This window comes from Saprospira grandis str. Lewin (assembly GCF_000250635.1).
In the GTDB taxonomy this organism is placed as follows: Bacteria; Bacteroidota; Bacteroidia; order Chitinophagales; family Saprospiraceae; genus Saprospira; species Saprospira grandis.
Genome location: NC_016940.1, coordinates 3,371,542 through 3,486,884 on the forward strand (window position 1 = coordinate 3,371,542; position 115,343 = coordinate 3,486,884).

Genomic DNA, 115,343 nt, shown 5'->3' on the forward strand with positions numbered 1-115,343 from the left:
GATGTAGATGGTGCCTTTGTGCAGAATATGGCTAGTTTTTATAATGACAGCACTTGGCAGATGTATGATGCCAATGGAGATATTTACACAACAGACACAGAGCAAGAATGTATAGATGCGGCCAATCCTAATGTTGGGGCGGCATATGAAAACTTCTGTGTAGAGTGCATTCCTTCTTACATTGCTACGGTTAGTCATACTTGGACCATTCCGATAACTCCAGTTCTTCAGGAAGTTGCTGTAGATTTTATGACGGCGGGGCAGCCTGGTCCTCCTCCGGGCCAAAGTACAATTCCATCAACAAGAGGGTTGGCTTTGAATGGCGTTGAGTTTTCTGCACCGGCTCCGGTAAGCAACATATTGGGGGCTTATACGCTAGCTCCTTTTGATGATGCGGGGGGGCATATCAATGTTTCTCAGGGGTATCATTATCATGCTGCAACAGGAGTTAGTTATGCTGTTGCGCAGGACGATGGTCATGCGGACTTGATTGGATATGCTTTGGATGGTCATGGTATTTATGCTCGATTGGATGCTGATGGCAATGAACCTACAGATTTGGATGATTGTAGAGGGCATTATGATGAAGTAAGAGGTTATCATTATCATGTAGATGCTGCGGGGAACAACAACTTTATCAATTGCTTAAAGGGAGCATATGTAGAATAAATTTCATTGTCGTTTAAACCAATTTATTAGAGTAGGGTCTTAGTTTTAATTTTACACCACAAAATGGAAACTTATGAAAACTCTAATGATGGCTGTTAGCTTTGCTTTTATCGCATTGAATTGTAACGCACAAAGAGGAGAGCGCAAAGCGCCTCCTACGACAGAAGAAGTATTTGAACAAATGGATGCCGACCAAGATGGTTTGCTTGCAGAATCGGAGGTAAAAGGTCCTTTGAAAAAAGATTTTGCTACAATTGATGCCAACCAGGATGGTTTTATTAGCCCTGAGGAGCTAGAAAACGCTCCAAAACCAGAAAAAAAGAAACGAACTCGAGGCCGTAGAGAGGATTAGATAACTACAGTCTTGTTTGTTTTTTTAGGGGCAGCCAATTGAGGTTGCCCTTTTTTTATAAAACTGAATATCTTGGGGGCTCACTAAACAAAATTCTAATGAAATTTATTTTTTTTACCGCTTTATTATTTGCCTTCTCGATCAGTTTGCATGGGCAAACCCTAGAAGGGCAGATCCTCGATCAGTCCTCTTCTCCTATTGCTGAGGCGACCATTATCAACAGGGCCAATCAGCAGCATAGCCATAGTGATTTGCGGGGTAGTTTTCAGCTAGAAAAAGTGGCTGTTGGAGATACTTTAGAGTTTCGACATCTTTTATATCGCCCTAAGGTATTGTTGGTGGTCCAAACGGACAGCTCTATAATTGTACAATTAGATGATTTGGCGGTGGAGCTTGAAGAAGTTGTCATCAACAATAAGGTAAATAGCCTACAGCTCCTTTCTGATATTGATTTACAGTTGCAGCCCGTAAAATCTTCTCAAGACTTATTAAAAAAAGTGCCTGGCCTTTTTATTGGGCAGCATGCTGGGGGCGGCAAGGCCGAGCAGATATTTCTGCGTGGTTTTGACATTGACCACGGTACTGATTTGAGCATCACGGTAGATGATATGCCCGTAAATATGGTTTCGCATGCGCATGGGCAGGGTTATGCAGATTTGCATTTTCTGATTCCTGAAACGGTAGAGCAAATTCAGTTTGAAAAAGGAAGCTACAATGAGCAAAAAGGTAATTTTGCTACAGCTGGCTATGTCAATTTCAAAACTAAAAACTACCTAGAAGATAATCTGATTAAACTAGAAGCTGGTCAATATAATAGTGCTCGTGTTTTGGGGCTCTTTAAATTATTTAATAGCGAAAAGCAATCGGCTTATATCGCTAGCGATTATCAAGCAACTGATGGCTATTTTGAAAGCCCCCAGCACTTTGATCGGCTCAATCTCTTTGCTAAATATAGCCTAAATAGCTCCCCAAATAATCACATAAATATTACGGCCTCGCATTTTCAAAGTAGTTGGGACGCCTCGGGCCAAATCCCTACAAGAGCAGTAGAACAAGGACTCATTAGCCGCTTTGGAGCTATAGATGATACCGAGGGCGGACAAACTAGCCGAACAAATATTCGTTTGGCGCACAAAAAAATTATTGATGCGCATTCTTTGATCAAAACGAGCCTCTACTGGAGCAAGTACGATTTTGAACTCTATTCTAATTTTACCTTCTTCTTAGAAGACAGCATCAATGGCGACCAAATCAAACAGCGAGAAGATCGAAATATCTACGGCCTAAATACAGAGTATAATCGCTTCTTTCATTTTAATCAGTTAGAAGGGGCCCTGATCGCCGGCCTACAACTAAGAGCCGATGAATCTATAGACAATGAACTCTCTCATACGATCAACCGCCAAACCGTTTTGGAGCAAATCCAATTTGGCGATATCCAAGAAAAAAATGCCGCTGCTTATCTAGGCGCAAAATTAAATATTGGCAAATGGCTGATCCAGCCCAGCTTGCGCCTAGATTATTTTGATTTTGCTTATACCAATCATCTGAGCAGCGAATATGACCATCGCGCTACAACAAAAAGCATCTTGAGCCCAAAACTCAATATCGCTTACCAACAGTCCAATCGCTTGCAGCTCTACCTCAAAGGAGGAAAGGGCTTCCACTCCAATGATAGCCGCCTAGTCATTGCCCAAAATTTAGACGAAATCTTGCCCGCTACCTATGGCTTTGATCTAGGCTATAACTGGAAAATTAGCCCCAAAATGTTCCTCAATATGGCCTATTGGTACCTCTACATGGAACAAGAGTTTGTCTATGTAGGCGATGCCGGTATTGTAGAACCCTCTGGCCGTAGCCAAAGACAAGGTATAGACCTTAGCTATCGATACCAACCTGTCACTTCCCTCTTTTTTAATCTGGATGCCAATTATACCCACGCCCGAAGTATAGAGGAGGAAGTCGGCCAAGATTATATCCCCCTAGCAGCAGATTTTACCCTCCAAGCTGGCCTGAATTATAAACACTCTAGCGGGCTGTATGGGAGCCTCAACCTAAGACATATCAATGACCGCCCCGCCAATGAAGATAATTCTATCGTAGCAGAAGGGTATACCCTGGTCGATGCCAACCTAGGCTATGAGTATAAACAATTTGATTTTGCTGTGCAGCTTCAAAACCTCTTTAATACAGCATGGAACGAAACACAGTTTGCCACCGAATCTCGCCTTTTTAATGAAAGCGAATCGGTAGAGGAAATTCACTTTACACCCGGAACTCCTTTTTTCCTCAAGCTAGTCATGCAATATAAGTTCTAGAATTTGGGGCCCGCGGCCGCCCCTAAAAGGGCGGGCGGCCGCCGCTATGCTGCGGGGCTCACTGTTCGTTCGGCCCTTCAGGCTACACTTCGTTTCGCCTTCGGTCTGGCCTGACGGCCACCCGCTCCGCAGCGCTGGGCCAAGAAAACCCCAACCCCAACCAATAGGAGAGGGGCAAACCCCAAAAAAATATTTTGAATAATTAGCTTCTGAGCATTGATCACCACCTATAAAATTATACAGCATGAAAAAGATCATTCAATATAGCCTATTGCTCCTCTTCCTTTGCTCCTCAACAGGGCTCTGGGCCCACCAACCCAATTTGTCCTCTACCATTTTAATGGAAAAAGAAAACGGAGAGTGGATTATCCAAATCAGAGCCTCCCTTACCGCCTTCGAATATGAAGTAGCTGCACGCTTTGGCCAAGATGCCTATAAAACAGCTGAAGAGTTTAAAGAGTTGGTCGTTAAGCAAATAGAACAAAGCCTGTCGGTGAAATTTAATGAGGGCGAAAGCCTTAAACTGAATAAACCCCAAGTTCGCCTAGGACATGAAAGCAGTATTACTTTTGAACTAGAAGGAAAAACCGAAAACATGAACCTTATAGAGGTGAAGAACACTAGCTTTGAACATATCTCCAGAAACCAAGCCGCCCTAGTTGTACTAAAAAAAGGCTTCGCCAAAAATCAGTTTATGATGAATAAAGAAAATAATCATCAACTATACCTCAAAGCTGAAGATAATAAATTTGAAGCCCTAGACCCTAGCACAGAAAAACAAACTAATGTTTATGCTCTTGTTCTCCTCTTAGGCATCTTGCTAACTGGAATAGCAATTTTTCTACTCGTTAATAAACAATCTAAAATAGCCCCATCCACACCAAATCTCTAACCTTTTAAAATAAAGCCATGAAAAATCAACTGAAATATGCTTTGCTCCTCCTCCTAAGCCTGCAACTCCTCTGGGCCTGCGGAGATGATGAACCCCTCTGTGAAGATACCCTCTGGTATGAAGATACCGACGCCGACGGACTAGGAAATCCTGCCATCAGCAAAACCGCCTGCGAACAGCCAACAGGATATGTAGATAATAGCCTAGATAATGACGATACGAGCCCCTATGTAGTCAATGAAGTCGATGAAACCCTATTTATTACTACAGATGGAAATGTCACGATAAACCGTGTGCCCTGTACCTTATCCGACGGCACAGAAACAGAATGTTTTGAAATTGTGTCTAAACATACTCCCACCGACCACCAAATGGGACCCTGGTGCCCAGAACATATTTCTGATGGACCAGAAGATGGAGGCCTCTGGATGGATAATGGCGTCCTCTATGATGTAGATGGACCCTTTATTGAAAATCTAGCCGTATTCTATAATGATACAAGCTGGAAAATGCATGACGCCAACGGAAATGTCTACCGCTTTACTACTCAACAAGAATGCGAACAGGGCGCCGACCCCAATATCGAAGACCAATATATGAATATGTGCGCCCAATGCCTACCCTCTTGGGTAAACGCTCAAGAACGCTACCTCATCCCCGTTCGACCAACTATTCAAGCTAATTCTACCACACTTGGCGATGGACCAACTCTTGACCAAGCTGGCGTAAGCTATGGCCCCCTAGTTAGAGGACTAGCCTTTAATGGCGTTCGCTTTGACCACCCCGCAGATGTTAATACTATCCTCGCCGGATACCAAATCGCCCCCGTCGATGATGCCGGCGGACATGTCAATAACCGCCTGGGCTACCACTATCACGGAGATATGGGCCTCACTACACGTATCGCTCAAGCAGATGGACATGCCCCCATGATTGGCTACGCCTTAGATGGACACGGACTCTACGCACAATATGATGTCAATGGAAATGAACCTACCGATCTGGACGAATGCCGCGGACATTATGACGAAATTAGAGGCTACCACTATCATGTTATGCCCCTAGAAAATAATGAAATCTTAGAATGCTATCATGGCGCCTGGGCCGAATAATTTTCTAACCAAAAAAATCCTAAGTATGAAAAATCTAATTTATATAGCAGCCGTAATAGGCCTCTTTGGCCTCGCCGCTTGCAATAAAACAGATGAAGATTCCCCCACAGAAGATTACCTCATAAAGGAATCGCTATTTAACGCAAATTCACTGCTGAGCTTTGAACGCATTACCGCCACCCTAGAAGACGGAACTACCGCCGAATGTTTCCAACTTAGCTTCTCTAGCAATCCCGTAGCTAATGGCCCTTTTTGTGCCGAAACAGTTAATGATATAGCCGGATTAAGCGTCTATGATGGGGCTACTAACCCCGGCCTCCGCCTCTGGGCAGCCGATTTCCTCAATGATATGGAAGCCGATGGCTACGATATCGTAGACTCTAACGGCAATGTGAATATTTATGACTTTGTTTCAGGGGCAATCAATATGAATCAGTCTAATTGCTTAGATGCTGCACCCAATGATGACCTAGAACTCACTTTCATTATCCCCGCCAACCCTAAATTAGCCGCATCTAATAATGATATCGAAGAAGTAGAACTCATCGGACTCTCTCTAGATGGCGTCCCCATCAATGGTGATCCCCCCTCAGCAATCAATGGACCCGCCATGAATGGACCAGGCGGAGGAGCAGGCGGTACCGGCGGTACAGCAACAGAAATTAACATCCCATCTCTAGACCCCTGTGGTGGACACCATGACCCCGCTGGCTACTACCACTGGCATTTTGTCCCTCAAGTAATGAATCAAGTACTTGTAGCCAACGGAATTACCGCTACCTCTTGTACCAAAATTACTCAAACAACTACTACCCAATTAGTAGGCTTTGCCAAAGATGGATTTCCTATCTATGCTTATGCTACTCCTCCTACAGATTTAGATGACTGCGGCGGAAGAACAGCCATAACCAACGAATACCCCGATGGCGTTTACCACTATGTAGCTAGCACAACTAGCGCACCCAATGTCCCCCAATGCCTAAAGGGCGTGGCTGCCCAAAATGCTTTCCAATACAACTAAATATGATTAAACCAAAAAAAAAGAGGAAGAGGTAATCCTCTTCCTCTTTTTTACTCAACCACTAAAGCATTGCCTAAATGAAGTTTATCCTGTTCCATCTCCTCCTCACCCTACTCCCTTTTAGTCTTTTTGCCCATAACCCGCTTTCCGCCCGCTATGAACTAAATCAAGAAGATAATCATTGGACCCTCAATGTTAACCTGAGCCAAAGCGGACTAGAACAAGCGCTGCTAAAACAATACAGCAAAGAATCGCTCAATACCAAAACAACCGCCCAACTCAAACAACTGATCATAGAATATATTAAACCCCGATTTGTACTAAAGGTCAACGGAAAAAAAATTACCTTGAAAGATGGCGGCCTGCGCCTAGGAAACCACCAAACAGACCTGAAGTTTATCCTCTCACCCCTACCCCAAAAGATAGAAGAAGCCACGATCAGTATCCCCGCATTTAAGGAGAATAAACAACATCAAACTATCTTTTTTCACCACTTAAATGGCCAAACAGAACATCTCGTTCTCTCTACCAATAATGACTACCAAGCAATAATCATTGAAGCCCCTAAAAGTAAGCTAACCACTTACCTCCTGATTACCCTAGGCGCCCTTATTTTTATTGCCCTCATTTATTATTTACTCGCTAGATAAGGCTTGCCACTACGCCCCCTGTTCTAGCGCTTTGTTATAAGTACCAAATTATACTAAGCTTTGAATGTTAACGCTGAGGAATTATTAAGCCGTATCGCCGCTGAAGACCGCCAAGCTTTTCAGCAGTTTTACCAGCTCTTTGCAGAAAAGGTCTTTAATACAGCCCTTAGCTATACCCAGAACCTTCAAGATGCCGAGGAAGTTACACAAGATGTCTTTCTCAGTATCCATCAAGCCGCAGCCAATTTTAAAGCTAAGGCTGCTGTCAATACTTGGGTCTACCGAATTACAGTCAATAAATCCATCAATTTTCTTAAAAAGAAAAAACGATGGGCCCTCTTTCATCTAAATTATACCCAAAAAGAACAAACAGACTTTGAACACCCCGCCCTGATTCTCGAAAATAAAGAAAATGCAAAACTGCTCTTTCAGTTTATTGCTAGCTTGGCCAATAAACAAAAAACAGCTTTTATCCTTAGCTTTGTCGAGGATTTACCCAGACAAGAAGTAGCCGATATTATGGGCCTCTCCCTAAAAGCCGTAGAATCCCTCCTCCAAAGAGCAAAAAAAAATCTTAGAGCCAAACTAGAAAAATCCTACCCCAACCGAAGGATTTAACCCCCAACCGAAGTCTAATAATATATAGTCACCCTAAAATTATTTTCTATGAATAACAATAAAGAAGAACAACTAAATAATCTGCTCTACAGCATGAAAGGAGCCCCCAAAGCAAAACCGCCAACTCAACTGTTCTCCAAAATTGAACAAGAGTTAGCCTCCCAATCAAAAGTTATCCAACTCAAACAGCTTTCTATTGTCGCCGCCGCCCTAGTAGGCCTCCTAATACTAAATCTTTGGACCATCCAAGCCCTTCAACAAAATAGACAGCTGTCTACCCAAAAACAAAGCAATAACTCCAATATTAGCCTAATGTCTAATTATAAAATTTATCAATAATGAAGCAGCTACAGTTTTATAAATACCTGAGCTTAGGCCTTCTCCTACTAAATATTTCTCTCCTTACCCTTTTCTTTTTCTTTAGCCCCCCGCCCCCAAAAGGCCCACAACGATTAGAAGATACCGCCCAAGAACTTAACTTAAGCAATGAACAAGAACAAGCGTTTATCCTACTCGTAAACGAACATCTGCAGCAAATGCAAAAGGTCCACCTCCAAGAACATGACCTGGTTATGAGGTACTTTAGCCCACTCGTGAGCCAAAATAAACTAAGCGACCAACAAACTATTATCCATGATATTGAATCACTCCAATCACAAAAGGTAATTGTTACCTACGAACACTTCGAAAAAGTAGAAGCCCTCCTCAATGAAGAACAAAAGAAGTCTTTTAAAAGATGGTTGGCCCATACGCTAAAAGCTATCTTGCTAGAAAAATAGAACCCCAAATTTTCTCTTTTAGCCAATCCTCCTAAACGCTAGCTAGTTGTCTCCCCCTCCTTTGTAGGGGGCTTTTTTTTGCCTTTTTTGTTGGTTCTTTTGGGGCCCGCGGCCAGCAAGCTGGCCGCCGCTATGCTGCGGGGCTAAATTTAATGAGGGTTTCAACCCTCATCTATATATCATTGCGAAGCAATACCATTGTTGCGGTGGGTTTTAACCTACCGAAACGGGCCTCCGCAGCGCTGGGCCTTTTGGCCTTCGGCCATCTGTAGGTTTCAACCTACAGGCCCATATAGCAATGATATACCAGTCTCTATAAATTACAGGGCTAGCAGAGATATAAAAACAGCCCCCCTACATCAATTCCAATTCAACCTTAGCCATTTGGCTTGCTGGATTATCAAAGAAGAGCAAGCGGTGGCCCGCAGGCAGTTGCAAGCTAACGCTTTGGTTGGGCTGCAACTCATAGATCTGAGCGGGGATATCATTTGCATTAGCGGCAGAGTAATACTTGACAGCCTCTCCCTCAAGATGTGTAATGCGGATGGTTTCCCCACCACGGAGCAAACCCTCCAGCTGCAGCGAGCGGCTTTCTGCGGCTAGATCTATCTCAAAGAGGCCATAATCTTCTTCTTCTGTGCTTTCTTCGCTGCTACCGTTGTTGCTGCGGCGGAAGTACTTGAGTTCGTAAAAGTCAGCCACCTGATTGATGTCTCGGTAATAGTGAAACTCTAGGCGGGCAAAGCAGGCAAAGAGTCCCAAAGACAATTCTTCTCGCTGCTGCTCGAGCAAAGTAGAGTTGTTATTGTAATGGTATTCTAGCCCCTGCTGTTCGTTGCGGAGATCTTCTAGTTGTTGGCCATAGCTGGCAACGGTAGTCCCTAGGTTAGCCAATTGGGGATCTTGGAGTAGATTGCGCCCCAAGGTTTTAACGAGTTGGATGCGAACTTCAAGGCTATTATTTTGAAAAACGCCACGGCCCTGCGGAAAGAAGCTTTTGTACTGACGGCTCTGATTGTCATAGCTGATCTGAATCTCGGCGGCCCAACGGCGAAGTAGGGGCCCGTTACTTCTTCTAGCAGCTCCTTAAACTCTGCTGTTTTTGCATGATAAGCCGTACGCCCATCAATAGAACGCTCATACTGCTGCAAGAAAGCAAAATAAAAAGGCTCGAAAAAGGTCAAGATGTCCTGAATGTCAGGATCCGTAGCCGCTTTGATGCGTAGCTTGCTCAAATGATCTGTAGCTAGCTGATACATTTTTTTGAAGGAGCCTTTCGTACTGCTATAAAAGAAATTACTTAGGGCTGCCCAATCTGGGTTTTGAAACATAATAATAAAATTATTGGGGTTGTAAAATAGATAACGTTATAAACTTAGGTAAATACTTTTTAAATGTCAAGCTTTTTCCTAAATAATTATAACTTTTTTGGTATTTGCTGTTTACGACTTATCAATTTGGTGCGTTAAATAGGGGATTTAGTTTGTAGTTGCAGAATAGGGCATAAAGGTTTTGATATGGTGTTCTGCAACTGCAGAATAGGGCGTAAAGGTTTTGATATGGTGTTCTGCAACTGCAGAATAGGGCATAAAGGTTTTGATATGGTGTTCTGCAACTGCAGAATAGGGCATAAAGGTTTTGATATGGTGTTCTGCAACTGCAGAATAGGGCATAAAGGTTTTGATATGGTGTTCTGCAACTGCAGAATAGGGCATAAAGGTTTTGATATGGTGTTCTGCAACTGCAGAATAGGGCATAAAGGTTTTGATATGGTATTCTGCAACTGCAGAATAGGGCATAAAGGTTTTGATATGGTATTCTGCAACTGCAGAATAGGGCATAAAGGTTTTGATATGGTATTCTGCAACTGCAGAACAGGGCGTAAAGGTTTTGATGGGGTATTCTGCAGCTACAGAATAGGGCATAAAGGTTTTGATATGGTGTTCTGCAACTTCAGAATAGGGCGTAAAGGTTTTGATGGGGTGTTCTGCAACTGCAGAATAGGGCATAAAGGTTTTGATGGGCTTTTTGGCCTTCGGCCATGGCGGCAAAGCCGCCATCTGCAGCCTAAAGGCCGCAGCCAATCCAGTTGGGCCATCATCTTGCTCGCCGCAGGAGCTTAAAAGCCCCTGCTTCCAAGATAGAAGGCAGGGGCTTAGGTTTTTCAGGACCTGCGGCTTTTAAGCCGCAGGCCAAGTGGCGATAAAGAGCTAGCTTATTGGACCCTAATCTGGCTGCGGCTTTTAAGCTGCAGCCCATGGCCGCAGGCCAAACGGCCTAGCGATGCGGCGGGGTGGCCGTCAGGCCAGACCAAGGCGGCAAAGCCGCCGCAGGGCCGAGCGAACAGCGAGCCCCAAAGCGTAGCGCCTGCCGTAGGCAGGAGGCCCCAAAAAATCATCCCTATCTAGATAGGCTGGACAAAAAAGAGCTTGATTTGTATTTTTTAGCTATTTTAACAGCCAGAACAAAACAAACAATACGATGAACCCAGGAGGAAAACAAATAGAAAAGCTCAGCCAGCTTTTACCCAAATCATTATTGCAACATCAGATTCAAGCAAAGGAGTTGGCCCGCTTTGGGGAGCAGCTTAAGCGCTTTAAGTTGCAGATGGAGGGGCATGAGCTGCGGCAGGAGTCGGAGGAGAATGCAAAGACCTATATCAGCGAGTTTTTACGCAATAGCTTTTATCCCATAGATCGCTATACGATCAATACGCTGGACCGCTTGGATATGGTGATTCAGGAGGGAGATGCCGGCGCTAGGCCTTTGGTCCTTTTAGAATGTAAGCGGCCACAGAACCCCGCCGAGTTTCCTACGGTAAATAAGCTGAATACCAAAGCCCTACAAGAGCTTTTGCTCTATTATTTGCGGCAGCGGCTAGATGAACAGAACAATGATATTAAGCAGTTGGTCATTACGAATGGCAACGAATGGTTTTTCTTTTCGGCCAATAGCTTTTATGAATGCTTTTATAAGAATAAGGCCCTGATTCGGGAGTATGAGGCTTTCCGCGATGGGAAAAAAGACAGTAGCAAGACGGAGCTCTTTTATAAGGAGATTGCCCAAAAGTATATTGCCGAGCTTTTGGATGGGGAAACAGGCAAAAGCTTGCCCTTTTATTATCTAGACATCCGCAAAGAATTTAGTGAGCGGGCCTTGCTCTATGTCTACAAACTCTTTTCGCCTTATTATTTGTTGCGGGAGCCCCTAGGCAATGATAACAACCAGCTCAATAAGGAGTTTTATTATGAGCTCTTGCATATTATGGGCCTAGAAGAGCAGCAAGAGAAGGGGAAAAAACTAATTGGTCGGGCCAGCCAAGGCAAGCGACATGATGCCTCTTTGCTAGAATCGACAATCTATGCCCTGAGCGAAACCGATGCCTTATATAAGGTAGATCGGCCTAGACAATATGGCCCGAATAAGGAGGAGCAGTATTTTCATCTGGGCTTAGAGCTCTCTTTGAGCTGGATCAACCGATTGCTGTTCCTCAAGTTGCTAGAGGCGCAGCTGATTCAGCAGGAGGAAGAACAAAAGGGCTTTCTGAATTATCAGTTTTTGCCCAAGTTCAATAAGCTCAAGGAGCTGTTTTTCTCGGTTTTGGCCAAGCGAAAGGCCGACCGACATCAGCGGGTGCAGGCCGATTATGCGCAGATCCCCTATCTAAATTCCTCTTTGTTTGAGGAGACAGCCCTAGAGCAAAATGTCCTTTCTATTTCGGCCCTAGAGGAGCTAGAACTGCCGCTTTATGAAAAGACGGTGCTCAAGGATGCCAACCTCAAACGGATGCAGGGGAAATTGCCCCTACTAGATTATCTCTTCCGCTTTCTAGAGGCCTACAACTTTAGTGAGGCCGAGGGAGGCGAAGAACTCTTGCAGGAAGGCGAGCAGCAGAAGAGCCTGATTTCTGCCTCGGTGCTGGGGCTGATCTTTGAAAAGATCAATGGCTATCAGGATGGCTCTTTTTATACCCCCGCTTATATTACCATGTATATGAGTCGGCAGAGCCTGCAAAAGGCCGTGATTCAGAAGTTGGCCCAGGCTTTTGATTTGGGGGAGGATATTGAAGATTTGGAGGAGTTGGATGATCGCCTTTATCGACAGCATTTTCGGAAGTGCAAAACAGAAGCAGAAAAAGAAAGCTTCCGTTTGGCCGTAAATGCCGAGATTGATAGCCTGCGCATCTGTGATCCCGCCGTAGGTTCGGGCCACTTTCTGGTCAGTGCGCTCAATGAGCTGCTCTATATTAAGAATGAGTTGGGGCTGCTGTTGGATCAGCAAAACAAACCTTTGCGGATTGAGCTAGAGATTGAAAATGATGAGTTGATTATCCGTTATCGGGAAGGCGACTTATATGTATATAGTAGAAAGGGGGATCGCTCTCAGGATATCCAACAGGCGATCTTTGAGAACAAGCGGCATTTGATTGAGAACTGTTTGTTTGGGGTAGACCTCAACCCCAATTCGGTTAAGATTTGCCGTTTGCGCCTCTGGATTGAGTTGCTCAAGCATGCCTATTATACCGAGGATGGCGAATTGCAGACCCTGCCCAATATTGATATCAATATTAAGACGGGCAACTCCTTGATTAGTCGCTTTGCCTTGGAGGAGGATTTGTCTGCCGCCTTTAAACAAAAGGGCCGCAAGAAAAAAGGAGCCATGCAGCCCAAATATAGTTTGAATGATTACCGCAATGCCGTGGCCAGCTATAAGAGCAGCAATGATAAGGGCAAAAAGCGGGAGATCATGCAGATTATCCAAGAGGTAAAAGCTGGTTTTCAGGAAAGCCTCAGCCGCAAATTTATTGCGCAGGTGTCCAAGGTCAGAGGAGCCTATGCCAAGAAAAAGGAAGAACTAGATAACCTCAAGCTCTTTGGTCAGAAGATTAGCAAGGCCGAAAAAACAAAGCTCAAAAGCCTCAAGAATAAACTCGCTAAGGTAGAGGCCGAAAAAGAAGCCCTGATTAACAATGAAATCTATGACCGAGCCTTTGAATGGCGCTTCGAGTTTCCAGAGGTACTGAATGAGGATGGTAGCTTTAGGGGCTTTGATGTGGTGATTGGGAATCCGCCTTATATTCAACTGCAACAGAATGGGGGCGCTTTGGCTAAGCTTTATCAAGATCAGGGCTATACTGTTTTCAATCGATCAGGAGATATTTATATGCTCTTTTATGAAAAAGCGGAGCAGTTACTTAGAGAAGGGGGAACTGTGAATTTTATTACGGGAAGTGCTTGGCTAAGAGCAAAAGGGGCTAGAGCTTTACGCAATTTCTTTACAGAAAAAATGCGGACCCTAGCCGTAGTTGATTTATCGGACTGTCAAATTTTTGATACGGCAACTGTATTGACTAGTCTAGGTTTTTTCCAAAGAAACAGCCCTCTATTCCCTATAAAAGCATTAAGAATTGTTCGAGCCGAGCAAGAAAAACTAGATGATTTGGCTACTTACTTTGCTGCACATCATATAGATATGGATGAGTTTGAAAAGGATGAAGCTTGGATCATTTTAGATAAGGAGCGGCATATTATTAAGCAAAAAGTAAGTGCAGAGGGTAAAGCCTTGAGGGATTGGGATGTAGAAATTAACTATGGGATTAAGACTGGCTATAATGAGGCTTTTGTGATTAGCCAAGAGCAAAGAGATGCCCTAATTAAGGCAGACCCCAAGAGCGCAGAGGTCCTAAAACCAATCCTAAGAGGAAGAGATATTGGGCGTTATTCGCTTAATTTTAGTGATTTGTGGCTAGTGTTTATTCCTTGGCATTTTCCACTGCATGAGGACAGTACAATTACAGGTGTTTCTCAGGAGGCTGAGTCAGAGTTTGAGAAAAGTTATCCAGCCGTATATCAACATTTAGTCAATCATAAGGATCGGCTATCTGCTAGAAATAAGGCAGAAACAGGAATTCGTTATGAGTGGTATGCTCTTCAACGCTGGGCAGCAAATTACTGGCAACAATTTGATCAACCGAAGCTTATTTACCCGAATATGACTAAGTTTCTGCCTTTTGCGCTTGATTTGAAAGGAGAGTACTATACGAATCAGAAGTGTTTTATCATGACAGGAGCTGCTGTATATTATTTAACAGCCTTTTTTAATTCAAAGCTATTTCGCTATTGTTTTGCGGATAACTTTCCAGAATTGCAGGGCAATACAAAAGAGCCTAGTAAAGTATATATGGAGCTAATACCTATAAAAGAACCTAGTCCAGCAGAGGAAGCTGTTTTAAAGGAGCTCGTCGAACAGCGTTTAGCGGCTGTTAGTAAGGAGGAGCAGCGGCAACTAGAGGAGGAGATTGATCGGGCGGTTTATGCCTTATATGGATTGACAGAGGAGGAGATCATGATGGTAGAGGGGGGGAGCTAGGATTTGGGGCCCGCGGCCAGCAAGCTGGCCGCCGCTATGCTGCGGGGCTAAATTTAATGAGGGTTTCAACCCTCATCTATATATCATTGCGAAGCAAGACCATTGTTGCGGTGGGTTTTAACCTACCGAAACGGGCCTCCGCAGCGCTGGGCCGTTTGACCTTCGGCCATGGGGCGAAATGAAATGAGCCTGCAGGGCTGAGTTCGCTATTGTTTAAGCTATAATTTAATCTAGCCTAAGGCTTTTTGTCTTGGGGACAAAACAAAAAATAAATGAAATCTAAACTCATTGCGGCTGTATTGGCCATTACGTTGGGCTTTTTAGGGGCTCATAAATTCTATTTAGGAAGGACCAAACAAGCTGTTTTATATATGACCTTATTTTGGACCACGATACCGGCGCTATTGGCCTTAGTAGACTTTTTGGTCTTGATATTCATGAGTGAAGAGCTGTTTGAGCAGACTTATATGCCCGATTTTTATCGGACCAAGATAGAGTCGCTTCGTCGAGAGAATGATAAGAACGAAAAAGAAAATGAAAAGATGAGACGGGAAGTACATGCGGCATCTATGGAAAATCAATATCAGGAAAAATACGCACAGGCAATAGCCGATGAGAAGGTTTGGATTGGGATGAGCAAAGAGATGCTTATCGAAGTTTTTGGATATCCAGAAAAAGAGAAAAAGCATTTGACCCAAGAGGGCAAGAATGAAAGATATTATTATGGAGAATATCCCCATCCTCAAGGGCATCGGGCTTATCGTTTAGAGGTTCAGCTAGAAAATGAAAAGGTAATTGGAATAAAAGAGTTGTAGTTTTTTTGGGGCCCGCGGCCAGCAAGCTGGCCGCCGCTATGCTGCGGGGCTCACTGTTCGTTCGGCCCTTCGCTTTTCGCTCTGCTCAAAGCTCGGTCTGGCCTGACGGCCACCCGCTCCGCAGCGCTGGGCCTGCTCATCTTTTATGTTTCCTTTTGGCCATCTTCTTCGGCGGTTGGGCAGTTTTGTATAGGACCAGTCGCCCCCTCCTTCGAGGGGGCTTTTTTGTGCTTCGGTTAATGGTTGTTTTAGGGAAGGTGGTTAGGGGCTGGCTGGAATATGCTGTAGGTTGAAACCTACAGCCAATTAACAAATGCATTTTAATATGGTATGGAGGGTTAAAACCCTCCATAGATAAACAGCTTCTGGGCGGTATAAATCATAAATGCGGTGGCTAAGAGATCCGTTAAAAGTATGAGGGTTTCAACCCTCATACATATATCATTGCGAAGCAATACTGCTGTTGTATGGCTGTAGGTTTCAACCTACAGGCCCAGATAGCAGGCCCGAAGGGCCGAGCAGACCTGCGAGCCCTGCAAGGGCCCGGCCGCCAAAGGCGGCAGGCCCCAAAAAAATATTATCCTCCAGATAGGGTTTCAGGCCGCAGGCCTAGAGTTTTTGCCCTTCAATATTAGGTATTCGCCCAAAAAGAGCTAAATTAAAGGCCTTAAGACATCTTAACATAAAGGGAACCTTTGTTAAAAAAGAAACCTTAGACTAGATGTCTATTCATTTTAATAGGTTCATGAACCCCTAGATTTAATTATTCCCCTATGATGGAGCTTATCCAGGCGGCCTTATCGGCCTCCAATCTTCTTTGGACCGTTCTGTTTGTATTGGTCATTCTATATTGGTTGTCGGTAGTATTGGGCGCTCTAGATATAGAGAGCTTTGATATGGACCTAGATGCCGATGTAGACGTCGATGTAGATGTAGATGTAGACGTCGATGCAGACATTGATGTAGATGCGGATGTAGATGCCGATGTAGATGCTGATGTAGATGCTGATGTAGATGCTGATGCAGATACAGAAGTTTCTGCTGGGGCGCAAGTTTCTTGGTGGATCGGTACGCTCCGCTTTTTCAATTTGGGCAAACTGCCCTTTATGATTCTCTTTTCCCTATTTATATTGAGTGCTTGGAGCATTTCGGTCTTATTGAACCATGAGGGAAGCTTTTACAATCCGGAGAATACAATTACACTGGCCCTCATTTCTCTTTTGCCCAATATTTTGGTCAGTGCTTTAATCATGAAAATCTTGTCATCGCCTTTGGTGCCTATTTTTGCCAAGCTAGATACTTCGGTAAAGGCGATAGATTATAAAGGAAAAGTAGGGACCGTCCTCACAGAGATTGCCCCAGATAGCATGGGCCAGATTAAGGTCTTTGTGAATGATTCGGTTTCTACGGTATCGGCCAAAAGCATAGAAAAAGAAATCAAGAAGGGCCAAAAGGTCTTAATTGTGGATGAGCTGCAGCAGGAAAACTGCTTTGTGGTCGTCCCTGCCGATGAACATTAAAAAAGCCAAAATACCTACCTTATACCTATCTAATTATTGTCAAATTATGTCTGTAGAACTAAATTTAGATCAGCTATCGGAGCTGACCCCCGCTGATTATCTCAAGGCCCTAAAAGCGAAGGCCAATTGGAAAAAAGCCAAGGCCGTGCTGGTCTTAGCCGATTATAAACTAGGGGCCAAAAAAATTAGCCTGATGCTTCCCTTTAAGAAGGAAGCAGAGATGCAAAAGGCCGTCAAAAGAGTGAAGCAGGAGAAAATTCACTTGATGAAAAAGACTGGAGGCGGTAGTTTTGCCCTAGAGCAAACCGAAGAAGGCCTCAAAGCCAAAATTGAGCTGAAAAAAGGAGGCCTGAGCCCCGAAATCATGCAGCAAAAGTTGGCGCCCGTCTTGGCCAAGGCTAAAATGGAACTAGAACTGGCCGCTGCTGCTGTTGCCGAGGCCGTAGAAACCGCCACCGAAGAAGCTACCGCCGCCGCTACCGCCCCGGCCCAAAAACATGAGCTGGATATTAGCGCTAAGGCCCCAAAAGAGCAGGCCGTCAAACTAGTCGATACCTTTGATCAGCTATTGGACCGATTGAAAAATGCCCAAAGCGACATCTTTGGCAAGCTCAAAAGCCGAGAACATACAGAAGAAGATACGGCAGAGGTTTTTGCCCTTAAGGGACTCTGTGAGCAGTTTGAAACCTATTACGAACAAGCTCAAGATGCCGTAAAAGCAAAGCTAGATAGCCGCTATGCCAAGCTCAAGGATTATAAGGGCAAGGTGGATAAAATCTATGAGTTTACCCGCTCCAATCCCCCCATCCGCGATGAGCAAAACTATAAATACGATGAGGTCGTTGCCGATATTTTCAAAAAAGGCTGGTCCGATACCAATAGTGTAGACCCCAATGATGTGCAACAGGGCTATCTAGGCGATTGCTACTTTCTAGCTGCCGTGGCCAGCTTGGCCAAAACAGATCCTGGGGCCATCAAAAAACTAATTAAAGACAATGGCGATGGGACCTATGATGTGACCCTACACGTCTATAAGTACTGGATCTCTTGGGACCGTAGCCCCGTAACCGTCAAAGTAAAACCCGAATTTCCAGTAGATGAAAATGGAAATCCCGCCTATGCTCGCCTAGGCGATCAAGAGCTTTGGGTCATGCTGCTCGAAAAAGCCTATGCCCAATATCAGGGCAGTTATCAGGATATTCATGGCGGCTATGTAGAAAAAGCCATGGGCCTACTCACTGGAGAAGATGGCGATGTCTATAAAACCAAGAGCTATTCGGCCAAAGAAATCGAAGAGATGATTACCGAAGCCTTAGAAGATAAGCGAATGGTGGCAGCCGATACCAAGGGCAATGACGATAGCCAGCAAACCAAGCTCAAAGATGGGCAGCGAGTAGTACATGGTCACTCTTATGCGGTCATGGGCGTGAATGGTGGCAAAATTAAGTTGCGCAACCCCTGGGGCTACTACCACCTCGAAATAGATTTTGATACGCTAAAAGAATATTTCTATGACTTTAGCATCGGCGATAAATAGTTTATTTATTTGGAGCTTGGGCCTGCTGCTTTGCTTGCAGGCCTGCGCCCAAGCCCCCAAAACAGAAGAAATGGCAAAAGAATATATTATTGAACAGGGCGTGCCCGCTCCTTTGGGTAGCGCCACGGTTTCTGCAGCTACCGTAAATACCGAAATGGCGGTCCTGCTTTACTTTCAAGAAGAAAAAGAATTTGAATTATCCCTAGGCGATGAGTTGGAGATCCAAGGCAAAAAATACCAGCTCAAATCTCTGCATCCAGATGGCGAAAATCGCAAATTTCCTTACCTTGTATTAACAGAAGTGGACTAAGTTAGTCCCCAACTTCTTCCAACGGGCCCCTTGAATGCCCAGATAACCCCAAATTTTACTCAACAACTCTAAAACATTTTGCTCATGTTCCCGCAAATTATGCTCATCGTCGGCGGAGTGATTCTGCTCGTCTTGATCGGCTTTGTTATTCTTGTGGCCCGTTGCCACCGAAAGGTCCCCCAGGGACGTGCACTAATTAGAACTGGCTTTGGTGGAACCAAGGTCGTTTATGATAGTGGAATGTTTGTCGTTCCCGTTTTGCACAAAGTAGAAGAAATGGATATCTCGATCAAAACGATTGAGGTAGGCCGTACAGGCAGTGAAGGTTTGATCTGCCAAGATAACCTCCGTGCCGATATTAAGGTTGTATTCTTTGTACGGGTCAATAAAGACAAACAGTCGATCCTCGAAGTGGCCCAGGCCATTGGTTGCGCCCGTGCTTCTAAGCAAGAAACGCTCAACAGCCTTTTTGATGCTAAATTCTCTGAGGCCCTAAAAACAGTAGGTAAGCAGTTTGACTTGATTGATCTCTACACCGAGCGCAACAAGTTTAAGAACAAGATTCTGGAAACCATTGGCACCGACCTCAACGGCTATGTTTTGGATGACTGTGCCATTGATTACCTCGAGCAAACGCCTATCACGGCCCTAAAGCAGGATAATATCCTTGACTCTGAGGGGATCAAGAAGATTGAAGAATTGACTTCAATCCAAATTGAAAAGACCAACTTTATCCGCCGCGAAAGAGAGAAAACCATCAAGCAACAGGATGTAGAAGCTCGTGAAGCCATCTTGCAACTTGAGCTCCAACAGGCAGAAAAAGAAGAGCGCCAAAAAAGAGCCTTGACCATCTTGCAGTCAGAGCAAAATAATGAGGCCGAGCAATTGGTGATTGCCAAAAACTTGGAAACTGAACTCAAGCGCAAAGAAGCCCACCGCCAAGAGGGTATTGCCGAGGAAAATAAGGAGCGGGAAATCATTGTGGCCCGCAAAAATAAGGAACGCACCGAGGCCGTAGAAAACGAACGCATCGAGATTGACCGCCTTTTGGAGGTAGAGAAAAAAGAGCGTTCGGTAGGAGAGGCCCGTATAGAAAAGGAAAAGGTCTTAGAAGCCAAAAAGCGAGATATCCAAGCGATTATCAAGGAGCGTAAGGCCGAAGAGAAAAAGACCATCGAAGAGGATCAGAAGATCCAAGATGCTATCCAGTTGGCCGAAGCAGAGCGCGAACGCCAAGTGGCCATGATTAACGTACAAAAGACCACGGAGACCCAAAAAGTAGAGGAAACTCGCCGTGCGGAAGCCGAAAAAGCGGTGGCCGAAATCAAGGCCCAGCAAATTATTATTGAGGCCGATGCGAAAAAAGCCGCTCAGCAGAAGGAAGCCGAAGCTCGCAAAATTGCCGCCGAAGCCAAAGCCGCTGAGGAAGCCACTGTTGGTTTGGCCGAGGCCGAAGTGATGCAGGCCCGTGCCGAAGCTAGTGAACTGGAAGGTAGCGTAGAGGCTCGCTTGATTGAGCAAAAAGCCCTAGCCGAAGCCAAAGCCATTGAGGCCAAAGCCGAAGCTAGTCGCAAACAAGGTTTGGCCGAGGCCGAAGTGAACCGTGAAAAAGGAACCGTTGAGGCCCAACTCATCTCGCAAAAAGGAACCTCTGAAGCTAGCGTGATCGAATTGCGCCTAGCTGCCGAAGCCAAAGGCTTGGCCGCCAAAGCCGAGGCCATGAAGGCCCTAGACGGCGTAGGCCGAGAGCATGAAGAATACAAACTCCGTCTGGAGCAAGAGCGCCAAATCGCTTTGGCCGAAATCGAAGCTCGTCGCGCCATTGCCGAGGCCCAATCTCGCCTCCTAGGCCAGTCTTTGAGCAACGCCCGCATCGATATCGTGGGTGGCGAAACGCAATTCTTCGACTCTTTGCTCAACTCGATCAACAAGGGCAAATCTGTAGATCGCCTGATCGACAGCTCGCAGCATTTGCAAGATGCCAAGGCCGCACTTTTGGGCAATGGCGTAGAGCAGGGCCTATTTAGCCGCCTACGGGAGTTTGCTCAGGAGTACAATATTGGTAGCGATACCCTCCGTAACCTGACTATTTCTGCACTTTTGTCTCAGTTGTATGGCAAGGTGAGCGGCAACCAAAAAGACCTTATCCGCAGCATGATGGACCAAGTAAGTAGCTTGGGCATCAACAACCAATCTGCTGCCGACTTGCTAGGCTAATTATGATTTGGGGCCTCCCGCAGCCCTTTAATTTGGGGCTGCGGGCGCTACGGTCCGCAGCTCGCAGTTCTGCTCGGCCCTTCAGCGCTTTCAGCGCTTCGGTCTGGCCCTGCGGGCCACTGCTCCCCATCGCTAGTCCGTTCGGCCCAAGGGCCGGGCGGCTGCGCCGCCCCAATCAAAACCGCAAAAAAAACGCTTAGTGGACCAAAAGGACGGCTAGGCGTTTTTTCATTTCATTTTGGTCCTTGAGTAGGCGGCCTAGCCGCCGCAGAGGCGCGCAGCGCCCGGCTGAGGGATGGAAAGGGGGGCGGCGAAGCCGCAGACCCAGCGGGCGCAGCCCGCGCAGGGCCGAGCAAACCTGCGAGCCCCGACACAGCCCGACCCGCCCGCAGGGCGGGGCAGCCCCAAGAAAATCTCCAAAAAAAATTATGGCAAAGGAAAATATAGCCCCAGAACAGGAAGAGGAGCAAAATAGCCAACTCGAAAGCGGCACCTATGAGGTCATTAAGGGCCGATTGAACCGCTATGGAAAAGAGTTGAGAGGCCGCCTAGATGAGCTAAATGTGGCTCGGAAAGAGGTCTTTGGTGCTATTGAGCTAGAACTCAAAGGGAACTCTCGCATCAATACCGAAAATAATTGTGTGGCCCGCGATATTATTGCGGTGGGCGACTTCTGTATTTTTGGTTATAATGTGCAAATGGGCCTTCGGTCCGAAATTAAGCTAGAAGATATTTTTAGCGCCTACAAATTTAATGGCGACCGCTTTGAGGAAAGTGATTTGAGCCCCCTTTTTGAGGGCCAAAATCGCCAGTTTTTAACCGACTTTAGCAATCTATTCCGCTATTATAAGGATGCGGTTTTTGCCAAATTCGCCATTGAGCAGAATAGTCCATTTTTCTATATGGTCTTTCAGCTCAGTGAGGATGTGAACGACAGCAAAATGTTTAAGTGGGAGGTCCGAGATGGGCAATTGCTCTATTTCAACCAACCGGGCGAGCATCGCTATACATTTCCGGCTCAGCATGAGTTTGAGTGGAAAAAAGTGAGTCGGGAAATGTACCGCTATGGCGATCATCCGCATATTTCCATTTTGGATCGTGTGTTTGTAGAAACCGTGGGCGGCGATTTGACCATCAAGGTAGAAGACAATACGGCGGATGGGCAAGGGGTTTACCGAGAAGAGGTAGCCCAAAAGGACCAAAAACTAGAAGATGCGGACATCCAATTTGCCGATTTGGGCAATTTGATCGTCTTGAGCATGGCTCCCTATTTAGAAGAAGCTCGCTATTTTGTCTTTAATGAAAAACTACAATCTGTAGAGCGAATTGACACCTTAGAACATTCGGGAATTTTGTTGCCGGGCAGCCAAGGGCTCATCTTTGCCAATGGTTTTTATCTGCAAACTGGCGACTATAAAGTCTTTGATAAGGCGGGCGGTAGTGGTTATAAGTTTGAGCGTCGGGTACAATCTCCCAATGGAGAAGACCATCTATTCAGCTTCTACAATCAGCAAAAAGGGACCTATATTTTGCTCTCTTATAATGTGATTGAGCAGCAGGTGGCCACGCCCATTCATTGCCATGGCTACACCCTTTTCCCGAACGGCGAACTCTGTTATTTTAGAGCAGAAGAGAGTGCGACCAAGCACCACATGATTCAGATTTGGCAAACGCCTTATATTGAGGGCGACATCATTCCCTCTGAGCATACCGATAGCTTTTTGTACAAGGTGGGCAACCGCGATATTGTGCGGGCCATGGCCGAATGCCAAGAGCTACTGAGCTTATTGGGCAAGGATGAAACCTATAGCGATCTTTATTTTGATCTAACCAAAAAGTCCAATGACATCCTTGATGCCTATTATTGGATCAAGGACCCACAGGCTTTTGGGATCGATGCGCCCTTGGGCGAGATTCGCCAAGCGGCCAATGCCGCCATTGATGAGTTTGAGAAAGTGCAGGCCATCAAAAAGGCCAGCAAAGAAAATATTCAAGAAGTAGGGCAGCGGGCCAACACCTTATTTAAGGAGGTCGAGCAAGCCAGCTTTAATCAGATTGGTGTTTTCGTCAACTTCTTATCTGAGTTGCGGATTATCCGTGGGGAAATCATCTCCCTCAAGGATTTGCGTTATGCCGACCTCCCTTATATTGAAGGCTTAGAGGCCCAAGCTGCCGAAAAGCTAGAGCTCCTTTCTACCGAATGCGTGGCCTTTTTGCTGCGGCCCGATGCTTTGGAGCCCTATATGCAAAAAGTGGCCGAGGCCAAAAAGGAAATTCCAGATGTAGAAACGGCCCAGCAAGGGAAAAAACTAGAGGAGCGCATTGATGGCATTGGTAAAGAGCTAGAAATGTTGATCGAGATTGTGTCGAACCTCAAGATTGAGGATGCGACCCAAACCACTCGAATTATCGACAGCATTACCGATATTTTCTCCCTGCTCAATCAAATTAAAGCGGCCCTTCGTCGCCGCCTCAAAGAGCTCACTTCTGCTGAGGGCCAGGCTGAATTTGCGGCCCAGATGAAGCTGATCGACCAGTCGATCATCAACTATATCGACATCTCGGATACGCCCAGCAAATGCGATGAGTACCTGAGTAAATTGATGATTCAGGTAGAAGAGCTAGAAAGCAAATTTGCCGAATTTGATGAGTTTATCCTCAAGATTTCGGAAAAGCGAGAAGAGGTCTATAATGTATTTGAGACCAAAAAGCTCAGCTTGGTCGAGGCCATCAACCGCCGCTCATCGGCTTTGCAAACAGCAGCCGAGCGAATTTTGAAAGGGGTGCGCAATCGGGCCAATAAATTAAAATCGGTGGTCGAGATTAACGGCTTTTTTGCCTCTGACCTCATGATTGATAAGCTGCGCGAAAGCATTGAGCAGCTTAGAGAATTGGGTGATAGCAATAAGGCGGGCGATCTACAGACGCAGCTTAAAACCATTCAGGAAGATGCTTTGCGTCAGCTTCGGGACAAGGAAGACCTTTTCCAGGGCGGGGGCAATGCCATCCGCTTTGGTCGCCATAGTTTTGCGGTCAATACCCAAAGTTTAGATTTGACCATGGTCCCTCGTTCGGGCGGGATGTATTATCATTTGACGGGAACGGGCTTTTTTCAGGAAGTTGAGGACCCAGAATTTTTAGCCACCAAATCGGTTTGGGACCAAAGTTATCCTTCTGAAAATGCCCAGGTCTATCGGGCCGAATTTCTGGCTTATTTGGTCCTCAAAGAGCTAGAAGCCAAGCAAAACTGGCTCAAAGAAGATGAGATTTTGCCCTATGTGCAGAAATTCATGGCAAGCCGCTACCAAGATGGCTACAACAAGGGCATTCACGATGAGGATGCGGCCCAGATATTGGGCAGTTTGCTCTATTTGCATCAGCATATTGATCATCTGTCTTTTGGTCCAGAAAGTCGAGTATTGGCGCAATTGTATTACCTCCGTCATTTGGAGGAAGAAGAGCGGCAGTTGTTGGACAAGCAGTTGCGTTCTGCTGGACAACTGCTCAAATTGTTTCCCAAAAGCAAGGAATTTGACCGCTTGCTAGAAGATCTAGAAGCCGATATTCAAGATTATTTGGCCCAAACGGCTTTGTTTGCTCCGCATTTGGCGGCTCAGGCGGCTCGCTACTTGCTAAAAGAGCGGGCCAAGCGCAACTACTTCTTGATTTCGGGCCAAGCGCATGACCTCAAGCAGGCCTTTTTGGCCCTTTTAGAGGGAGAGGCCATGCAAAAGGATTTTGAACAGGCCATTCGAGAGCTGGATGAGTTTCCCAAACAGCAATTTGAGTTATTGCGGCAGTGGCTCAATGCCTTCTGCGATAGCCAAGAGCAGCCCAAAGCCTATTTGGATGAGGCCGCTTTGATTTTGTTATTGGGCCAATATCAGGAAAGTCAGGTCTTGCAGGTGAATACACAGCAAGAGCTACTTGGCTTGCGGGGAGAGCATAACAACATTGGCGAAAATGGGCGTTATTTCCTCGACTACAACCGCTTTATGGATAAAATGCAGGCCTATATGGCCCAAGATCTGCCTTTGTATGAGCGTTTTGTTCAGATGAAAAAAGACTTGACGCATCAGTTTAAGGAGCAGCTGCGATTGAGCGAGTTTAAGCCCAGAGTACTGTCCTCTTTTGTCCGAAACAAACTGATCGATCAGCTATATCTTCCCATTTTTGGAGACAACTTGGCTAAGCAAATCGGTACTTTGGGCGAGGGCAGCCGAACCGACCGCATGGGGATGTTACTCCTCATTTCGCCTCCTGGTTATGGTAAAACCACCTTGATGGAATATGTGGCCAACCGTCTGGGCTTGATCTTTATGAAGATTAACGGTCCGGCTATTGGACATGATGTGGTCTCTTTAGACCCTTCAGAGGCCAAAAATGCGGGGGCACGCAAAGAGCTCGAAAAGCTCAACCTCTCTTTGGAAATGGGCGATAATGTGATGATTTATCTGGATGATATTCAGCACTGTCATCCCGAGTTTTTGCAGAAATTCATCTCTTTGACGGATGGACAGCGAAAAATTGAGGGGGTTTATCAGGGCCAAACCAAAACCTATGATTTACGTGGTAAGCGGGTTTCAGTGGTCATGGCGGGTAACCCTTATACCGAAAGTGGGGATAAGTTCCGCATTCCCGATATGTTGGCCAACCGGGCCGATATTTACAATTTGGGAGATATTATTGGAAAAACGCAGGATATTTTCGAGCTCAGTTATATAGAAAACTCCTTGACCTCCAATCCTGTTACCCAAAAATTGGCGGCCAAATCTATTGATGATTTGTATCCCATTTTGGAGTTTGCCCAAACGGGCCGCAGAGAGGGCCTAGAGTTTCGGGCCAATCACTCGCCTCAGGAGCTTAATGAATATGCGGCGGTTTTGAAAAAAATGCTGCGCATTCGAGACGTCATTCTCAAGGTCAACCAAGGCTATATCAAATCGGCGGCGATGCCCGATGCCTACCGCACTGAGCCGCCCTTCCTTTTGCAGGGCTCGTATCGGAACATGAACAAATTGGCGGAAAAAGTGGTGGCCGTGATGAATGATGAGGAGATTGAAACCTTATTGATTTCGCATTATAAAGGCGAATCACAAACTCTGACCACTAGCGCCGAGGCCAATATGCTCAAGCTCAAAGAGATGATGGGCCTACAAACCGAGGAGGAGCGAAAACGCTGGGAAGAGGTCAAAGCGGCTTATGTCAAAGACCGTTTATTGCAGGGCGATGAGCAAAACCCCATGGTCCAAATGGTGGCGCAGCTCTCCAACTTTTCCGATCAACTTGGGCATATCCAGAAGGCCATTCTCAAGGGCATAGAGGAGGCGGCCAAACGGCCTGTAGAGGCGCCCAGCAAACGAACTGCTGGTCCATCCTTCAAGAAACGCTAGTACGAAAAAGACTTCCATTTTTGGGAGTCTTTTTTTTTGGGGCTGCCCCAGCCGAAGGCTGGGTCGGGCTGTCTCGCAGCTCGCTGTTCGCTCGGCCCTTCAGCCGCCAAAGGCGGCTTCGGTCTGGCCTGACGGCCACTGCTGCCCATCCCTCAGCCGCGGGCCTTCGGCCCTTTTTTACTGTAGGTTAAAACCTACAGCCAGATGTGGTATTGCTGCGCAATCTTTTATTAAAAGAACAAAGCCCCAAACAGAAGTTTGGGGCTTTGAGACTATCTAAGTTTTTTGCTAATAATTACATCTTTATAGGGTTTGTCTAGCGGTTGAATGCTAATCAGTTCAAACATACTGGTCTGCTGAACAGATAATGATACATTCATAATTTCATCTCCAGCATCATTTAGGCCCTTATAAAGGGATTGGAGGTCAATTTGAAAATGAGCTATACTTTGCTTTTGTTGGCCTGGCTCTATTTGGCCCTTTAGCTCATCCATTTCTCCCTCTGAGGCCTCTCGAATTAGATATTCTTCTTTTTTTTGCTTGATGACAAAATCGGGGTTCTTCTTGCCAGCTCCTTTCTTCATATTATCATTGAAAACTTCTCCATTTGTGGGGTCTCGTTCAATGGCTTCTTTAATTTTAACCACTGTAGCTTGTTCTTTGTACTTTTGCTTTTCCGTAGAAAAAGCCTGGGCCAATGGCTCACTAATTAAGACCGTAAAAGAGCTGCTTTCGGTAATTATATTTCCCTTTTCTTCTACAGACAAGGTTGTGGGCGTACTAGATGGCAACTCATATTGTTTACTACTGGCCTTATCGCCAGCTTTTGTGAGCATCATGCTTAGTTTAGCTGCTTTAAAATAAGGCTTTGGTTTAGCGGCTGGAATAAGAAGACTATCTATGCTGATAGAATAGATCTGGCCCTCAGCAGTAGCAAAGTGAATATGGAACTGTTGCTCTCTTTGAAAGAAGCTCCTTTTGGGAGGTAGTGTAGCTTGTTTAAAAGCATCTTTGTAGGAGTCGATGGCAAGGAAAGCTGTATGTGCCCGGCTCGTTAGGTTGCTCCAATTCTTAGAGTTGTGTTTAACGGCTTCTTTATAGTATAGCTCCTCTATTTTTTTGTCATCAAACTGGCTTAATTCGGCTAAAAGGGCGGCCTGTAAGTCTGCTCTTTTGATTTCTTTAGCTAGTTTTTCGACAGCCTTGGCAAAGGCTAGAGGAACAGCACTTTCTAAGGGGCCAACAATTTCGGCCAAAAAATACAACTGCTTAAGCAGGAGCAGACGATCCATTTGTTTAGGGATCTCTTTTGAAGCGATGAGCTTTTCTAAGGATTTTATTGCAGGATGAATCTGCGCTTTCCATGCCGTTAATCCGTAGCTAAAACCTAGGTACTTGACTCTTCGGCTAAGGCCATTGATTTCTTCTTGAAATTGATAGAAGGGAAGTGTATATCCTAGTTCTTTTTCTGCTGCTTTAAGCGACTTATCTACTTTGACCTTAGCTAAACTTTGAGCAAAGCAATCCTCAAAAACCATCCGTTGGATGAGTAGTGGTTGACAGGCTGATAGTTGCGCAATTAAATCCTCGATTAATGCTTTAGCCATAGGACTTTGGCTAGCTTTAGCTAAGCTATTTAAGCTGTCTAACAGCTCTGCCTTTTGCCAAACAAAATCAGTGGCCCATAAACTACTGTCAATTTTTAAGTTAATTTTGGACAGGAAGTCCTCTGCTTGTTGCTTGTCTTCTGTTGCTTGTTGCTCCTCTTTTTCACTTCTATCCTTTTTCTCCTCCTCCGTCAAAAAGTCATCCTTGGCTAGGGCTTGGTCCAGAATGCTTTCTAGTTGGTTTGGGGAAAGGACATAAGGCGCAATGCTAGACTCAATAAAGCGGGATTTAGCTCTATACTTCTTAATCTTTTCTACTGCATCATAACGCTCAAAAATTTGGGCCAACTCTTCTAAGAATATACTAGGTGGCTTGTTGTCTGCCTGCTCTACTAAAGCCTTAATATCTGCCGCAATCAGACGGCAAACTTTGAGCTTTTTACCTTCCTTGAATTTGGCGTAAAGATTTTTTAGGTAGCTTTTTTCCTCCCACTGGTCTTTTTGAATATTAGCTTGCAGTTTTCGTGCTTTTAAAGTAACAGCTTCAGCATTTAGAGCAAACTCTAATAAAAAATCAGTTTTAGGAATATCCTCTTCCTTAAGGGCCAAAAATAGCTGCTCCAAATTGGCCTTATCCATTTTGAGCTGCGGCTTAAAGGCTTTTAAGCCCTCTTTGGTCTTGAGCAAAGCCGCCTTTAGGCTCGGGCGATCAGGGTCCTCTGCCGGAAGTTCCTGATAAAGCGCATAGAGCTCTTGATATTGGGCCAAGGTTTCTTCATAAAGGGCTGTATCTTCTTGATACTGCTGCTGTTTTGCTAAAAAAAGTTGATGATTATCCATTTTTACAGTATTGAATGGGCTGATCAATAAGAAGCTGTGAAATAGAAAAATGGCTAATGCTTTCATTGCTTTGTTTTTGTGTTTATATAAAAGTAGTAACTTTTATTTATAAACGCAAAATTAGTTTGAAACTTTTATCCAAAAATGGCCGAAGGCCATTTGGCCTAGCGATGCGGCGGGGTGGCCCGCAGGGCCAGACCGAAGGCGAAACGAAGTGTAGCCTGAAGGGCCGAGCAGACCTGCGAGCCCCAAAGCGTAGCGCCGCAAGGCGAAGCCGCAGCGGAGGCCCCAAAAAAATACCCCCCATCAGAAGATGCTGATGAGGGGTAAAAAATGCTAAAGGGCCTTGTTTATTTCACTTCTAGGCGGATACCTTGAGAATGTGAAGAAAACTCGGGGGCATACATGCATTGAATGCTGCTGATTCCGTTGCTAAAGTCGCCTTTTTGGGCCACTCGAACAGGGTATTCAAAGACATAGGTTCCTTTGCTCAAATAAGAGAAAAAGAAGTGCGTAGCGGCATCTTTGGTGCTTTCGTAATAGCCTAAGCCGCCTTGGTATTTATATTGGCTGAGCACATTGGTGGGCTCGAAAGCGGCGGCTCTTTGGTCTTTGAGATGGACATATTCCATATCTCGATCCACACGAAGTTCGATGCGGACCATGACCAAATCGCCTACTTCTAGGCCTTTTTCGGCGGTGATGGGCTGTAATTCTAGCCCTCGATCGCCTTTTACTTGCTTAAAGAGCTGCTTTTTGAGTTGCAAAGGCGTTTCTTCAAAGCTTTCAATCTTATCGAGTTGCTCGAAATACTGCCAGTAGATGGCGCCCCAAGCCACAGAAGCATTGGGATTTTTGATTTCTACTTGGGCCATTTTCGGTTGAATTTCCTTGGCCGACCAACGTTTTTTGATGTAGCCCGTGCCAGGCTCGGGATTCAAGGCTTGTTGGTCCAGTAGTTCTCCCCCCAATTTGATATCAATAGGTTGGCTATCGACCAAATAGTTTTCTCCACGGGCCAAAAGGGCGTAACAAGCGGCGGCGGTGGCCTTAGTGGTTTTCCAATGCGTCGTTTGCTTGGCTTTGAGCAACCAAGTTTTGAGTGCCTCCACCGTTTCTTGATCATTGGCCACCTCATCAAAGAGTTCGATCATCAAACAATGGCGTTCGATGGGCAATTCGTACCAGAAATAGCCATGTGGCGACTGCCAGTACATGCCCATTTCTTCCGATTTGAGAGCTCGTTCTTTCAAGGATTTGATAATGCTCTGTTGTACTTCGGGGAGGTTTTCGTCGCGGTGCAGGGCAAGGGCAATCATGCCTTGCATGTAAATTGACTTCTTGAGGGAGTAAGTCTGCATTTGTCCAGTATAATAGGCTCTAGCCTCTCTTAGGCGGCGGCTTTTCAATGCCACCTTAGGGAAAAAGCTGCGGGCATAGAAATAATGGATTACCATATAGTCCAGATGGTCCTTTTTGAGGTAAGCTTCTGGATCTTCTTGGCGTTTGGCCGTCGCCTGCAAGTTATCGTAATGATCGAGCAGTTGATTATCGATATACTGAACTGCTTTGATGATCATATCTTGGCTCATGGGCTCATTTTCTTGCGCCACGCCCATCACTTGCAAATGGCCCATGCCTTCTACAATATATTGGCTGATGTACCAGCTATCTCGGCCACCTGGGAACCAAGGGAAACCACCATTGCCCAGCTGGCGATCGGCCAATTTGCGCAAGGCTTGTTTTTGTTCTTGGCCCATGCGATTGAGATCAAACAAAACGCCCAGATGCTTCTTTTGTTGGGCCTCTGATTGGGCCTGCAAAACCCAGGGGGTTTCTTCCAAAAGGGCATTTTTGAGTGCTTGGTTTTTGCTCAAATTGCTTTCTAGCGCTTTAGAACCTGAGGCTTTCCATGCCTCAAACACCCGCTTAATTTTGGGATGTGAATTGGCTACATTAGCGGCCAAACTGTTGGCATAATAGCGAGAGAACAACTGCTCGCTACACTCATGGGGGTATTCCATGAGGTAGGGGAGCGACTGCACCGCATACCAAGCCGGGTTAGGCGTAAACTCTAAAGTATAGCTATAATGTTCGAGGGTATTTGACTTACTGAGTTCTTGCATACGCTTAAACTCAAAGTTTTTATTGGTTTTTCCTCGAACGGGCAAAGGCATGCTTTCGGTCACCAACATTCGGTTGCTCAAAACAGGCAAGCTACTTTCCTCTCCATCGCTAAATTGTCCAGCTTTGGCAACAATGCGATGCACCACAGGGGTGGTCCAGTTGCTGGGAACCTCTAATTTCCAGCTTAGGGCCGTAGCGCCTTTGGCCTTTAGACTAAAGCTTTGGCGATTGTTTTTATTGGCCCATTCGGCATCAATCGCTTGCATGCTATAGGCATCAAAAAGAAGCAATTGAGCTTCGCCTTCTAGCTGCTTATCTACCAAAGAGTTGATTTTGGCCGAAAACTCCATTTTATCGCCTTGGCGGAAGAATCGGGGGGCATTAGGGACCACCATAAGGTCCTTTTGCGTCTGTACAAAGGCCTCTTTTTGCCCTACTTTGAGGTCTTCGGTATGGGCCAAAAGCATCAAGCGCCAGCGAGTAAGGGCTTCATTCATCGTAAAGGACAAAATGAGATTCCCTTCTTTATCGCTGCGAAGCTGTGGGAAGAAAAAGACGGTTTCATTAAGGTTGGTACGAACCTTTACGTCTCCTAAATCTCCTGCATCTTTATCGCTGGCTTCTTCGGGCGCTTCGGCTAGTCCACTATCTGCAAGAGGAGCGGGGGGAGGGGGAGCTTCATCTTCGGCAAAGTCGTCCACCATGGCTTCGTCCTTTTGATTTACACCTGCTGTAGTTGCCGCAATACTACTAATATTCCGAGACTCTAATTTTTCTACGTCTTCCAATTCAATACGAGACCCTCTAGAACGAGACTTATACATTCTTCTAGGGCTAAAGCCCCAATCATAGAAAGAAAAGCCCTGCCAGTTGAGGCTAGTCCATTTGTGGCTAGGGTAGCTATAAGAGAGGTTCCAGTCGAAGGCAGCTACTAGGCTAGCTTGTTCTACAGACATACAGTTGGTGGACCAGTTGCTGCTGCCATAATAAGCGCCATAGAGTGACAAGCCCCAATTATGACTGACCAAAGCATCTAGAGAAGCATCATAAAGGGAGGCCACTAATTCTGCTTCTGCAGCGGCCTTATCGGGTCCTGTAATTTTTAGTTCCCAGCGTTCTTCTTGGCCAGGTTGCAACTTATCTCTAAAGGTAGAGAGCTCTATATTGAGCTTTTTGTTGCTATGTGGCACATAGACATTGATGCGTTGGCTAAAGCTGCGGTTATAGCGCAGGCCGACCAGACGGAAATAGAGATTGCCCCGATCATCTTCCTTAACGGTATAGCTTTGTTTGTTCCATTTTTCGCCTAATTGCAACCAACTTCTCTGGCTAATGCCTATCCCTTTTTGATCGCACTCGAAGAGTACGGGGAAATCTGTAGCTGAAGCTAGGGCAAATTCAATCTTTTCGCCTGGCTCTACGGTAAAGCTACTTTGGTTGGCAAAGAGAATATCGTGTACATTTGCCTTTTTAGTTTGGCTATTAAACAAGCGGAACTCTCGTTCTAGCTTAATCTCTTGGCCATACTTATCGGTAGTTTTTACGCTCAGGCGATAGTAGCCTGTGGGCCACTTTTTGAGCAATTTCTGCAGATCAATTTCTTTTTGCTCTGCGGTATTGATGCTGCTTTTTGCCTGCTTTTTGAGCACTTTCCAGTTGCGGCTTTGGTCCTCTTGCTTATAAGCAATATGCGGAAAAGCAGCCTTAAACTCCTGCTCGCCCAAGCTGTAATAATCGGGTAGCTCCCATTGGCGCTTAACATAAATGTTTTCGGGCTCTTCTAGGCGCTCCCAGCTCAATTCGAGCAGAGCGGGCTCAAAACCACCATTGAGGTTGCGGCTATTGAGTTTCAGCTTGCCTAGTTTTTGCCCTTGGTCCAACTCGCTTTTCAAGTTAACAGAAAGGTCTAAGGCTATGGCACCTACTCGAACAGAGCTTTGGCTAGAACGGGTTTCTCCATTGATGTCTGTTACATCTACATAAACGGTATAGTTAAAAACGGGCTGCTTATCTAGGCTGATGCTTTTGTCTGGAACGGCCTCAAATTCAATTTTGGCCACTCCTTTCTCATCTGTTAGGCCCTCTCCTTTGGTAATTTCTTGGCTTTGGCCCGACCAAGGGTTCCAGCCCCAATAACGCCAATAAGGGAAGCGTACTTCTCGCACTACCCGATAGCTAAATTTAGCCTCACTAATAGCTGGACCAGCCAAGGCTTCAGCCTGAGCCAAAACAGTAACTTGATCATTGAGCTTATAGGCTTCTTCCTGAGGCAAGAAGTTGACCTCAAATTTGGGACGCTTGTATTCTTCTACCCGAATGCTGTGGCTACTGTAGTAGCCTAGGCTCGTATTCCGAATGGTCATTTGTCCCATTAAGCCAGTGGTGGGAGCGGTGAAACTGCCTTGCAAACTACCGTATTCATTGGTCGTGAGTCTCAGCTCTTCTAGCTTTTGCCCATTGACATCAAATAGCGAGATGGCATATTCCTGATTTTTGACGACCTTATATTGCTCGCCCTTGCGGTACAAGGCAATGCCCTTAAAGTAAATCGTCTGTCCAGGGCGATAAATAGCCCGATCGCTAAAAAATCGCATTTCTGTACTGCCATTTTCTCTAGGCTTTTCATAGTCGTAGTTAGAAAAGCTGCTTTCTGGCAAAAGAAAGTCTTTCCCTTTCTCTATCCGAATGTTATAGCTGTAGTAATCCTCTCCTTTCTTGATGTTTTTACTCAAGGCATAGCCCATTCCATCCGTCAGCACCGACTTCAGGCGCTTCCAGTTGTATTTTTTGCTGAAGCTATTATATTGTCGCTCTCTAAATTCTACTTTTACTCCTTTTTGAGGTTCTCCCGTCCAGCGATTAACGACAATAAACTCATAGAGGCCCTTTTCTTGCCGCTGAATGAGGCCCAAATTGGTCAACTGAACCACGGCAATACTATTTGCATTCTTCGCATAACTAAAGTCTGCATTAGCCGAAAGCTGAACGACATAAATGCCTGGATCTGCCTGGGCGGGAATCATGAGCTCGGTGCCATGCATCTGAAAATCTCCAGAGTCAATTAACTGATGAGTCTGGCTATATACGGGATCTCTTTTGGCCAAAAAGTCTATTTGCTCCTGATATTTATAGCGAATATCCTGAAAACGCTCCAGCTCCGACTCGCTCAACTTGATGAGGCGCAAATGTACCTGACTCAAGTTTTTATAGTCCAAACGAATGAGGCCCGCCTGATTCAAGGGCAAATACCGCTCTATTCTAAGCTTCAAATGCTTTTGCGCTAACTCCACCTTTAAGCTTTGCGCCTGCTTGGCCCCAAAACTCTTGGGGTAATCGGCAATAATGGCTGTAGCAATAGAATCGGCCACTTTTAAGGCCCAACGCGCCTTTGGATCTGGCTGACTAGGCGAATAAACCCGCCCTATTTGCTTATAATAAGTCGCTTTGGCAAAAATGATTTCGGCCACAGCATCCTGTCCCTCATATTTTTCTTCCAAGGCAGTCAAAGCAGCCAAATAAAGCGAATCCTTGTCCGCATTAATAGATTGTGAATAAGTCCATTTTAATCGACGCAACTCAAACTGTAAGAGGACCAAAGGCGACTTTCTTTCTAGCGATCTGGCCACAATTTTCTGATACAGTTTTAAGGTCTGCCATTTATGCGAAAAGCTATCTCGGCTCTCAATTTTTTGCCCAACAAACTCCTGCCCAATGGTGAAAAATGCAGGCGATTCCACATAAAACTGATAAGCGGGCTGACTCAAATAGCTGTTCTCATTTTCAAAGAAATTGAGGGCTCTTTGGGCCAATAATTCATAAAGCGTAGGCTGCAAATCTGCATCAAAATCTGTCCGAGACAAAATGGGCGCAAATTGCTTCAACTCCAGTTCTAAGGCCGCCGGATTCGATAAAGAAGCCCAATACAAAGCAAAAGCCTGCTCCGTAATTCGCTCAATATCCCAAGTCCGAATGTCCTTGAGCTCTAAATCATTCACCTTGCTCCGATCCGAGAACTTATAATAATGATTGCTCAAATACTCATGATAAAGCTGAGCCACCATAGACTGCAAGAGCGCTTTTTCACTGCCCTCGGCCTTTTGCATCTCTTCTTCCAAGCGATAAATGGACTTCACTAAGCCGTCCTCTTCCAAACTGCCCTGAAACTTATTGTAATACAACAAGCCCTTGACATAATGCGCCGTTCGAGCCGGTCCAGCCTCTGCTTTTCGAATAATTTGCAGCAAACTGTCCGTCTTTTTTAGGGCCGATTCCGGCAAGCCCTGCCTATCTAAAGAGTCAATCTCTAGCCAGGCCTTTTCATAGTTTTGGGAAAACATCTGGGTACTAATTAAAAGGCTAAGCAATAGCCATAATGGGTATTTTTTCATTGGCTTCGTTTTTCGAAAAGAAATAAAGGGGATCCACTAGAAGATGCAACTTTTTTTGCAATAGTGGGCGCTATTTTCCTCCTTTTGTTTTCTTTAAGACTTGTTGTTTTGGGGCCTCCGCTGCGGCTTCGCCTTGCGGCGCTACGCTTTGGGGCTCGCAGGTCTGCTCGGCCCTTCAGGCTACACTTCGTTTCGCCTTCGGTCTGGCCCTGCGGGCCACCCCGCCGCATCGCTAGGCCGAATGGCCTTCGGCCATCCTTGGATAAAAATTCAAGCTAATTTTGCGTTTATAAATTAAAGTTACTACCTTTGTATAAACACAAAAACAAAGCGATGAAAGCATTAGCCATTTTTCTCTTATCCAGTTTATTTTTTGGTCAGCTAAATCTATTACAGATGAACCAACGAGAACTTTTTTTGGCAAAGCAGCAGCAGTATCAAGAAGATACAGCCCTTTATGAAGAAACCTTGGCCCAATATCAAGAACTATATTCACTTTATCAGGAGCTTCCTGCAGAGGATCCCGATCGCCCGAGCTTAAAGGCAGCTTTGCTCAAGACCAAAGAGGGCCTAAAAGCCTTTAAGCCGCAGCTCAAAATGGATAAGGCCAATTTGGAGCAGCTATTTTTGGCCCTTAAGGAAGAGGATATTCCCAAAACTGATTTTTGGGTAAAATTTGCCCAAAACGCTCGAAAAGTTGCTTTAAAAGCACGAAAGCTACAAGCCAATATTCAAAAAGACGAATGGGAGGAAACCTTATACCTCAATGATCTTTACATCAGCTTTTCTGAAGGTAAAAAGCTCAAAGTTTGCCGTCTGATTGCGGCAGATATTAAGGCTTTAGTAGAGCAGGCAGACAACAAGCCACCCAGTATATTTTTAGAAGAATTGGCCCAAATTTTTGAGCGTTATGATGCAGTAGAAAAGATTAAGAAGTATAGAGCTAAATCGCGCTTTATTGAGTCTAGCATTGCGCCTTATGTCCTTTCCCCAAACCAACTAGAACCCATTTTGGACCAAGCGCTGGCCAAAGATGACTTTTTGACGGAGGAGGAGTTGAAGGAGAAGGAAAAAGAATTGGAGGAGACGAGAAAGGAGAAATTGGCCAAAGAGGAACAACAAGCAAAAGAAGAAGAGGAATATTTAGCCCGGGTTAAACTAGAATTTGATAGTACTTTGTCGCTGGCCGATTTTATCTGGCAAAAGGCAGAGCTTTTAGACAGCTTAAATAGCTTAGCTAAAGCTAGCCAAAGTCCTATGGCTAAAGCACTAATTGAGGGTTTAATTGTACAGCTATCGGGAGCTCAACTAGGGCTTATTCAACTCAATACGATTGAGGATTGCTTTGCTCAAAGTTTAGCTAAGGTCAAAGTAGATAAGTCGCTTAGAACAGCAGAAAAAGAGTTAGGGTATGCATTTACCTTCTATCAATTTCAAGAAGAAATCAATGGTCTTGGCCTAAAAGTTAAACACCTAGGATTCAGCTACGGATTAACAGCATGGAAAGAGCAGATTCATCCTGCAATAAAATCCTTAGAAAAGCTTATCGCTTCAAAAGAGATCCCCAAACAAATGGATCGTATGCTTCTGCTTAAGCAGTTGTATTTTTTGGCCGAAATTGTTGGCCCTTTAGAAAGTGCTGTTCCCCTAGCCTTTGCCAAGGCTGTAGAAAAACTAGCTAAAGAAATCAAAAGAGCAGACTTACAGGCCGCCCTTTTAGCCGAATTAAGCCAGTTTGATGACAAAAAAATAGAGGCGCTATACTATAAAGAAGCTGTTAAACACAACTCCAAGAATTGGCGCAACCTAAGTGGTCGGGCACATACAGCTTTCCTTGCCATCGACTCCTACAAAGATGCTTTTAAACAAGCTACACTTCCTCCCAAAAGGAGCTTCTTTCAAAGAGAGCAACAGTTCCGTATTCACTTTGCTGCTGCTGAGGGCCAGGTCTATTCTATCAGCATAGACAGTCTTCTTATTCCAGCCACTAAACCAAAGCCTTATTTTAAAGCCGCTAAGCTAAGCATGATGCTCACAAAAGCTGGGGACAAGGCGAGTAGTAAACAGTATGTATTGCCATCTAGTACGCCTACTATCTTTTCTGTAGAAGAAAAAGGAAATATAATTACGGAAAGCAGTTCTTTTACGGTCTTAATTAGTGAATCATTGGCCCAAGATTTTTCCACGGAAAAACAAAAATATAAAGAACAAGCTACAGTAGTTAAAATTAAAGAAGCCATTGAACGAGACCCCACAGATGAAGAAGTTGTCACTGATAATATTGTTAAAGGCATTGGAGGCAAGAAGAAGACGGATTTTGTCATCAAGCAAAAAAAAGAAGAATATCTAATTCGAGAGGCCTCAGAGGGAGAAATGGATGAGCTAAAGGGCCAAATAGAGCCGGGCCAACAAAAGCAAAGTATAGCTCATTTCCAAATTGACCTCCAATCCCTTTATAAGGGCATAAATGATGCTGGAGATGAAATTATGAATGTATCATTATCTGTTCAGCAGAGCAGTATGTTTGAACTGATTAGCATTCAACCGCTAGACAAACCCTATAAAGATGTAATTATTAGCAAAAAACTTAGATAGTCTCAAAGCCCCAAACGGAAGTTTGGGGCTTTGTTCTTTTTTTGGCCAATCCCTGCAGCTTTTGTTTAATCCATGAGGGTTTTAACCCTCATTCATATATCATTGCGAAGCAATACCATCTGGCTGTAGGTTTCAACCTACAGTCAAAAGGGCCGAAGGCCCGCAGGCTGAGGGGCTGTAGCAGGGCCACCGAAGGCGGCAGACCAAGGCGGCGAAGCCGCCGCAGGGCCGAGCAGACCTGCGAGCTGCGAAATGGCCCGACCCGAGCGATAATTCATGAGGGTTTTAACCCTCATTTTGTATAGCTTCGCAAAGCGATACCGCTTTGCGCTGGGTTTCAACCTAGCGGAAGGGGCAGCCCCAAAAAAAGGAAAAACGATTAAAATCGCTCTTCCTTAGAAGCCCTTGTTATTTAAATAGGCGATAGACCTTTTGCAAGACATTGATGAGTTCGGCCTGCGGAAAAGTATCAAATTTGCCGTATTCAAAGTTGGTGTGGGTGCAGAGTTTTCGGCGGAGGGCCATAGCCTCCCAGCTCAGTTCAAACCAGTCTTTCATGGGGCCATCTTGGCCATAATTGATATGGAGTTTTTGGCCCAAAACCACCAAAAGCCGATAGAGGGCATCAAGTTGGGCGGGGCTGTATTTATGCCAATATGTATAGGTTCGGAAAGGCTGCGGCAAGATGGCCACCTCATTGGCCGGCACCTCAATTTTGCCGCCCAAAGCATAGTAGCGGCCATTTTTTTTCTCCAAAATGCCCCAGCTACAAAGCTCAATGCCAATATAAGATTGATTGACCAAAATGTTGTGTTCATTGGAAAAGCCCATGCGTTTGCTCAGGATATGGTGGGCCCAAGCATCGATTGGAATACATTGCACAATCTTTCCGTCGCTTTCGGCATTGCCCGAGGCGCCCCCTCTGCCGATGACAAAATGGGTGCCTACAGGGCCTCGGCGGTCGGCTTTCCAGACCTCTACGACCCGCTCGGGCCGCCCCCCAGAGACCGTATGATGCAAACAAACGCCAATTTTTTTGCTGCTGCTATGGATATACTCGCCGGGGCCCAAATCTAGATATTGGTCGACAATTGGGTCAAAAGCTTGGGGATGCTGGTTAATTCGTTGATTGATTTTGGCCCAGGTTTTTGGTCCAACAACACCATCGGCCCAAAGGCCTTCTTTTTTCTGGAATTTTTTGACCGCCTGCTCGGTCACGGCGCCAAAAAGACCATCGGCCACCAAAGGGTAGCCCAATTGACTAAGTTGCTGCTGCAGACTTTTGACGGCCTGACCTTGGTCATTTCTTCTAATTGTGGGATTGCTCATAGGGAAAGATTGAAGCTTAGAAAATCGGTTTTTTCCTAGATATCAACTTTTTAGCCTAGTTGGCTTTTGTTGGAGACTTTCTTTGGAGAGGGCCAAAAAAAAAGCTGCCGAAAAATCAGCAGCTTATCATGTTACCAGTTGATAATCATCTTTTTCTTTACTCGCCAACCTTGGCCTTGTCGGACCAATAGGCCAGGGGTGATTTTGGCATGAGGGGGGATTTCGCCATCTTGATAAATATCGGCAGAGGCCCGTAAATAATTTCGATGGTCGGTATTTACTCTAGCGAGCACAGCGGGTTCTAGACGCAGACTAAAGCTAGCTTCTTGGCTCTGTTCATCTACATACTCTAGTAGAAAAAGGCTGGTGGTGCTAGCTGTTTGGCTAATGTCTTGGCCATAAAATAGTCCATCTTTTGGATCGGGGGGAGCGTTGAGGTAGGCTTTCATTTTAGGTTTTTGAGGAGTAGGAGATGGCTCCGTTTTATGCTCTTGCAAAGGCCGTTTTTCTCGGTTTTGAGCGATTAAATCATCTTTCAGCCGTTCAATTTCCTGTTTATACCGCTTAATATCTTTCTCTGCACTTTGCAATCGTTGTTGATTGGCGGCCACTTCTTTTTGGAGCTGTCTATTTTTGTTTTGGAGCTGTTCTTCTGGGCTGGCAAAATTGCTTTCTTCTTCCTTCTTTTTAGCTGGTCGAACGGCGGCGCCAATAAATAGGCCCAACAAAAAGCCAATAGCCAAACCGCCGCTAATCCAGCCATAGGGTAAGCCCGTGGAGGCCTCTGCTTGGGCTGTCTTTGCCTTGGGCTTTTCGGCTTTTACTGGAGCTTGTTCTAGCTTAGTGAGTGATTGGTAGTAGGCTCGTTGAGCGGGCGCTGCCTGCAGCTCTTCTGGATGTTGAAGATAGTAGGCATGTATCTTTTCTATACTTTGGCAAATCAGGATTTGCGCCAGTTTTTGTTGCTCTGTTTCTTTTCGGAGAAGGGCAATTGTGGGCTGTCGAAAAATGCTATCCCATTTGGAGTTAGCGCTAGGGTAGTCTTTTAGCTTTTTAGCCCAAAAGCTACTATCTGTATTGGGCTTCCATTCGTGTAGCTTTAAGCTTTGGTAAGCGCCTAATAAAATATTATTGCCCTTACCTTTTCCTTCAGCGCCAAAAGATTGTCTAAAAGTAGTGCTGACATCGGCCAAATTAAAGCCATCAACCGAGCAATTACAGCTTGTTTTTATTTCTTCAATAATGGCTGTTTGTTCCTGTGGATTCCAGCTTGTTTTTTGGGCCCAAAGGCTAGCTGGGAGCAGAAAAGCAGCGCATAGCAGTGTTTTGTATTTTGACATAGGGTTATGGTTTGGGAGAGCGCTGGCCCTCAGGGCCAGCGCTCCATTGTATTTAGATGCGCTTATTTCCAATCTCCAGAATAAGGCGGTGCAGGGCCCCAACTAGGGGATAGAAAAAGAGGGTTTCCTCAATGAGGTCTGCGGGATCAGTGAGTTGGAGCCGTTCTCTAAGTCCGGCTTCATAGAAGGCCTCTAGATTATAAGAAAGGACCTGCTTGTAGTCTTGGATTTTTCCGACGGGGATACCTAAATCGGACCAGCGGAACTCATAGCCGAGGTCGAGAATAAGGTCGACGAACTCTAGATAAGACTTGAGGGCTCCTTCCTTGAAGTTCCGTTCTTTGTCCTCAATCATTTGATTATAAGTGAGGCGGGGACCAGTTCGATCTCCCAAGAGCATAGCGTGGCTAGATAAAAGAACGGTAGAAGAAATTCGCCCACTATTTCGGTTTTGGTGACGAAGAAGTTTGAGTCCGCCTTTACAAGTGGCCTCCTTAGGTTGGCTACTTACTCTTAACTCTAGGCGAATGCGGTCATATTCTTGTTGATAGACTCTTTCAAAGACCCGTCCGGCCAATTCTTCTAGTAATTCTTTTCTGGGGTCATTATCCAAATAGTCTAAGCTCTTGGAGGTATTCCCTGAGTAGAAAATATACTGCGGCATCGCTAGATCCTGAGCTTTCATCCAGCAGGCGGTATGGTATAAAATGGCCAAGTGGAAGGTATAGAAAGCAATACTAAAGTCTTCATCTTGTCGAAGTTTTTCGGCAAAAGAGAAGTGAAGGTCGGGATTTGTATTGCGGATATTGCCTTCTAGGGAGAAGAAAAAGCTATTGAGGTCGGCAGAGCGTCCTTTGGCGGGATCACTAAGCTGTTGGTATACGCTCATAAAGCGGCCTAGTTCGGGATTGGCATCTAGGTAGTTTTCTACTTGGCTAGAGAAGGCCTTGACAAAGCCATTTTCTAAGGATTGCTGTCTACCATAGCCATTACCAAAGAGGGTATCTCCGGCAAAGCGGAAAGAGGTATGGAAAGTAGGTTGTCCTTTTTCAAAAACTTGTACATCGGTAGTTCCTCCACCGATATCGATATTTACAGAGGGTTGGCTACCGATAGCGGTATCTGCATGTTCGTAGTAGGGGGCTTCAGATTCGGGCAGGTCGCTAATTTTGGCATTGGGGCCAAGGTAAGCTTTGGCGAGGTCTTCCCAATTTCGGCGGAGCTCACTTTTGCTTCTTCGGCTCATGCTAGAGGGGTAGAACCAGAGGAGTTCGACCTTATTGAGGTCGCCTCCATTGAGCAGCACCTTATTATGAATCATAAACATCAGTGATTCGAGGTAGGCGCGCACTCTTCTTTGGCCCTCATCGGAATTTCCGCTTAGGTCTCCCCATTTGAGGTTGGTAATGATTTTAGATTGGGGCAGGCTACTATCCTGTTCAAAATAGAGGGTGGGGTTATAGTCTAAATAACTTTGTGCGGCCTGCTGCCAGTTTAGGTTTTGGCGTTCTGTGAGCGCCGTTCTAGAGGGGAAGTGGTATTCTCCACCAATTTCTAGGGGAAGGAGCTCTTTGAGGAAATAACTATTGAGTTCTGGGAAGCTCAGGCGATACTCTTGGTTGTTGAGTTGGGCCAATTGAGCATCATTTTTCCCAATATCGAAGGTTTTGGGGTTACCATGCCCTTCCGAGTATTCAATATGCGTATTGGTGGTCCCAAAGTCAATGGCAAAGCTAAAGGACTTACTTTGGTTGGCTACTTTGCGCCATTTGGGCAAAATGATAGCGGGATAGCGGCCTTCTTGTACAAGCTGCAAATAATCAAAGGGTTCTTGTAGGGCAAAGTACTGCGAGCTAGCTAGAGCGCCAGTGCTGCCTAAGCTTCGTTTTTGTTCTTTTACATTTTGCAGGTGGACCTCTTGGCTCGCCTTAAAGAACTTGATTTCATAATCTTTATGTTCAATATCGACTAAACCGACCCGAAGATGCTTGGCTGTTTGGAGCAGCGGCATAATGGCTAGGTTGAGTTGGCTGCTCCGAATAGCGCCATCATTGTGCTGAGCATCAATATGGGGTTCTGCATTGCGGTAATAGATGCGCTCTAGGTTCAAAAACTGGTTGTTTTTGCTAATAGGCAGGCGCAGATTGACCTTAAAAGAAGAGCTACTCAGTTTTTCGATACTAAAGACGGGCCGCCCATCGGGCAGTTGCCGCATGAGGTCTTCTGGCTCGAAAAAGGAGAAGAACAGAGGCTTAATAGGGAGGGCAAAGTGGCGGTCTCCCAAAATGGCCTGTGCTCGGTCGGTAAGGTTAAAGTTGAGTAAATGCCCCATGAAGAAGCTATCTTGTTCGGCCTCAAAGGGCAGCTCGAGTAGATAGTCTTCTAGGAAATCAGAAATAGTGAGATAGGGGTATTTATTGTTAATATCGGGCAGCTGACGCTCTTGCAATGGCTTGTGGTCCACAGGGGGGACCTTGGTCTCAAAGCGCCAACGGCTGCCCATATAGAGCAGGCTCGCTTGCAATTTATCTTGCAAAAGAAGCGGCACTTTTTGGTCGGGATGCAGCTGACTATATTTTTGGTTGACCTCTCCAGGCTGGCTAAAGGATCCAATGGCAAAGTCGGTTTCTGCGCTGCTTTCTCCCTCTTTGCGTTTGTACAAAACGACATCGGGAAGAATTTCGATTTGGGTATTGGGGCCAGCAAAATTGGCGATACTATAACTGCGATCCATATCTTGGCGCAGGGTGTCCTCCAGTTTATTTTCTAGGGCCTTGAGCTCTTTAAAGAGGTCGGGATCGGTGCGGTTGATTTGGCGCAGGCTGACCTCCATGTATTTCCACATCAGATTGGCGGTTTGTTTTAGCTTAGGATAGCGATAAAACAATTGGTAGAGGTAGCGAATAAAGTCTTTTTCTCGCTTGTAGAGCGGACAAAAGCTATTGTCAAATAAACTATCTTCTCCAAAGACAATTTGTTGGCCCTGTTCTTTGGGGTCGGGAATATTAGGCGAAGAAAAGAATAGGGTAGAGGCGCAGGTACCGCCCACGGGTAGGTAGTTCCAGCGCAAGATATAAATATCTTGGAGGAGCGAAAGTCCCGAGTTTTGGGCCGAGTTCTTAATAAAGAGTTCTAAGGCATGGCCCAAAACGGCATGTTTGGGATTGCGGTTGAGGGCGGCAATATTATCTTCAATATTCCAGCGAACAATATCTACCTCCATGTTTCGGGCCCGCACATTATCATACTCAAAAAAGAGTAGGGCCACATCTAGGGCCTCGGAAATAAGGCGGTGGTGGATGCTGTTGCCATGCAAGCGAGAGGGATCTAAATCGGCCATTTTGTGCACCCGCTCAAAGGCATTTTCTGTGAGGTGGATGCGCGCAAAAGGCGAAGGGATAGAGGTAATGGCAATATTATGATGTTCCCCAGAAGGGTCCTTAATCTGTTCAATTTGGCTATCGTGCATTTTGCCCGTTTCATGCCAGTCGGTGCCTACCTGATTGGCCGAATGCAAACGCAGTACTTCTTCTTTTAAATTCATCTGTATCTATCTTGTGATGGTCGTTTTAAATATTGTTGTCCGCCCATATTGGCCCTTGGGCCAAAACGGCCTAGCGATGTGCAGGGGTGGCCGTCAGGCCAGACCAAGCTTTGAGCGCAGCGAAAAGCGAAGGGCCGAGCAGACTTGCGAGCCCCGAAACGTAGCGCCGCAGCTTGCTGCGGAGGCCCCAAAAAAATTAACCTAACAAACCCGTTTGGATGCGTTCTTTATAGAGCTCTTCGGTTCCTTGAGAGAGGAGGGCCAAGAGTTTTTGCTCGGCAGAGAGTCCGCCCATATTGCTTTCTACATCATTGAGGTAGCCCTCAAAAACGGCATAATCCCAATTCGAAGTTTTTCTGAAAAAGCCTTTCTTGAGCTGCTCGACCCCCACTACTTTGGCATCTAGGGCCTCGGTTTGTAGGTTGAAAGGGGCAAAGGCGCGGCTATTTTGGGCCAATTCGATGAGCCAATCCTGAAATTGAGTGAAATAAGGGTTGAGCCGATCGGCAAAAAAGGGCGCATTGATGAGGGAAGGGCTAAGCGGAACCCCCGTGCTGCCCTTGACAAAAGGATGGTTTTTGGTAGCTAGCGACTCGGCCAATTGGTTTTTGGCAAACAAAAGCGCATAGTACATTTTAATTAGATGTGGACCAATTTGTTGCCTGCTGCTGGCCGCAAGATTGCGCAAACTCAATTGGTCGGGATTGCTCTCATCGACCAAAAGTCCAAATTCTTTAAAAGAAGGCTGCAAAGCAATGCCCTCCGCATTGGTTTTCAGTTTGTCCTGAGGCATTTTGGCAAAATCAATAACGGCCAAAGCCGCCACCAACTCGGCAAAATGAGCGCGGTTCTGTTGGCTAGCGCCCCCTGGCTGATTATCCACCTCTTTTTGTTTGTCATCGCCCAAATAATAGAGGCTGTTAATGCCCCGAAGGTCATCGCCATAAAAAGAAAGGGCCGCCTTGGTCTTGCCCATAAAGGTGTTCTGAATGGGGCTGCCCGGCTTGCTTTCTACCCCAAAATAAGGGAGCATACTTAGGGCGCCCAAAGGGACCTGCTTGAGGGTGGCCTGCTTACTTTGATAGTCGCTATGCGGATGGCGGATATTTTTGACCAAAAGCGGAAAACCAGCGGCTCCCGTTCCGCCAAAAATAGAACTGACAATAAAAATGCGGTCATTATCCGAGACCATATTGACAAAGGCCCGAAAATCGGCCGATTCCTGAAATTTATTCAGCACTACGGTCCCCATATGCGGATTGCCCTTAAAGCCAATACTGAGGTCCGACTGCAAATTATTCCGCTCGCTATACAAGAGCTGAAGCAAAGAACGAGTGGCCGCATCCATGCTGTCAAACTCCAAAAAGTCTTTGAAGGTCTGCCGCTCGCCCGTTTGGGCACCCGCCCGAAACTCATTGCTCAGGCCCGCAATATCGCCATCAACTACCTCGGAGAGGCGGCGAATAGAGGTCTTGAAAAAACTACTGCCCGCAGAATGAGCCTTGTCTCGTATTTCCTGATAGGCATTGAGCAATTTGATGCTTTGCTCGACATTGCCATTCTCTTTGTCGGGGTCAATAATAATGGGAATCAATTCGCGGACAGGTAGCTCTACCCCCGCAGCAAGTAAATGGACCAGCGAGCGTAAAACCCGAGAGCCCGTTCCGCCAATACAAAATAAAAATAAACGATCCATGAATGAGGTTTTTAGTGGCCCTAAAGCCTAAAAAGGAGAGTGAAGTAGGTTGGTGGTCCGAAAACGGAAGACAAAGGTGCAAATCATAAAGACAACCACCGCATAAAGAGAGGTGATGGCCGAAAAGTAGACGTACTCGCTACTCGCATAGTCTAAACCCGCTTTGCTCATGGCCGATTGTGGCCAAAGCCAACAAATCAAAAAGCAGGTCAAGATGCTGAGCAAAAAACTCAAGCCCCAGGCTTTCCAACCCACATAACGCGCTTTGTCAAAGCCAAAGTAAAAAATGGCCGCTCCCAAAATAGGGATCAAAATCATGAGCAAACCCGCTACGCCATATATATTGTTGTCGTAAAGGTCATTGGTCATTTGTGAGCTGTAAATCAGCTCGATCACTTTTGCAAAAAATCCGTTCATTGTTTAGTCTTTAGTTGCTTACAGGAAGCTTTATTTGAAAATAGTAGTTATCCTCGCCCAATTCATTAAAGGCTTCCGAAATGCCAGAAACCCAATACTGAAGGCCCAAGGTTTTATCTAGTTGCTCCTTAATGTTACGGTCGTCTTCTGTATGGGAAGCGGCTACCCAGGCAGGCAACTGCTTTTTGAGTGCTAGTTTGATCTCAAAATTATCTTTGGGTAATTCCGAACTCTCTAAAATAAAAATATGGCTGGCAGTCCCCAAATATCGCTGGTCATTTTTATGAATTTCAGCAGTTGCCAGGGGCAAAATTTCCTTAATGCTAAAGTTCCCGCCAGCAAGGGCATAGTTTGCTTTGTCTAAAGCATAGGAAGCAGGGGCAGGCAATTTGCTCAAATCAATGGCTAGGGCCATCTCAAAGCTGCCGCTGCGCTTGTCTAGCGATGGCTTTTCTATGGCCTGAATCAATTCTTGCCCTCTTGGCCGAGAAAATTGTCCCGCCTTATAGCTTTGGCCCAAAACCGAATGATAATAAGATAGCCCATCTGGCTGGTAAAAAATAATCGCTTCCTCAAAGCCCCGAATGCTCTTTAAGTCATAATGCAAGTACATTTCTTGCAATTGAGCATTTTTGCCCAAAATACAGATATAGTAGGGCCGCTCTTCCTTAATGCTCGTCGGCCGATCCTGATAATCATAGTATTTGCCATCATATAAGGAGCTCATCTTGAGCAAAAGCAGGCCATAATCACCCCGCTCTCTCAATTTCTGCAGCTTCCCCTTAATCGAGTATTTCAATTTGGGAAAAGCATCCTTGGGGTTCTGTCGATTGACATCATAAATGAAGTCAGAGGCCAAAATGGCCGTTTTCCCTTCTTCGGTCACCTGCCGAACCGCCTCGCCCAACATTTCATCTAGCTTAGAAATACGGATGTTCCCCACTTTTATGGCCGTTTTACGGTCCATTTTCTGAATGAATTCCTCGTAGTCTTGCCCAATTTTATGCGGCTGATCATTGATAAAGTAGTAGTCGTTCTTTTTCCCCTTGTCCTCTATCCGACTCCCCAAATCCATCATGGCATCCTTAAAGGCCGTATTGCCCGTAAAATAGCCCATCATGCTGTTCGAGTTCTCTACAAATAGGGCAAAGGATAGGGCCGTTTTTTGCTCCGCTTTCTTAACCGCTTCACAACTGGGCAGCTGCTCGGCTTTTTGCCGAACATTGGCGTTCACTTTCTCTACCAAAGCCAACAATTGCGCACAATCCGAATAAGGCCCATTTGCCGATTGCGCTTGCAAATCTTGCCATTCTTCGGTAGTCACTTGCCCATCTTTTAGGGCTTTCCGAATAGCAGATTCTAGGGCAGGGTCTTCCCCGCCACCACAGGCCGTTAGGCCCAAGGCCGCCAATAAAAGGGGACTGTATTTCTTTAAGTTCATGGGAATAATTATATATAGTCTTTTTTGTTATTTTTTGGGGCTTCCCCTCGCTTCGCTCAGGTCGCTCCCTTGCAGGGCTCGCAGGTCTGCTCGGTCCTCGGCGGGCTGCGCCCGCCTCGGTCTGCCCCTGCGGGGCACCCTTACAGGCAGCTAAGCCTGCGGCGGCTCCGCCGCCTGCAAAACGCAATATCTTTTCCTCCCAAACTTACTGAAAAAATCAAAATTTTATTTGTTTCTTCTGTATTTTTACGCAGACAAAGTAAATTGGTCCTGATCAGGCGGCGCAGCCGCCGCGGCTGAGGGATGGATAGGGGGGCGGCGCAGCCGCAGACCCAGCTTTTGAGCAAAGCGAAAAAGCGCAGGGCCGAGCATCCCTGCGAGCCCCGACACAGCCCGACCCGCCCGCAGGGCGGGGCAGCCCCAAAACAAAAGAAATAAAACACAAATGAATAATGTACCTAAAATCCTCTCTTTTGAGTTGGACCAACTAGATGCCGATCAGATTCTATTGAGCTGGACCACCGAAAATGCCCATAGCATTCAGCTACAATCTATTGGCGATTTCCATTTTGAGCAGCAATATAAGGCCAGAAGAGACCCCAAAAAAACCTATAATTTTGTGCTCATTGCCCTCAATTTAGACTCTAATATTCAGACGACAGAACGGCTGCTGGTCTATCCAGCTCCCCAAATCCTCTCTTTTTCGCAGCAGTTTTTGGGCCAGCAACTACAGCTGAGCTGGCAATTGAGTGGGGCCAAAAAAATAAGCCTCAATGGCGAAGAAATTCCCTTGCAAAGAGAACAAATTTTGCTCGATCTGCCCGCCCAAACTCAATCTTATGAGCTCAAGGTTTGGGGCGAAAACCCCGGCGAATTGGTCCAACAAACCCTAGAGGTGGTGCCCCCTAAAAAAGATTATGGCCCCCTTTTGCGCAAAATAGCGCCCTGGGCCGCCGGCGCTCTGGGCCTAGGTCTACTGCTCTTTTTGGGCCTGCAATTTTGGCCAAAAACAAAGGCAAAAACAGCAAAAAAAGAACTGCAGCAGATTGCCAGTAGCTATGCCCAAGATTGTGGGCCAAAATCCCTAGAACAACTGCAAGACAACCTGCCCAAAATGCACCAACTGCTGCCCGAAGAACGCTATAAAACCTTTGCCTGCCTGCGCCAAGCTTATCCCCAAACCGATTTCACCCTGGCCATCTCCGAAACAGAAGGCCTGCTTTTCGAGTCGCTAGAAGAGTATTGTCTACGGCCCAAATTTGTACTTCAAGTAGAAGAGTTGCGCTGGAATAAAGACAGCAGCCGCCTGCGCATTTCCGCCAATAGCCAAGAACGCCTGCTGGCCGAAGATTGGCCCGAAGCCCAAGAAAAAGAAGCCCCCGCCAAAACAGAAGAAACGCCTAGCCCCAAGGCAGCAACTAGCGCCCCTTTGAGCAGTTTGCCCATTCAGTTTCAAGGGAAAATCAATGGCCGTTTGCGCCGTATCCGCATCCAAAGCCAAGAGAAACACGCCCAAGGAATTAGCTTTCAGTATAAGGTGTTTGGGCGGGCCAAAAGCCACCTAAAAGGGGAGCTCCGCTTTGAGGGCCAAACTGTAGAACTAGAAGGATTGGGCCAAGGAACCTACCGCCTAGAAGGCGGAAAACTCCTCTTCGATTTGCCCAAGGCAAGTCTAAAAGCATTGTAATTTCTTACTTAAAATAACCAACAGATGAAAAAGACCTTTTTTGGGGCCAGTTTGGCCCTTTCGCTATTGCTGGCTGGCTGTGCCAATGAACAGGCCGCCGAAATTAGCCAACTCAATGACCGTATCCGCCAAGATAGTATCCTGCTATCCGAAATGGGCCAAGAAATGACCGAAATCGATGAGGCTATTGAGCAGGTGCTAGATTATACCGCCGCCCAAGAAGGCCTAGAAGCGGGGGGCATTGACCTCTCTGATGCCTCTCAGGCAGAACGCCTAGGCAAAATTGAAGATATTATTAAGGCCAGCACCGCCAAAATTGAACGCCTAGAAGCCGATCTGGCCAAATCGCAATCCAGTTTGCTGAATAATGCTGGCCTGCGCAGAAGTATTGCGGCCCAGAAAAAATTGCTCTCCGAACAACAAGCAGAAATTAACCGCCTGAGTGGTAGAGTAGAAGAACTAGAGGTCGAAAATAGTACGCTCCGAGAAGAAAATGCAACTAAAACAGCCAAGATTGAGCGACAATCTAATGATTTGCAGGCCGCCCAAGCTAGTATCCAAGAAGCCGAAAACAGATTGATGCAGATTCAAGATCAAGTGAATCAGGCCCAAAGACAAAACCAAGCGGTCAATGATCAAATCAATCGAGAATATATGCAAATTGCCGCCACCCTCATCGAGATGGCTGAAGACCGTAAAGGCCTTTTTGGCAATGGCAAAAAACAACGCAAAGAGATGTGCATCAAAGCTATGCAGTACCTTTGTATGGCCCACCAAAGAGGGGTCTATCAAGCTATGACCGAAATCAATATTTTGCAGGGCCACAAAAAGCTAGGCAAATATGTCAAATACGAATCCTGTAATTCGGTGATGAATAAATAAGGCCCAAAAACAGAAAAGCCCTGCTCCTAAGAGCAGGGCTTTTTTTGTCAACAAGTTCAAGTTATTTTAACTCTCCCTTGCCCCAAAGTGCATAATTGCTTAATCCGCACTCCAAAAATTCCTGATATTTATCCGCATCAAAGACAGCGCCCACAGGGGTATTGAGGATAGTCTCATCGGGGGCCATCAACACATATAGCGGCTGAGACACTTGGCCAAAGTTGAGGCGCTCAAAGGCAGCCCACTTATTACCGACATTCCGAATCTTTTGGCCATCGGGAGCGGTAAGGGTTTTTTCTAGTTTTGTGCGATCATCTACATAGAGGGAAATGAGCACATATTCTTCATTCAGAATTTTATTGATTTCAGGCTTAACCCAAACCTGATCTTCCATCTTACGGCAGTTTTCACAGCCATAACCCGTAAAGTCAATCATGATAGGCAACTTCTGCTCTCTAGCATAAGCCAAACCTTCTTCATAATCGTGAAAGCAGTTTTGTAGTCCAGCAGGACAGTCGCAAGGATGATAGTAAGAGTAGCAAGCGGGGGGAGCCAATCCACTCATAATCGGAGGAGTGGCATAGGTGCCTGTTTTTTCATCTACCGTAAAGCCTAAGGCAAAATAAGTAGCCAAAGCAATGCTAAACAAGCCTAAACCTTTGCGGGGAAGGCTAATTTTAGCGCCTTTCATATCGTGTGGGAAGCGAATAAAGCCCAAAAGGTAAATCCCCATAGCAAAAGCTACCACCACATAAATCCCCAAGAAGGTTTCATATTTGAGCAGCTCCCAGTGCATGGTCATATCGGCCTTAGAAAGGAATTTGAAGGCCAAGGCCACCTCTACAAAACCCAAAACCACTTTCACTACATTCATCCAGCCACCAGAGCGGGGCAAAGAGTTGAGCCAACCCGGAAAGGCCGAGAAGAGCGCAAAAGGAAGGGCCAAAGCAGAAGAAAAACCGAGCATCCCCACAGCAGGAGCCAATTGGCCACCCTCTGCAGCTTGTACCAAAAGCGTCCCGATAATAGGACCTGTACAAGAGAAAGAGACCAAAGAAAGCGTAAAGGCCATAAAGAAAATACCTAGCAAACCACCACGGTCGGCCGCTCTATCGGTTTCATTGGACCAAGAAGAGGGCAGGGTAATTTCATAGTAGCCAAAGAAAGAAATGGCAAAAGCAATGAACAGAATAAAAAAGCTCAGGTTGGGAATCCAGTGGGTAGATAACCAGTTCAAAGCATTCTCTCCAAATACAATCGTAACAAACATCCCCAAAGCCACATAGATACCAATGATAGAAAGGCCGTAAATGGTCGCATTGCGAATCCCCTCGGCCTTAGATTGGCTGCGCTTGGTAAAGAAAGAGACCGTCAAGGGAATCATCGGAAAAACGCAGGGCGTCAATAAGGCAAATAATCCCCCAATAAAGCCAAAGAAGAAAATCATCCAAAGGCTGAGGTTGTCACTTTCTACCTCGGTCCCACAGTTCCCACGGGCTGCCGCAGCTTTTAAGCTGCTGCGAATATCAGGGCGATCAATGCCCGTCAATACTTTGTTCGGATCAATTTTGGGCGTGCTTGCCGCTGCGGCCTTAAAAAAGCTAAATTCCAAATCGGTAGGGGGCAAGCATTGCTCCTTATCACAAATCATATAGGTCAAAAAGCCCTCTAGGGCCTTGCTGCTGTCCAATACTTCTACCCGCTGTCGAATCTCTAGTTGGTTTTTGTATTTGGTCAGCTTCATATCAAAAAGCGGATCAAAACCAGAGACCTTATTTTTAGGGTCATTGGTGCTTTCTGTTGGACCAGAAAGTAGCTTGAAGTGATCGCCTTCTACAAAGTTGAGTTTGGTCGCTACCGGACCATCTTCTCCCTCCAAAAACTGCGAGTAGGTATGCCAGCCCTCAGTCATTTCTGCTCTAAAGATGAGCTCATAGCTGTTCCCTTCAATCAAACGCTTTTCATAGCTCCAGCTGATGGGCTGCCCCTCTACAGCACTACTATTTGGCGCTGTTTCTTCCTCTACAGTTACTTCTTCTTTGGGCGTTTCAGCAGCGGAATCTAGCTGGGCCGTTGTATTGGCCGCATCCTTTGCTTTTGGGGCAACTTGGCCCGATTTCCCATCTTCAGTAGACTCTTGGGCCGCCTTAGGCTGAGGCAAAGCCGCCAAGTCAATGTCAAATTCATAGTTGGTTGGAGGCAAACAACTTTGGTCATTACAGGTCATGTACTCTAAATAACCGACCAAGTGTTGCTGCTTATTAGGCGTGGCCACAGTCTTCAAAATCTGCAAGTCATTCTTATACTTGGTCACTTGCATCTCGAAAATCTCATCAAAACCCGATTTCTTGTTTCCTGGATCGCTACTGCTTTCACTGGCTTTTCCTACAGGCGTAAATTCTCCCTCCTCTATAGTCACAGAGGTGGCCACTGGCCCATCTTCAGAGGGCAAGTAGAGGGAATAGACATACCAGCCTTTTTCAATTTTGGCCTTAAAGGTAATGCTGTATTGCCCATTGCCTAGCGCTTTGGCCTCATGGCGCCAACGAACGGGCGTTTGGGCCGATAAACTGCCCAAAATGGCAAAGAGGGACAAAAAAGTAAATAGGGTCCTTAACATACTGATGGATATAAAAATATAGGAAAATGCTTGTTTTTAAAGAACTGTATGAAGTATAAACAGCCTTGCCAATCTCATTGGCTTTCGACAAAGCTAAAAAATATATCGCTTAATGGGCGTTAATCAAAGGTTAAGCAGAACTTTTGAGAATTGTAAAATTGTGATAATGCTTTTTTGGGGCTGCCCCTCCCTGCGGTCGGGTCGGGCTGTGCCGTGGCTCGCAGGTCTGCTCGGCCCTGTGGGGCTTTCACTTCGCTTCAGCCCCTAGGTCTGCGGCTGCGCCGCACCACTTTCCATCCCTCAGCCAGATTTAATCGCGCTGCTTTGGCTATAGTTTGTTATGAATTTTCTACTAGGCCAGCTATTTTTTAAGGGCATAGCCTTCGCTATGGCCGAGAAAAATAGAGCCGCCTACTGGGAAATTGCTACAAACTATAAAAGTGAGTGCGTTTAAATCTGGCTATTGCCTGCGGCGGCTTCGCCGCCTGTCCCCTCCAAAATGCCTATAGCCCTTCTAAGCGCCGAGCCGCCGCCGCTAAAGTCTCCTCGGTTTTGGCAAAACAAAAACGGACCACTTTGTTGTCAGGCTGCTCTTGGCTATAAAATGGAGAAAGCGGAATCACCGCCACGCCCTTTTCTATGGTCAACCAACGAGCAAAATCGACATCATTCAACTCCGAGATTTGGCTATAATCCCCCAACTGAAAATAACTGCCTCCAGAGGGCTCAAACTGAAAGGGCGTATCTTTCATAAGGTCCAAAAAGAGGTCCCGCTTGGCCTGAAAGAAGGCCGATAGCCCCAAATAAGTGCTGGGGTCTTCTAGGTATTCGGCTATGGCGTATTGTACAGCCGTATTGGCCGAAAAGACATTGAATTGATGGACCATCCTAAATTCTCGCATGAGTCGAGCCGCTCCCACTACATAACCCATTTTCCAACCCGTGCTGTGCAAGGTTTTCCCAAAAGAATAAGTAGCCAAGGTCCGATCTCGCAAAGCTGGATAGGAGAGGGCCGATAAATGCTTTTGCCCATCAAAGACAATATGCTCATAGACCTCATCACTCAATAGTATGATGTTCGTCGGCGCCAAAAGATCAGTTAGGGCCTGCATGTCTTCCTCCCTAAAGCAACGCCCAATAGGGTTATGCGGGCTGTTAATGATGAACATCCGCGTTTTCTCTGTAATCAGTTGGCCCAATTCCTCCCAATCTATGGCCCAATCTGGCGCTTTGAGGGCATAGGGTACTCCCTTGGCCCCAGCCAACTCAATGGCAGGCAGGTAACAATCATAGGCGGGCTCAATCACAATGACCTCATCGCCTGGGCGAACAAAGGCCATAATAGAGGAAAAGATAGCCTCTGTAGCTCCTGCCGTAATCGTAATCTCTGTAGCTGGATCATAACTGGCCCCATAAAGAGAGTCTATTTTTTTGGCCAAACGCTGGTTGAGCTCGGGCACTCCCGCCATGGGCGCATATTGGTTTTTACCCGCCAACATATATTTATGGACCAACTCTATCAAACGAGGATCTACGGGGTAGTTCGGAAAACCCTGCGATAGGTTGATGGCCTCATGCTTTTGGGCCAAGGCCGACATGACCGAGAATATAGTGGTCTCTGCCGATGGAAATTTAGAGGAAAACTGAATCATAGTTTCTTTTACTAAAGAAGATGAGGAGAGAAGGGGCCATTTAGGCGGCGCAGCCGCCTCAAGGAGCGAAGCGACGCGGCTGAGGGGCTGTAGCAGGGCCGCCAAAGGCGGCAGAGCCAGCGGGCGCAGCCCGCGCAGGGCCGAGCAGACTTGCGAGCTGCGCAATGGCCCGACCCAAGGCCGAAGGCCGAAGGGGCAGCCCCAAATAAAGGTCCCGAAAATAATAAGTTCTGCCTGTAATTACAAAAAAAAAGAGCCACCCAAAGGCAGCTCTTAGTGTATATAGTTGGTCGATCTTCTAACGGAATCCTCTAGGGATGTTGGGCATGCGCATATTGCCGCCCCCCGCTTGCATCTTACTCATCTGGAACATCATCTTACGCATTTGCTCAAACTGACGCAAAAACTGATTGATCTCCTCTACGCGGTTTCCGCTTCCTTTGGCAATCCGCTTTTTGCGGCTACCATTGATCACGCCAGGATTTCCCCGCTCTTCAGGAGTCATAGAAAGAATGATGGCCTCAATTTTATTAAAGGCATTGTCGTCAATGTCAATGTCCTTGGCAATCTTGCCCATACCCGGAATCATCCCGATCAAGCTCTTGAGGTTACCCATCTTGCGGATTTGGGCCAACTGCTTGAGAAAGTCGTTAAAGTCAAACTGATTCTTACGAATCTTCTTCTCTAGGCGCTTGGCTTCCTTCTCATCAAAGTCCTCTTGAGCCTTTTCTACCAATGAAATGATATCTCCCATACCCAAAATACGCTGGGCCATACGATCGGGGTGGAAAATGTCCAAGGTGTCCATTTTCTCTCCCATAGAGATAAACTTAATTGGCTTACCTACGGTGTATTTGATCGAAAGAGCAGCACCACCACGAGTATCCCCGTCCAATTTGGTCAAAACTACCCCATCATAATTGATGCGATCGTTAAAGGCCTTGGCCGTGTTTACCGCATCTTGTCCAGTCATCGAATCCACTACAAAGAGGGTCTCTGTAGGCTGAATCGCTTCTTTTACCGCAGCAATCTCCGTCATCATCTCCTCATCTACGGCCAAACGACCCGCAGTATCGACGATCACGACATCATATTTTCCTTTTTTGGCCTCGGCAATACCGTTTAGCGCAATCTCTACGGGGTTTTTGTTGTCCATCTCCTTGTAGATGTCAACACCCACCTGCTCGGCAACAACCGCCAACTGATTGATGGCCGCAGGACGATAAACGTCACAAGCAATCACCATCACTTTTTTGTTGCGCTTGTTTTTCAAGTGGCGAGAAAGCTTACCCGTAAAGGTCGTTTTACCAGAACCTTGTAGACCAGCAATCAAAACAATACCCGGATTGGCCTTGATGTTAATCCCTACAGATTGTCCACCCATCAATTCAACCAACTCATCCTGAACGATTTTAACCATCAAATCACCAGGACGTACCGATTTCAATACGTTGCGCTTTCCAAGGGCCTCTTCCTTTACTTTATCCGTAAAAGATTTGGCAATCTTGTAGTTTACATCGGCATCAACCAATGCACGGCGAATCGCTTTAACGGAGGTGGCCACATTGATTTCGGTCAACTTACCGTCACCCGAAAGGTTCTTAAAGGCCGCATCTAAATTATCTTGTAAATTGCTAAACATAAATATAGAGATCTATTTCTTCTTAGTTGAGATGGAGAGATGATTGGGGTTTAGAGGGGCAAATATAAGCATTTTTTATAGTTTTTTTAAATTTTTTTGGGGCTGCCCCGCCCTGCGGGCGGGTCGGGCCATTGCGCAGCTCGCAGGCCTGCTCGGCCCTTCGGCCTGCGGCCTCGGTCTGCCGCTTCGCGGCCCTGCTTCAGCCCCTCAGCCTGCGGGCGCTTGCGCGCCCTGTCCCATCCAAAACCCAGCTTTAGTAAACAATGGTGGCAAAGCCCTTAATCTCTTTCCTAAAGCCTCGGGCACCCGAAATCTGGACCTGCACCACATAAACGCCCGCCTGGCATTTGCGCCCATTGTTGTGTATGCGCCCGTTCCATTCGGCTCTGGGGTCTGTCGTCCGAAATACTTCTTCGCCCCAGCGGTTGTAAATCCGCATATCAAATTGCTCGATAAAGTCCAAATAACCCTCGCCCCGATAACCATCGTTTTTGCCATCATCATTGGGCGTAAAGGCATTGGGCAAGAAGTAGGTAATTTGCGGACTAATATCGACTACCGCCTGAGCCGTATCTGGGCAACCATTGCGATGATAAACCACTTGCTGCACCAAATATAAACCCGTATCTGCATAGTTGTGTATGGGGTTTTGCTGCAAGACCTGCTGTCCATCGCCAAAGTCCCAAGACCAAAGGTTGGCCCGCATCGACTGATCTGCAAACTGGACCTCTGGGTTTTGAAAGGAAATCTCCCCTGCATTAACCGCCGCAAAGCTAAAGCCCGCCACTGGCTCTTCCAAGATATCGATCTGGGCCGAAAAGCTGTCTACACAGCCCGCAGCAGAATTGACCCGCAAAGACAAGGGATAACTGCCAAAACTGCTGTAACTCAAATCAGGCTGAGCGGCATTGCTCCGGCGACCATCGCCCAAATTCCAACTATAGCTATAGCCCTCAATAGGGTAGGGGTAGCCCTCAGGCATAGGCACCGTAGAGGGACCGCAAAGCCGTAGCGGCTGCAAATCGACAGGGAAGATGGGCAGGGGCCGCCAATAGACACTATCTGTGGTCTGGTCCTGACAACCATTTTCATCCTCTACTTCCAATTGGACCAGATAATAGCCCGTGTCGGGGTAGTTGTAAAAATGGTCCACTAAAGGGTCTGTACTGCTATTGCCATCCCCAAAACTCCAGAAGCTCTGCGTTAAAATGCCTTCATTGCTTGGGACCGAGAGGTTGCGGAAACGCATGGCCCCAATTTCACAGGCATCATATCGACTATCAAAACGGGCCTCGGGCAAACCATTCGCCTGAATGGTATCATAGAAGGTCTGCTCACAACCCGAAGCCGTACGGACCAATAGGCTGGCGTAGTAGGTCCCGCCGTTCTCATAGACATAGTTGCTGTCAAAAGCAGTTGTGCTATTGCCATCGCCAAAGGACCAAAGGAAGCTGTAGCCCGGATAATCATTCAATATATTATTATCAAAGTTTACCGCTACGGGCACACAGGCCTCTGTCGAATGACTATTGACCGGAAAAACAGGGGCAGGGTAATAAGGCATAAGCTGTATACTCGTATCTCTACAAGCATTTACATCCTCTACAATGAGTTGGATGTAGTAGCTGTCTCTAGGCGGATAACTAATCACGGTATCCTGATGGGTAGATAAAACGGCGCTTTGCCCATTGCCAAAGTCCCAATCCCAAAGACGAAGGCTGTCTCCCGCTAGATTAGTCGTTGATTCTTGGCTAAAGAAGACCCCGGTGTATTCGCAAGAGTCAAAACTATAGCTAAACTGGGCATTGGGGTTTTCATGCACCACAATTGTATCGTAAAAGTCGCCAGTACAACCCGTAGGAGAAAGGATGTATAAATGGACCAAATACTCTCCAGGCTGTTGATAGAGGTAAGTGGGGCTAGCAGCAGTATCAGTTCCCCCATCCCCAAAGTTCCATTGGGTGCTATACCCATTTATCGGATAGGAGTTATTGATGAAGTTTATATTCAAAGGCTCACAACCCACACTATCACTGACATCTACGGCCACAATGGGCGCAGGATGCCAGGCTACGGTTTGTACAACCGTATCTCGACAGCTATTGCTGTCTTCTACAATGAGTTGGACCTCAAAGTCGCCAGCCAAATTATATAAATGGCTGGTATCTTGGGCCGATAAAATGGTCCCATCATCAAAGTCCCATTGCCAAAATTGCAGGGGCGTACCTGCGGGATTGGTCTGGGCCTGCTCATCAAAACTGACGGCCCCAATGACGCAAGGATCAAAACTGCTGCTAAACTGGGCCGTTGGTAGCTCAAAAATGTCTACGGTATCCAAAAAACTATCGGTACAGCCCAAAGGCGAAGTGATCACTAGCTCTATCGGGTATACCCCCGCCTGCGTATAAATATGGCTGGGACTAGCCGCCGTATCCGAGGCCCCATCGCCAAAGTCCCAAATGGTGCTATAGCCATTGATGGGATAAGAATTATTTACGAAGTTAATGATAGAAGGCCGACAACCACTATTATCCGTTAAGCTCACATCAATTACGGGCTTGGGATACCATTGAATGCTATCCGAAATCGTATCGGTACAGCCATTGATGTCTGTAATGGCCAATTGAACCGGATAGCTCCCCGCCAAAGCATACAAATGGCTACTGTTTTGGGTCGTTTCTAAGGTTCCATCCATAAAGTCCCAATTCCAACTGACAATAGCATCGCCCTGGCTGTTTGGGCTAGAGGCATCAAAGAAATCTACAGCAGCATATTCACAGCTATCATAAGTATAATTATAAGCGGCAGTAGGCCCTTCATAAACTTCTATGAATTGTGGCTGTAGGTCCTGACTGACACAACCCCAAGGCGAAACATGGGTCAAACTGACATCATATTGGCCCGGATTGGGGTAGGCATGGCCCACTGTTGGGCTCAGATTGGAGCTGTCCCCATCGCCAAAGTCCCAAATGGTCTGATAGGCTGGCGTAAAGGGATGAGAACTATGTGTAAAGGTCGCATAATGCGGCTCACAACCATTAGGATCGTCTACGGTAAATTGAGGAATAGCTGGTGGATACCAATCTACTGGAAAGGCAATTTGTTCCTCGCAACCATTGCTGTCGGTAACCACCAAATTGACCTGATATTGGCCCGCATTGGGGAAGAGATGGTTGGGGTTTTGTTGGTTGCTGCTTGTCCCATCCCCAAAGTCCCAATCCCATTGGGCAATGGTTCCTCCCCCCCCAATGGTCGTCGAGTCTATAAACTGTAAAGGCGGAACACCCAGATTACAAGAGTCAATAACCACTCCCCAATTAGGGAAAATTGGCGGATAGACCTCTACGGTAATATAAGCCGTATCGGTACAGCCAACTTGGCCCGGATTGGCTACCAACCAGCCATTATAAACATCGGGGCCAGGAAAAACAACAGTGGGACTTACCAAAGAAGAACTAGCCGCCGTCCCATTGTTAAGATCAAAACGCCATTCATAAGAAGTGATTAAGGTCTGTGGGTTAGCTGTGCTCTGATTGACAAACTGAAAAACATTATTGTCACATTGATTAACTAAAAAACCTTGCCCATCTGCTGTTACCGAATCGGCAAAGATGGATGCATTGACATTAGAAAAACAGGGCTCTACATTAAACTGAAAGTCTCTTAAGGTGCTGCTTAAAAGGTTGCCATTGGCATCAAACTCCGATACGCAAACCCCCACCACATACTGTCCGATTTGTGTGGGCGTTCCCGTCAGTAGGCCCGTATTGGGGTCAATGCTGAGGGCGGGGTTGGCGGGCATGGGGTTAGTTGCTGACAAGCCGGCGGAAAAAGGCACATTGACATAGGGCGGGGCCGCTGGGGGAGAGGGCGCGGGGTCTAATGAAGAGCCCCCCGTAGAGGGCGTACAAAGAGAGTAGCTAAGTGTATGCCCATCTTGGTCCGTGGCCGCATGGTCAAAAACTAGGGGCTGGTTGGCACAGATTACAATGGGCGGATAGTTGTTGAAAACAGGGCTGCTGTTGCAGGATAGCATGGCCGCTCCCGACAAAAATATGCTGTAGGTGGCCCCTACTGCACCCGGCTGCACTAGGTTATTGATGGTGTTGTTTCGGCAACAACGCTGATAAGATATATAATAGCCATCGGCATCATAGGGCAGGTTGATGCTGGTCGTATAGACCCCTTCTTCCACCTCTACACTACCGGGACTCACCGACAAACAGGGGTTGGTGAGATCAATTGGGGCGGTAGTAATAACAGGGCTGCTAAGACTTAACTGTTGGTACAATAAATTATTACTTCCTCTAAAAATTCCCAGGCTAGCGGGGTTATCAAAGCCGGCTTGCCCATTGATGGCATCTCGGTAGACCTTGAGGGTGAGGCGAATACTCATCATTTGGGTGCTGCTATTAAAACCTAGGCATTCATAGCTAATTACACCGCCCACAATATGCGTGGCCTGACTTTTTGGTCCAAATAAAAGCAGTAGGGCTAAAAAAAGTAGCGAAGAGAATTTCATTGATTTTGTTTTTTAGGAGGGGGAAGATAATTTGGGGCTGCCCCTTCGGCCCTTTGGGCCTTCGGGTCGGGCTCTGCGGGGGCTCGCAGGTCTGCTCGGCCCATCGCTTTTTTTCGCTTTGCTCAAAAAGCTTGGTCTGGCCTTCGGCCACCCCCTACCATCCCTCAGCCGAGGCGCTCTGGGCGGAGATGGCTCTGCTAGAAGGGGGCGGGCCAGCTTGGCCGAAGCGCAGTTGGTCCATTTGGCCACAATAAGCCCTTTAGGGCGCAGTTCGACGACCAGAGGGAGTAACCGATGTGCAAGGGCGCAGCAGGTCCATTTGGCCACAACAAGCCCTTTAGGGCGCAGTTCGACGACCAGAGGGAGTAACCGATGTGCAAGGGCGCAGCAGGTCCATTTGGCCTAGCGATGTGCAGCAGTGGCCCGCAGGGCCAGACCGAGCCAGCGAAGCTGGCGAAGGGCCGAGCGAATAGCGAGCTGCGGAACGTAGCGCCGCAAGGCGAAGCCGCAGCGGAGGCCCCAAACCATCAGCAAAATTTGCTCCTATATAGAGCAGCTGATGTAGATGGCCCAAAGAACTATTGCCCTAGGGGCGCTCGGAATGAACTGAGCTAAAGTACTTTATACGGATTGAGAATGCCTTTGGGGTCAAAACTCGTCTTAATATTTTTAAGTAGTTGTAGGGCAGTGGGCGCAAAAGCAATGTCCATATAAGGGCGCTGTACCAAACCGATGCCGTGTTCTCCAGAAATGGTGCCACCCAAACTAGTGGTCAGCTCAAAGATTTCGCGGATGCCCTTGGGCAGCTCATTTTGCCAAGCGTCTTCGCTCAATTGGCCCTTAATAATATTAACGTGTAAATTGCCATCGCCGGCATGGCCGTAGCAGATGGAGCTAAAGCCATATTTTGCGCCAATCTCCTTTACGCCCGCCAAAAGTTGGGGCAATTTGGCCCTGGGGACCACCGTGTCTTCCTCCTTATATATAGAGTGACTTTTTACGGCCTGCCCAACATTGCGACGGCTTTGCCAAATTTGCCGCTGCTGCTCCTCATTGTCGGCAAAAAGGAGTTCTATGCAATCAAATTGGTCCAAGACTTCCTGAATTTTCTCGCAATCGGCATAAAGGGGCTCTAGATAATGCCCATCTACTTCAATAATGAGTTGGGCCGCCGTTTCTTCTGGAACAGGCAAGGGGCTGCCGCCCATGTATTCAATAGCCCGATCTATAGCCGCCCGCTCCATAAATTCTAGGGCCGAGGGGGTAATTCCCGCCCGAAAAATAGCAGAAACGGCCGCGCAAGCCCCTTCTGCCGAGCGAAATGGGGCCAACATCAACAAGCGTTTGCTAGGCAAGGGAATTAGGCGAAGCACCGCCCGAACCACAATGCCCAAACAACCTTCACTCCCCACAATCAACTGGGTCAAATTAAAACCCGTCGAGTTTTTGAGGGTGTTGGCGCCGGTCCAAATAACTGAACCATCGGCCAAGACCAGTTGCAGATTGAGCACATAGTCCTTAACCACCCCATACTTTAGGGCGCGGGGACCGCCCGCATTGGTCGCAATATTTCCCCCAATAAAGGACCAGCCTCTGCTGGCTGGATCGGGGGGATAATAGAGGCCTTTTTCGGCTAGGGTATTTTGTAGTTCTTCCGTAATGACGCCAGCCTCTACCGTAACTTGCAAATTCTCCTCATCAATCTCTACAATCTGATTGAAGTTTTCCATGCTCAGCAAAACGCCCCCAGCTACGGGCAGGGCGCCACCCGCTAGGCCAGTGCCCGCTCCTCTGGGCGTGATGGGGATCTCATTTTCCCAACAATAACGAACAATAGCCTGTAATTCTTCGAGTCGGGCGGGTTTCAATAGGATTTCGGCCAGAAAACAAAGGTCTTCGGTATGGTCCTGTCCATATTGGGCCAAGATTTCTTGGGCGCTTGCTGCATTTTCGGGGGCCACAAACTGGGCTAAGGCCTCTTTTTCGGCCTCCGAAAGGATTCTTCTCTTGATGCTCATGTTTATACCGCTTTATATTATATGTATAATTAACGCAAAGAAAGAGATTATTGTTAAGTGGGTCAAGTTTAATCAACTTCCTAAGGCTTTGTTAAGAGTTTATGGACTCTACTTGCTTGGAATGTAGCCACGGAAGCTTACGGACATCTCAGATTGGCTCCGTGGCCGCCACGGAGGCTTACGGACATCTCAGATTGGCTCCGTGGCCGCCACGGAAGCTTACGGACATCTCAGATTGGCTCCGTGGCCGCCACGGAGGCTTACGGACATCTCAGATTGGCTCCGTGGCCGCCACGGAGGCTTACGGACATCTCGGATTAGCTCCGTGGCCGCCACGGAGGCTTACGGACATCTCAGATTGGCTCCGTGGCGGCCACGGAAGCTTACGGACATCTCGGATTAGCTCCGTGGCCACCACGGAAGCTTACGGACATCTCGGATTGGCTCCGTGGCCGCCACGGAGGCTTACGGACATCTCGGATTGGCTCCCTGCCTCCTTCTTCCAAGCCATTAACCCTCAACTAACAAAGGCTTAACATTAAATTAGGCCTTCAGATTTTCCTCCTCCTCCTTAAGGGCTTAGCTTTGTGCCAATTTAGGACAAAGTAGGCAAGCAATAGCTTACTATTTAGAACAACAGATAATATCCCTCTTATGAAGCTTTGGCAGAAAGATGGCGTGGCGGTGTCTAAGGAAATTGAACGTTTTACGATTGGCAAGGACCGAGAACTGGACCTCCTTTTGGCCAAACATGATGTTCGTGGAACATTAGCACATATTCAGATGCTAGAAAGCATCGATCTTCTAGGCAGCCAAGAGCTGCCTATTTTGCAGGCGGAACTTCGTAAAATACATGCAGAGATAGAAGCGGGGAATTTTGAGATAGAAGAGGGGATAGAGGATGTACATTCTCAGGTAGAGCTCTTATTGAGTCGAAGATTGGGCGATTTGGGCAAGAAAATTCATTCGGGCCGTTCGCGCAATGACCAAGTATTGTTGGACCTCAAGTTGTTCATTAGAGATGAGATTCAGGAATTGGTGGAACTCGTGGTTCCGCTTTTTCATACCTTATTACAACAGAGTGAAAAATACAAAGAAGTCTTATTGCCAGGCTACACGCATTATCAGGTAGCCATGCCTTCTTCTTTTGGGCTTTGGTTTGCGGCCTATGCCGAGAGTTTGGTCGATGATCTTTTAGTGTTGCAGGCGGCCTTTAAGGTAGCGAATAAAAACCCTTTGGGATCGGCTGCGGGATATGGTTCTTCATTTCCTTTGAACCGTCAGATGACCACTGATTTATTGGGTTTTGATAGTTTGAACTACAATGTGGTCTATGCTCAGATGGGGCGGGGCAAAACCGAGCGTTTGGTAGCTGAAGCCTTGGCCTCCATTGCGGGGACCTTGGCCAAGATGGCGCAGGATGTTTGTCTATATATTAGTCAGAACTTTGGCTTCATTAGCTTTCCGACTAGTTTGACCACAGGCTCGAGCATTATGCCGCACAAAAAGAATCCCGATGTCTTTGAGTTGATTCGGGCCAAATGCAATAAGATCATGGCCTTGCCCAATGAGATCATGTTGATCACGGCCAATTTGGCTTCGGGCTATCATCGAGACCTACAGATCATCAAAGAGAGCTTCCTGCCCGTATTTGCGGAGATTAAAGATTGCGTAGCGATCACGGATTATAGTCTACAGCAAATAAAGGTCAAGCAAAACATATTGGACCAAGAGAAGTACCGCTATCTCTTTTCTGTAGAAGTGGTCAATCAGATGGTTTTGGAGGGGATGACCTTCCGAGATGCCTATAAAAAGATTGGGGAAGATATTGAGGCGGGGCAATTTGAGCCGAGTCGAGATATTCAGCATCAGCATGAGGGCAGCATTGGTAATTTGTGTAATGATAAGATTGAGACCTTGATGCAGTCTACGCTCAAGGGCTTTTCATTCGATAAAATTGAGGCGGCATTGGCGGCCCTACTTAGCGATTAACTTTATATGGAGTTGGCGGAAACGTCAGCTCCTTTTTTTTTGTCAAATTTCTTCAAATAACAGCAACAGTTATGAATCCTAAGCAACTGGTTCAGGAAAAAATCAAAACATTAGGCGGATGGGTAAACACGCATGCGCATCTCGATCGGGCCTATACCCTTACGCCCGATAATTTCCAGTACAGTTATTCTTATCTCAAAGAAAAATGGCATTTGGTCGATGAGATGAAGCAGGCCGCCACGGTAGATGACATTTACCGCAGAATGTCGCAGGCCGTAGAGCTTTTTATTGAGCAGGGCGCGCAGGCCATTGGCACCTTCATTGACGTTGATGATAAGATTGAGGACAAGGCCATCAAGGCGGCCATGAAGATTAGAGAGAACTACAAAAACGACCTAGAGATTCGTTTTGCCAATCAGGTCCTCAAGGGGGTAATTGATCCCAAGGCTCGCAAATGGTTTGACATGTCGGTAGACTTTGTGGACATCATTGGCGGTTTGCCAGCCAAAGATTTCGGTCGAGAAGATGAGCATTTAGACATTTTGTTGTCTACGGCTAAGGAGAAGGGCAAACTCGTGCATGTGCATGTCGATCAGTTCAATACAGATGAAGAAAAGGAGACCGAGCAGCTAGCGCATAAAACCATAGAGCATGGCATGCAGGGCAAGGTATCGGCTATCCATTGTATTTCCTTGGCGGCCCATCCTCGTCAGTATCGGGAGCAGGTATATGAGTTGCTCAAGAAGGCGGAGGTACACATCATTTCTTGTCCCACGGCTTGGATTGACCACAACCGCACAGAGCGTTTGGCCCCCAGCCACAACTCCATCACGCCCGTAGACGAGATGGTGCCGGCGGGCCTCAATGTTGCTTTTGGCACAGACAATATTTGCGACATCTACAAACCTTTTTCTGATGGCGACCTTTGGACCGAAATGCGGGTCATGTTAGAGGCTTGTCACTTTTATAATGTAGAGGAGTTGGCCAAGATTGCCACGGTAAACGGCCTTAAAGCTTTAGGCATCGAGAAATAGCGATTAGTTATCTTCAGCCACCCAATTAGAAAAGCCGTCTCTGTTTAGGAGGCGGCTTTTGCTGTTAGGATTGATCCTATTATTTTGGGGCCCGCGGCCGTCTCGGCTATCGCCTCGCTTGGCCGCCGCTATGCTGCGGGGCTCACAGGTCTGTTCGGCCCTGCAGCCGCCTTTGGCGGCTTTGGTCTGGCGCTTTGCGCCACCCCTGCGCAGCGCTGGGCCGTTTGGCCTTCGGCCATGGCGGCTTTGCCGCCTGCTGTTCATCGCCTAGGGACAAGCCCCTAGGCTAATCCAATGGAGTCAGCCCTAAAGGGCCTCCACTGTTCATATAGCTGGCCTTGCGCTCTAAAGTATGGCGTTAACTTCATGAGGGTTTTAACCCTCATTTATAAGCATTGCGAAGCAATACCATTGTTGCTGTAGGTTTCAACCTACAGCTATATATATCCATCCTACAGGCCCGAAGGGCCGCAGGCTTAGGGATGGAAAAGGGGGCGGCGCAGCCGCAGACCAAGGCCGTCAGGCCGCAGGGCCGAGCAGACTTGCGAGCCCTGACACAGCCCGGCCCGCCCACAGGGCGGGCAAGCCCCAGAAAAATAAAAAATAAATAAACTTTAAGATATAACTTGCATTTGCGAAAAAAAGCCACTACTCTAGTCGTATCTAGTAACCGTAAATACTTTAGCGTATGGCTTTTAAATCTAAAATTAAGTTAGAAGAGCTAAAAAACTTGACCGAAGTGCAGTACATCAAGTTGATTGAGCGAGAGGTAAAACGGGCTGCTGCTTTTGGGCAAACTGGCGTTATCGTTTTATCTGATTATACTTTTAGTTGTGGTTCGCTAGGGACGTTAATTTTGCTGGGCAAATTATCTGGCTCCCTAATGAAATATTATAAGGGGCTAAAAACTGACCGAAAGGCAGAAAAAGACTTTGCCAAGGGAGTCTGTTATTTTCAGGAAGTAGAGGGGCAGCCGCCTATCATGCGCATTGCCTTAAATGACGGCAAGGGCAAGCCCACTAAAATGAAGAAAAATGGCAAAAAGCTATTTAAGAAATTGGGCTTTGCGGTAGACATCTTTAAGGGCGATTTGGGGCTAGAAGAAGTAGGTCTAGAAGCAAAAGAAATTGACCAAATAGAGGCCGAAGTAGAGCAAGAAAATGATGATCAGAAGATGATTAGCATTATCCGGGACTATAAGAAAAACTTTGCCTTGGTCGCCAAGAATGTCATTCCCATACTTAAGGCCAAAACGCCAGAAAAAATTGAAGAGCGACATTATCAGTTATCACTTCGATTACTAAAACTCTCTAAATCCCTGCAAGACAAACTGCAAGAAATTAGTGAGCAAAAACAGGAGAAATATAGCGCTTTTGTAGCAGAGGTAAAGGCCAAAGAGCCTCGGCTAATTAAGATTGTGGCTAATCTAAAACAGCATTTAAAAAACCGAACAGTAGAGGGGAATTTGGATGAAGTGCGGGGGGAACTCCACACTTTATTAAATGACTTAAACCAAAGTTCGAATAAATTACAATCACTTAAAACTGAACTTAAAACTAAATTTAAAGCCTATGGAATATCTATCTAAAATGAGCTTGCTTCTACTAAGTATGAGTGGCCTTTTATTGGTCAGCAGCTGTGGAGAGGAAACCCCTCAAAAAACTACAACTAAGGATAGTCAACCTGAACCTATCATTGAGGGCGATACCACTTGGACTGATGGGAAGATTACAGAGTTGTCTAGCAGCAAAATTGAAAATGACACAATGGAAGTAGCGCTGATGGTATATCATCCACAGAAAGAATCTAATGATGCGACTATAAGTATATATAAAGAAAGTTCAATATATAGTTTTGGTAGGAAAAGATTACTAAAATCCATCTCCACTTCTAAGCATTACTCTATAGTAATTGACTCTTTCCATGGATTAGACTTTTTTAATCCAAAAAATATTCCCATACAAGAATACGACTTAATAGAATACATGCCTAAAGACAACTATGCTTATACTAAGTCAATCCTTATGATAAGCAATACAAAAAATGATAGAGGACTTAGCTTTGACCCTAAAATCATCCCTGCTATAATAGAAAACGAATTCAATAAAAAACTAGATAGCGAGTCAATACATATAATCAGAAGGTCATATTTTCATATGAATGGCGATTACATATTTTCATATATTCAAAATGATACAGGATCTTATATGTTGGCTGATAGTATATTAAAAAAAATGGATTTATTACCAAATCAATTCATAGAATCTTCTTACCGAACCCGAATCACTAAAATAAGTCATGGACAGAAAAGAAAAAATATTATCGGAAATAAGTAAAATTTTACTTGCCTTCAAGGAGGAGCAAGAAAATTACAAAAACCTTGTACACAAGCTTCGCAAACAAGAAATAAGCAACCCTTTAGATAAAGAGTTAAGTACGCAACGAGAATTTTATGAACAACAATTAAGAGAAACTGAAGCCTTTATTTCTGTTAATGAAGAGCTTGTAAAGGTCCTTCAGAGTGAAGAACTTAGTGATATAACAGCCTCCAGAGTACTCGATGCATTCCAAGATTCCAAAACGGTTGCCGATACATATACCAGTGCTATAAAGCAGGTCCTCTCAACTATTTTTGACTTTAGTGAAAGCTCCTTTGATTATGCAAAATGCATCCTAGATAGTCTAGATTTATCCGAAAGTATTCCTTCAGAAGGAGGAATAAAAGGCTATGTTGTTGAAAAAATAACTAATAAGGCAACAAAATTAGTCCAAAATCATTTACCTCTCTTTGATGAGGTTATCGAAATATTGACGGCACTAGCCCCCTCTTCTCCAGCTGCAATTACTAAAGCGAGCCTCATTACGTCCTTAGAGTTAGACATAAGGAAAAAACTAATGTATGAAAAAACAGAAGATCTAAAAGGTGTCACTAAAATCAACTTACAACTCAAGAGTTTTTTAAAAAAAATAAATTCGGATGAATCCTTAAGCCTGCCTAGTAAATATATCAAATTTAAGGTTTTCATAGAGTCTATTCATGAGGCCTCAGAGAATTTGGAAAAGTCAAATCTAACATTGGGCGATCAGGTCGATCGTTTGATGAAAGCCTCATTACAAGAACTTTTTGAAAAATCCAATGTCTCTGTTGTTCAAATTTGCGAATATACAGCTTACGCAAATGATGGAAATGAATTAGATCGATCAAAAGTCATTAAAACAATATTTACAAATAATGATGATAAAATGAATGCTAAGATTTTTAGCATAGCATTTCCGGGAAATACGACTCAAGTTGTACCTACTTATGAGTTAAAAAAAGTATTTCCTAATATAAAAGTTTTTTATAGAGCGCAAAAAGGAGTAGTAGCAAGTACAGGAATTGATCAATATAACATTTCCAAGGACTACAACTCATCAATGACAAGGCATAAAGATGGGGCTGGTGATTTTAAAAATGGAATTCCCTCTATAGGTTCTGAATATGCCAACGCCCTAGCTAGAGAACGGAAAGAAGATGCCCTAAGAAGAGAAGAGCAAAAAGAAAAAATAGCTCTTCAAGCCAAAGCTAGAGCTTTAGGAGTTGATCCAACAAAAATACAAGAGAGCTCTCTTAAGGAGTTAAAAGAAATTATTGCTGAGCATGAGCTATTAGGTAAAATAAAAGGCTATGCAAATCATGCAAGAGGGTATGGAGTGGATGAAGAGATAGTTCTCCGACTCATTGCAGCTAGAGCGGAGGCTTCTAAATTTCATGAGGAAATTGCCAAGACCGATAAGTACAAGAAAGAAATTCAGACAAAAAAAGAGTTGAGTGATAAAAATGTTGCTTTTGGCCAGGACCTTCAACTGAATAAGACCTATCTACTCGGTAATACCTTTGGTATTTACAGTAAAGAGGAGAGCAGATATGAAAAGGAGTTTGGTGGAATTTTACTCGATAACTTTCAGGCTAAAATCAAGGAGATGGCAAGGCGAATAGCAACTACCAAGGCTACACAATTGATTTTCAGAGCTACTTTTAGACATTCATACAATGAGGGTACAGTTAAGGAGGTCTGCCAAAAATTGACAGAACGCTTAAATAAACACCTCAAAGAACTGAAAGGCAAAGATTTTCATCCTCTCAGCTATGTACTGAACGAAGTTAAACGCACAGAATCAAAAGATATGGCAGGTTACTTTGTTTTGCTTAAAGACTAAAGGCAACTTTCATTCTGCTAGTATTGCGAAGCAATGCCGCTGTTGTATGGCTGCTGCTTTCAAGCAGCAGCCACAGCTAGCAGGCGGCGAAGCCGCCGCAGGCTTAGGGATGGAAAAGGGGGCGGCGCAGCCGCAGACCCAGCAAAATGAGCATAGCGAATTTTGCGCAGGGCCGAGCAGAGCTGCGAGCCCTGACACAGCCCGGCCCGCCCATCGGGCGGGCAAGCCCCAGAAAAATAAAAAAACTGCCTTTGTAACTTTTCTTTGTGCAAACATTAACTAAGACAAGCAATCAATTCATGATTGTAAGTTAGTTAACCACCTTTTGTATGAAGTACTTAGTTTTCATTTTGAGTATTTGCTGCTCTTCCAGCTGTTTTTCTCAAGAAATTGATCTTCGGGAAATCGTAACCAAATTATTAGAACATAAGGGAGTTCAAGCTTATTTGAAAATAAATGAATCCCCAACTATACCTATACGGATATTTGATATGTCAGATGTTTTAGCTGACACGACTATTTTCATTCAAAAAAAAGTGGTTATTGTAACATCTAAACCAACTGGGTTGATTAACCTGAATATGGGGTATTTTAAAGAAGTATTTTTATCCGCTAAGTTTGAAGAAATAGATGAAAATACAAGTCTTATTGAAGGCGCATTTATCAGCTATGGCTGCCAACCTCTGAGCCTGAAATCTTTTTCTATAGTTTATAAAGAGGAAAGTTCAGAGATTGAGCTTGAGTGTTGTGGAGATGCAAGTTGGTAGTCTAGATGAAAGTAAGCAGGCCAAAAAATAAGCCTCGCTGCCTAGTTTTGCCCCTTCTTCTCAGCAAAACTGACGATTTGTCAGAAAAAAAGCCTTGGCACAACTTTAATGTTGCAAGATTGTATATAAAAATGTAGTTTAAGCGCCTAAAAGGGCTAAACCGCAACCCCATACAAATCCTTCAGTAAAAAATCGCTTTTTATGTTTGATCAAAATGAATTTAAGAAGTACGCTGTCAAGCATCTTAATATGGACAGCCTACACCTAGAACAATACGCACAGCAATCTACTCGCGGCATGATGCCTCGCATCCCTCAAATTGGCAACTTTACGCCCAATGTGATTGAGGAACGCCAAATGAATGTAGCTGCAGTAGACGTTTTCTCTCGCCTGATGATGGACCGCATTATCTTTCTTGGCGTAGGAATCAACGATTATGTAGCCAATGTGGTGCAAGCGCAGTTGCTTTTCTTGGAGTCTACCGACCCCAAAAGAGATGTGCAGATTTTTGTCAATAGCCCCGGTGGCTCTGTGATCGCAGGTCTAGGGATTTATGACACTATGCAGTATATCGCTCCCGATGTAGCCACAATTTGTACCGGTTTGGCGGCCTCTATGGGCGCTGTACTTTTGGCCGCTGGAGAAAAAGGAAAACGTAGCTGTTTGCCTCACTCTAGAGTGATGATTCACCAGCCTTTGGGCGGTATGCAAGGCCAGGTTTCTGATATGGAAATCTCTTACAAATTGATCAAAGAGCTCCAAAAAGAACTCTATGACATTTTGGCTAGCCATACGGGCCAACCTTATGATGTAATTGAAAAAGATTGTGACCGTGACAACTGGATGCGCGCCAATGCCGCTAAAGAATACGGCCTGGTGGATGAAGTACTCAGCCGCCAAAAATAAGGGCTAATTAACTGCCCAATCGTTCAGCCCATTGATGCCCCAGGCCTCAAGGGCTGAACCTTTTTATGTGAGCGCCTAGCCAAGAGGCAAGGCTAAATAATGAACCAAGAAGAATGTCTAAAAAACAAAAAGAACCCCACTGCTCTTTTTGCCAACGCCCCAAGTCTGAGGCCCAAATGCTAATCGCTGGCATCGAAGGCTATATCTGTGAGTTTTGTGTAGAGCAAGCCCATGCCATTATTAGCGAAGAACTGTTGCAGCCCAAAGGCGAAACATTTGACGCAGAAGCCCTGCCCGAACTGCTCCGCCCAATGGATATTAAGGCGCATCTGGACCAATACGTGATTGGCCAAGAACAAAGTAAAAAGATTCTGGCCGTTGCCGTTTATAACCACTATAAACGCATCCGTGAAGAAGCCAAACACCAAAAGAAAATTCAAGAAGAGGAGATCGTAGAGGTCGAAAAATCTAATGTGGTCATGGTCGGCCGCACCGGAACAGGAAAAACCCTGCTGGCCAAAACAATCGCCAAAATGCTTAATGTCCCCTTCACGATCGTCGATGCCACCGTCTTTACTCAAGCGGGCTATGTGGGCGAAGATGTGGAAAGTATGCTGACCCGCCTCTTGCAAGCTTGCGACTATGATGTGGCCGCCGCCGAAAGAGGAATTGTCTATATCGACGAAATTGATAAAATTGCCCGCAAAGGCGATAACCCCTCTATCACCAGAGATGTTTCTGGCGAAGGCGTGCAGCAATCACTGCTCAAAATGCTAGAAGGTACCGATGTTCTGGTTCCTCCTCAAGGTGGCCGTAAACATCCAGAACAAAAAATGGTGAAACTCAATACCAAAAATATTCTCTTCATCTGTGGCGGCGCTTTCGCCGGCGTAGAAAAAAATATCGCCCGCAGAATCAATAGCCAAGTCATTGGCTTTGCTAAGGAAGAGGAGGAAAGAGTGGACCGCGAAGATCTTTTGCAGTTCGTTAGCCATCATGACCTCAAGTCTTTTGGCCTTATTCCCGAATTGCTCGGCCGAATGCCCGTGCTCACTTACCTCAATCCCCTCGATCGCACTACTTTGCGCTCTATTCTGACCGAGCCCAAAAATGCCCTGATCAGACAGTATCAACGCCTCTTTGAACTCGAAGGGATCCGCCTCGAAATTGAAGAAGCTGCCCTCGATTTTATCGTGGACAAAACCCTAGATTATAATCTCGGCGCCCGTGGCCTCCGCTCTATCTGCGAAGCCATTATGACCGATGCCATGTTTGAGTTGCCCTCGCAAGAGGTCGATGAGTTTATCCTTACGCTCGATTATGCCAAGGAAAAACTCAGCAAACGCAAGCTAGCTAGCATGAGCGCCGCCTAATTGTAATTAGCCATACATTATCTAGAGATGAGTTTCTCCCCGCAGAAGCTCATCTCTTTTTTTACTATTTTTAGGGGCTGCCCCTCCCTACGCCTGCGGCCTAAAGGCCTTGTCGTGCTCGGGTCGGGCTGTGTCGTGGCTCGCAAGCCTGCTCGGCCCTGCGGGGCTTTCAGCCCCTAGGTCTGGCCTTCGGCCACCACTATCCATCCCTCAGCCTGCGGGCCTTCGGCCCTGCTAAACGCAAAAGATAGGGCCAGTTAAATGAGTTCAAGAACTTCTTTATTATCTTTGCTCCTCCTCATTACTTAATTTCGTTTTATGTCTACTTTTCAACGTTTTGCCTTAGTCATTCTAGACGGTTGGGGCCTTGGCCCAGACCCCCAGCGTAGCGCTTTGGCCCAAGCAAATACGCCTTTCATTAATAGCTTGTTGCGCAATTATCCCAATAGCCAATTGACTACTTTTGGGCAGGCCGTTGGCCTGCCCAAAGGCCAAATGGGCAACTCCGAAGTGGGCCATATTCACTTGGGCGCAGGCCGTGTGGTTTATCAAGAACTTACAAGAATCAATAAAGAAATTGTAGAGGGCCATTTCTTTGAGCAAAAACAACTCAAAGCCGCTATGCAAGCGAGCAAAGCCTCTAAATTGCATTTAGTGGGCCTCCTTTCGGATGGTGGGGTGCATGCCCATATCGACCACCTCAAGGCACTCTCCCAAATGGCCAAGGAAGAAGGCCTCGAAAAGGTATTTATTCACGCTATTACCGATGGCCGAGATACCGCCCCCGATGGCGGCAAACAATATATTCAGGAGCTAGAAAATAGCATCGCCCAACACCCTAGCCAAATCGCTTCTGTTATTGGGCGCTATTATGCTATGGACCGAGACCAGCGCTGGGAACGGACCCAAAAAGCCTATGCGCTCTGGACCCAAGGCCAAGGTACTGCCGTAAATTCTGCCCAAGAAGCTATCGAAAAGAGTTATGCAGCCGGCCAAAGCGATGAGTTTGTCGAGGCTTATTATGTGCAAGATGAAGAAGGCCAACCCCTGGCCCAAATTGAAGCGGGAGATGTAGTCATTTTCTATAATTTCCGCACCGACCGCCCCCGCCAAATTTGCCGCGCATTGGTCGAAGAGGCTTTCCCAAATGAAGGAATGCAGCCCCTAGATATTAGTTTGTATAGCATGACCCGCTATGACGAAAGTTTTCAAAAGACTCAAGTCATTTATGAAAAACAAGACCTTAGTCAAACCTTAGGCGAATGCCTGGCCCAGGCCGGCAAAAGCCAAATTCGCATTGCCGAAACCGAAAAGTATCCGCATGTCACTTTCTTTTTTAATGGGGGCCGAGAAGAGCCTTACCCCAAAGAAAGACGGATCATTATCCCTTCTCCTAAAGTGGCTACCTACGATTTGCAGCCAGAAATGAGCGCTTATCCGCTCACCAACCGCATTATTGAGGAACTCAAGGACCAAGAACCCGATTTCCTTTGTCTCAATTATGCCAATGCCGATATGGTGGGCCATACTGGCGTTTTTGAGGCCGCTATCAAAGCTGCCGAGGCGGTAGATGAATGTCTACAAAAGTTGGTACATCAGCTCATCCAACAAAATTATGGGATGATTATTCTGGCCGATCATGGCAATTCTGATTATATGATTAACGACGATGGCAGCCCACATACGGCCCATACCACCAACCCTGTTCCCTGTATTTTTGTGGCCAAAGATGTCGATAATTATCAAATCAAAGATGGGAGCTTGGCCGATATTGCCCCCACGATTTTAGCGGCAATGAACTTGCCCGTTCCCGAGCTGATGCAGGGCCAAAACTTATTGACAAACGATTAGAAGAGATGCCTTTAGCTGCCGCCAAAAAAGAACAAAATTTATATCCCCAAAAGGGCCGCCACAACAGCTACGCCTTTTTGGCCCTTAGCCTGCTGCTCTATTTGTTGGGTGGACTGCTCTTGCTATCTACCTATGGCCAATCGAGTCTCAAACAACTGCGAGAAAGCATTCCCTTTTATATAGAGTTGGCCGATGGAGCCAATGAGGCCGAGGTCTTCCGCTTCCAAAAGGAGCTGGCTAGCCAAGATTATATTAAAGAGGGGAGTTTGCAGTATATTTCTAAAGAAGAAGCCTTAGAAGAGATGTTGGCCGATGGCGACCTCAAAGAGGAAGACATTTTGGTCCTTGGCGAAAACCTTTTGCCCAATGCCATTAGCTTTCAGATGAAGAGCGAAGCTTTGGGCCAATATGCCAAACAGCTAGAAGCCTTGGAAAAAGAGGACTTTGTGGTAGAGGTAAGCTATGCAAAAACGCCTTTGTTGGGCGGAGAAGACTGGCTGAGCCGCCTGAGTTGGCTGAGCAGTATTTTTGTCCTCTTTTTTGTTTTGTTGGCCCTAACGCTGCTGCGGCATCATCTGCGGTTGCAGCTACTGAGCAACCGAGAACAAATTGAATTGCTGCAAATTGTTGGGGCCAATCCCGATTTTTTGCGCCGCCCTTTTTTGCAAAAAAGTATTTATAATGGCTTATATTGCGGGGCCTTGGCCAGCCTTGCCCTCTTATTGAGCATTTGGGCCTTGGGATTTTGGCCCTACCTCAGTTTTGGCGCTCTCCTCAGCAATAGTTTGTTGCTTTTGGCCTTTGGCCTGGGGATTTCCTGGCTAAGCAGTTGGTATAGCTTAAAAAAATATTTGGCCCAACCCCTTTCTTTTTGGCGCCAAGAACAAAAATAATAGCATGAGTAGAAGAACTAAAAAAGCGCAGCCAGAGCTGCTATATGGTAAAAAACATTATATGATGATGGGCGCAGCCGTTTTGTTGGTCATCGTCGGCTTTTTCCTTATGTCTGGTGGCGGAATGGAAGACCCCAATGTTTGGAAAGCCGAAGAAATTTATAGCTTCCGCCGAATTACGCTGGCTCCTTTTGTGGTCCTTTTGGGCTTGGGTGTTTTTGCCTATGCGCTATTTTTCCAAACGCCAGAAGATAAGGCGGCAGAGCAGGCTTATCAAGAGCAGTATCCTGCAGAAGAAATAGAAGCGCCCAAAACGATTTAGTCATCAGGCTGATAAGGGATTGGGGGCCCGCGGCCAGCTAGCTGGCCGCCGCTATGCTGCGGGGCTCACAAGACTGTTCGGCCCTTCAGCCGCCTATGGCGGCTTCGGTCTGGCCTTTGGCCACCCCTCCGCAGCGCTGGGCCGCTCAACCGTCTTTTCTCTTTTGGCCCTATTCTTTGGCGGCGGGGCTTCCCCTTTTAAGCGGTATTCGTCGCTACGCTCCTCATGCGTAGATAGTTCCCGCCCACCCACCCCTCTACGGGATTCCCTAGGGAATCCCTTCGGGGGGCGTTTGGGTGTTTTCTGGTCCTGAAGGCCCGAAGGGCCGTCGGCTGAGGGATGGAAAAGGGGGCGGCGAAGCCGCAGACCCAGCAAAAAATGCGAAGCATTTTTTGCGCAGGGCCGAGCAGACCTGCGAGCCCTGACACAGCCCGACCCGCCCGCAGGGCGGGACAGCCCCAAAAAAATAAAAAAGAAAACCGCAGTTGTCAAAGCGGTAAAAAAGGCATGGAAAACTACATCTATAACATCATTCTAGGCATTGTACAGGGCCTAACCGAATACCTACCTGTGAGCAGTAGCGGCCATATTGAGTTGGCCAAATATTTTTTGGGCTATACGCCAAAAGACAGCCTGACGCTATCGGTCGTTTTGCATGTGGCCACCGTGATTAGTACCTTGATTGTGCTTTGGAAAGAAGTGGCGAGGGTGCTCAAGGGGCTATTTCAGTTTGCTTGGAATGAAGAGCTGCAGTTTTCGCTCAAAGTGGTCATTTCTATGTTGCCGGCGGCGGTAGTGGGCCTCTTATTCGATGAGCAAATCGAGCAACTTTTTGAGGGGCAGATTATTTTGGTGGGGCTGATGCTTTGGCTAACGGGAGCTTTACTCTTTTTGGCGGATCGGGCAAAAATGACCAACAAAAAAGTGAGTTATAAAGATGCCTTTTTGATTGGTTTGTCGCAGGCCGTGGCGCTTTTGCCGGGGGTTTCTCGTTCGGGTTCTACGATTTCGACCTCCGTCTTGCTCAAAATTGACAAAGAAGAGGCGGCTCGTTTTTCCTTCCTCATGGTCATCCCCTTAATTTTGGGCAAGCTGGCTAAAGATTTGCTCAGTGGAGATTTAGAGCTAAATACAGCAGAGAGTCTACCTTTGTTGGCGGGCTTTTTTGCGGCCTTGATTGTGGGTGTTTTTGCTTGTAGCTGGATGCTCAACTTGGTCAAAAAAGGGAAATTGCTCTATTTTTCTATTTATTGCTTTGTTGTGGGAGGGCTAGCTATATTGGCCAAATTGTTCCTGGGCTAGTTGGACCAAAACAAAGCGAAGATGAGATTTGCTTATGTCCAGAAAGATATTGACAAGCCTATTTGTTTGCTTTTTTGCCCTAGGGCTTTGGGGGCAAAATGGGCCAAAATTTTGGTTGCCCAACGGCTCTTTTGAGGGAGCGCCCAGAGATGCGCTCAATCCGGAGGGTTGGGAAAGCAGCAGTTATAATTCTACTCCAGATATTTTGCCGGGACCATGGGGAGTGTATCAGCGCCCAACAGATGGCAATACTTTTATGGGGCTGATTTGTCGAGAAGACGGCACTTTTGAGTCGGTAGCGGCCAAATTGCCCAAGGCCCTAAAAAAAGACAAATGTTATAAATTTGAATTGGACCTCTCTCGTTCGCAGGCCTATGCGGGCTATACGGGAGTGGCCTGTTTTCGTTTGTGGGGCGCCAAAACTGCGGAGGAGCCTTTGCAGTTATTGGCCAGCTCGGCGCCGATTAGCCATTACGAATGGAAAACATATCAGTTTAACTTCATTACTAAGGCCAAATATTCCTATATTATTATAGAATGCTACTACAAAACGCCAACATTGCTTCCTTACCGGGGCAATATTCTCATTGATCGCTTTTTGTATTTTGAATATTGTGAACGCGCCTAGTTATGTCTCAAAAAATACTTGATGAATTAGCCAAAACGAGCATTCAGCTGATGCTGAAAGAGGCTTTTTATGGTCATTTTTTTTCTTCTTTATTGCGAGATGTTAGTCAGGATACTGAAAGCATGGCCCTGCGTTTGGGCGGCAGCCAAATGCTCAAGCTCTTGGTAAACCCTAGCTATTGGGAGGAAAAGCTCAAGGGGGCAACGCCCAAGCAAACCGCAGCACTGCGTTATGGGGCCATCAAGCATCAGATTTTACATATTGTCTTTAAGCACATTTTGCGGGCTAAGGATTTTGGGAACAAGCAACTTTATGGCATTGCTGCCGATTTGGCCGTCAACCAATATATTGATTCGGACCAATTGGAAGAGGAAGCTATACGTTTAGAAGATTTTCCAGATTTTTCGCTAGAGCGGGGCCAAAGCCTAGATTACTACTACAAACGCCTATCTGATGAATTAGAAGAGATGATGAATGGGGGAGGAGGTAGCGAAGAAAATGATGAATTTAACTCGGCCCAACAAAAATTGCAGGCGCTTTTAGAAGAGGAGCACCCTCATTTGGAGCAGCATGCTTTTTGGGATGATATTCAGCAGCAGAGCCCCTCGGAGCAAAAAATTATAGAGGCCTTTGTGAATGATGCTATCCAAAATAGCTTAGAGCGCTTAAAGACGAGAAATTACACGAATTTGCCGGCCCAATTGCAGGAGTATTTGGACCAACTGATGAAGAGTTTGCAGCCCAGCATTAATTGGCGCAGAACCCTGCGGCTTTTTGCGGCATCTAGTAGCCGAACCCGCATCAGAAACACGATCAAAAAGCCCTCTAAGCGCTATGGGACAAGCCCCGGAATTAAGATTCAGCGCAAACAAAAAATTGGGGTGGCCCTAGATAGTTCGGGCTCTGTCAATCAAGAAGAATTGCAGCTCTTTTTTAGTGAGCTCTATCATATCTGGAAACAAGGGGCCGAAATTATGGTGGTCGAATGCGATGTCGATATTCAACGCATTTATCCCTATAGAGGCAGAACGCCAGAGCTGGTCCAAGGGCGTGGCGGTACCCGTTTTGATGCCCCCATCAAATGGGCCAATGAAGATTATCGCCCCGATGCCTTAATTTATTTTACCGATGGCTTTGCCGCCAAACCCGAAGTCCGCTGCCGCATCCCACTGCTCTGGATGATTAGCCCCAATGGCTTGGGCACCGAAAATTGGGAGAGCCTGCCCGGCCGAAAAGTTAAAATGCAAAGCAAAGGCGGTTTCTAAATTTTTTTGTATCATTGAAAATGTAGATCGGCAAAACATAGGTCTACTATTGTACACCCAATTCATATCCTATGAAACAAATTTACTTACTCTGCTTTAGCCTGCTTTTTATGGCTTGCCAAGGCGATGCCCCCCAAACAGAAACAGCCGCTTTAACTAAGGAAAAACTGACTGGCGAATGGCTTTGTGTGGCGGGCAGCATTGATGGCAATAGCGAAGATGTGCTCTTTGTCGAAGATTCCGCCAAGCAACAGGCTGGCGCAAGACTCAAGTTTTTGGCCGAGGAACAACTCGACTTTGCCCTGCTCGAACAGTTTGGCCTGAATAATCCAGAAGCCTATAAAATTGAAGATAAGCAACTGATTATTGCTGGCGGACAACTCAAAATTGATGTGCTAGAAGCTAAAGAGGACGAACTGCAGCTCAAAATATTTTTTGAGGATAAAGATATTCGCATGCAGCTCAAAAAGCAGTAAAACTATTGGTCCTAATGACACCAATCGTAGAAAAAGTCTTTATAACGAAGACAAAGGGAGTCCGGAAAGGGCTCCTTTTCTCTTTGTGCCCTATAGGCCGCATCTAGTTTTACCGTAATGTAGTAAACCTCTAATGAGTTGACTCCCTCCAATTCATAAAAACTATCTAGCCGATGTACCAAGCTGTCAATGTCATGATGAAAGGGACTCTCTTTTTTCTCTTCTTCGGTTAAGCCCTCGGCCAAAATGTCTTTAGTTTGCCCCGAAGGCATAATCAGCATAAACCCCCCAATGCCTACGGCCACTACAATCAACCCAATTACTCTTTGCTCGGCCACTAAGCCCGCAACCAATCCCCCCAATACAAAAAGGACCAAAACCACCGAAATAATTTTACGGGTGGTCGGGTGCATGCTGCCTTGCCCCGTTCCCGCTTCAGGCTCCTCAAAAACAAACCCAATTACCGGAAGAGCCCGCAGGGTTTCCATCTCAAATTGTTTGGTAATAAAGGTTTCATCGGCCTTTTTTCCCTGTGTAACTACAAAAACAACAATGATAATCGGAATCAAAATTAAGCGGGGAATCCGTCCCTTATTGGTCCGAAACCAAATTAAACTAAAGGGAATCAAAATCCATAAAATCCGAATAATCGAATGCAAGCTGTAAGAGGTCTCGGCCCCATTCAAATCCGCACTGTTAAACATACAGCGAAGCAACCACCAATAAGAAGAGGCCGTCAGCCCCAACCAGTTGCCCAAAAAACTAATACTCACTAAGGGAACCTGGAAAATCAGAGCCACCACATTGACAAAAATAAATAGGGCCGTGGGCACCACAATAAACCAAATAAAAGACCCCACAATCCCCCGAGTAATCGCAATCGCACGGTCTACCCCACGCACCTCTAAGTAGTTGTTAAAACGAGAGATGAGGAAGAGCAAAACAATCAAAGCCACAAATAACCCCATCAAAAGAACAGGAGAGGTCAGTAGCTGCTGAACAAGGTCTAACCAAGATTTTAATAGTAACATGGACAAGGCTTTGTCCTAAAAGTACAAAAAAAAAGAGGCGATTCGCCTCTTTTCTTCTTGGAACTACTTCTTCAATTCCTCTTTCAATTTATCCTTGTAGTTTTTCCGAAATTTATTCACTTTCGGACTAATCACCGCCGAACAATAAGGATTCTTATTCGCATTCAAATTATAATAGTCCTGATGATAATCCTCGGCCGCATAAAAACGATCAAAGGCCACAATTTCCGTCACAATAGGGTCCGCAAATTCACTAGCCATTTTCGCTTTCACTTTCTGCGCTACCGCTTTTTGCTCCTCCGAATGATAAAAAATTGCCGAGCGATATTGGGTCCCTACATCATTTCCCTGCCGATTCAGGGTCGTTGGATTATGCGTAAAGAAAAAGACCTCCAATAGGTCGGCATAGGACAATACCTCAGGGTCAAAGGTAACTTGGACCACCTCGGCATGCCCAGTTGTTCCAGCACAAACTGCCTTGTAGGTCGGGTTTTCTACCTGCCCTCCAGCATAGCCAGATACTACTTTTTTGACCCCCTTGAGGTCCTGAAAAATGGCCTCTACACACCAAAAACAACCCGCGCCTAAGGTGGCCACTGCTAATCCTTCCATAGATTCTACCGTTTTGTCGCTTGCCCCAACTACAGCGGGGCTGTTGGCCGGCCTGCAAGCGTATTGACATAAAATTAGTACACTAACAGCCAACGAAAATAATGGTTTCCACATAGTTCTTTTCTTTTTAAACGAGATATTTTATCCTCCGGATGTTGATTTGGGGCTGCCCCGCCCTGCGGGCGGGTCGGGCTGTTTCGCAGCTCGCTATTCGCTCGGCCCTGCGGGCTTTTTCGCTTCGCTTCAAAAGCCCTAGGTCTGGCCTTCGGCCACTGCTGTCCATCCCTCAGCCAGGCTGGGCAAGCCCAGCCTTCTGGCGCCAAAAGGATTTTTACTACAATTAAACACTAGGGTAAACAAAATTAATTATTTTGTTGCTACTAGTGTTATTTTTAGCTAACTTTAGCTGTATTTAAAAATTTAGCGATGAGTAAATATCCTTTTCCCGAATCCTTTTTGCATTATATCTGGCGCTTTCAGTTATACGACAAGCGTTTTTTGCGCACGGCCGAGGGCCAAGAAATTCAGTTGGTTTATCCGGGGCATTGGAACCAGCATGCCGCTGGCCCCGATTTTTCTGATGCCCGAATTTATATTGGGGGCACCCTTTGGGCGGGGCAGGTGGAGGTCCACAAACGCGCCTCTGATTGGTTGCGGCATGGGCACCAAAACGACCCCAATTATGAAAATGTCATTTTGCATCTGGTCTATGATGAGGACCAAATTATTCGGCGGGCAGATGGTAGCCGTTTGCCTGCTTTGGCTTTGCGGGGACGCATTTCTCCCGCTCTTTTTGAGCAGGGGATGCGCTTGCTCGGCGAGCTAGAACAGCCCATTGCCTGTGGGCCACAACTTCCCCAAATCGATCCTTTAGAATGGTCCATTTGGATGGAGCGCCTAACGATTGAGCGCTTGGAGCAAAAAGCCGCCGCCTTACGCAAGCGCTTAAGCCATTGGCGAGGCGATTGGACCGCCTGTTTTTATGAACAGCTCATTGCTCATTTTGGTTTGGGCCAAAATGCCGAAAACTTTCAGCGTTTGGGGCAGGCTTTGCCTTATCGGCTTTGGCGAAAGTATCTGGGTCGGCCCAAACAGCTAGAGGCCCTCTTTTTTGGTCGAGCGGGCTTTTTGGCCCAAACAGAAGATGATTATAGTCAGGCTTTGGCCCAAGAGTATGCTTATTTGCAAGAAAAGGAGCTGCTCGGAACGGCTCTGCCCTTAGTCTGGAATTTTGGAGGCCTGCGCCCTTCTGCCTTGCCTAGTTTTCGCCTCATTCTTTTGATTGGACTTTTGCAAAAGGAAAATCTTTGGTCCAAATTTATGGAGGTGGATTCCCTAAAAGCTTTGCAGGCTTTATTTGGCGTTAAAATAAGTTCTCCCTATTGGTTGAGCCATTATCGCTTGGGGAAAGAAAGCCAGGCTCGCAAGCAGAAAAGCTTGGGCAAGGAGAGTATTCAGTTGCTTTTTATCAATTTTTTGGCCCCTTTTCGCTTTTTGCATGCTCAGGCCAATGGCCAAGAAAAAGAGATAGATTTACTACTTGATTTATTGGGGCAGTTGCCCGCAGAAAATAATCAGATTTTGAGAAATTGGGGGAGTTGGGATATTTCGGCCAAGGATGCCCAGCAGTCGCAGGCCCTGATTCAACTTTATAAGTGTTATTGTGTAGAGCGCCGTTGTTTGTCTTGCAGCATTGGCCACCGCCTGATTCGAAAGCAAGCCTTGGAGCCCTAAAACGGCCCAATTTGGCCGAAGGCCAAAACGGCTGAGGGATGGATAGTGGTGGCCGAAGGCCAGACCCAAGTTTTTTGAAGCGAAGCGAAAAAAACTGCAGGGCCGAGCGAATAGCGAGCCACGACAGAGCCCGACCCAAGGCCGTAGGCCGCAGGGGCAGCCCCAAAAAACATAAAAAAAAGGCACCCAACAAAAGTTGAGCGCCTCTCTTATTCTAGATCGCTAGAGACTAGTGATCGTGACCTTCGTGGCTTTCTTCTTTAGCTTCGCCTTCAGCGGGAGCAGCTTCACCCTCAGCAGGAGCAGCTTCACCTTCGCCTTCAGTTGTAGCTTCAGTTTCAGGAGCGGCTTCAGTGTTGCCTTCTTCCTGTGCTTTCTCACCACCTTCTTGGGTAGTTTCTTCAGTTTTTGCTTTTTCTTCCTTGGGAGCTTCTTCACCGCAAGAAGTGATAGCAAAAGCGAAAACCATTACGAACAATAGATTCAAAAATTTCATGGTTGGAATGTTTGATAGATCAAAAAAATGTGAATAGTCTGATTATATACAATAAGTGATTATTGTCTAATTTGTTGGCGCTTAGCGCTTTAGGATGGCCGAGACCTCTTCTCCATCGGGAGAATTGGCGTTAAATATGAGGGTCTTTTCGTCCCATTCTTTAATGGTCCAGGTTTCTGGAGCATCATCAGTATTGGTTATCTTAATGATGTTTTCTTCCTCGATTAGTTCATATTCGGCGGTAGAACTACCTTCCTCGTTAATCATATTAAGTTTACCATCCTTTTCGAAGATAAAGAGAAGAGCGCCTTTTTCAAAATTCTCGGTTTCGCCCTTACTTTTCGTTTGGACCACAGACCATTTGCCCAAAAGTGTTTTTTCGGCAGCCTTGGCTACCTCTTCTTTTTGGCTACTATCTTGCGCTACTTCAGCGCTTTTAGGTTCATTATCTTCAACTTTGGCGGTTTCATTATTGCAAGAAAAGATAGCCAAGCTAAAGAGTAAAAATAGAAAAGCGTGAAAAACCTTTTTCATTTGGTGTAATTTCTACTTGAGAATAAATTCAAGCTGGGTTGATTTAAAAAGCGGCTACAAAATTAAACAAAAGTCTAGTAAGCTATTTAAATCCTAGGTTAATTTTTGGTGTATTCGCTACTTTTTTTGGGCAGCCCTCTTTTTAGCCAAGAAAATTAGGAAATAATCGTTAAATTATTGACTTGAGGCAGCAGCCATTCTGCAATTTATTAAGTTTTTTTTAACAACTTAGCAATATGGATCCCAAACATCAAAAAAATTTAGATTTTCTGCAAGAGCAAAGTCCACTTTCAGCAGAAGAGAATGTAGAAATTTTTGATCGGCATAAATATGATTTGCGGCTTTCTTTGTGGGAGGCGCTTTGGCCAAGGGAAGAAAAAGAGGCTTTATTTCAAATTTATGAGGGGGCCGACAATGCTATGCAGCAGCGTTTGCAGGCTTTAGAAAAGTTGTTGTTATTTTATTGTCCCAATCCAAAGTTTAAGGCCGTTATCTTGGACCTAAAGCGGAGGAAGACCGTGAAAATTAAGGCCACAACTGCGGAGAATTTGCAAAAGTTCCGAAGGATTCCAACAAAAGCAGAAATTTTGCGATTTTTTGATGCTTTGGGCAGCAAGGATGAAGCTTTGGCGGCTCGTTTATTATTGGGCCTACAAGATTTTGGTCGAGAAGTAGCTCCTCAGGAGCGTTATATTCAGATGATGGCCGAGGCCGATGACATCGCCTTGGCCGATGCGGCCCTAACGCTTTTGGCCCGTATTCCAGGGGCTTTTGTTCGTTCTTTGCCGCTCTATCAGTTTTTGTTGCATCAGCCCAATCGGCGATTTCAGGTGCTCAAGAATTTGCAGGGGGCCAGAGGCCTAAATCCAGAGTTATTATTTAGTTTTTTCCGGCCCATCATTAGTGATTATGAGCGTTTGGCTCGCACAGATGGCATGATGAACGACCTTTGGCCAGAAATGCAATTGATTCGGAGCATTTTGTCCAATAATGGGGGAGGAGGCCGAGTCTGGCAGTTCGAGTCAGAAGTATTGAAGTAAAAAAAAGACCAAAGCTAAACTAGCTTTGGTCTTTGGTGTTTAGGCCTCTTCGCAGCCATCAAATAGCTCGTTGAAGTAAGCTTGTTTTTTTAGCTCATTATAACAGCCATTAAAAATAATCTCGCCCTTATCCAGAACAATCACTCGTTTACAGCGGGCGGCCAGCTCAGAAGAGCGGCTAACGGCCACTAGGGTCCAAGGTGCATTTGGCGCAGTAAGCAAATTCGTCAACATCCGCTTTTCTCTACTCTCTAAACCTACCAAAAGGTTTTCGGCGGCCAAAAAACGAGGATGGTCCACAATACAACGGGCCAATAAAATCTTTTTGATGGTCGATTGCGATAAGCCCTGTCCATCGGAGGGAATCATGGCGTCTAGGCCCTCTGGATGCTCCTGCAAAAAACGGTCAAGTCCCACCGCTCGACAAGTAGAAAGGACATCCTGGGCCGTAACATCTTTTCGCCCCATGGCAATGTTTTCTAGCAAATTGCCATAAAATAAATGCTCTTCCCTCAAGTAATCGCCCATATAAGAGCGCAAACTACTCAAATTGAGGTTGCGAATGGGCATTTGGTTATAATCAATGGTCCCCTTAAAGTTTTGGTACAAGCCTAGCAAAATTCGCAAGAGGGTCGTTTTTCCCGAATCGGCAAAACCCGTAATGCAAAGGTGCTCTCCTCCGCCCAACTCAAAAGAAATATCTTTGAGTACCGGCGGCATCAGCGGCTCTGGATGATAACTCATTTTGTGTACCCGAAGATGAATCCCTTTGTTTCCAACAATTTCCTGAAAATCAATCCCTTCTTCTTCTTCTAAAGGCAAATCCGTAACATGGGCAATTTTCTCAATGGCCGTCAGGACATCAAAAACGGTTTCCATGCTCAAAATAATTTTCTCCAAGGCATTGAGCACCATGATAATCATGATTTCTGCCGCAACAAATTGCCCAATGTTCATTTCATTCGAAATAACCAAGCCTCCACCCAATAACAAAAGGGCCAAGGTGGCGCCTCCCCGAACACCCACCATGCTCATAAACTGCTGCCGATAAACCGCAAAATGACTCTGCCGATGCTTGAGGTAACTCCCCACCAATTCATCGGTTTTTTCTAAGGGGTATTGGGTGCGCCCAGCCAACTTAAAGGAGCCCATGGTCCGCCCCAATTCCTCTAACCAATAGGCTACTTTGTACTTATATTTCGATTCTCTTAAACTACTGGCCAAACCTTCCTGATAGGTAAAGTATAAAATAGCCACCAATACAAATATTAAGGTTAGGCCAAAAAAGACAAAGAAAGGATGATAGCTGGCCAACAAAATTAACCCAAAGAGTATTTGTAATACAGAAGCTGGCAAATCAATGATGAGCTTAGGCACCCCCTTTTGCACCGATAAAGTGTCAAAAAAACGGTTGGCCAATTCGGGCGCATAAGCCTCCCGAATGCTCTCCATCTTGAAGCGCGGAATCCGATAGGCAAACTCAAAGGCCGAACGCGTAAATATCCGCTGCTGAATCCCCTCCGCAATCAATACTTGCATATACCGAGTGATCCCCACCGCCACACTAGCCCCGGTAATCAAAAAACAGAGGGTGTACCAACTGGTCGTGGTCTCTCCAATCGCAATGTAGTTAATGATCGCTTGTATCCCCAAAGGAATACCCAAACCTAAAAGGCCCGCAAAAAAAGCGTAAAAACTGACTAAATAAATATCTTTGCGGTCAAGGTATAACATCTTGCCTAGCCGCTTGAGCGGCTTAAAAGAAGGCTGAACTGAAGCCATAAGATGATTTAGAAGGGGTTGAAATGATAGTAATACTATCAAAAATACGGTTTCCTATTCCACAACAGCAAAAAAAAGCAAAGGTTTTTATGCTAGATCTAGATTTTTATCAAAACATTAAGAAGGAGTTGGCCAATGGGCAAACGGAATTGGTGGCGGTTTCCAAAACTAAACCCGCTGCCGCTGTTCAGGCGCTCTATGATCAAGGACAACGCATTTTTGGCGAAAATAAGGTGCAGGAACTCCTAGAAAAGGCCGAAAGCCTCCCCAAAGATATTGAATGGCATCTAATTGGCCACCTACAGCGCAATAAAGTGAAATATATTGCCCCTTTTGTGAGCCTGATTCATGCCGTAGATAGCCTCCGCCTCTTAAAGGAGATTAACAAGGAGGCCCAAAAAAATAACAGAATCATTCCCTGTCTGCTCCAATTTCATATTGCCCAAGAAGAGAGTAAATTTGGCCTCAATTGGACCAACGCTCAGGCGCTCTTAACCTCTGAAGCCTACGCCCAAATGAAAAATATCAAAATTGTTGGCCTGATGGGCATGGCTAGCTTTAGCGATAATCAGGAACAGGTTTTGGCCGAGTTTGGCCAATTAGCCAGCTATTTCCAAAGGCTAAAAGAACAGTTTTTTGCCCAAGATCCTAGCTTTAAGGAGCTCTCTATGGGCATGTCCGGAGATTATAAATTGGCCCTACAACAAGGCAGCACGCTTGTCCGTATTGGCTCGGCCCTTTTTGGCCAACGTTAGCAGCATGATGATTTGGGGCTGCCCACTCGCTTCGCTCGGGTCGGGCTGTGCCGCAGCTCGCAGGTCTGCTCGGCCCTGCAGCGCTTTCAGCGCTTTGGTCTGGCCCTTCGGGCCACTGCTATCCATCCCTCAGCCAGATTTAACTTCGCTGCTTTGATCATATTTAGCTATAGCCTGCGGCGATCTGCGCCTGCAACATCCTAAAATAAACTGCCATGAAAGAAAAACTATCTGCCGACTATTGGCAAAATCGATACCTCGAGCAAACTACGGGCTGGAACGCCGGCAGCTGCACCCGCCCTATTGCTACTTATATTGATCAGTTGGAGGATTTGGACCTCAAAATTCTTATTCCAGGTTGTGGCCATGGCCATGAGGCCCAATATCTCTACCAAAAAGGCTTTAGAAATATCCACCTCTGCGATTGGGCCCAAGAGCCACTAAGCCAACTCCAAGAAAAGCTGAGTGATTTGCCCGCTAGCCATTTTCATCAAGGCGATTTTTTTGCCCTGCAAGAAGATAATTTTGACCTCATTATCGAACAAACTTTTTTCTGCGCCCTACCGCCCAAACTTCGGCCCCAATATGCCCAAAAAATGGCTAGCTTACTGGCCCCCACAGGCCAACTTATTGGCCTGCTGTTCAATTTCCCGCTCAGCCAAGAAGGTCCACCCTTTGGCGGTAGCCTAGCCGCCTATCAACAACTTTTTGAGGCTTATTTTTCTTCGGTCCAAATAAATGATTGCCATAACTCCATTAAACCCCGAGCAGGCAAAGAGTATTTTGTGCAACTGCGGCCCTAAGGTTTGCCTAGCTCCCTAATATAAGCTATCTTTAAGGATCTAAAAGACCAACTATTATGCTTCGTTATTGCACCGCTTTTTGTCTCCTTAGTCTGCTCTTTTCTTGCCAAACTACTCCAACGGATTCTCCCTTGGACCAACAGCAAAGTCTAGAGTTAGAAGAGCTGCGCTCTTCTGCCGCAGAAGAAAAAACTAAACGAAAAATCAATTGGGCCAAAATTGATCTAGAACAACTGCCCAATATCTCGGAACAAAGCAAAGTTTTGCAAGAAGGCCTAAAGGTTTCTTTAGAAACAGAGGAAACTAATGAATCGCTAGTTTGTAGTATCTTGGACCAAAACGGCAGCTTGCAACAACAGTTTTTTCCGCCCATTCAAGCTGGGAAAAACCAAAAACTCGATTTAGATTTTAGCCAATTCCAAGCTGGCGAATATTATGTGGTCATCCTTGGTGAGGCAACCTACCGCCGTTTTTCGGTGGCCAAATTGCGCTAATACAAGATGCAGATACATATTATAGGTACGGGAAAGGTCGGCCAAGCGCTAGGCCATGCGTTTTTAAAGGCGGGGCATAGCATTGGGCAATGCTATAGCAGAACCCCTGAAAAGGCCCAAAAAGCGGCTGAGGCTTTAGCTGGCCAAGCGGTTTTTGCCCTAGATCAATTAGAGAATCAAGCGGGTTATTATTTACTGGCGGTGCATGATAGAGCCATTGCTGAGGTATTGGCCCAATTGCCTCAAAGTATCCGTAATGAACGACTGATTTTGCACTGCTCGGGGGCTACGCCATTAAGCGCACTGGCTCAAGCCAAGCAATACGGCATTTTTTATCCTTTGCAAAGTTTTCATGAGGGCTATTTACCCGATTTGGCCCGCATTCCGATCTGTTTGGCGGCTTCTTCTCCTGTTCTTTTGGAGCAATTAAAGGATTTGGCCAAATCGCTAGGCTGCCGCTATCATTTATTAGCAGAGGAACAATGGCCCGCTCTGCATCTAGCCGCCGTTATGGTCAATAATTTTAGTAACTATCTTTTTGCCATGGGCCAAAGCATTTGTGAGCAGGCTCAAATCGATCCAGAAATTCTTTTTCCCCTAATTTTGCAAAGCGCCCAGCGCCTAGAAGAAGGCCCAGCCAAAGGCTTTCAAACTGGCCCCGCCATCCGAGGAGACCAAAGCAGCATGCAAAAACATCAGGCCTATTTGGCAGAACATCAACCGCAGTTGTTGGCCCTCTACCAATTGTTGAGTCAACGCATTGAGGAGGACCTCTAAGGGCTGGCCCCACTTCTGCGGCGGACAGGGCGCGAAGCGCCCGCAGGCCTAGCGATGTGTAGGGGTGGCCGAAGGCCAGACCGAGCCAGCTTGCTGGCGAAGGGCCGAGCGAATAGCGAGCCCCGAAACGTAGCGCCGAGGAGCGTAGCGAGGCGGAGGCCCCAAAACAGCAGCGAGCCCCGAAACGATAACAAGGCCTTCAGGCCGCAGTTCGACGACCAAAGGGAGTAACCGCCGAGGAGCGTAGCGAGGCGGAGGCCCCAAAAACTAGCCATCCAATAACAACTTTTTATAGGCAATAATGCCCGAAAGGGCCACGCCCGGAATCCCCTGCCCCGGATAAGCCGTGTCGCCACAAAGGTAGGCGCCCTTCTCTAGGCGAGCATCCAGCATTTGCCAGGGCTTAATCTTGAGAAATTGAGGATAACCGCCCACAAAACCAAACTTGCGCTGGGTCCAGCTTTCCCAGCTACTAGAAGCCGAGCTATGCCTGTACAAAACCTGATCTTGAGCAATATAGCCCTGCTCGTCCAAGACCTTTAGGATCTCTTCTTCTAGGGCGGCCTTGTCTTTAACGGGCCGGCGGGCGGGGTCTGGAATATGCGTAGAAATGGAGGCTACGCCCTGGCCCAAAGGCGCTCGATACCAATCTATGGGGTCCGAAAAACTGAGGAAAATACTCTGGCTTCCAATCTGAGAAAGTGGCTGTTTGAGATGTATTTGGTGGTGCAAAACAGGGGAATCCTCTCGCCGCTTAAAGCCTATGCCCATCTGAAAAGCCGAATTGAGCTGTGGACTTTGCAACAACCGCTTTTTATAGCGCTGATGTAGCTTTTTATTGGGCCAAATATCGAGTAAATTATTGATAGGAATGCCCGAAATCAGGCGATCAAAAGCCATTGGGCCCTGATTAGTCTGCAAAATATATTGCCCATTTTTGCGCTCAATCTGCTCTACTTTTCGCCGCAAATGAAGCTGCCCGCCTTGGGCCTCAATATAATCGCAAAAAGGTTTGACCAGTTGGTAGAGGCCTCCATAGACATAATAATTTCCGAAAAGCGTGTAGCAAAGCGCCGTGGCCCCAAACAAAACATTGACCTCTTCTAGGTAATTTTGGGCCGTAATGAGCAGCTGTTCATTGACAAAAGCCATGAAATCGGGATTTTTGTCTAGCCCATATTGTTGCAGCATCTTTTTCATCGAGCGAAAGGCGAGTCCCGCAAAAGCCAACTGCTTGGGCCGAAACCCCTTGATCATAGGGCCCAAATCTCGCCAAGAAGAGGGCGGAAAACTCTGTTGCTGCAAGGAGGTTTCCCAAACAAACTGACTAATCGCATAGGCGCGCCGCCAAAAAGCTGCCTGCCCTTTTGGGCCAAAAATGCGCTCGGCCTCCCTAATCCAATCCTCCAAATTGGCAAATCGCTCTAGCTGCTGCCCATTTTTTAGCCGAATTTGCATGGGCCGATCCAAAGGCTTCATATCAATTTGGATCGCCGTTTGCTCTAAAATATAGCGCAAAGGCATATGCTCGTCTAAGCCCACTACAGTGGTGGCCCCGGCCTCAAAAATAAAGCCCTTACGATAATAAGAACTTGTGCAACCCCCAGGCAAATAATTTTGTTCTATAATATGAACAGCATGCCCATCCTTGGCCAAGAGCGCCCCCGCAGAAAGACTCCCCATGCCCGAGCCAATAATGCCTATTTTCATTTTCCTGTTAATTTTTTTAACTAGTCTAAGTAGTATTTTAAACAAAAAAAAGCAAGGCCTGTTTGAAAAGGCGTCAGAGATCTATACCTAATTTCCCAAAATGCGCAAACTGCCTATTCTAAATCAACAGATTCTCTTAGCTTTGTTGTTTTAGCTGGCCCCAAATTTTAAAGGCGAAAAGCTAAACAAACCGTAAAATTCAGTCGTATCTAACGACAAAAAAAGTAGCAGAGCTTTTTCTGAATTTTTTATCTGCCTATTTTTTCAGAAGTAAATTCAATCAAGATGAACCAATCCGTAAAAACACTCACTGCCGAAGAGCAGGCCCTATTTGATGAAATGGGGGACCAACATATCCTTAGCTCTATCGATACGCCTATGCGAGAGGATGCTTTTTTGCTTTCCGATGAGGAAAAAGTAGAGCAGATTCAAGCCTATTTTAAGGCTATCATGGAAATTATGGGGCTCGATCTCAACGATGACTCCCTAAAAGGGACCCCCTACCGAGTGGCTAAAATGTATGTTAAGGAGATTTTTAGTGGCCTCAATCCCGCCAATAAACCCAAAATTGCCCTTTTCGAAAATAAATATCAGTATGAAGAAATGCTGATCGAGAAGAACATTTTGCTGCAGTCTACCTGCGAACACCACTTTTTGCCCATCTATGGCAAGGCCCATGTAGCATATATTCCCAATGGTAAAGTGATCGGCCTCTCAAAGATTAACCGATTAGTGCAGTATTATGCCAAACGCCCGCAGGTGCAAGAACGCCTAAGCCGCCAAATCTTAGAAGAGCTCAAAACGAGCCTAGGCACCAATGATGTGGCCGTTTATATTGATGCAAAACATATGTGTGTCTCTACCCGAGGCATCCAAGATATATCTAGTAGTACGGTAACAACCGCCTACAGTGGTCAATTTGAAAAAGAGCAGTTCCGCAAGGAGTTTTTAGCTGCCATTCACCATGATGTCCGCTACTAAATGTTGCTCCTTACAGCTAGATGTTTATTGTTGTAGGTCCTCTGGGAAGAGGGCCTTTTTTTTGGGGGCCTCCGCAGCAAAGCTGCGGCGCTACGCTTCAGGGCTCGCTGCTCGCTCGGCCCTTCGCTTTTTCGCTTTGCTCAAAAGCTCGGTCTGGCCCTGCGGGCCACCCTTCCGCATCGCTAGGCCTGCGGGCGCTTCGCGCCCTGTCTACCGCAAATATAAAGGACCCACTAAACAACTTCTTTCCTTAGGCTGTTGTATAAACATCAAAAAATCTTATTTTGACCTGATCCAATTCAGTAGACTATATGCAAGCAGATTCTAACGCTAAAATTATCCTCACCGCCGATGGCTCTCACAGCCTAGAGTCGGCAAAGTTTGCCGCCAGTTACCACTCTACACATGGCGCCATCCAAGAAACCGATACTGTTTTTATACAAGCGGCCTTGGCCCATCAACTCACTAAGGGGCCAGAACAATTAGCTATTTTAGAAATTGGTTTTGGTACCGGCCTAAATGCCCTCATGAGCTATTTGTATAGCCAAAAAGAAGCCCCCCAATGCCAAATTCAGTATTTGGCCCTAGAGGCTTATCCCATTTCTAACGAAACCGCTGCGGCCCTTAATTATACCCAAGAACTAGCGGCCCCAACTAGCCAAGCTACTTTTCTCGCTATGCACAGCCAGCCCAACCGCTGGCAAACCCTAGCCGAAAACTTTAATTTCTGCTTGAATATTCAGCGTTTTGAGGACTTATCGGCCCAAAATGCTTTTGATATTGTCTACTATGATGCTTTCTCTCCCAATGTGCAAGCCGAACTTTGGGAGGAACCCATGCTCAAAAAGATTTATGAGGCCATGCGCCCCGGCGCTTGCCTCACGACCTACTGCGCCAAAGGCGCCTTTAAGCGATTACTCAAAAGTATCGGCTTTAGGGTAGAAGCCCTGCCTGGCCCAAAGGGCAAAAGAGAAATGACCAGAGCCTTTAAGGAGGCCTAAGCAAAAAGCCTTGTAGAAATGCAAGGCTTTTTTCTTGCCCATTCAATAGCTAAAATACTGTTCCGAGCTTTGCCATTGAAAAGTATTTCAGTCTAGTGAAAATATAAGATCAAGCTTCTATCTAGCGCACTGACTAAATTGCCTTTAAGGCATTCAGCCCAAAAAAGGCCCAAAAGAAGGCCAAAAAAAATTAGTTTAACGCTATAAATCTCTTACCTTTCTAAGGCATAGCATACTACATTCTACTACGCATACACACTTAATAATTTACCCAATTATCTTATGGAACGGAAAACCATTATCCAGTGGAGTATCACAGGAGCGGCGGTCCTCTTTTTTTTGGTCGTCCTCATCTATACGATTGACTATATTGCTTTTCGCGATGACCGTATCAAAAATAATTTGGCCACCAGTTTCTGTGAGTGCACCCTAATGGAAGCGGTCCAAAATGGCGATTATGAACTGCTCGAAGAAGGCTTCCAATATGCCACTGGCCTAAATCCCTGCTTTGCGGAGGAGTTTGAACCCTACAAAAAAGGCCTTTCTGATGCGCAAAGAGAGTTTTTTCTCCAAGATTTAGAGAAGCGAATCTTTAAGCGTTGCCCGCATAGCGCAGAGAAAATTTTTCAATAAATTGGAGCTGCCAAAGCCGCCCAAACGGTCCCCGGCCTAGCGCTGTGGAGGGGTGGCCGAAGGCCAGACCAAAGGCGAAACGAAGTGGAGCCTGAAGGGCCGAGCAGACTTGCGAGCCCCGCAACATAGCGCCGACGAGCGCAGCGAGGCGGAGGCCCCAAGACCACAAAAAAAATTCATACCTTAACTTATGCGTTACTCTGCTCAAGAGCAAAAAGAATTATTTGAGCGCTCTAAAGCGCTCTTGGCCCAAAAGCCATTGCCTACAGAAGAGGCTGTTATTCAGGAGCTAATTGCCCTGATTACTTATCATGAATGGCGCTATTATGTGCTCGATCAGCCCCTGCTGAGTGATTATGAATATGATCAGTTATTTCGAGAATTGAAGCGCTTGGAAGAGGCGGCCCCCCAATGGGTTTTTCCGCATTCGCCCACGCAAAGAGTGTCTAGCGACCTGACAGAGGGCTTTCTGACGGTGGAGCATCTGACGCCTACGCTTTCTTTGGAGAACTCTGAAAATATGGAGGATCTTCAGGATTTTGAGCAGCGTCTTCGCCGTCTTTTACCCGAAGATTTGGCCCAAAATGAACTGGCCTATTGTGTAGAACCCAAGTTTGATGGGGGAACAATTGTGTTGGTTTATGAAAATGATCAGTTGGTCCGTGCCGCCACTCGCGGAAATGGAGAAAAAGGCGATGAAATCACGGCCAATGCCCGCGCCATTGCTAGCATTCCCTTACAGGCCAATTTTAGTAAATACGGCATCCAAAAAGTGGAACTGCGCGGAGAGGCCCTGATCCGAAAAGATCGTTTTGAGCGGGTCAATGAAAAGCGTGCCGCCGCTGGAGAGGCCCTTTTTGCCAACCCCAGAAATGCTGCAACGGGCTGCCTTCGCCTAAAAGATCCACAGCAAGTAAAAGCCCGATCATTAGAGGCTTTTGTCTATCAAATGGGCTTTGCGGTTAATGCCGAAGCCGAAAATGTTTTGGACCAATTTGAGAGCCATTGGGATATTTTGGCTTGTTTGGCCGACCTAGGTTTTAAGGTCCCAACAGCCGATAAAGAGCGGGCGCTTTGCCCCAATATTGCCGCCGTAGGCGATTTTTGCGCCCAATGGGAGGCCCAAAGAGAAGATTATGCCTATGAAATTGATGGCATGGTGGTCAAGCTGAATAACTTGGCCCTACAAGAAATTTGCGGCTACACCAATCATCATCCCCGTTGGGCGATTGCCTATAAATTTACGGCCAAAGAGGCCAGTTCTGTCCTCGAAACCGTAGAGTATCAGGTGGGCCGAACGGGGGCTATTACGCCCGTGGCCAAAATTCGCCCTGTCGAGTTGGCTGGGGTGACCGTGAGCTCGGTTTCTCTACATAATGCCGAGCAAATTGCCGAAAAAGATTTGCGCATTGGCGATCATGTGCTGGTCAAAAGAGCGGGAGATGTGATTCCCCAAATCGTTAAACCCCTAGAAGATTTGCGGACAGGGGAGGAGCAGCCTATTGTTTTTCCAAGCAATTGTCCCGTTTGCGATTCTTTGCTGGAACGTCCTGAGGGCGAAGCCGTTTGGCGCTGTATCAACCCCGATTGTGAGGCCCAAATCCTAGAGCGCATCAAGCATTTTGTCTCTAAGGGAGCCATGGATATTTCTGGTTTTGGCGCCGCTTATGTCGAGAAGTTTTATGAGGAGGGCCTGCTGCATGGCCTAGCCGATGTTTACCGCCTAGATTATGAAAAAATTGCTCAGTTCGAGGGCTTTGGCCAGCGCTCTGTCGCCAAATTGCAAGAGGCGATTGAGGCCTCGAAAAACCAACCGATTTTCCGCCTCATTTATGCCCTTGGCCTGCGGCATGTCGGTTCGGGCAATGCCAAAATTTTGGCGGCTGTGGTCTCCGATATCCGAGAACTCAAAAATTGGAGCATCGAGCAGCTCAGCGAGTTAAAGGATGTGGGCCCAAAAATGGCCCAGTCGGTCTATGATAGCTTTCAATTGCCAGCCATCCAACAGTTATTGGAGGAGCTAGGCGAATTGGGCCTCAACCTCAAACAATTAGAAGAAGAAAAACCCCAAGAGGGCCCCAAAGAAGGCCCCTTTGCCAATAAAAAGGTCCTGTTTACGGGCAGTTTGCAAGAGATGAGCCGCTCGGAAGCCAAAAAACGCCTGCTGGCCGCTGGGGGCATTGCCGCCTCTTCGGTCTCCAAAAATCTAGACTTTTTGGTGGTGGGCGAAAAAGCAGGCTCTAAACTCAAAAAAGCCCAAGATTTGGGCATCAATATCCTTACAGAAGCAGAATTTTTAGCCCAACTAGACGGGCAGTCGTAAAACTTATAATAATCATGAAACAACTAGCTGATTACTACGCTACTATTGAAGCGGCTATCCAGAAATTGGGCGTAGATCCCAAGGTTTGCCGCACCGACAAAGAAAACCGCTGGCATTTGCATCGTGGCAATGCCCAAGTTGTGGTCCTCCTCAGAGAATCGACCACTTTTGAGCAGAAAAAACGCCCTAGCCTCGTGATCGTTTCGCCTATCGTGGTGGTGCCCGCAGCTATCGAAGCCCGCCAAGAATTGATGGAACTGATCCTCAAAACGAACCACCAACTCATTACCGAGAGCTTCTCGATGACCAGAGAACAGGCCGGCCATGAGGTGGTTTACCTCAGCTCTACTTACTTTATCGAGGAGATGAGCGTGGAGGAAATTGAGTATTCGCTAAGCAGCCAGAGCTATTTTGCCCTGCAATTTACTAGCCTGCTCAGAAAGCGCTTTATGGGCATTGATGATAAAGAAACAAGCAAAAAAGAACATACGCCTTTCAAATTAGATGATGAGTAAGATCTAGTTTTTTGGGGGCGGCCCCTTCCGCTAGGTTAAAAGCCAGCGCAAAGCGGTATCGCTACAAAATGAGGGTTGAAACCCTCATGAATTACTGCTCGGCCCATTGCGCAGCTCGCAGGTCTGCTCGGCCCTTTAGGACCAATAAAAATGGCCCATAACAATTTGTTATGGGCCATTTTGCTTTATAGGCGAGTATCATCCAAATACTCTTGTCGGTTGGGATAATCCGTAGTAAAATGTAGCCCCCGACTTTCTCGGCGGATAGCCGCCGAGCGAGTGACCAAATAGGCCACGGTAATCAGGTTGCGCAGCTCGCAAAGCGCAGGCGAAATTCTACTTTTGTTATACAGTTCTTCGGTTTCTTCATAGAGTAGGCGCAAGCGAGAAAAGGCCCGCTCCAAACGCAGATTAGAGCGTACAATACCCACATAACTGCTCATAATTTCTTTGAGCTCTTTCATACTTTGGGTAATGAGGACCAATTCTTTGGGGTCTTGGCTGCCTGTGGCTTCCCAGGCGGGAATCCCCTCTTTCCAGTCCCACTCTCCTAGTTTTTGGTCCAGATCCTTGGCAATGCGATCGGCAAAGACGAGGCCCTCTAGCAAGGAGTTGGACGCTAGGCGGTTGGCCCCATGTAGGCCCGTGCTGGTGCATTCGCCGCAGGCATAAAGGCGATGGATAGAGGTTTGTCCCCAAGCATCGGTTTCAATGCCGCCACAAAAGTAATGGCAGGCGGGTACTACGGGAATCATCTGCTCAAAGGGATCGATACCGATGCTTTTGCATTTTTCATAAATATTGGGAAAATGGGCCAAAAAAGCTTCCTGCTCCAAATGTCGACAATCTAAATACATGCAGTCAGAGCCACTATTTTTCATCTCTTGGTCAATGGCTCTAGCTACAATATCACGAGGGGCCAAAGATTTTCGGGGGTCGTATTTCTGCATGAATTCTTGGCCCTCGGCATCTTTTAAGATGCCTCCAAATCCACGGACGGCCTCAGAGACCAAGAAAACGGGATTTTCTCCAGCGGGATTATAAAGGGCGGTAGGGTGAAATTGCACAAATTCCATATTTCGCACTCTTCCTTTGGCCCGATAGGTCATGGCCATGCCGTCTCCTGTGGCAATCGTTGGGTTGGTGGTCGATTTATAGACCTGTCCCGCACCACCAGAAGCCATAACGGTGGCTTTGGCCAAAATGCGCTCCGCTCGATTAGTTTTTAAGTTGAGGGAGTAGCAACCATAGCACTCAATATTGGGACTAAGTCGAGTGACCCAACGGCCCAGATGATGCTGCGTCAAAAGGTCAATAGCAAAATGATGCTCTAAGACTTCAATATTGGGGAGCTCTTTGGCTTTGGCCAGCAAGGCCCGCTGAATTTCTCGGCCAGTGATGTCTTTATAATGCAAAATGCGGTTTTCAGAATGTCCGCCTTCTCGACCCAAATCATACTGTTCATCCTGCTTTTCTTTGTCAAAGCGAGTGCCCCAGTCAATGAGCTCGCGCACTCGGCTAGGGCCTTCTTCGACCACAATCCGAACAATTTCCTCATCACAGAGGCCATCGCCAGCATCTAGGGTGTCTTCAATATGCTTTTGGTAAGAGTCTTTCTGATCGTCCCAAACGGCAGCTACTCCCCCTTGGGCATAGCTAGTATTACTTTCAGAAGAGATGGTTTTGCTGAGTACGGCAATACTTATTTGGGGCTGTTTTTGGGCCATCCGAATGGCAAAGCTGAGTCCAGCCACGCCAGAGCCCAAGACCAAAATATCTACTTTTTTCATAATCTTAAGATTTGGGGGGCGGCCAGTGGATACCCCCATTGATACTTGCTTTTTTTGCGCCGGTCACTTGGGGCCAGGCATTTGTTTGTTTTTCCCAACGCAGTAGGCCAAGTAGGGCCATTAGTAGGGCTTCTTTAAATTCGATAATGTTGTTGTCGGGCAGAAAAATATCAATGCCCAAATCTTCTACATAGGCTTGTAATTGGCCCAAAAGGTAGTGATTAAAAGCACCACCACCAGAGACCAAGAGTTTACCGGCCTGCCCAAAGCCCTCCTCTTTTTGGAGGTCTAAAATGCTTTGTCGCAGGCTAATTCCAATGAGTTCGCAAACTGTAGCCAGTTTATCTTCTGTACTGGCCTCAAATTCGGCTAAGATGCGGAGCTGTGGCCCTTGCACCCAGGCATTGGAGAGCGATTTGGGATAAGGTTGCTGATAAAATGGGTCGGAGAGTAGGGCGGCCAATAATTCTTCTTGAACCTCTCCTTGGCTGGCCCATTGGCCGCTCTCATCATAGCTGGCGCCCTTTTCTTGGGCCAAAAAGTTGAGCAGTTGGTTTGCGGGGGCAAAGTCAAAGGCGCGCCAGTTTTGGCCTGCCTTGGCCGATAAGTTGGCAATGCCGCCTAGGTTGAGGTAATAACTGTAGCCCGGAAATAGGTAGGCGTCGGCAATGGGGGCCAGGGGGGCACCTTCTCCAGACAAGCTGAGGTCTTGGCTTCTAAAGTCGCTAATTACGGGCCGTTTTGTCAGGGCGGCCAAGGCGCTGCCCCGCCCAATTTGTGCTCCAAAACGCTTGTCGGGTTCATGAAAAACGGTATGTCCATGCGAGGCAATGAAGTCGAGCCGCCGAATGTTGTTTTGGGCCAAAAACTGCTGCACTAATTCGGCCATATAAAAGCCAAAGTATTGGTCGGTTTTGGCATAAATGAGGGCCGATTGTTGGGGTAGGGCCCGCAGCCGATCCTCCCAACTGCTGGAGTAGGGCAGGCTTTGGGCGGCGAGCAGCTCCCAGTTTTCTAGGCCGTTTTGGCCCCATTGCATACGGCAGTAGGCGAGGTCTAGTCCATCTAGGGAGGAGCCTGACATTAGGCCAAGGATATAGTAGTTTTTGCTGGACATGCTGTTGTTTTTTTGGGGCTGCCCCAGCCAAAGGCTGGGTCGGGCTGTGTCGCAGCTCGCTGTTCGCTCGGCCCTGCGCCGCCAAAGGCGGCTGGGTCTGGCGCTTTGCGCCACTGCTTTCCATCCCTCAGCCAGATTTAATCGCGCTGCTTTGGCTATGGTTTGCTATGAATTTTCTGCTAGGCCAGCTATTTTTTAAGGGCATAGCCTTCGCTATGGTCTAGAAAAATAGGGCCGACTAGTGGGAAATTGCTGCAAACAATAAAAGTGAGTGCGTTTAAATCTGGCTATTGCCGATGGCCCTTTGGGCCTGCAGGATGCAAAAATGGCCCAAACTCCCCCAATGGATTCCTTAGGGAATCCATTGGAGGGGAGGGTGGGCGGGTTAATATTAAGGAATGAGGAGCGCAGCGACGAATACCGTTCTTACAGCAGAATGGCAAGGCCTAGCGCTGGGGAGCAGTGCCGCCGAAGGCGGCAGACCGAGCAGGCGCAGCCTGCTAAGGGCCGAGCAGACCTGCGAGCTGCGGACCATAGCGCCGCAGCTTTGCTGCGGAGGCCCCTAATACTAATTCAAATAGCGACCTACAATAGGCATTCTGCGGCCCATTCCAAAAGCCTTTCTCGAAATGCGGAGCGTAGGGGGCGTTTGGGCCCGCTTAAACTCATTGCGATTGACCATTTTGAGCACTCGGCGGACCAATTGGGCATCAAAACCTTGTTGGATGATCTCTTTGGGGCCTTGGCGGCGCTCAATGTACTGAAATAAAATTTGGTCCAGAATATTATAGTCGGGCAAACTATCACTATCAAACTGATCGGGGCGAAGTTCGGCACTGGGGGGCTTGCTAATAATATTTTCTGGAATCAATTCGCCCTCCATATTCATAAAATGGGCAAGCTCAAAAACCTCAGTTTTGTAGAGGTCGCCAATAATGGAGAGGCCGCCAGCCATATCGCCATAGAGCGTGCCGTAGCCCACCGCTGCCTCACTCTTATTAGAGGTATTGAGCAGGATATTACCAAACTTATTCGAGACCGCCATCAAGAGCATACCACGAGCTCGGGCCTGTAGGTTTTCCTCGGCCAAATCGAAATTGGTACCTGCAAAAATAGGGGCCAACTCCTTTTGATAAGCCTTGTAAATATCCTCAATAAAAATGGTATCGTACTGAATATTGAGATTTTGGGCCAATTGCCGTGCATCCTGAATAGAATGCTGAGAAGAAAACTGAGAGGGCATGAGCAGGCAGCGCACATTTTGTGGGCCCAAGGCCTTGGCCGCCAAAACCGCCACCACAGCAGAGTCAATGCCGCCAGAAAGGCCAAAAATGGCTTTCTTTAGGCCCAATTTGCCAAAATAATCGCGGATACCGAGAATCAAAGCATCTTCAATCAGTTGCATCTTTTCTTTGGTTTGGGCCTTGGGCGTTTGGCCTAGGCGCACCGACTTAAGGTCAAAGGTTTTGATGCACTCCTCAAAATAAGGCAGCTCTTCAAAAAGCTCTGCATTGGGGGAGAAAACCGCCGAGCCCCCATCAAAAATGATTTCCGTTTGGGCGCCCACATGATTCACATAGAAAAAAGGCAACTTATAGCGCTGCACATTCTCCTTGATAATAGCTAGGCGCTCTTGGGCCTGAGAGAAACTAAAAGGCGAAGCCGATAGATTGAGAATAAAATCAGGGCTCTGTTTAAACTGCTCATCGAGGGGGCAGATCGTATAAAGTGGATTTTCATTGCCTACATTCCAGATGTCCTCACAAATAGAAAGCGCAATTTTATAGCCCTTATACTCTACCAATTTAAATTCAGTGGCGGGCTCAAAGTAACGATACTCATCAAAAATATCGTAAGTGGGCAAAAGGGCCTTATGCTGCCGATGCAAAATTTTGCCATCCGCCAAAAAGTAAGCAGAATTATAGAGGTCCTTGCCTTCTGGAACGGGATTGCGAGAGGGGGCGCCGAGCACAATGGCAATACCCTGAGCCGCTTCGGCTAACTCTTGGACCAAAGCATCGCTTTTGGCAATAAAATCATCAAATTCTAAGAAATCTCTAGCGGGGTAACCCGTGCTAGCCAATTCTCCAAAAACAACAATATCAGCCCCTTGGGCCTTGGCTTCTTCTGTAGCTCGAAGCATTTTGGCCAAGTTTTGTTCAAAGTGGCCAATATGGTAGTTGAGTTGAGCGATTGCAATTTTCATAGCTTTGTTTATTATGTAAACTAAGTAGGTGTTGGGGATTCAAACGACAATCTAGAAAAAAAGTTGCTGATTTCACGCACTTTGTTTAAAAAATAAGCAAAGCCCCTTTTTTCTTTTGCTAGAATGGGTGTTGGTCTATTATGAGGCAGTGGAGTAGAATCCAGCCTTAGGCTTATTATGAGAACGACTAGCGCATAGCGGGCCAAAAACCCACAAAAAAGCCCAGTCCTAAAACAGAACTGGGCCATATAATTTTAAGTCATTTTTGCTTATTGAAGCGCATCTACCTCGGCTTTTAGGGCCTTGATATACTGCTCGTTTTGCATGGGGACCAAAGGCAAACGCAACTCATTTTCCATAATGCCAATGGCGTTGAGCACCCATTTGATGCCAGCGGGATTGCCCTCTACAAAGAGCAAATCTACCAATTGGCTGAGGGTGTAATGCAGGGCCCGGGCCTCCCGAAATTCATCTTCTAGACCGTGACGGACCATTTCTGAAAAGCGAAGTGGGTAGGCATTGGCTACAACCGAAATTACGCCATCGCCACCCAAGGCGATCAGGGCCAAAGTGAGGTTGTCATCGCCAGACCAAAGGGCAAACTCTCTGGGCGCTCCCTGGATAATCTCCATGGCTTGGCCCAAATTGCCAGAGGCTTCCTTCACGCCAATAAACTGCTTGCTGGCCTTGGCCAAGCGGATACAGGTGGCGGCAGAAATATTACTGCTGGTTCGGCCAGGCACATTATAGAGAATAATGGGCAAGGGACAATTGGCCGCAAACTCCATATAATGCTGATAAATCCCCTCTTGGCTGGGTTTGTTATAGGCTGGAGAAGCCGACAAAATAGCGTCAACACCCTCCAAATCAATAGCTTGTAGCTCTTCAATTAGGGCGGCGGTATTGTTGCCTCCATGGCCCAAAACCAAGGGTACACGGCCGGCAATCGCCTTTTTGGTAAAGGCCAACAAAGCTTTTTTCTCTTCCTTAGAGAGCGTTACCGACTCGCCAGTAGTGCCCATGCTCACCAAAAACTCTACGCCCCCCTCAATACAGTGGTCAATGAGTTTTTGCAGTGCGGGATAATCAATTTGGCCAGCTTTGAAGGGGGTAACTAGGGCGACCCCAGTACCACGCAATTGCCGAATAAGAGAAGCGTACATGCTATTTTTTGTTTATGCGTTCTAAATACTGATGAATTTCTTTGAGGAGGGCGGGCATGGGTTTTTTAGCGGCATGCACCATCAAATCAAATTGATCGGTACGGCCTTCTTCAAAGAAACCCAGCCGCATTTTGCTAGGGGCGGCCTGCAGCAGAAAGTCGAGCGGTAACTGTTCGCCAACATAAAGGGCAATGAGCAAATCATATTTATGGGCCAAAAAAGCATCAATTTGTTCTCCTTTAGGGACCCCCGCCCAATTGAGTGCCTTGGTAGAAAAGGCCTCATAGGGCAGCCCTTCGGGCAGTTCTTTTTCGGGCCAATAGGCCAAAAGCTGTACCTCCTTTTTCATTTTTTGCAAACTCTTCGCATAGGCCAAAATTGCTTCTGTATTTGAGGCCGAGCTGGCATCAAAGAGAATGGCAATCTTTTGCAATTGCAAAAAATTGAGGGCCTGCGGAGCGGGTTGCTGCGCCAAATGTGGTTTTAATGCTTGCTTATAGGCCATTTGCTGAAGGCCAGACTTTAATCCCATCCCTACTATTTTTTGATCGTTTCTGTGGGGCCCATGGCGCTAAACTTCTCAATTCTTTGGGCCACCAATTCTTCGGGGCTCAATTTCTTAAGCTCGTTGATTTCTTTCTTCAAATGCTTTTTGAGGGCTTTGGCCATGGCTTCGGGCTGAATATGCGCACCGCCCAAAGGCTCTTTCACTACACCATCAATGATCCCTAGTTCTAGGGCATCGGGAGCCGTCAATTTTAGGGCCTCGGCAGCTTCTTTCTTATAATCGATGGTTTTCCAAAGAATATTAGAGCAAGATTCTGGCGAAATAACGGTATACCAAGTGTTTTCTAACATAAAGATGCGGTTGCCCACACCAATACCCAAGGCGCCACCAGATGCCCCTTCTCCAATGATGACACAGATAACGGGAACGGTCAAACGGGCCATTTCAAAAAGGTTGCGGGCAATGGCCTCGGCCTGTCCGCGGTCTTCAGCCTCAATGCCAGGAAAAGCACCGGGGGTGTCAATCAAGCAAACGATAGGCATATTAAAGCGCTCTGCCGTTTTGAAAAGGCGCAAAGCCTTGCGGTAGCCCTCTGGGTTGGGCATACCAAAATTGCGGTACTGACGAGCTTTGGTGTCGGCCCCTTTTTGGTGGCCCACAAACATCACCGTCATATTGTCCAAACGGCCCACACCGCCAACAATCGCCTTATCATCGCGGAAACAGCGGTCGCCCTGCATTTCTACAAAGCGGCTACACATCATCTCAATATAAGAAAGGGTATAAGGGCGTTTGGGGTGGCGAGAAAGCTGCACCCTTTGCCAGCCCGTTAGGTTGTTATAAATTTTACGGCGCAAAGAAGACTGCAATTTCTCCAATTTGCCTACCTGCTCCTCAATTTCCTCTTCGGTCAGGTCTTGGCGTTCGCGGAGCGCCTCCATTTTATTATGTAGTTCTTCTAGGGGTTGTTCAAAATCTAGAAATACCATAAGCTCTGGTTTTATTACGCTATTGAATGGCCCGAAGGCTTATAAGATAGAAGAAGGAGGCAAAATTAGCTCCTCCACCAATACAGTACCCGTACAAATGGCCTCTAGGCTCATTGATTCGGGCTGTTGTTTTTGCTGCCAGTAGGCATGCGCTCGTTCCAAAATATCGGGATAGGGGAGTCCGTCTGTGCGCAAAAGCTCCATTTCGGCCACAAAGGGCTGGGCATCTTCTGCCAAACGAACACTATAAATATAAGACTGATAATGGTCCTGATTGGCCCAAAAAGCCTTGGCCGTCGTCAAATCTGTAAACAAAAAAACGGCCTTAAAGCGAGATGGCGCATCAGGATAATACCGCTGCCGAATGTCTTCAAATATCTCTTCTTTGAGGTAGCTGGCATAGGCCGCCTGTACAAAATCATCGCGGCGAATCCGCTCCCCATACACTCCCCGGGTCAATTGACTACCGGCTCGTATTTCTCTTTTGGATAAATGATACATCAACATAATTGGGCATTTTTGGCTCGCACAAAGCTAAGAAGAATATTTATTTTTTTCCAGATTCCCTTTGCTTCTTCTGCTTTTTTAGGGGCCTCCGCAGCAAAGCTGCGGCGCTACGTTCCGCAGCTCGCTGCTCGCTCGGCCCTGCGGCCTGACGGCCTTGGTCTGCGGCTTCGCCGCACTGCTGCACATCGCTAGGCCTGCGGCCCTAGGGGCCTGCTATATGGGCCTGTAGGTTGAAACCTACAGCCAATTAACGAATGTATTTTTGTGTTCAATGGAGGGTTGAAACCCTCCATAAATAAACATTTTTCAGTCCGTGCTTTCTTCTTTGGCGGTTGGGTAGTTTTGGCCCCATGGGCTGAAGCCCATGCTTGTGGGGCTATGCAAACTAGCGGGCTAAAGTCCTTGTTTGTTGTTTATTACAACTTATTATGGGCCGATGGTTTCAACCATCGGCCCATTTTATTGTGCTTAGTATGGCCGCTTTTGTTGCTGTGGGTTTCAACCTACAGGTATATATATCCATACTACAGGCGGCGAAGCCGCCGCAGGCCTAGGGGCCTGCAAGGGTGCCGCGTAGCGGCAGACCCAGCCAGCTTGCTGGCGCAGGGCCGAGCAGCCCTGCGAGCCCTGCAAGGGCCCGGCCGCCTTTGGCGGCAGGCCCCAAAAAAATAGTATCTTTAGACCTCGTTCTTTGGAATGCGCAAAAGTCCAGAAATTGGCTCAGGGCATCATACTACTTACTTTAGAGAGCTAGATGGGCGGATGGGCCGCTGGTGGTCTGCGGACCCCATTACCTTCCCACATCAATCGCCCTATAATACCTTTGATGGAAATCCGATTTATTATACGGATGCTTCTGGGGCAAGTGTAGTTAGTCCAGAATGTCCCACTTGGAGTGAATCTAGTATAACGGAATCTGAATATAAAGTTGCTGTATCAACGGAAATTAGCTCTACCTCCTTTGCAAGGAGTTATGTGGTAGAAGTGGCTGCTGGAGATCCAGGAGTTGATGATGACCGTTATTATGATAGAGCTGGAAACTTAGTCAAAATTGTTCGAAATAACTTGCCTGATAGAAATTTTATGGAGTATGATGAGGGGGACTATTCCTATCAAGGACAAAATTATATTCAAATTAACTCTGTAGAAACAATTATTGGAGATATAAAAAGTGGAATTCGGCATAATAAATGGAACGGTAGCATTGAGTCATTGGATCTTAAAGATGCACGAGAAATTGCTTTGAAAGGTGCTAGTGCCGTTACTTTTGGGCTAGGTGTTGCAATTGAATCAGGAAGAGGTGGAGCAATGGATTATGTTGATTATTTCAAAGATGGAACGATTGTAGAAATTCAAGGGATTTATTATAACTCTCATGAAGCTTTGAATCTGCTTTGGGGAGCGTCAATGTCAGAATTAGGTTATCCGATGTCAGGTGTAATGGCCCCTTTAACTGCTACCTCAGGGGCTAGATTGTACCATTTTTATGCCTATTTTGCACACAGTGATAGATATGCGGATGCAGGACCAATTAATGAACCTAATCATACTCTTGCAATCTATATGGGGTACAATCTTTTTGGACTTACTGAAGATATATTTGGAAATGTTGTAACTGCTCATAAGAGTGGAAGATTTAAAATGCCCAAAGAATATAATATACAATTAAAAACTGCTAAAGGTATACGTGAAAGAGTTACCATAATATGGTATAAGTATTCTAATATATTTGATTGGTGGAGTGAGCCAACAGTAATAAAAAAACTTTTTGAAGAATGGTAAAAGTAATTAGATGGATAAGTTGATATCATGGAGTGTAATACTTTTGTTTGCGTATTTGTTTATCAGGGTTTTATCTGAAACAATACTGACTTTTATCCCCTCGCCTTTGGTTTTGGTTAATGTTTTTGGGGCCAATCTGTTGATAATAATAACTTCAATTATAAGTTTAAGGGCTTACTTATATAAAAATACCACTATAGTTACCTCTGTCTTAGCTATTTTAATCAGCCTATCTGGATACGGATTTGACTTTTTATACAGGTTAAATAATCCTCCTGCAGAGCTAGTAATCTATCGTGATAGTGTAATGGGAAGTGTCGCCATAGAGTTCTATAAGAAGAGCTATTTCAGAATTGTCAAATCTAGTCTGTTTGGCGAAGAACTTTATAAGGGAACTTATAAAATGAAAAACGATGCAATTACATTAGAGGGCGATGTTGATTCTTTTGGGCTTTGTAATGAGTTAGTTTTGTCAAAGGAGAATGCTTATTGTGTAGAAAATGAAGTTTTAATTTTTTACCGTTTAAGTAATTAGTTGTCTTTCGTTATAAGCTGAATTAGCTCTGTATTAGTGTTTTTAGGCCTCCCGCCTTCAGCGGGCGCTACGTTTCGGGGCTCGCTGCTCGCTCGGCCCTGCGCGGGCTGCACCCGCTGGGTCTGGCCTTCGGCCACCCCTGCACATCGCTAGGCCTGCGGCCCTAGGGGCCTGTTATATGGGCCTGTAGGTTGAAACCTACAGCCAATTAACGAATGCATTTTTGTGTTCAGGGGAGGGTTAAAACCCTCCATAAATAAACATTTTTCAGTCCGTGCTTTCTTCTTCGGCGGTTGGGCAGTTTTAGGCCCATGGGCTGAAGCCCATGCTTGTGGGGCTGAGCAAACGGGCGGACTAAAGCCCTTCTTTGCTGTTTATTACACCTCATTAGCTGCACTAGAGCAAAAGAAATAGGGGAAACCAAATAAATGAGCATCTTGAGATATAAAATAGATGCTTTTTTATGAAAAAGAAGAACTACCGCTCATATCAACTGGCCCTAGTTGGTTTGCTGCTTTTGCTGCAATATTCTTGTGTTATTTGTCCTGCAACGACTACAGCTAAAAGAAATCAAATTCCCCGAAAGCTTAAGGATTCGTATGTGACCAAAGCAGAGGACCTTTGCCCCAAAGATTTGATAGATACAAATGCGATTTATTATGAATGTGATGATCCAGCTATTTATGATTCACCAAAATGTTATTTTATGCGTTTTTTTGCAGACGGTAAGTTGTATGCTAGTACAGGATTAGACAGTCTAAATAATGAGGTGGCCAATAATATGGTTAATGGTTTTGCTGGTTATTATTTAATTAAGGATGGGGAGTTAATTATCAAAACTTATACCTATGCGTATTGTGGATATTATATCATAGAATGGGCAAAAGTATTTGAGGATAGAATAGTGGTATACAAAGCAAAAACTTATTTTTCATCAAGACCTGACTACTACCCTGATATAAGCAATTCTGAAGAGGTAAATAGGGTATATTACAAACTAGATGTTGGTGAATTATACAGCCAGCCAGATTGGTAGTTGGTTTTAAGCAGGGTCTCCCGCCTTCGGCGGGCGGTTACTCCCGTTGGTCGTCGAACTGCGAACTAAAGTTCTTGTTGTCGTTCGGCAGCTCGCTGCTCGCTCGGCCCTGCGCAAAAAACAAGTTTTTGCTTGGTCTGCGGCTTTGCCGCACTGCCTACCATCGGTTACTCCCGTTGGTCGTCGAACTGCGCCCTAAAGGGCTTGTTGTGGCCGTTTGGCCTTCGGCCATGGCGGCTTTGCCGCTATCTGCAGCCTAAAGGCCGCAGCCATTTTTGTTGGGCCTTGGCCTTTCTCGTCGCAGCGGCTTAAAAGCCCCTGCTTTGTTTGTGGGAAGGATATATTGGGTTTTCAGGTCCTGCGGCTTTTAAGCTGCAGGCCAATTGTTGCTGAGGAGCGGGCTCTGCTGTTCCTAAATTGGCTGCTGGTTTCAACCTGCAGCCACGGCTAGCAGGCGGCGAAGCCGCCGCAAAGGAGCGAAGCGACTTGGCCTAGGGGCCTGAAAGGGGGCCGCGCAGCGGCAGACCCAGCCAGCTTGCTGGCGCAGGGCCGAGCAGCCCTGCGAGCCCTGTAAGGGCCCGGCCGCCGCAGGCGGCAGGCCCCAAAAAACAAAAAAAAAGAGCCACCGAAAAACGGCAGCTCTAGTTCAGGAATTATTTATTCTTGGGCCAAAAAGGCTCTAACGGGGCGCAGGGCTTTTTCTACGGTATCGGGCAAAAATGGCGATTGTAAATTGGCGATTTCCAATAACTTAAGGAAAGAATGGCGGCCACCAGTTTTGCAAAGTTTGATGTAATCGCTCCAAGCTTTTTCGGGCGCCTGAAGTTGGCGATCCCAGAACTGAAAGGCGCAAATTTGGGCCAAAACATAATCAATATAATAGAAAGGGCTGGCAAAAATATGCGTTTGGCGCTGCCAGTAGCCGCCTCTTTGCAAGAAGGGCTGTCCCGATTCGCTTGATTTGAGATGGGGCAGATAGCGCTCTTCTAGCTCCAGCCAAGCGGCATTGCGTTGGGCGGGCGTCCATTCTGGATGTTCATAGACCAAGTGCTGAAACTCGTCGACAGCAGCGCCATAGGGCAAAAAGGTGACGGCTCCGCTAAGATGGGCCAATTTGAATTTCTCGCTATCCTCTTTGAAGAACTGCTCGACCCAAGGCCAGCTAAAGAACTCCATACTCATCGAGTGGATTTCGCAGGCCTCATAAGTGGGCCAAATATAGTCGGGATCGGCTCCAGAGCGGCCCGTTAGGTAGCATTGGAAAGCGTGGCCCGCCTCATGGGTAAGGACCGTGAAATCATGGGCGCTACCATTAAAATTGGAGAAAATAAAGGGGGCCTGATATTCGCGGAGATAAGTGCAATAGCCCCCATTTCGCTTGCCATCTTTAGAGGCTAGTTCGAGCAGGCCTTTATCCTGCATAAAGCGGAAAAACTCCTTTGTTTCTGCAGACAGCTCGCTATACATCTGATCGGCCTGTTGGACCATCCAGTCTACATCGCCTTTGGGCGTAGGATTACCATCCAAAAACTCTAGGGCAAAATCGTAGAACTCCATCTTATTGATACCGATGCGTTCCGCTTGTTTTTTGTAGAGGGTTTGGGCCAGGGGCACCAGCTGCTCCTCAATCTGCTTGCGGAATTTAGCCACCTCTTGGGGACCATAATCGCTGCGGGCCATGCGGGCATAACCCAGTTCGATATAATTCTCATAGCCCAGCTTTTGGGCCATTTTGTGGCGTAGCTTGACGAGCTGGTCAAAAATATCTTCCACCTCTTCCGAGATACTATCATAGTACTCCCATTTGGCCGTTTGAGCGCCTTTGCGCTGGCCTCTATCGGTAGAGAGCTCTAGGGGACTGAGGGTAGAAAGATTATAGGTTTCGCCTTCAAATTCGATTTGCGCCTGCGCCTTAATCTCTTGATAGCGAGTAGAAAGGCGGTTTTGCTCTTTGAGGTCCTCAATGATTTCGGGCTGAAAGGTTTTGAGGGCCATCTCCTCCAAGTTGAAGAGATGTTGGCCCAACTGCTCGGCCATTTCGGCCTTATGCGGAGAGGCCAAAAGCGCCTTGCTAAAGGCATTGGATAGGGCCGAAATCTCTGGAGCCGCCTGATCGAAAAAGCTCTTTTCTTCTTGATAAAAAGCATCGCGAGTATCAATAGAATGGCGGACCGAAGCCAGATTGTAAGGGCCACTAAAGCGCAAACTCAAATCTGAAATCTGCTGCCGAATGGCTATGGCATCTTGGGCCGTGGGGGCCGCTTCAAAGGCCTTGAGGAGGGCCTGGTATTCGCTTTTGATCTGCTCCAGCGCCGGGCGCTGATAGGGAAAGTCTTTAAATTGCATATTTATGGTTGTGTGTGGAATAAGGAAGAATACTAAGATACAACCATCTTTTTGGAAATGGGGGAGGAATTTAGAGAAAAGCAAAGATCTTGAGCGGCCTACCGCATCAGCTATTTTTGCAAAATTATTGTTGTCAACTTCTTATGATAGCTCTCCATTCTCGAGTAAGCTGTTCCGTCAATTAACAAAATAACAGTTAGCATAGCAATGCTGCTTATACTAATAGCCCTCCAACTTGCCGAATTAGTCAGCAGCATTAGAGCAGCAGCCAGCATAATAAGAATTGGAATGACCTTAAATACAATAGTATATTCCTTAAGTGTACCTTCTGTACGTTTTATCTCAGATTGTTGAAAATCCTGTGGATCTGTATTGAAATGCGTTTCAAATTGTTTCACTCTTTGAATATTGGTATAGTTGAGGCCACCACCAATAATGAGAAGTAAGATACCCGCAACTAGGGTTGGGAGAATATAGGCCCTGGCTAAATCGGTTTTTCCCAATTGCCAAAAACCAATACTGCTGATTAAAAACCCCAGGGCAAAAAAGATGAAGAAACGGGTTGAAAATACTTCGGACTTTGCCCAGTCCAAGGCCAGTTTTAATAGGTCCATTTTAGTTTAGTTTGTATTTTTTTCTGTATTCGCTAGGGCTTATGCCTTCTTTATTTTTAAACAACCTTGAAAAATAGGGGGGATATTCAAACCCTAATTCATAGGCCACCTCGGCAATTGTTTTATTGGGTTGTAGTAAAATGTTTTTAGCTTCATCCACTATATGCAAGTGTATATGCTCAATAGTGCTTTTACCCGTTACCTTTTTTAGGGTATCACTTAAATAGCGTTGAGAAACAGACATTTCATCTGCAATTTCCCTAATACTAGGGAGCCCCTTCTCCCGCAACTGTCCAGATTCAAAATAGCTAGCTAAATGCTCCTGAAATTGCTCCAATAGGGAGCTAGAAATTTCTTTACGGTTTATAAACTGCCTTTCGTAATAGCGGTTAGCGTATTTTAGTAGACTGTCTAGCAGAGAAATGATAATATCTTTACTGAAGATATCTTGGTTGTTTAGGTATTCTAGCTCAATATTTTCGACAATTGACTCTATCTGTTTTTCTTCTTTTGGAGAAAGGTGCAAGGCTTCATTGATAGAGTAGGAGAAGAAGCTATATTTTTTTATTTGATGAGCTAATGAGCTCCCTTTCAAAAAGTCTTCATGAAAATTTATTGAAAATCCTTTTTGCTCAAATACAATACTGTTGTCCCATTGCAATACTTGTCTTGGAGCAATAAAGACTAAAGCACCATTTGTAAAATCATATTTGGTGCGTCCGTAGTTTAGCTCGCCTTTGACAAACTTCTTTAAGCTAATCGAATAGCAATCGTTAGTAATAGGCGGAGAGGACTCTCTTGGGCAAGGCAAATAGCCCTCGCCTTTTGCCTGGAATACACTCAACATAGGGTGCTCTGCTTGTGGCAATCCTAAGTAATCTAAATAGGCTGATAAGGTTTTAAAGTGTAGCATAGCTTTCTATTGGTTGTCAACTTATTTGTTCCCTTTTGCGCATTTTACTAAACGCTTATATTTTCCAACTTAGGCCCGTTTCTTTTTCAGATAAATCCCATAGTCGTTGCATAACAGCCTTGTCTTTTGCATGCACCTTAATTTCATGGGGACCAACTGGACCTACCCAATTGCTTCTTCCCGTAGGGCCGTAAAATCCGTTCTCATCTAGGTCTTCTTCTGTAGCACACATTAGCTCTGGATAAGCACCATTTTCGGCAGCTTGTGTCAGTGGCGTTAATTTCATCATGTTAAAAATCATTTTCATGAGAAAACTACCGTTGGTTGTAATCAGTGAAGTTCTAGATGAACCCGGATGACAAGCATAGGCTTTTACCTCAGATTTTCCAGCAGCTTTTAATCGGTCATTCAACTCGTAGACGGACATGATTTGCGCTAGCTTACTTTGACTATAGGCATTGTTGGGGGTATAGTCTTTTTCCCAATTCAAATCATCAAACTTAATGGTTTTTAACCCCATATCATAACCCATACTACCAACAGTTACAATGCGCCCTTTCGACTGCTCAATCAATGGGAACAATAATGCCTGTAGTGTGAAATGCCCAAAGTAGTTTACCCCCATTTGTAACTCCCAGCCTTCTTGGGTTAATTTTCTTTTTGGCGTTTGCGCAATCGCAGCATTACACATTAAAGCATCAATACGGTCTGCCTGTTCTAAAACTTCAGCCGCTGCTTTTTTTACACTATCTTGAATGCCCAAGTCCATGATAATGTTAATTACATCAATTTTATTCCCAACTACTTCCTTTAACTTGGCAATAGTCTCAGCGGCTTTTTGAGGGTTCCTGTTCAACATAACTACTTTAGCCCCCTTCGATAAAAGAATTCGAGCTGCTTCAAAACCCGTTCCGCTGGTAGTCCCAGTGATTACAAATGTTTTCCCACTCAAGTCTTTTATTCTCTCAGGCGTCCAGCCTTTTTTTCCAAATGGATTTTTCATACTCATCGTTTTTAATTTTGTTCGCTACAAAAATAAGACGAATAAGATCTATTTACCTTATACAGGATTTCGCAATTGCTATACTTTTTGGGGCCTCCGCTGCGGCTTCGCCTTGCGGCGCTACGTTCCGCAGCTCGCTATTCGCTCGGCCCTTCGCCGCCTGCGGCGGCTCGGTCTGGCCCTGCGGGCCACTGCTGCACATCGCTAGGCCGTTTGGCCTTCGGCCATAGCTGCAGCTTAAAAGCCGCAGCCAGATTAGGATCCAATCAGCTAGCTCTTTATTGCCCCTTGGCCTGCAGCTTAAAAGCCGCAGGACCTGAAAACCTAAGCCCCTGCCTTCTATCTTGGAAGCAGGGGCTTTTAAGCTCCTGCGGCGAGCAAGATTATGGCCCAAGCAAATTGGCTGCGGCCTTTAGGCTGCAGATAGGAGACTGTTTAAAATTTTGTGTATGGGCTAAAAAAGGGGTAAAGATTAGGAGGTTTAATATCAATTTAATTACTTAGAAAAAAAGTACCGCTATGGACAAGAAACAAGAAGAGTTATTAAACCGCCTACTAGGAGATGTGAAGAACATTGAGGAGCTAGACAAGCTAACAGATGACCTCAAAAAACGAGGAATTCAAAGTTTGTTAGAAGGAGAAATGTCAGCGCATTTAGGGTATGCTCGTGGCGAAGAAGTCCAAGGAGAAAATCGCAGAAATGGCCATTCTTCAAAGAAGATCAAGACGGAAAGTGGCAAATTACAAATAGAAATACCAAGAGATCGAGAGGGTAAATTTGACCCTGTAACGGTCCCCAAACACAAGTCGATGACGGCTAAGCTAGAGAGTGTGATTACACTATTGTATGCTAAAGGTATGAGCCTGTCTGATATAGTAGAGTATATGGATGAAATTTATGGGCAGCAGTACTCTAAGAGTCAAATTACAACCATTACCAATAGCCTCTTAGATAGCATTCGAGAGTGGCAAAATCGGGTTCTTGATGAGAAGTATGCGATTCTTTGGATTGATGGGATTCACTATAAAATTAGAGAGGATGGGCAGATTAAAAGAGACTGTTTAAAATTTTGTGTCTGCCCTTTTTGCTGCCTAGGGACAAGCCCCTAGGCTAGCTTTTTCAGACAGCCCTCTAAAGAGGGCCTTTGGATGAGGTCCTTCTCTGCGACAACAACTGAACAAGAGCTTGTATATCAACAGTTGAGGCCCTCGCAGAGGGTTGAACCCATTAGATTAGCCTAGGGGCTTGTCGCCTAGGCGATGATTGGCCAAATCCTAAGCAGCTAAGGCCCAAATTTTATTCTAATACACAAAATCCCGAACAGTCCCGATTAAAAGCAAGGTTTGCATGATTGTACTTGGGGTTAATTTAGCAGGCTATCAAGACATTATTGGCATGTATCTCTTTGAAAAAGAGACTGCTGCAAATTGGGCCACAACTTTGAATGACATTAAAACAAGAGGGGTAAAGGATATTTTATTTATCTGCTCAGACAATCTAGCTGGCTTGGACCAAAGCGTTGAGGCCGTCTTTCCTCAGGCAGCTCATCAAATTTGTGTGGTCCATCAAATTCGCAATTCTATGAAGGTTGTTGAAGCCTCTAATAGAAGAAAAGTGGCCAAAGATATTAAGCTCATTTATACAGCTCCTAATGAAGCTGAGGCCAGAAATCGGCTTCAAGATT

The 115,343-nt window shown here is 46.2% G+C and carries 82 protein-coding genes and 2 pseudogenes (2 of these 84 only partly in view); 51 read left to right on the forward strand and 33 right to left on the reverse strand.

Going from position 1 to position 115,343, the window contains the following annotated elements:
* The 10 genes from SGRA_RS14905 to SGRA_RS14955 form a co-directional block, all read left to right on the forward strand.
* On the forward strand, nucleotides 1-669 hold the 3' portion of the coding sequence (locus SGRA_RS14905) for a YHYH protein (protein ID WP_015693593.1). It extends 321 nt beyond the left edge of the window; 669 of the gene's 990 nt are visible here — the last part of the coding sequence; its start codon lies beyond the left edge, outside the window; it ends in the stop codon at nucleotides 667-669.
* A gap of 73 nt (nucleotides 670-742) precedes the next feature.
* Entirely contained in the window at nucleotides 743-1,021 is a 279-nt protein-coding gene (locus SGRA_RS14910; protein ID WP_015693594.1) for an EF-hand domain-containing protein, read from the forward strand.
* 98 nt (nucleotides 1,022-1,119) lie between these two features.
* Nucleotides 1,120-3,339 (forward strand): TonB-dependent receptor, encoded by a 2,220-nt coding sequence (locus tag SGRA_RS14915; protein WP_015693595.1) that lies wholly within the window; start codon nucleotides 1,120-1,122, stop codon nucleotides 3,337-3,339.
* A 244-nt stretch (nucleotides 3,340-3,583) separates the two neighbouring features.
* On the forward strand, nucleotides 3,584-4,231 hold the full coding sequence (locus SGRA_RS14925) for a hypothetical protein (RefSeq protein ID WP_015693596.1): 648 nt from the start codon (nucleotides 3,584-3,586) through the stop codon (nucleotides 4,229-4,231).
* Between the two features lie 17 nt (nucleotides 4,232-4,248).
* Nucleotides 4,249-5,343, forward strand: a complete 1,095-nt coding sequence (locus SGRA_RS14930; RefSeq protein ID WP_015693597.1) for a YHYH protein — start codon at nucleotides 4,249-4,251, stop codon at nucleotides 5,341-5,343.
* Between the two features lie 25 nt (nucleotides 5,344-5,368).
* Nucleotides 5,369-6,364 carry a YHYH protein gene (locus SGRA_RS14935; RefSeq protein ID WP_015693598.1) on the forward strand — a complete coding sequence of 332 codons (996 nt, stop codon included), beginning with the start codon at nucleotides 5,369-5,371 and terminating at the stop codon, nucleotides 6,362-6,364.
* Between the two features lie 77 nt (nucleotides 6,365-6,441).
* Nucleotides 6,442-7,014: a DUF6702 family protein gene (locus SGRA_RS14940; protein ID WP_015693599.1), complete on the forward strand. Its 573-nt coding sequence runs from the start codon at nucleotides 6,442-6,444 to the stop codon at nucleotides 7,012-7,014.
* Nucleotides 7,015-7,074: 60 nt separating this feature from the next.
* Nucleotides 7,075-7,632: an RNA polymerase sigma factor gene (locus SGRA_RS14945; RefSeq protein ID WP_015693600.1), complete on the forward strand. Its 558-nt coding sequence runs from the start codon at nucleotides 7,075-7,077 to the stop codon at nucleotides 7,630-7,632.
* 48 nt (nucleotides 7,633-7,680) lie between these two features.
* The gene (locus tag SGRA_RS14950; RefSeq protein ID WP_015693601.1) at nucleotides 7,681-7,971 is read left to right on the forward strand and encodes a hypothetical protein; all 291 of its coding nucleotides are present in this window, start codon (nucleotides 7,681-7,683) and stop codon (nucleotides 7,969-7,971) included.
* Complete coding sequence (locus SGRA_RS14955; RefSeq protein WP_015693602.1) at nucleotides 7,971-8,411, forward strand: hypothetical protein; 441 nt, start codon at nucleotides 7,971-7,973, stop codon at nucleotides 8,409-8,411. The genes SGRA_RS14950 and SGRA_RS14955 overlap by 1 nt, the downstream gene beginning before the upstream one ends.
* Before the next feature lie 354 nt (nucleotides 8,412-8,765).
* Here the strand turns inward: SGRA_RS14955 and SGRA_RS24135 are convergent, their stop codons facing one another.
* The 3 genes from SGRA_RS24135 to SGRA_RS14965 form a co-directional block, all read right to left on the reverse strand.
* A complete protein-coding gene (locus tag SGRA_RS24135) occupies nucleotides 8,766-9,335 on the reverse strand; it encodes a hypothetical protein (protein WP_015693603.1) in 570 nt (189 codons plus the stop codon).
* Nucleotides 9,293-9,742, reverse strand: a complete 450-nt coding sequence (locus tag SGRA_RS24140; protein WP_015693604.1) for a hypothetical protein — start codon at nucleotides 9,740-9,742, stop codon at nucleotides 9,293-9,295. The genes SGRA_RS24135 and SGRA_RS24140 overlap by 43 nt, the downstream gene beginning before the upstream one ends.
* 147 nt (nucleotides 9,743-9,889) lie before the next feature.
* On the reverse strand, nucleotides 9,890-10,420 hold the full coding sequence (locus SGRA_RS14965) for a hypothetical protein (RefSeq protein ID WP_050981203.1): 531 nt from the start codon (nucleotides 10,418-10,420) through the stop codon (nucleotides 9,890-9,892).
* Between the two features lie 472 nt (nucleotides 10,421-10,892).
* Between SGRA_RS14965 and SGRA_RS14975 the strand changes: the two genes are divergently transcribed.
* The 7 genes from SGRA_RS14975 to SGRA_RS15010 all read left to right on the forward strand — a co-directional run bounded on the left by SGRA_RS14975 (nucleotide 10,893) and on the right by SGRA_RS15010 (nucleotide 26,572).
* On the forward strand, nucleotides 10,893-14,780 hold the full coding sequence (locus SGRA_RS14975) for a type IIG restriction enzyme/methyltransferase (protein WP_015693607.1): 3,888 nt from the start codon (nucleotides 10,893-10,895) through the stop codon (nucleotides 14,778-14,780).
* Nucleotides 14,781-15,052: 272 nt separating this feature from the next.
* A complete protein-coding gene (locus SGRA_RS19580; RefSeq protein WP_015693608.1) occupies nucleotides 15,053-15,595 on the forward strand; it encodes a TM2 domain-containing protein in 543 nt (180 codons plus the stop codon).
* Nucleotides 15,596-16,368: 773 nt separating this feature from the next.
* Nucleotides 16,369-17,115, forward strand: a complete 747-nt coding sequence (locus SGRA_RS14990) for an NfeD family protein (protein WP_041329694.1) — start codon at nucleotides 16,369-16,371, stop codon at nucleotides 17,113-17,115.
* 46 nt (nucleotides 17,116-17,161) lie between these two features.
* Nucleotides 17,162-18,652, forward strand: coding sequence for a C2 family cysteine protease (locus SGRA_RS14995; protein ID WP_187288169.1), 1,491 nt, complete (start codon nucleotides 17,162-17,164; stop codon nucleotides 18,650-18,652).
* Complete coding sequence (locus SGRA_RS15000; protein ID WP_015693613.1) at nucleotides 18,627-18,962, forward strand: hypothetical protein; 336 nt, start codon at nucleotides 18,627-18,629, stop codon at nucleotides 18,960-18,962. Before SGRA_RS14995 ends, SGRA_RS15000 begins: the two co-directional genes overlap by 26 nt.
* A gap of 84 nt (nucleotides 18,963-19,046) precedes the next feature.
* A complete protein-coding gene (locus SGRA_RS15005; protein WP_015693614.1) occupies nucleotides 19,047-21,179 on the forward strand; it encodes a flotillin family protein in 2,133 nt (710 codons plus the stop codon).
* A 428-nt stretch (nucleotides 21,180-21,607) separates the two neighbouring features.
* The gene (locus SGRA_RS15010; RefSeq protein ID WP_015693615.1) at nucleotides 21,608-26,572 is read left to right on the forward strand and encodes a DNA repair ATPase; all 4,965 of its coding nucleotides are present in this window, start codon (nucleotides 21,608-21,610) and stop codon (nucleotides 26,570-26,572) included.
* A gap of 272 nt (nucleotides 26,573-26,844) precedes the next feature.
* Here SGRA_RS15010 and SGRA_RS22110 read toward each other — a convergent pair whose 3' ends face one another.
* Together SGRA_RS22110 and SGRA_RS15025 are read right to left on the reverse strand one after the other, a co-directional pair.
* On the reverse strand, nucleotides 26,845-29,085 hold the full coding sequence (locus SGRA_RS22110; RefSeq protein WP_015693617.1) for a hypothetical protein: 2,241 nt from the start codon (nucleotides 29,083-29,085) through the stop codon (nucleotides 26,845-26,847).
* A gap of 284 nt (nucleotides 29,086-29,369) precedes the next feature.
* The gene (locus SGRA_RS15025; RefSeq protein WP_041329698.1) at nucleotides 29,370-35,534 is read right to left on the reverse strand and encodes an alpha-2-macroglobulin family protein; all 6,165 of its coding nucleotides are present in this window, start codon (nucleotides 35,532-35,534) and stop codon (nucleotides 29,370-29,372) included.
* A 333-nt stretch (nucleotides 35,535-35,867) separates the two neighbouring features.
* On the opposite strand from SGRA_RS15025, the gene SGRA_RS22120 reads away from it, so the two are divergent.
* Nucleotides 35,868-38,129: a hypothetical protein gene (locus SGRA_RS22120; RefSeq protein ID WP_015693622.1), complete on the forward strand. Its 2,262-nt coding sequence runs from the start codon at nucleotides 35,868-35,870 to the stop codon at nucleotides 38,127-38,129.
* A 408-nt stretch (nucleotides 38,130-38,537) separates the two neighbouring features.
* On the opposite strand, the gene SGRA_RS20780 is transcribed toward SGRA_RS22120, so the two are convergent.
* From SGRA_RS20780 to SGRA_RS15065, 6 genes are all read right to left on the reverse strand, one after another.
* Nucleotides 38,538-39,458 (reverse strand): peptidoglycan recognition protein family protein, encoded by a 921-nt coding sequence (locus SGRA_RS20780; protein ID WP_015693624.1) that lies wholly within the window; start codon nucleotides 39,456-39,458, stop codon nucleotides 38,538-38,540.
* 131 nt (nucleotides 39,459-39,589) lie between these two features.
* Nucleotides 39,590-40,798: a hypothetical protein gene (locus SGRA_RS15045; protein WP_015693625.1), complete on the reverse strand. Its 1,209-nt coding sequence runs from the start codon at nucleotides 40,796-40,798 to the stop codon at nucleotides 39,590-39,592.
* Nucleotides 40,799-40,850: 52 nt separating this feature from the next.
* A complete protein-coding gene (locus SGRA_RS15050) occupies nucleotides 40,851-44,342 on the reverse strand; it encodes a hypothetical protein (protein WP_015693626.1) in 3,492 nt (1,163 codons plus the stop codon).
* A 196-nt stretch (nucleotides 44,343-44,538) separates the two neighbouring features.
* A complete protein-coding gene (locus SGRA_RS15055; RefSeq protein WP_015693627.1) occupies nucleotides 44,539-46,038 on the reverse strand; it encodes a hypothetical protein in 1,500 nt (499 codons plus the stop codon).
* A 27-nt stretch (nucleotides 46,039-46,065) separates the two neighbouring features.
* Nucleotides 46,066-46,455, reverse strand: a complete 390-nt coding sequence (locus tag SGRA_RS15060) for a hypothetical protein (RefSeq protein ID WP_015693628.1) — start codon at nucleotides 46,453-46,455, stop codon at nucleotides 46,066-46,068.
* Nucleotides 46,456-46,465: 10 nt separating this feature from the next.
* Nucleotides 46,466-47,896 carry a hypothetical protein gene (locus SGRA_RS15065; RefSeq protein ID WP_015693629.1) on the reverse strand — a complete coding sequence of 477 codons (1,431 nt, stop codon included), beginning with the start codon at nucleotides 47,894-47,896 and terminating at the stop codon, nucleotides 46,466-46,468.
* A gap of 445 nt (nucleotides 47,897-48,341) precedes the next feature.
* Here SGRA_RS15065 and SGRA_RS15070 point away from each other — a divergent pair, with 445 nt between their 5' ends.
* A complete protein-coding gene (locus SGRA_RS15070; RefSeq protein WP_015693630.1) occupies nucleotides 48,342-49,583 on the forward strand; it encodes a hypothetical protein in 1,242 nt (413 codons plus the stop codon).
* Nucleotides 49,584-49,607: 24 nt separating this feature from the next.
* A complete protein-coding gene (locus SGRA_RS15075; RefSeq protein WP_015693631.1) occupies nucleotides 49,608-50,465 on the forward strand; it encodes a hypothetical protein in 858 nt (285 codons plus the stop codon).
* A gap of 61 nt (nucleotides 50,466-50,526) precedes the next feature.
* Here SGRA_RS15075 and SGRA_RS15080 read toward each other — a convergent pair whose 3' ends face one another.
* The 5 genes from SGRA_RS15080 to SGRA_RS15105 form a co-directional block, all read right to left on the reverse strand.
* On the reverse strand, nucleotides 50,527-53,085 hold the full coding sequence (locus SGRA_RS15080) for a protein-disulfide reductase DsbD family protein (RefSeq protein ID WP_015693632.1): 2,559 nt from the start codon (nucleotides 53,083-53,085) through the stop codon (nucleotides 50,527-50,529).
* A gap of 503 nt (nucleotides 53,086-53,588) precedes the next feature.
* Nucleotides 53,589-54,737, reverse strand: coding sequence for a methionine aminotransferase (locus SGRA_RS15085; protein WP_015693634.1), 1,149 nt, complete (start codon nucleotides 54,735-54,737; stop codon nucleotides 53,589-53,591).
* Between the two features lie 298 nt (nucleotides 54,738-55,035).
* A complete protein-coding gene (gene ffh, locus SGRA_RS15090) occupies nucleotides 55,036-56,379 on the reverse strand; it encodes a signal recognition particle protein (RefSeq protein ID WP_015693635.1) in 1,344 nt (447 codons plus the stop codon).
* Between the two features lie 253 nt (nucleotides 56,380-56,632).
* A complete protein-coding gene (locus tag SGRA_RS15095; protein ID WP_015693636.1) occupies nucleotides 56,633-60,901 on the reverse strand; it encodes a T9SS C-terminal target domain-containing protein in 4,269 nt (1,422 codons plus the stop codon).
* Nucleotides 60,902-61,512: 611 nt separating this feature from the next.
* Nucleotides 61,513-62,919, reverse strand: coding sequence for an FAD-binding oxidoreductase (locus tag SGRA_RS15105; protein ID WP_015693640.1), 1,407 nt, complete (start codon nucleotides 62,917-62,919; stop codon nucleotides 61,513-61,515).
* Between the two features lie 654 nt (nucleotides 62,920-63,573).
* Between SGRA_RS15105 and argH the strand changes: the two genes are divergently transcribed.
* The 15 genes from argH to SGRA_RS15195 all read left to right on the forward strand — a co-directional run bounded on the left by argH (nucleotide 63,574) and on the right by SGRA_RS15195 (nucleotide 79,928).
* Nucleotides 63,574-64,911, forward strand: a complete 1,338-nt coding sequence (gene argH / locus SGRA_RS15110; protein ID WP_015693642.1) for an argininosuccinate lyase — start codon at nucleotides 63,574-63,576, stop codon at nucleotides 64,909-64,911.
* 71 nt (nucleotides 64,912-64,982) lie between these two features.
* A complete protein-coding gene (locus tag SGRA_RS15115; RefSeq protein ID WP_015693643.1) occupies nucleotides 64,983-65,945 on the forward strand; it encodes an amidohydrolase family protein in 963 nt (320 codons plus the stop codon).
* A 688-nt stretch (nucleotides 65,946-66,633) separates the two neighbouring features.
* Nucleotides 66,634-67,533, forward strand: coding sequence for a hypothetical protein (locus SGRA_RS15130; RefSeq protein WP_015693645.1), 900 nt, complete (start codon nucleotides 66,634-66,636; stop codon nucleotides 67,531-67,533).
* On the forward strand, nucleotides 67,517-68,281 hold the full coding sequence (locus tag SGRA_RS15135) for a hypothetical protein (RefSeq protein WP_015693646.1): 765 nt from the start codon (nucleotides 67,517-67,519) through the stop codon (nucleotides 68,279-68,281). The genes SGRA_RS15130 and SGRA_RS15135 overlap by 17 nt, the downstream gene beginning before the upstream one ends.
* Nucleotides 68,244-70,145: a hypothetical protein gene (locus tag SGRA_RS15140; RefSeq protein ID WP_015693647.1), complete on the forward strand. Its 1,902-nt coding sequence runs from the start codon at nucleotides 68,244-68,246 to the stop codon at nucleotides 70,143-70,145. Before SGRA_RS15135 ends, SGRA_RS15140 begins: the two co-directional genes overlap by 38 nt.
* A 329-nt stretch (nucleotides 70,146-70,474) precedes the next feature.
* Nucleotides 70,475-70,912 carry a hypothetical protein gene (locus SGRA_RS23440; protein WP_015693649.1) on the forward strand — a complete coding sequence of 146 codons (438 nt, stop codon included), beginning with the start codon at nucleotides 70,475-70,477 and terminating at the stop codon, nucleotides 70,910-70,912.
* 201 nt (nucleotides 70,913-71,113) lie between these two features.
* Nucleotides 71,114-71,818 carry a ClpP family protease gene (locus tag SGRA_RS15155; RefSeq protein WP_015693650.1) on the forward strand — a complete coding sequence of 235 codons (705 nt, stop codon included), beginning with the start codon at nucleotides 71,114-71,116 and terminating at the stop codon, nucleotides 71,816-71,818.
* A gap of 113 nt (nucleotides 71,819-71,931) precedes the next feature.
* Nucleotides 71,932-73,191, forward strand: coding sequence for an ATP-dependent Clp protease ATP-binding subunit ClpX (gene clpX, locus SGRA_RS15160; protein ID WP_015693651.1), 1,260 nt, complete (start codon nucleotides 71,932-71,934; stop codon nucleotides 73,189-73,191).
* Between the two features lie 318 nt (nucleotides 73,192-73,509).
* Entirely contained in the window at nucleotides 73,510-75,042 is a 1,533-nt protein-coding gene (gpmI, locus tag SGRA_RS15165) for a 2,3-bisphosphoglycerate-independent phosphoglycerate mutase (protein WP_015693652.1), read from the forward strand.
* A gap of 5 nt (nucleotides 75,043-75,047) precedes the next feature.
* Complete coding sequence (locus tag SGRA_RS15170; protein ID WP_015693653.1) at nucleotides 75,048-75,935, forward strand: cell division protein FtsX; 888 nt, start codon at nucleotides 75,048-75,050, stop codon at nucleotides 75,933-75,935.
* Nucleotides 75,936-75,939: 4 nt separating this feature from the next.
* Entirely contained in the window at nucleotides 75,940-76,257 is a 318-nt protein-coding gene (locus tag SGRA_RS15175) for a DUF3098 domain-containing protein (protein ID WP_015693654.1), read from the forward strand.
* 507 nt (nucleotides 76,258-76,764) lie between these two features.
* A complete protein-coding gene (locus SGRA_RS15180) occupies nucleotides 76,765-77,559 on the forward strand; it encodes an undecaprenyl-diphosphate phosphatase (protein WP_041329953.1) in 795 nt (264 codons plus the stop codon).
* A gap of 34 nt (nucleotides 77,560-77,593) precedes the next feature.
* Nucleotides 77,594-78,187 (forward strand): hypothetical protein, encoded by a 594-nt coding sequence (locus SGRA_RS15185; protein ID WP_015693657.1) that lies wholly within the window; start codon nucleotides 77,594-77,596, stop codon nucleotides 78,185-78,187.
* 2 nt (nucleotides 78,188-78,189) lie between these two features.
* Nucleotides 78,190-79,452: a vWA domain-containing protein gene (locus SGRA_RS15190; protein WP_015693658.1), complete on the forward strand. Its 1,263-nt coding sequence runs from the start codon at nucleotides 78,190-78,192 to the stop codon at nucleotides 79,450-79,452.
* 71 nt (nucleotides 79,453-79,523) lie between these two features.
* Nucleotides 79,524-79,928 carry a hypothetical protein gene (locus tag SGRA_RS15195; protein WP_015693659.1) on the forward strand — a complete coding sequence of 135 codons (405 nt, stop codon included), beginning with the start codon at nucleotides 79,524-79,526 and terminating at the stop codon, nucleotides 79,926-79,928.
* An 11-nt stretch (nucleotides 79,929-79,939) separates the two neighbouring features.
* On the opposite strand, the gene SGRA_RS15200 is transcribed toward SGRA_RS15195, so the two are convergent.
* Nucleotides 79,940-80,959: a hypothetical protein gene (locus SGRA_RS15200; RefSeq protein WP_015693660.1), complete on the reverse strand. Its 1,020-nt coding sequence runs from the start codon at nucleotides 80,957-80,959 to the stop codon at nucleotides 79,940-79,942.
* A 63-nt stretch (nucleotides 80,960-81,022) separates the two neighbouring features.
* Nucleotides 81,023-81,571: a peptide-methionine (S)-S-oxide reductase MsrA gene (gene msrA, locus SGRA_RS15205; RefSeq protein WP_015693661.1), complete on the reverse strand. Its 549-nt coding sequence runs from the start codon at nucleotides 81,569-81,571 to the stop codon at nucleotides 81,023-81,025.
* 426 nt (nucleotides 81,572-81,997) lie between these two features.
* On the opposite strand from msrA, the gene SGRA_RS15215 reads away from it, so the two are divergent.
* Nucleotides 81,998-83,305, forward strand: a complete 1,308-nt coding sequence (locus tag SGRA_RS15215; RefSeq protein WP_015693663.1) for a DUF2851 family protein — start codon at nucleotides 81,998-82,000, stop codon at nucleotides 83,303-83,305.
* Nucleotides 83,306-83,534: 229 nt separating this feature from the next.
* Here the strand turns inward: SGRA_RS15215 and SGRA_RS15220 are convergent, their stop codons facing one another.
* Entirely contained in the window at nucleotides 83,535-83,801 is a 267-nt protein-coding gene (locus SGRA_RS15220; RefSeq protein WP_015693665.1) for a hypothetical protein, read from the reverse strand.
* Between the two features lie 81 nt (nucleotides 83,802-83,882).
* Entirely contained in the window at nucleotides 83,883-84,335 is a 453-nt protein-coding gene (locus tag SGRA_RS15225) for a hypothetical protein (protein ID WP_015693666.1), read from the reverse strand.
* A gap of 236 nt (nucleotides 84,336-84,571) precedes the next feature.
* Between SGRA_RS15225 and SGRA_RS15230 the strand changes: the two genes are divergently transcribed.
* The gene (locus SGRA_RS15230) at nucleotides 84,572-85,375 is read left to right on the forward strand and encodes a hypothetical protein (RefSeq protein WP_015693667.1); all 804 of its coding nucleotides are present in this window, start codon (nucleotides 84,572-84,574) and stop codon (nucleotides 85,373-85,375) included.
* Between the two features lie 39 nt (nucleotides 85,376-85,414).
* Here the strand turns inward: SGRA_RS15230 and SGRA_RS15235 are convergent, their stop codons facing one another.
* Nucleotides 85,415-87,157 carry a peptidase domain-containing ABC transporter gene (locus SGRA_RS15235; RefSeq protein WP_015693668.1) on the reverse strand — a complete coding sequence of 581 codons (1,743 nt, stop codon included), beginning with the start codon at nucleotides 87,155-87,157 and terminating at the stop codon, nucleotides 85,415-85,417.
* A gap of 89 nt (nucleotides 87,158-87,246) precedes the next feature.
* Here SGRA_RS15235 and SGRA_RS15240 point away from each other — a divergent pair, with 89 nt between their 5' ends.
* From SGRA_RS15240 to SGRA_RS15255, 4 genes are all read left to right on the forward strand, one after another.
* The gene (locus SGRA_RS15240; protein ID WP_015693669.1) at nucleotides 87,247-87,912 is read left to right on the forward strand and encodes a YggS family pyridoxal phosphate-dependent enzyme; all 666 of its coding nucleotides are present in this window, start codon (nucleotides 87,247-87,249) and stop codon (nucleotides 87,910-87,912) included.
* 215 nt (nucleotides 87,913-88,127) lie between these two features.
* A complete protein-coding gene (locus SGRA_RS15245) occupies nucleotides 88,128-88,715 on the forward strand; it encodes a methyltransferase domain-containing protein (protein WP_015693670.1) in 588 nt (195 codons plus the stop codon).
* Nucleotides 88,716-88,771: 56 nt separating this feature from the next.
* Nucleotides 88,772-89,209: a hypothetical protein gene (locus SGRA_RS15250; RefSeq protein WP_015693671.1), complete on the forward strand. Its 438-nt coding sequence runs from the start codon at nucleotides 88,772-88,774 to the stop codon at nucleotides 89,207-89,209.
* A 6-nt stretch (nucleotides 89,210-89,215) separates the two neighbouring features.
* Complete coding sequence (locus tag SGRA_RS15255) at nucleotides 89,216-89,986, forward strand: Rossmann-like and DUF2520 domain-containing protein (RefSeq protein WP_015693672.1); 771 nt, start codon at nucleotides 89,216-89,218, stop codon at nucleotides 89,984-89,986.
* 267 nt (nucleotides 89,987-90,253) lie between these two features.
* On the opposite strand, the gene SGRA_RS15265 is transcribed toward SGRA_RS15255, so the two are convergent.
* The gene (locus SGRA_RS15265) at nucleotides 90,254-91,696 is read right to left on the reverse strand and encodes a phytoene desaturase family protein (protein WP_015693674.1); all 1,443 of its coding nucleotides are present in this window, start codon (nucleotides 91,694-91,696) and stop codon (nucleotides 90,254-90,256) included.
* Between the two features lie 285 nt (nucleotides 91,697-91,981).
* Here SGRA_RS15265 and folE point away from each other — a divergent pair, with 285 nt between their 5' ends.
* The 5 genes from folE (at nucleotide 91,982) to SGRA_RS15290 (ending at nucleotide 97,149) form a co-directional block, all read left to right on the forward strand.
* On the forward strand, nucleotides 91,982-92,677 hold the full coding sequence (folE, locus tag SGRA_RS15270; protein ID WP_015693675.1) for a GTP cyclohydrolase I FolE: 696 nt from the start codon (nucleotides 91,982-91,984) through the stop codon (nucleotides 92,675-92,677).
* Nucleotides 92,678-92,988: 311 nt separating this feature from the next.
* Nucleotides 92,989-93,678 (forward strand): tRNA (5-methylaminomethyl-2-thiouridine)(34)-methyltransferase MnmC2, encoded by a 690-nt coding sequence (gene mnmC2, locus SGRA_RS15275; RefSeq protein ID WP_015693676.1) that lies wholly within the window; start codon nucleotides 92,989-92,991, stop codon nucleotides 93,676-93,678.
* A 282-nt stretch (nucleotides 93,679-93,960) separates the two neighbouring features.
* Nucleotides 93,961-94,311, forward strand: a complete 351-nt coding sequence (locus SGRA_RS15280; RefSeq protein WP_015693677.1) for a hypothetical protein — start codon at nucleotides 93,961-93,963, stop codon at nucleotides 94,309-94,311.
* Nucleotides 94,312-94,501: 190 nt separating this feature from the next.
* Nucleotides 94,502-96,634, forward strand: coding sequence for an NAD-dependent DNA ligase LigA (gene ligA / locus SGRA_RS15285; RefSeq protein WP_015693678.1), 2,133 nt, complete (start codon nucleotides 94,502-94,504; stop codon nucleotides 96,632-96,634).
* Between the two features lie 14 nt (nucleotides 96,635-96,648).
* Complete coding sequence (locus SGRA_RS15290; RefSeq protein ID WP_015693679.1) at nucleotides 96,649-97,149, forward strand: type III secretion system chaperone family protein; 501 nt, start codon at nucleotides 96,649-96,651, stop codon at nucleotides 97,147-97,149.
* A 185-nt stretch (nucleotides 97,150-97,334) separates the two neighbouring features.
* On the opposite strand, the gene nadB is transcribed toward SGRA_RS15290, so the two are convergent.
* The 7 genes from nadB to SGRA_RS15330 all read right to left on the reverse strand — a co-directional run bounded on the left by nadB (nucleotide 97,335) and on the right by SGRA_RS15330 (nucleotide 105,429).
* Nucleotides 97,335-98,939, reverse strand: coding sequence for an L-aspartate oxidase (nadB, locus tag SGRA_RS15295; protein ID WP_015693680.1), 1,605 nt, complete (start codon nucleotides 98,937-98,939; stop codon nucleotides 97,335-97,337).
* A 4-nt stretch (nucleotides 98,940-98,943) separates the two neighbouring features.
* On the reverse strand, nucleotides 98,944-100,056 hold the full coding sequence (locus SGRA_RS15300; RefSeq protein ID WP_015693681.1) for an anhydro-N-acetylmuramic acid kinase: 1,113 nt from the start codon (nucleotides 100,054-100,056) through the stop codon (nucleotides 98,944-98,946).
* A gap of 568 nt (nucleotides 100,057-100,624) precedes the next feature.
* Nucleotides 100,625-102,262 carry an NAD+ synthase gene (locus SGRA_RS15310; protein ID WP_015693683.1) on the reverse strand — a complete coding sequence of 546 codons (1,638 nt, stop codon included), beginning with the start codon at nucleotides 102,260-102,262 and terminating at the stop codon, nucleotides 100,625-100,627.
* 269 nt (nucleotides 102,263-102,531) lie between these two features.
* Entirely contained in the window at nucleotides 102,532-103,425 is an 894-nt protein-coding gene (gene dapA, locus SGRA_RS15315; RefSeq protein ID WP_015693684.1) for a 4-hydroxy-tetrahydrodipicolinate synthase, read from the reverse strand.
* Between the two features lies 1 nt (nucleotide 103,426).
* Nucleotides 103,427-103,957, reverse strand: coding sequence for a DUF6913 domain-containing protein (locus tag SGRA_RS15320; protein WP_015693685.1), 531 nt, complete (start codon nucleotides 103,955-103,957; stop codon nucleotides 103,427-103,429).
* A 5-nt stretch (nucleotides 103,958-103,962) separates the two neighbouring features.
* A complete protein-coding gene (locus SGRA_RS15325) occupies nucleotides 103,963-104,922 on the reverse strand; it encodes an acetyl-CoA carboxylase carboxyltransferase subunit alpha (protein WP_015693686.1) in 960 nt (319 codons plus the stop codon).
* A gap of 39 nt (nucleotides 104,923-104,961) precedes the next feature.
* On the reverse strand, nucleotides 104,962-105,429 hold the full coding sequence (locus SGRA_RS15330) for a DUF2441 domain-containing protein (RefSeq protein WP_015693687.1): 468 nt from the start codon (nucleotides 105,427-105,429) through the stop codon (nucleotides 104,962-104,964).
* A 696-nt stretch (nucleotides 105,430-106,125) separates the two neighbouring features.
* Between SGRA_RS15330 and SGRA_RS15335 the strand changes: the two genes are divergently transcribed.
* From SGRA_RS15335 to SGRA_RS15345, 3 genes are all read left to right on the forward strand, one after another.
* Nucleotides 106,126-107,211 carry a hypothetical protein gene (locus SGRA_RS15335; RefSeq protein WP_041329709.1) on the forward strand — a complete coding sequence of 362 codons (1,086 nt, stop codon included), beginning with the start codon at nucleotides 106,126-106,128 and terminating at the stop codon, nucleotides 107,209-107,211.
* 10 nt (nucleotides 107,212-107,221) lie between these two features.
* Nucleotides 107,222-107,746, forward strand: a complete 525-nt coding sequence (locus tag SGRA_RS15340) for a hypothetical protein (protein WP_015693689.1) — start codon at nucleotides 107,222-107,224, stop codon at nucleotides 107,744-107,746.
* 463 nt (nucleotides 107,747-108,209) lie between these two features.
* Entirely contained in the window at nucleotides 108,210-108,782 is a 573-nt protein-coding gene (locus SGRA_RS15345) for a hypothetical protein (RefSeq protein WP_015693691.1), read from the forward strand.
* Between the two features lie 657 nt (nucleotides 108,783-109,439).
* Here the strand turns inward: SGRA_RS15345 and SGRA_RS15350 are convergent.
* From SGRA_RS15350 to SGRA_RS15365, 4 genes are all read right to left on the reverse strand, one after another.
* On the reverse strand, nucleotides 109,440-111,128 hold the full coding sequence (locus tag SGRA_RS15350) for a M3 family oligoendopeptidase (protein ID WP_015693692.1): 1,689 nt from the start codon (nucleotides 111,126-111,128) through the stop codon (nucleotides 109,440-109,442).
* Between the two features lie 110 nt (nucleotides 111,129-111,238).
* Nucleotides 111,239-111,742: a hypothetical protein gene (locus SGRA_RS15355; protein WP_015693693.1), complete on the reverse strand. Its 504-nt coding sequence runs from the start codon at nucleotides 111,740-111,742 to the stop codon at nucleotides 111,239-111,241.
* Between the two features lies 1 nt (nucleotide 111,743).
* Nucleotides 111,744-112,655 carry a helix-turn-helix domain-containing protein gene (locus tag SGRA_RS15360; RefSeq protein ID WP_015693694.1) on the reverse strand — a complete coding sequence of 304 codons (912 nt, stop codon included), beginning with the start codon at nucleotides 112,653-112,655 and terminating at the stop codon, nucleotides 111,744-111,746.
* A 55-nt stretch (nucleotides 112,656-112,710) separates the two neighbouring features.
* The gene (locus SGRA_RS15365; RefSeq protein WP_015693695.1) at nucleotides 112,711-113,658 is read right to left on the reverse strand and encodes an SDR family NAD(P)-dependent oxidoreductase; all 948 of its coding nucleotides are present in this window, start codon (nucleotides 113,656-113,658) and stop codon (nucleotides 112,711-112,713) included.
* A gap of 519 nt (nucleotides 113,659-114,177) precedes the next feature.
* On the opposite strand from SGRA_RS15365, the pseudogene SGRA_RS15370 reads away from it, so the two are divergent.
* Together SGRA_RS15370 and SGRA_RS15375 are read left to right on the forward strand one after the other, a co-directional pair.
* Nucleotides 114,178-114,711, forward strand: a pseudogene (locus SGRA_RS15370) (transposase); the annotation flags it as partial.
* 268 nt (nucleotides 114,712-114,979) lie between these two features.
* Nucleotides 114,980-115,343, forward strand: a pseudogene (locus SGRA_RS15375) (IS256 family transposase) (its annotated part continues 314 nt past the right edge of the window); the annotation flags it as partial.

Bases quoted from the DNA above. Each gene is read 5' to 3' on its own strand.
- SGRA_RS14910 (WP_015693594.1), top strand. From the start codon at position 743: ATGAAAACTCTAATGATGGCTGTTAGCTTTGCTTTTATCGCATTGAAT.
- SGRA_RS14915 (WP_015693595.1), top strand. From the start codon at position 1,120: ATGAAATTTATTTTTTTTACCGCTTTATTATTTGCCTTCTCGATCAGT.
- SGRA_RS14925 (WP_015693596.1), top strand. From the start codon at position 3,584: ATGAAAAAGATCATTCAATATAGCCTATTGCTCCTCTTCCTTTGCTCC.
- SGRA_RS14930 (WP_015693597.1), top strand. From the start codon at position 4,249: ATGAAAAATCAACTGAAATATGCTTTGCTCCTCCTCCTAAGCCTGCAA.
- SGRA_RS14935 (WP_015693598.1), top strand. From the start codon at position 5,369: ATGAAAAATCTAATTTATATAGCAGCCGTAATAGGCCTCTTTGGCCTC.
- SGRA_RS14940 (WP_015693599.1), top strand. From the start codon at position 6,442: ATGAAGTTTATCCTGTTCCATCTCCTCCTCACCCTACTCCCTTTTAGT.
- SGRA_RS14950 (WP_015693601.1), top strand. From the start codon at position 7,681: ATGAATAACAATAAAGAAGAACAACTAAATAATCTGCTCTACAGCATG.
- SGRA_RS14955 (WP_015693602.1), top strand. From the start codon at position 7,971: ATGAAGCAGCTACAGTTTTATAAATACCTGAGCTTAGGCCTTCTCCTA.
- SGRA_RS24140 (WP_015693604.1), bottom strand. From the start codon at position 9,742: ATGTTTCAAAACCCAGATTGGGCAGCCCTAAGTAATTTCTTTTATAGC.
- SGRA_RS14965 (WP_050981203.1), bottom strand. From the start codon at position 10,420: ATGCCCTATTCTGCAGTTGCAGAACACCCCATCAAAACCTTTACGCCC.
- SGRA_RS14975 (WP_015693607.1), top strand. From the start codon at position 10,893: ATGAACCCAGGAGGAAAACAAATAGAAAAGCTCAGCCAGCTTTTACCC.
- SGRA_RS19580 (WP_015693608.1), top strand. From the start codon at position 15,053: ATGAAATCTAAACTCATTGCGGCTGTATTGGCCATTACGTTGGGCTTT.
- SGRA_RS14990 (WP_041329694.1), top strand. From the start codon at position 16,369: ATGATGGAGCTTATCCAGGCGGCCTTATCGGCCTCCAATCTTCTTTGG.
- SGRA_RS14995 (WP_187288169.1), top strand. From the start codon at position 17,162: ATGTCTGTAGAACTAAATTTAGATCAGCTATCGGAGCTGACCCCCGCT.
- SGRA_RS15000 (WP_015693613.1), top strand. From the start codon at position 18,627: ATGACTTTAGCATCGGCGATAAATAGTTTATTTATTTGGAGCTTGGGC.
- SGRA_RS15005 (WP_015693614.1), top strand. From the start codon at position 19,047: ATGTTCCCGCAAATTATGCTCATCGTCGGCGGAGTGATTCTGCTCGTC.
- SGRA_RS15010 (WP_015693615.1), top strand. From the start codon at position 21,608: ATGGCAAAGGAAAATATAGCCCCAGAACAGGAAGAGGAGCAAAATAGC.
- SGRA_RS22110 (WP_015693617.1), bottom strand. From the start codon at position 29,085: ATGAAAGCATTAGCCATTTTTCTATTTCACAGCTTCTTATTGATCAGC.
- SGRA_RS15025 (WP_041329698.1), bottom strand. From the start codon at position 35,534: ATGAAAAAATACCCATTATGGCTATTGCTTAGCCTTTTAATTAGTACC.
- SGRA_RS22120 (WP_015693622.1), top strand. From the start codon at position 35,868: ATGAAAGCATTAGCCATTTTTCTCTTATCCAGTTTATTTTTTGGTCAG.
- SGRA_RS20780 (WP_015693624.1), bottom strand. From the start codon at position 39,458: ATGAGCAATCCCACAATTAGAAGAAATGACCAAGGTCAGGCCGTCAAA.
- SGRA_RS15045 (WP_015693625.1), bottom strand. From the start codon at position 40,798: ATGTCAAAATACAAAACACTGCTATGCGCTGCTTTTCTGCTCCCAGCT.
- SGRA_RS15050 (WP_015693626.1), bottom strand. From the start codon at position 44,342: ATGAATTTAAAAGAAGAAGTACTGCGTTTGCATTCGGCCAATCAGGTA.
- SGRA_RS15055 (WP_015693627.1), bottom strand. From the start codon at position 46,038: ATGGATCGTTTATTTTTATTTTGTATTGGCGGAACGGGCTCTCGGGTT.
- SGRA_RS15060 (WP_015693628.1), bottom strand. From the start codon at position 46,455: ATGAACGGATTTTTTGCAAAAGTGATCGAGCTGATTTACAGCTCACAA.
- SGRA_RS15065 (WP_015693629.1), bottom strand. From the start codon at position 47,896: ATGAACTTAAAGAAATACAGTCCCCTTTTATTGGCGGCCTTGGGCCTA.
- SGRA_RS15070 (WP_015693630.1), top strand. From the start codon at position 48,342: ATGAATAATGTACCTAAAATCCTCTCTTTTGAGTTGGACCAACTAGAT.
- SGRA_RS15075 (WP_015693631.1), top strand. From the start codon at position 49,608: ATGAAAAAGACCTTTTTTGGGGCCAGTTTGGCCCTTTCGCTATTGCTG.
- SGRA_RS15080 (WP_015693632.1), bottom strand. From the start codon at position 53,085: ATGTTAAGGACCCTATTTACTTTTTTGTCCCTCTTTGCCATTTTGGGC.
- SGRA_RS15085 (WP_015693634.1), bottom strand. From the start codon at position 54,737: ATGATTCAGTTTTCCTCTAAATTTCCATCGGCAGAGACCACTATATTC.
- ffh (WP_015693635.1), bottom strand. From the start codon at position 56,379: ATGTTTAGCAATTTACAAGATAATTTAGATGCGGCCTTTAAGAACCTT.
- SGRA_RS15095 (WP_015693636.1), bottom strand. From the start codon at position 60,901: ATGAAATTCTCTTCGCTACTTTTTTTAGCCCTACTGCTTTTATTTGGA.
- SGRA_RS15105 (WP_015693640.1), bottom strand. From the start codon at position 62,919: ATGAGCATCAAGAGAAGAATCCTTTCGGAGGCCGAAAAAGAGGCCTTA.
- argH (WP_015693642.1), top strand. From the start codon at position 63,574: ATGAAGCTTTGGCAGAAAGATGGCGTGGCGGTGTCTAAGGAAATTGAA.
- SGRA_RS15115 (WP_015693643.1), top strand. From the start codon at position 64,983: ATGAATCCTAAGCAACTGGTTCAGGAAAAAATCAAAACATTAGGCGGA.
- SGRA_RS15130 (WP_015693645.1), top strand. From the start codon at position 66,634: ATGGCTTTTAAATCTAAAATTAAGTTAGAAGAGCTAAAAAACTTGACC.
- SGRA_RS15135 (WP_015693646.1), top strand. From the start codon at position 67,517: ATGGAATATCTATCTAAAATGAGCTTGCTTCTACTAAGTATGAGTGGC.
- SGRA_RS15140 (WP_015693647.1), top strand. From the start codon at position 68,244: ATGGACAGAAAAGAAAAAATATTATCGGAAATAAGTAAAATTTTACTT.
- SGRA_RS23440 (WP_015693649.1), top strand. From the start codon at position 70,475: ATGAAGTACTTAGTTTTCATTTTGAGTATTTGCTGCTCTTCCAGCTGT.
- SGRA_RS15155 (WP_015693650.1), top strand. From the start codon at position 71,114: ATGTTTGATCAAAATGAATTTAAGAAGTACGCTGTCAAGCATCTTAAT.
- clpX (WP_015693651.1), top strand. From the start codon at position 71,932: ATGTCTAAAAAACAAAAAGAACCCCACTGCTCTTTTTGCCAACGCCCC.
- gpmI (WP_015693652.1), top strand. From the start codon at position 73,510: ATGTCTACTTTTCAACGTTTTGCCTTAGTCATTCTAGACGGTTGGGGC.
- SGRA_RS15170 (WP_015693653.1), top strand. From the start codon at position 75,048: ATGCCTTTAGCTGCCGCCAAAAAAGAACAAAATTTATATCCCCAAAAG.
- SGRA_RS15175 (WP_015693654.1), top strand. From the start codon at position 75,940: ATGAGTAGAAGAACTAAAAAAGCGCAGCCAGAGCTGCTATATGGTAAA.
- SGRA_RS15180 (WP_041329953.1), top strand. From the start codon at position 76,765: ATGGAAAACTACATCTATAACATCATTCTAGGCATTGTACAGGGCCTA.
- SGRA_RS15185 (WP_015693657.1), top strand. From the start codon at position 77,594: ATGTCCAGAAAGATATTGACAAGCCTATTTGTTTGCTTTTTTGCCCTA.
- SGRA_RS15190 (WP_015693658.1), top strand. From the start codon at position 78,190: ATGTCTCAAAAAATACTTGATGAATTAGCCAAAACGAGCATTCAGCTG.
- SGRA_RS15195 (WP_015693659.1), top strand. From the start codon at position 79,524: ATGAAACAAATTTACTTACTCTGCTTTAGCCTGCTTTTTATGGCTTGC.
- SGRA_RS15200 (WP_015693660.1), bottom strand. From the start codon at position 80,959: ATGTTACTATTAAAATCTTGGTTAGACCTTGTTCAGCAGCTACTGACC.
- msrA (WP_015693661.1), bottom strand. From the start codon at position 81,571: ATGGAAGGATTAGCAGTGGCCACCTTAGGCGCGGGTTGTTTTTGGTGT.
- SGRA_RS15215 (WP_015693663.1), top strand. From the start codon at position 81,998: ATGAGTAAATATCCTTTTCCCGAATCCTTTTTGCATTATATCTGGCGC.
- SGRA_RS15220 (WP_015693665.1), bottom strand. From the start codon at position 83,801: ATGAAATTTTTGAATCTATTGTTCGTAATGGTTTTCGCTTTTGCTATC.
- SGRA_RS15225 (WP_015693666.1), bottom strand. From the start codon at position 84,335: ATGAAAAAGGTTTTTCACGCTTTTCTATTTTTACTCTTTAGCTTGGCT.
- SGRA_RS15230 (WP_015693667.1), top strand. From the start codon at position 84,572: ATGGATCCCAAACATCAAAAAAATTTAGATTTTCTGCAAGAGCAAAGT.
- SGRA_RS15235 (WP_015693668.1), bottom strand. From the start codon at position 87,157: ATGGCTTCAGTTCAGCCTTCTTTTAAGCCGCTCAAGCGGCTAGGCAAG.
- SGRA_RS15240 (WP_015693669.1), top strand. From the start codon at position 87,247: ATGCTAGATCTAGATTTTTATCAAAACATTAAGAAGGAGTTGGCCAAT.
- SGRA_RS15245 (WP_015693670.1), top strand. From the start codon at position 88,128: ATGAAAGAAAAACTATCTGCCGACTATTGGCAAAATCGATACCTCGAG.
- SGRA_RS15250 (WP_015693671.1), top strand. From the start codon at position 88,772: ATGCTTCGTTATTGCACCGCTTTTTGTCTCCTTAGTCTGCTCTTTTCT.
- SGRA_RS15255 (WP_015693672.1), top strand. From the start codon at position 89,216: ATGCAGATACATATTATAGGTACGGGAAAGGTCGGCCAAGCGCTAGGC.
- SGRA_RS15265 (WP_015693674.1), bottom strand. From the start codon at position 91,696: ATGAAAATAGGCATTATTGGCTCGGGCATGGGGAGTCTTTCTGCGGGG.
- folE (WP_015693675.1), top strand. From the start codon at position 91,982: ATGAACCAATCCGTAAAAACACTCACTGCCGAAGAGCAGGCCCTATTT.
- mnmC2 (WP_015693676.1), top strand. From the start codon at position 92,989: ATGCAAGCAGATTCTAACGCTAAAATTATCCTCACCGCCGATGGCTCT.
- SGRA_RS15280 (WP_015693677.1), top strand. From the start codon at position 93,961: ATGGAACGGAAAACCATTATCCAGTGGAGTATCACAGGAGCGGCGGTC.
- ligA (WP_015693678.1), top strand. From the start codon at position 94,502: ATGCGTTACTCTGCTCAAGAGCAAAAAGAATTATTTGAGCGCTCTAAA.
- SGRA_RS15290 (WP_015693679.1), top strand. From the start codon at position 96,649: ATGAAACAACTAGCTGATTACTACGCTACTATTGAAGCGGCTATCCAG.
- nadB (WP_015693680.1), bottom strand. From the start codon at position 98,939: ATGAAAAAAGTAGATATTTTGGTCTTGGGCTCTGGCGTGGCTGGACTC.
- SGRA_RS15300 (WP_015693681.1), bottom strand. From the start codon at position 100,056: ATGTCCAGCAAAAACTACTATATCCTTGGCCTAATGTCAGGCTCCTCC.
- SGRA_RS15310 (WP_015693683.1), bottom strand. From the start codon at position 102,262: ATGAAAATTGCAATCGCTCAACTCAACTACCATATTGGCCACTTTGAA.
- dapA (WP_015693684.1), bottom strand. From the start codon at position 103,425: ATGTACGCTTCTCTTATTCGGCAATTGCGTGGTACTGGGGTCGCCCTA.
- SGRA_RS15320 (WP_015693685.1), bottom strand. From the start codon at position 103,957: ATGGGATTAAAGTCTGGCCTTCAGCAAATGGCCTATAAGCAAGCATTA.
- SGRA_RS15325 (WP_015693686.1), bottom strand. From the start codon at position 104,922: ATGGTATTTCTAGATTTTGAACAACCCCTAGAAGAACTACATAATAAA.
- SGRA_RS15330 (WP_015693687.1), bottom strand. From the start codon at position 105,429: ATGTTGATGTATCATTTATCCAAAAGAGAAATACGAGCCGGTAGTCAA.
- SGRA_RS15335 (WP_041329709.1), top strand. From the start codon at position 106,126: ATGCGCAAAAGTCCAGAAATTGGCTCAGGGCATCATACTACTTACTTT.
- SGRA_RS15340 (WP_015693689.1), top strand. From the start codon at position 107,222: ATGGATAAGTTGATATCATGGAGTGTAATACTTTTGTTTGCGTATTTG.
- SGRA_RS15345 (WP_015693691.1), top strand. From the start codon at position 108,210: ATGAAAAAGAAGAACTACCGCTCATATCAACTGGCCCTAGTTGGTTTG.
- SGRA_RS15350 (WP_015693692.1), bottom strand. From the start codon at position 111,128: ATGCAATTTAAAGACTTTCCCTATCAGCGCCCGGCGCTGGAGCAGATC.
- SGRA_RS15355 (WP_015693693.1), bottom strand. From the start codon at position 111,742: ATGGACCTATTAAAACTGGCCTTGGACTGGGCAAAGTCCGAAGTATTT.
- SGRA_RS15360 (WP_015693694.1), bottom strand. From the start codon at position 112,655: ATGCTACACTTTAAAACCTTATCAGCCTATTTAGATTACTTAGGATTG.
- SGRA_RS15365 (WP_015693695.1), bottom strand. From the start codon at position 113,658: ATGAAAAATCCATTTGGAAAAAAAGGCTGGACGCCTGAGAGAATAAAA.